Origin of the sequence: Methylopila capsulata, from assembly GCF_016907975.1 — a bacterium.
Classification (GTDB): Bacteria; Pseudomonadota; Alphaproteobacteria; order Rhizobiales; family Methylopilaceae; genus Methylopila; species Methylopila capsulata.
The window spans coordinates 52,385-167,263 of sequence record NZ_JAFBCY010000004.1 but is presented as its reverse complement, the minus strand read 5'-3'; the positions used below and the strand labels follow the sequence as shown (position 1 = coordinate 167,263).

Genomic DNA, 114,879 nt, shown 5'->3' with positions numbered 1-114,879 from the left:
CATGATCGTCGCGATGGCCGTCGCGCCGGCGTAGTCGAAGCTCTCGAGCTTGGTGATGATCAGCAGCGGCGCGATCTCCGAGACGTTCGGGATGTTGCCGGCGATGAAGATGATAGAGCCGTACTCGCCGACCGCGCGGGCGAAGGCGAGCGCGAAGCCCGTGAGCAGCGCGGGCACGAGCGTCGGAAACACCACCCGGAACACTGTGGTGAGGCGCCCCGCGCCGAGGGTGGCGGACGCCTCTTCCAGCTCGCGGTCGACGTCGGCCAGCACCGGTTGAACGGTGCGCACCACGAAGGGTAGGCCGATGAAGGTCATCGCCACGAAGATGCCGAGCGGGGTGTAGGCGACCTTGAACGGCAGCAGCGACCCGACCCAGCCGTTCGGCGCGTAGATCGCGGCGAGCGCGATGCCGGCGACCGCGGTCGGCAGCGCGAACGGCAGGTCCACCGCGGCGTCCACCAGCCGTCGGCCGGGAAAATCGTAGCGGGTCAGCACCCAGGCGAGCAGCAGGCCGAACACGGCGTTCGTCGCCGCCGCGGCGAGCGAGATCCCGAAGCTGATCTTCAGAGCGTTCAGCGTCTGCGTCTGCGTCAGGATCGCCAGCAGCCTGGTCGGGCCGAGCGAGGCCGCCCAGGCCACCACAGCGCCGAGCGGGATCAGCACCAGCAGCGACATGTAGAGGACGGTGAAACCGAGCGCGAGCCCGAAGCCCGGCACGGCGCTTGGCGTCCTGAAAGGCGTGGCGCTCATGCGGACTTTCAGTCGAGAGGGCGGAGCGCCGGGCGCGGCCGGCGCCACATAGGTCGCGTCGAGGCTGGAGGTCACTCTAAGGCTCGATCGTCATTGAGGGAACGGCGGACAAGCCTGCGGCCGGACGTCGACGTCCGGCCGCAGATCGAAAGGATCATGAGAGGATGCGAGGGCCGGGTCAGTTCGGCTTGTAGATCTGGTCGAAGGTGCCGCCGTCGCCGAAGTGCTCGGACTGCGCCTTGCCCCAGCCGCCGAAGTCGCCGTCGATCGTGACGAGCTTCAGCTTCTGGAAGCGGTCGACGTCCGCCTTGTCGGCGAGGTCGGGCGACACCGGGCGATAGAAGTTCTTCGCCGCGATGGTCTGGCCCTCCTTCGCGTACAGCAGCTTGAGGTAGGCCTCCGCCGCCTTGCGCGTGCCGTTCTTGTCGACGTTGCCGTCCACGATCGCGACCGGCGGCTCGGCCAGGATCGAGATCGAGGGGAACACGATGTCGAACTTGTCCTCGCCGAACTCCTTCAGCGAGAGATAGGCCTCGTTCTCCCAGGCGAGCAGCACGTCGCCGAGGCCGCGCTGGGCGAAGGTGGTGGTGGAGCCGCGGGCGCCCGTGTCGAGCACAGGGACGCGCTTGAAGAGCTCCGCCACGAAAGCCTTCGCCTTGGCCTCGTCGCCGCCGTTCGCCTCGCGCCCGTAGGCCCAGGCGGCGAGATAATTCCAGCGCGCGCCGCCGGAGGTCTTGGGGTTCGGCGTGATGACCTGGACGTCCGGCTTCACCAGATCGTTCCAGTCCTTGACGCCCTTCGGATTGCCCTTGCGGACCAGGAAGACGATGGTCGAGGTGTAGGGCGAGGAGTTGTGTGGCAGGCGCTTCTGCCAATCGGCCGGCAGCTTGCCCGTGGCCTTCGCGATGGCGTCGATGTCGGCGGCGAGCGCGAGGGTCACCACGTCGGCGTTCAGTCCGTCGATCACCGAGCGCGCCTGCTTGCCGGAGCCGCCATGGCTGACTTGAACGCGGATGTCCTCGCCCGTCTCGGCCTTCCAGCTCTTTGCGAAGGCCGCGTTGAACTCCTTGTAGAGCTCCCGCGTCGGATCATACGAGACATTGGTGAGGGTCGTCTGGGCGAAGGCGCCCGGCGCGGTGGCGGCCAACGGGACGGCCAGAACAAGGGCGGTCAGCGCGCGGGTGAAGGTGCGGCGATGCATCAGCGTCAGGCCTCCGGAAGCGATCCGCTCATTCGACTTTCCCCACCGGAAATGTCAATACATAAAATCACTAGCTTTGTAGAATTAAAGGTCGACGCCGGCGCGAGGGGCGCGCCGGGCGACGGCCCGCCGCACAGGAGACAGCCTGCAGATGAGCGCCGCTGACGACATCGCGAGCGACGCCGACGCGCTGTTCTCCGTCACCTGCGCCCGCCCCTGGTTGGCGGCGCGCTTTGTCCGGCCGCAGCGCATGCTGAGCTGGGCGCTGGCGCGGCCGGGCTTCCAGACCGCGCACGAGGTCGCCTGGCTCGAGGTCGAGGACGTCGACCTTCCCGTGACCGTCGACCCGGTCGCGCTGCTTGCGGCGCGCATGCGGTCGGCGGAGTTCGGCGACGCCGTCGGGATGATGACCTCCCGCGACGTGCGTCGGCATCGCGTGGCGGGGGCGGCGTCCGGCGGAACGACTGCGCGCTGTCTCGCGACCGTCGGCCTCGGCAACGCCGCGCGGGTCGGCGCGCCCTCCCCGCCTCCTCACGAGGCCTGGGGCACGGTCAACCTGCTGGTCGCGTGCTCCGTTACGCTGACCGACGCCGCGTTGGTGGAGGCGCTGTCGATCGCCGTCGAGGCGCGTACGGCGGCGATCATGGCGAGCGGCCGCACCGTCGACGGCGGAGCGGCCACGGGCACCGGCACGGATTGCGTCGTCGTCGCGACGCCGCTCGACGGGCCGGCCGCCAGCTTCGCGGGCCTGCACACAGACGTGGGCGTCGCGATCGGGACCGCCGTCTACGAATCCGTGAAGAGCGGCGCCTGCGACTGGATGGCCCACACGAGAGCACACAAGAGCGCAGGTGAAGAACGCCTATGAGGCGCGACCCTTCGTAAGAATTATTATATGAGGCTTATTATAATGTTGTTTTCCAACATCAGGTCTTCGAATAGTTCCCGATTCTAACCCGCTGCACTTGTCCTACCCCGAATCTCCGGCCTTAAAATGCCGCAGTTTGGCCATGTTCGGCCACAGACGCTGGGGACGGGACACCTCCATGAAATTCACAATAAGAAGAACGGCGCTGGTGGGCGCCTCGCTTGCGGCCTTGACCGCAGCCTGCGCGCCGGCGTCGGCGCAGGACGCGATCGCGCTGCCCGAGATCGACGTGATCGGCACGACCCCACTCGGCGGCGACGGCCTCGACCGCGACAAGGTGCCGGCGAATATCATCAGCGTGACCGGCGATCAGCTCCGGACGTCGGGCTCGGCCACCGTGCAGGAAGGGCTTTTTCAGAACGCTCCGAGCGTCAACATTTCGGACGTCACGGGCAACCCGTACAATAAGGAAATCTTCTTCCGCGGCTTCCAGTCCTCGCAACAGAACGGCGCGCCGCAGGGCCTCGCGGTCTACCAGAACGGCGTCCGCGTCAATGAAGCCTTCGGCGACACGGTGAACTACGAGTTCATCCCGACCGTCGCGATCGATCGCCTCGACGTGTGGACCAACAATCCCGTGTTCGGCCTCAACGCGCTCGGCGGCGCGCTGAGCTTCCAGACCAAGAGCGGCTTCACCTTCCAGGGCGTCGAACTCGAGGCTCAGATCGGCTCGTTCGGCCGCCGCGAGGGGTCCGCCCAGTGGGGCACGCAGATCGGCAACTGGGCGGGCTACTTGGCGATCGAAGGCGCGCGCGACGACGGCTGGCGCGACTTCTCGGCTTCCAATGTGAAGCGCGTGTTCGGCGACGTCGGCTACAAGACCGACACCTCGGAGATCCACTTCAACTTCACCTACGCGGATTCGAAGCTCGGCGTGGTCGGCCCGACGCCGTTCGAGCTTCTCGAGCAGCGTCGTCGCAACGTCTACACCGGCGACCAGATCAACGAGAACGAGATGGGCATGCTGAACTTGCAGGGCAAGTTCCAGGTGACCGACGCGTGGTCGCTGCAGGCCAACGCCTACTACCGCCGCTACCGCTCCGATCGCGTCGACGGCAACGACACCGACGTGCGCCCATGCCCGGAAGACGGCCCCTATGCCGGCAAGCTCTGCCTTGAAGGCGATGATTTCGGCATCGACGATGACGACGTGAACCTTCCGCAGAACGCTGACCGCCTGGTCATACGTGATCCTGTGACCAATCGGCCGATCGACAACATCTACGGGGACGAGGACGACTTCGGACCCGGCAACACGCCCGGCTCGATCGAGCGCTCCCACATTCGCACCACTTCGGCCGGCGGCACGCTGCAAGCGGCCAATGAGGGCGAACTGTTCGGCCGCAAGAACCATTTCGTCATCGGCGCGGCCTATGACTTCGGCAAGACAGACTTCCGCGGCGACAGCGAACTCTGCATCATCCCCGAAAATCTGCAGTGCATCGAGACTGGCAAGAAGTATTACTCTCTGATCCCCGGCGGCATTATCCCTGTCGATCTCGAGACCAAGAATCATTATCTTGGGCTCTATGCGACCAACACGCTCGACGTGACCGACAAGCTGTCGGCGACGATTGGCGCGCGTTGGAATTACGCTCGACTGATTCTGAACGACAAGGGCACGATCGTGCCGCTGAACGAGGACGGCCTGCCCGCCGGTCCGAACCTCGACGGAAAGCACAGCTTCGACCGATTCAACCCCATGGCCGGCCTGACCTACAAGATCATGCCGAACATGACCGGCTTCGTGTCCTACTCCGAGTCGAACCGCGCTCCGACGGCGCTGGAACTCGGCTGCTCGAACCCCGACATCCCCTGCCCGCTCGAGTCCACGCTGGTCTCGGATCCTCCGCTCAAGCAGGTCGTGACGCGCACTGGGGAACTGGGCTTCCGCGGCAGCTTCGACAGCTTCCTCGGCGGCGCGCTCAACTGGAGCGCGAGCGTTTACCGCGCGAACAACAACAATGACATTCTGAACGTGCCGAGCGCGATCACGGGCCGCGGCTACTTCGTGAACGCCGGCAAGACGCAGCGCCAGGGTCTCGAACTCTCCGCCCAGTACATGGCCGAGAAGTGGGCAGTCTACGCCAACTACTCGTACATCGACGCCACGTTCCGCAAATCGCTCCGTCTCGCTTCGCCGAACAATCCGGCGTCCGAAGGCTACGGCGAGGATGACGACGACGACGATATCGCCGCGGCGGCCGATGCCGACGACAACGCCGGGACGATCCACGTCCGCAAGGGCGATCGCCTCACCGGCATCCCGGATCACCAGTTCAAGTTCGGCGCCGCCTACCGCGTCACGCCGGCCTGGACGGTGGGCGGCGACGCCCAAGTCATGAGCGGTCAGTACTATCTCGGCGACGAATCCAACCAGAACAAGAAGCTGCCGGGTTACGCGATCTTCAACGTCAACACCTCCTATCAGGTGACTGAACAACTCAAGCTTTTTGGTGGCGTGAAGAACCTCTTTAACAAGAAGTACTCGAACAACGCGACCTTCTTCGAAACCGACGACATCGGCTTCCTCGGCCTCGAGGATCCGCGCTCGATCACCCCGGCGCGTCCGCTGCAGCTCTACGTCGGCCTGAACATGAAGTTCGGCGCCAAGGCTGACCCGGTGCTCGTCACCAAGTACTGAGCCCGCCTCCGGCTTTCCGCCGGGAAGCGACATGACGAAAAGGCCCGTGACGGCAACGCCACGGGCCTTTTCTATTCCGTCCGCCAGCGCGGGCAAGTTAGTCCAGAGGATAAAGCCGACCGCTCAGGTTTCCGGCAGAGCCCCGCCCGCCGCCGGCGCCAGCGCGTCGACGTCGTCCTTAAGCTTCACGCCGGTGAGCTTGAGCCGGGTCGCCTCGCGGATCAGCCACACGAGCTTGTCGGCTGCGAGCGCGTAGGACAGGCCGCCCTTGCCATGGATGTTCGAGATGCAGTTGCGCTCGCTGTCGCGGCGACCGCGGCGGGGCTCGTAGGTGAGGTAGACGCCGAGGCTCTCAGCCACTGACAGGCCCGGCCGCTCGCCGATCAGGACCGCCACAAGCGTCGCGCCGACGCGCTCGCCGACATCGTCGCCGAGCGCCACGCGCGCCTGGCTCGCCAGCACCACCGGCGCGATCTTGAAGCCCTTGAGCCGCTCGACGCAGGCATGCACCAAGGGGGCCGCGTGCATCTGTACGGCCGTGGCCGAAAGCCCGTCCGCGACGACGAACACGACGTCCGCGCCTTTATCCGCGGCGTCGAGGTCGGGGCCCGGCTCGTCTCCAAGCCGGCGGCCAAGGTCGGGCCGGCGAAGGTAGGTCGGTCGGTCCGGCGCGGAACTCTTCACCCGCAGCGTCGAGAGCGGCTGGAGCGCGGCCTCGACCGCGTCGAGGTCGAGGGGCGTGTGGACCGCGTCCCGCGCCGTGGCGTGCGCCGCCTGAAACTCCAGCACCGCCTTGAGCGGCATGGCGTCGCCGCTCCGCCCGAGGCCGATGCGGGCGTTGGTCGAGGCGCGGAGCGCGCTCCAGGGGTCGGTGGGGCGAGCGACGTCGTCCATGGGCGGGTTCTCCTTCGGACCTTCGGTCACGCGACGAGCGAGGCTTGCGCGAGCATGTGCGAAATCCGCGGATCCTTGAGTTCGAGCTCCCGGATGCGGCCGTCGGGCGCGACCATGCCCATGCGGTCGAGCCAGGCCTCGAACTCGGGCGCGGCCTTCACGCCGAGCGTCGAGCGGAGATAGAGCACGTCGTGGAACGACAGGCTCTGATAGTTCAGCATGACGTCGTCGGCGCCGGGCACGCAGATGAGGAAGGTGCAGCCCGCCGTCGTCAGGAGCGTCATCAGGCCGTCCATGTCGTCCTGGTCGGCCTCGGCGTGGTTGGTGTAGCAGACGTCGCAGCCCATCGGCAGGCCGAGCAGCTTGCCGCAGAAGTGGTCCTCGAGGCCGGCGCGGATGATCTGCTTGCCGTCGTAGAGGTACTCCGGCCCGATGAAGCCGACGACGGTGTTCACGATCATCGGCTGATAAGCGCGGGCGACGGCGTAGGCGCGTGTCTCCATGGTCTGCTGGTCGACGCCGTGGTGGGCGTCGGCCGAGAGCGCCGCGCCCTGCCCCGTCTCGAAATACATGACGTTCTGCCCGACCGTGCCGCGCTTCAACGCGAGAGCGGCCTCATGCGCCTCAGTCAGCACGGCGAGATCGACGCCGAAGCCGCGGTTCGCGGCCTCCGAGCCCGCGACGGACTGGAACACGAGGTCCACCGGCGCCCGCCGGTTCATGATCTCGATCGCGTTGGTGACGTGGGTGAGCACGCAGGTCTGCGCGGGGATGTCGTACTGCTGGCGGAGCCCGTCGAGCATCTCCATCAGCGCGATCGCGTTCGGCACGTTGTCGGTCGCCGGGTTGATGCCGATCACGGCGTCGCCGACGCCGTAGAGCAGGCCGTCGAGCACGGAGACCGCAACGCCGCGGAGGTCGTCGGTGGGGTGGTTCGGCTGCAGCCGCGTGCCCAGCCGCCCGGGAAGCCCGAGCGTGGTGCGGAAGGCGGTGATCACCTTGCACTTCCGCGCGACCGAGATGAGATCCTGGTTGCGCATGAGCTTTGAGACGGCCGCGACCATCTCGGGCGTCAGGCCGGGCGCGAGCTTCGACAGCGCGTCCGAGTCCGCCTCGTGGGACAGAAGCCAGTCACGGAACCCGCCGACCGTGAGATGGGACACGGCCGCAAAGGCTTCGGAGTCGTGGCCGTCGACGATCAGGCGCGTCACCTCGTCGTCCTCGTAGGGCACCAGCGCTTCGCCGAGAAAAGTGTCCAGAGGCAGGTCGGCGAGAACGATCCGCGCCGCGACGCGCTCGGCGTCGGTGGCCGCCGCCAGCCCCGCGAGTTCGTCGCCGGACCGCCGCGGCGAGGCCGCCGCCATCAGCCGCTTCAGATCGGAGAACACATAGCGTTGTCCGCCCAGATCGCACCGCAGGATCATCCCGCTCTCCTTCCCACATCGCGCCGATCGCGCTGCGGCGATCCCTCCGCAAGCGAGAAACGGACCATCTGTTCTACTCCGTCACGACCGCAGCGAAATGACGGCGTCGGCGGCCTGGGTCGTTTCGAGGCATGACGCTTTCCGCGGCACAGGGCGAGCGCGAATATTGCATCACCCAGAAAATTCCGCTCCGCGGCGACGTCCGTCGCGCCCCCGCGCGGATCCTGCGGGGAAGCGGGTCTCATCTTGGGGCCGTGCGGCGAGGTGACGCCGGTTTGCATGGCCCGTTTCGCGAGCGCCGTATCGCTACCGATTGCCGTGTCCGACCCTTCGTGCTCCATTGCGCCGCATCATGGCTGGAGCGGCTCCGTTTGGAGCGGTTTTGCCAATCACGGAGATCTTCGCGCGCATGTTCCCGACGCCCAAGCCTTTCCTCAAGCCCAACACATATGAGTTTGAATCGTCGCCGATGGTGAAGGCGACCGGCTTCCGGGAATACGACGCGCGCTGGCTGTTTCCCGACGAGATCAACCTCATGGGCGTGCAGGCGCTGGGGATGGGGCTCGGCACTCTGATCCACGAACTCGGCATCCGGCCGGAGATCGTCGTCGGCCACGACTTCCGCAGCTACTCCGCCTCGATCAAGATCGCGCTCGCAAACGGGCTCATGGCGGCCGGAATCAAGGTCCGCGACATCGGGCTCGCGCTCTCGCCGATGGCCTATTTTGCGCAGTTCGAGCTGGACTGCCCCTGCGTGGCGATGGTCACCGCGTCGCATAACGACAACGGCTGGACCGGGGTGAAGATGGGCGTGCAGCGCCCGATGACCTTCGGCCCCGAAGAGATGACGCGGCTCAAGGAGATCGTGCTCGCGGCGGCGTTCAAGCTGCCCGGCGGCGGCGCCTACTCCTTCGAGGAGAACTTCCCCGAGCGCTACCTCGCCAAGCTGCTGGATCGCCCGAAGATCACCCGCAAGCTGAAGGTCGTCGCGGCCTGCGGCAACGGCACCGCCGGCGCCTTCGCGCCCGAAGCGCTGGAGCGGCTCGGCTGCGAGGTGATCCCGCTCGACGCCGAGCTCGACCACACCTTCCCGAAGTACAACCCGAACCCCGAAGACATGCAGATGCTGCATGCGATCCGCGACGCGGTGCTGGAGCACGGCGCGGACGTGGGCCTCGGCTTCGACGGCGACGGCGACCGCTGCGGCGTCGTGGACAACGAGGGCGACGAGATCTTTGCGGACAAGGTCGGCGTCATGCTCGCGCGCGACCTCTCGGCCATCCACCCCAACGCCCAGTTCGTGGTGGACGTGAAGTCGACCGGCCTGTTCATGACCGACCCGGTCCTGATCGCCCAGGGCGCCAAGACCGACTACTGGAAGACCGGCCACTCCTACATCAAGCGCCGGGTGAACGAGCTCAACGCGCTCGTCGGCTTCGAGAAATCCGGCCACTACTTCTTCAACAAGCCGATCGGCTACGGCTACGACGACGGGCTGATCTCCGCGCTCGCGATCTGCGACATGCTCGATCGCAACCCCGACAAGTCGATGGCGGACCTGAAGCGCGCGCTGCCCAAGACCTGGGGCTCGCCGACCATGTCGCCGCACTGCGCGGACGACGTGAAATACGACGTCGTGGCCGAAACGACGGCGACCTTCGAACGCATGCACGCCGAGGGCGAGCCGGTGGCCGGCCAAAAAATCGTCGACATCGTCACCGTCAACGGCGTCCGCGTCACCTGCGAGGACGGCACCTGGGGCCTCGTGCGCGCCTCGTCGAACAAGCCCGAACTGGTCGTCGTGATCGAAAGCCCGGTGTCCGAAGCGCGGCTTCACGAGATGTTCAAAGCGGTCGACGGCATTCTCCGGCGGCGCTCGGAGGTCGGCGCATACAACCAGACAATCTGACGGAAGGCCCTCAGTTCCCCGCCGGCGATCCCTCGCGCCGGCGGGTTTCCAAGCAACGCCAGGTTGCGATCTGAAACTGCGCGATTGACAAAGTCGCCTCAGATCGCGCTATTTTGCGCCTGCAAAGTCAATTTGTTGCAGCGCACATATTTGGCCGCCGGGCCGACGTTTGATGGCCGACGGGTCTGCCGGCTTCAGATTTAGCGGGGGAGTCCAAGACGATGAGTGGCGACGTGAGACGTACGACAGGGCCGTCTAAGGTCACGCCGGTGATCCTGTCGGGCGGCACGGGCACGAGGCTGTGGCCGCTGTCGCGCGAAGCCTATCCGAAGCAGCTTCTCGCTCTCGCCGGCGATCGCACGATGCTCCAGGACACTGCGAGCCGCGTCGGCGACCCCAAGCTTTTCACAAAGCCTATGGTTGTAGCGAACCATGAGCATCGCTTCATCATCGCCGAACAGATGCGGGCTCTGGGCCTCGACGACACCACGATCGTCCTCGAGCCGTTCGGACGCAACACGGCGCCGGCGGCCGCGGTCGCCGCGCTGGTCGCTGTCGCGACAGATCCCAACGCCATCCTTCTGCTGATGCCCGCCGACCATGTGGTGCGCGACCCCGCCGCCTTCCGGGCCGCGGTCGAGCGCGGGCTCGTCGCGGCGCACGAAGGACGGCTGGTGCTGTTCGGCCTCAAGCCGACCGAACCTGCGACGGGCTTCGGCTACATCGAGCAGGGCGACGCCCACGCCACCGCCCCCGGCAGCTACTCCGTCAAGCGCTTCGTCGAGAAGCCCGACCGGGCGACGGCGGAGGGCTATCTCGCCGACGGCGCCTATCTGTGGAACAGCGGCATCTTCCTGCTGCCCGCGCAGGCGCTCATCGACGAGTTCCAGAAGCTGGATCCCAGCGTGCTTGCGGCGGCGAGACGCGCGCTCGACAGCGCCGGGCGCGACCTCGACTTCGTGCGGCTGGGCGAGGACGCCTTCCGCGACGCCCCGTCGATCTCGATCGACTACGCCGTCATGGAGAAGACCGACCGCGCCGTCGTGGTGCCCGCCGACTTCGCCTGGACCGACGCCGGCAGCTGGTCGTCGCTGTGGGACATCGGCGCCAAGGATCGCAGCGGCAACGTGGTCGCGGGCGAAACCGTCATCGAGGACGCCAAGGGCTGCTACATCCGCGGCGAGGGCCAGCTGGTGGCGGCGCTCGGCGTGGAGAACCTCGTGATCGTGGCGACGCCCGACGTCGTGATGGTCACGACCAAGGACCGCGACCAGGACGTCAAGACGCTGGTCAACCAGGTGCGCGCCGCGGGCCATGCCTCCGCCACCGAGACCCTGCGGAACCATCGTCCGTGGGGCTTCTTCCAGTCGATCCACACCGGCGACCGCTTCCAAGTGAAGCGCATCACCGTGAAGCCCGGCGCGAAGCTCTCGTTGCAGAAGCACTTCCACCGCGCCGAGCACTGGGTCGTGGTGAACGGCACCGCTCTGGTGACCCGCGACGGCGAACAGGTGCTGCTGCGCGAGAACGAGTCCGTCTTCCTGCCGCTCGGCTGCGTCCACCGGCTCGAAAATCCCGGCAAAGTGCCACTGAACCTGATCGAGGTTCAGTCCGGCTCCTATCTCGGCGAGGACGACATCGTCCGCTACGAGGACATGTATGCGCGGGTGAAGGACGAGGCCGACACGCCGCTCTGAACCCGTGGCGGGCTGTCCCGACCCGGAGCGCCAAGGGTCGACTCCGAAGGTTGCCGGCCGCCCGCAGCGGGCGTCCGGGCTTGACGGAACATATGTTCCGCGCCAAGTATCGACGAGCTTTGCCATGCGTGCGGCGGTCGTTTAGGCCGACGCGTCATTCCCCCAATTTCAATCGCTGATTGACGACCTTTTTAAATACATCGCTGTCTGTGTAATAACGGGTTGAAGCTTGAACATCATCTTCGATATCACGCGGCTTTTGCGGCGATCGTCGGCGTTTACGCCGACCGGGATCGACCGCGTCGAGTTGGCCTATGCCCGGCACTTGCGCGAACACTACCCTGAAGAGGCGCACTTCATCGGCCGTCTGCGCTCGCGGCCCTGGCGGCTCAACCCGGACGCCTGCCACAGCTTCATCGAGACGCTGACGACCCGTTGGGAGATGAGCAACGAACTGGCCTCGCGCAGCGAGATCAGCCGGCTGGAGAACTTCCTCGAGATCCAGCCGAACGCCCTCGCGGCCGGCATGGAGGAGCCCATCCGCCGCAGCTCTATCCCCGCGCTCGCGCCGTCGCTGCCGGTGCTGCTGTCCCCTCTCAGCCTATGGCCCGATCGCGCCTGCCGCCGTTTCAACAAGGGCGCGGTCTATCTCAACGTGTCGCACGAGGGCCTGATCGCCCGGCGCGACGTGAGCCGGCTGGTCGAGGTCCGCAACCTGCTGCCGATCTATCTGGTCCACGACCTCATTCCGATCTCGCATCCGGAATACGCCCGGCCCGGCGACCGCGAGAAGCACGAGGCGCGCATGCGCACGGTGCTGAACTCGGCCGTCGCGACGCTGACGAATTCGGAGCACACCAGCCAGATGCTGTCCGAGTTCGCGACCCTGCACGGGCTCAATCTCGCGCCGACCGTGGTCAGCCCGCTCGGCGTCGAGCAGAAGTTCCACGACCCGGTGGACCTCCCGCCGATCGACACGCCGTACTTCGTGATGATCGGCACGATCGAGCCGCGCAAGAATCACCTGACCATCCTGCATCTCTGGCGCCATCTCGCGGAAACGTCTCCGGTCGTGCCGAAGCTGATCGTGATCGGCCGGCGCGGATGGGAGAACGAGAACGTCATCGACATCATGGAGCGCTGCGACGCGCTCTCGCCGCATGTGATCGAGTGCAACCGGCTGCCCGACCAGCTGTTGCGCCATCTCATGGCGAACGCGCGGGCGGTGCTCATGCCGTCCTTCGCTGAGGGCTACGGTCTGCCTCTCGCCGAAGCGCTGACTATGGGCGCGCCGGCGATCTGCTCCGACCTATCGGTGTTTCGCGAGATTGCGCACGACGCGCCGGACTACATCAGCCCGATCGACGGGGCCGAGTGGATGCGGTCGATCGTCGATTACGCCAAGCCGGACTCGGAGCGCCGGGCGGCGCAGATCGAGCGGCTGGCGCATTTCAAGCCGCCGACCTGGGAGAAGCACTTCGCGGCGCTCGATCATCTGATCGAGCTCGTGCACAGCACCTCCCAGCGCTCCGCCACCGCGATCCGCCCGGGCAAGTACCGGACGCCGTCGCCGGTGCCCGGCAGCGCCGTCGCCGCGCGCATGCGCAAGAACATCGCGGAACTGATCGCGAGCGAAGACGCCGCCTGAGGCGTCGGAACAAGCGCCCGGTCGCGCCGCCGCTTGTCGGGCGGAGACGGACCGGGCGGCGCGTCGGCTTAGGTGGCGTCCGCGCGGATCAAGCCGGCGCGCCCGCCACCTTGTCGTACATCCCCTTGATGGCGCTGCGGTAGCGCTCGCGCGAGTACAGCGCGGCCTGCGCCCTGCCCTTCGCCGAAAGCTCCGCCCGCAGCTCGCCGTTCGTGCTGACCGTCCGGATCGCCTCGGCGATCGCGCGGGTGTCGTAGGGGTCGACCAGCAGCGCCGCATCGCCCGCGATTTCGGGGATGGACGACTGATCGGAGCTGATGACCGGGGTGCCGCACAGCATGCTCTCCAGCACCGGCAGCCCGAAACCCTCATAGAGCGACGGGAAGACGACGGCCTTCGCGCCGCGGATCAGGCTGACCAGGAGCGGGAACGGGGCGTAGTCGAACCGGCGCACGCGGTCGCGCTGGAAGGTGAAGTTCTCGATCTGCTCGAGGTAGCGGTTGGTGGACTCCGACAGGAAGCGGAGCTCCTCCTCCGACTTCCAGGCGGGCTTGCCCAGAACCACCAGCGGCTCCTTCACGTCGCTCGCGAGATAGGACTCGATCAGGCGCCCGATGTTCTTCTTCGGCTCGACCGCCCCGAAGTAGAGGAAATACCCCTTGTACTCCAAGCCGAACGCGCCCTCGACCTCGCGCTTCACCACGTCCTCGGGCTTGTCGAGGTACTTCTTCGGAATGTCGACCGACTGGTAGGTGTTGGTGATCTTGTCTTCAGGATAGTCGAAGAGCTCGATGATGTCCCGCTTCGAGCATTCCGAAACGGTGACGATATGATCGGCGTTCTTCAGAACGCGCCTGATCATCCGCATGTAGAATTTCTTGTTGTCGAGCGTGGTGTAGGGCAGCTTGAGCGGCACCAGATCGTGCAGCGTATAAATGTTCTTCACCCCCGGGATCCGGATCGGAAGCGGATAGGTCCAGTGCATGATGTCCGGCTTCGTGATCGAGCTGACGCGAAGCATGGTCTTGTAGGTGCGGAAGTTGCGGTAGGACTTGTGGAACAGGTCCGGGACGTTCCAGATCTGGTCGAAATAGGGCATGCGCGATTCAAAGCTGCGCGTGACGACCTTGCCGGTGATCGGGACCTTGTGCGCCTGCAGCCCGAGCGGCGCGACCGCCGACTCCCGCAACCATCGGACGGCCTGCAGCACGGGGTGCGGCTTGCCGGCGTGAGGATCGAAGAACGCGATCTCCCGCATGAGCTTGTCCGCGCTCGGGGACGCGCGGGAGCCGTAGAGGATTTCCGTATTGTAGCCGAGCTCCTTGCATTCGAAGCTCAGGTTTCGGGCGTAGGTCGCCACTCCGGTCCCCTTCTCGAGGGCCAGATTGTAGCCGTCGAGCATGATCGATCGGCGGTTCGCCATACGAGAACACCTCTTCTCCGCACACCCAAAGTCCGCGACGGAGGCGACGCCTTGCGACCCGCCGACGAACGCGCACGATCTGAACCACGCGCCGCGACGTAGGCAAGCGAAAGCGTGTCACGGGGGCGAAAAGGCGCTACCGCCTTGGTTGCACTTTCCAGCGCGGGTCGGGCGCCATAGGTTCGCGGCTTGCTTTGATCGATTCAATCCTCTGATCACCTGTTGGGCCGCCTAAAGGCCCTCCTCATTCCCCCCAAGGCTCCATGCTTCCCGAGACCGTCAGTTCGCCGCCTCCTGAGCCGTCCCTGCAGGAGCGGCCGCAATCCTCGTCAGCTTCCGCGGCCACTCTGGTGCGCATGAACCTCGGCGTCCTCTCGGTGCCCCTCTCATGGGTCGCGACGACGCGGGAGCATCCTCACGCGAACGTGGGCGACGCCTTGAGCGCCTTCGTGGTCGCGGTCATGGCCGGGCTGCCGGTTCGGCGGGCCGGCTTCGACCAGACGGCGGAGCGGATGGTGGCGGTCGGGACCATCGGCCACAACCAGCGCAACGGCGTCCTTCATTTCTGGGGGACCGGCGTCGACGCCGAGCGCAATCCGGTCGACCCGGCGCATCGCGGCTACATCCGCCCCCCGGACACCGAATTCAACGTCTATGCGCTGCGCGGTCCCCGGAGCGCCGCGACGTTTCGCAGCCAGGGGATCTCCGTTCCCGACGTCTACGGCGACCCGGTGTGGGTTCTCCCGCGTATCTGGCCGATGACGGAGGTGGAGAAGACGCACGATCTCGGCGTCATCCTGCACATCTCCGAACTCGAAAGCGCCGATCCGGACGCGACCGCCAAGGCGATCCTCAAGCGCTACTACATCCCGCCGCATCTCCAGGATCGCATCCGCCTGATCAACACCTATTGCCCGGCCACTCCCGAGGCGATGCGCGCGAAGATCGCCGAGATCGTGTCGTGCCGACGCGTCGTCTCCACCAGCCTGCATGGCCTGGTGATCTCCGAGACCTATGGCATTCCCTGCTCCTGGTTCGGAACCTATGGCGACAGCTACGGCGCGATGCTGGATCTGAACGACCCCGGCGCGCATATCGACCACCGCATGCGCGACTTCTACACCGGCGCCGGCCGCGACCGCCTGTCGGCCTTCTGTCTCGACCGCGCACGCATGACGGATTGGGACGCGGTCATGCGCTGGGTCGATGAAAGCTGGCGGCCGCTGGCGTACGACGACCGGCCGCTGATCGACGCGTTCCCGCTGCCGCTCGCGGTGTCGTCGGCGTCGAAGGTGTGGAACGCGCCGGCGGCGATGATCGCCAAGATTCCGTTCTGATCCGGCAAGCCGCGTCGCCGCGCCGAAAGGTCTTGCTGCACCGCAACGTGTGACCATAAAATGGTCACTTAAAATGTTGATGCTTCGTCAGCGACGCCGCAATCCGGGCGCGCTGCGGGCGTCCCGCCGAGCGGCGCGTTCGCTCGGACGGGCGGCCGGGGGACAGCAGGAGACGTCATGCGGGGAAGCCTGGCCGACTACGCGCGAAGCAATGGCGTCGTCCCTCTGGGGTGGGCCGGCTCGACCATGCAGATGGACTATCTGAATTTCGGCGACGCCCTCAGCCCGGTGATGGTCGCCCTCGGATGCGGACTGCCCGTTCGACGCGTGCCCTTCAAGTCCGCGACGCTTCGCATGGCGGCGGTCGGAACCATCGGCCATGGATTTTCCGGCGGCGAGACATGGTTCTGGGGAACCGGCAGCTCGAACTGGGCCAATCCCTCGGCCCCGGCCGCGGAGCATCTGCCGTTCGTCCCCTCCGCCGATTCCGTCTTCAAGGTTTCGGCGACCCGTGGGCCTGTCTCGGAGCGCCTGCTCAACGGCGGCGGTCAAGGCTCCGGGATCTATGGCGACCCGGTCTGGCTGCTTCCGCGGTTTTACGCGCCGAAGGTCGAGAAGAAGTGGAAGATCGGGGTCATCCTCCATCTGTCCGAACTCGCCGACAGGACCTATGAAGCCCACCCCCGAGACCACATCGTGCGGTGCGTGGTCGAGCCGGAGTATGCGGACGACGTCCGGCTGATCACCACCGTGACGCCGATCTCGATCAGGTCGATTCAGGAGAAGATCGACGAAATCCTCGCGTGCGAGCGGATCGTGTCGACCAGCCTGCACGGCATGGTGGTCGCCGAAAGCTACGGCATTCCCTGCCTGTACTTCTCGCCCAACGGCGCCGGGCCGCTCGACCTCGATCTCGATCCCGACGGCGGCACGGACCGGCGGATCGTCGACCTCTACACGGGCCTTGGCCTCAAGACGCGCCGCGCCTACGGACAGAGCCGGGCCGCGCGAACGGACTGGGACGCGCTCATGCGCGCGGTCGACGCCAACTGGACGCCGGTCGATCTTCTCGACGGCGACGCGCTGCTCGAGGCCCTGCCGGTCGACGTGGCGCCGATCGCGGCGCGCCCGGGCGAGACCATCTGGGAACACCCCGTGCTGACCGGGTTGACGCTGCAGCACGACGTCACCGAACTGCGCCGCGCAGACAAGGCGGCGTCCAAGGCGGCGGCCTTGAAGGCGCCCGCCTCGCCTGCGCCAGCGACCATCGGGGCAGCGAAATGACGATATGGGCGAACGAACGCCATGAAGGCTGGTTCGTCGCCGCTGCGCGGAACCAGATCCGAACGGTGATCGCGTTGGTCGGCACCGAGGCGTCCGCCCGTTTCGCGCGCAAGACCTTCGGCGTGATCGAGGAAATCGGCGGCCTCGCGATCATGGTCGCGGGCCTCGCCGCCCTGCGCTACTTCACCGGGTCGAGGACGCATCACGGCATGCCGATGGTGCCGTTCCTGACATGCGGCGTGTTCATCTTCTGGACGTTCAAGACGACGCTGTCCCAGGCCTCGAGCTTCGCCTCGGCCAAGTCGCGCTATGAGTTCATGCCGCGCGTGACGCAGCTCGACGTGCTGATCGCGCGTTCGGTCGTGAACACGCTGTTCTACCTCTGCCTCGCGATGGGCGCCTTCACCGCGTTTTTCTTCATCGGCATTTCCGACTGGATCGAGCAGCCGTTCGTGGTCATCGCCGTGCTGGTGGTCGCTTCGGTGTTCGGGTTCGGCGTCGGCATGGTTTTTGGCGCGATCAACACTTTCGCGCCATTCTTCCGCACCGTGCAGCATGTCTTGATGCGCGTCCTCATGTTCACCAGCGGCGTGCACTTCATCTGGCCGGAAGTGCCGTACATGTTTCGATGGATCGTCATCGAAAACCCGTTGTTCCACCTGTGCGAATTCATTCGAAGCGGCTATTTCGTGGCCTATGAGTCGCCTGTGGCGAGCAGCCTCTATGTCGGGGTCTGGGTCGTCTCGACCCTCGCCATCGGCCTGATGTGCGAGCGGCTTTGCCGACCCTTCTACGAGCGTGACCGCCGCCGCGCCACGGAGAGCGAAGATCCCTTCGCGCTGGACGGCCTATGATCGCGCGCTTGCTGAGAGGCGGCGGCGCCTTCGCGGCGCTGCGGGACGACCCGGCCGGTTTCACCGAGATCGGCGGGGGGCACAAGGATACGATCCGCCTGCGCGGCGTGACGAAGGTCCTCGGCGCTGGGCGGAAGCAAACGCTGGTGTTCGACCGTGCGGACGCTGAGTTCCGCCGCGGCGTGTCGATCGGCGTTCTCGGCGGGGCGAGCTCCGGAAAGACGACGCTGGTCAACCTGCTGAACGGCAACCAGTCGCCGACCGAAGGGCGGGTCGACTGCGGCATGACGGTGTCGTGGCCGCTGGCGTCGCGCACGATTTTCAGCAAACGCTTCAGCATCCGTCAGAACGTTCGGTTCGTATCGGCGATCTACAACGCCTGGCCGCCCGATATGCTTGACGCGGTGACTGATCTTGGTAAGATCAAGAGGCAGGATCTTGACGTCGAGCTCGACCAGTTACCGGACGAGCTGAACACGCGGGCGACGATCAGTCTGTGCTTGGCGCTTTCTTTCGATTGTTATGTTGTTGATGAGCGGGTTGCGTTGGGCAACAAACCGTTTCGCGATCTGGTGCAAGAAAAGCTGCTTGAGATGAAGGGCGACCGCAGCCTCATTGTGGTCACCCGGACGGCTCAGACCATTCGCGAAATGTGCGATGAGTGCTATGTGATCATCAATCGTAAGCTGCAGAAATTCGACAGCAAGGGGGAAGCGATCTTGGCGTTCCGTGGGGCGACCGACGGGCAAGATCTCTCCGACCCGCTCACCGAGTGATGGCGGAGGTCCAATGAAGATCGCGAACATGAACCCGATCGGCGCGCGGCGCCGGGCCCCTCGCGCTGGCGCAAGCGCCGACGCGCTCGCGCTGCGGACCGCCACAGCTGCAGCCGCGGCGCCGTCGACCGCGGTGGCCACGCCCGCCGAGGATTTCGTCGACACCCGACGTCCCTCGCCCCCGCCTCTGCGGCGCGGTCGCATCGACGACGTCGAGAGCTTCGAACGCCCCTCCTCGCGCGACGCCTGGCGTAAGAAGATGCGCCTGTTCAACGCGCTCTTCCTCTCGGTGCCGCTCGTCGTCGCCTGCATCTATTTGTTCGGGATCGCCTCCAACCGTTACGTCGCGGAAAGCGTCATCGCCATCCGAAACCCAGCCAGCGGCGTTTCGGGCGTGCCCGGATCGATGGTCGGCCAGGTCGGGCAGCCGGTGCCGAGCCAGGCCGAGCGCGCGATCGACGAGTCCTACGCGGTCGTCAACTACATCAAATCGCGCGAAGCCTTCGACGAGCTCAACAAGCGGATCAACCTGACGCCGCGGATGCAGGAGACCTCGATCGACTGGTTCGGGCGGCTCTCGCCCGAGGCGCGCCACGAGCGGCAGTACCAGCACTATCTCTCCCAGATTGAAGTCTCCTACGACGATCTGCAGGGCCAGATCAGCCTGACGACCTACGGCTACGACGCCGATACGGCCTTCAAGATCGGCGCCGAGCTGTCGCGGATGAGCGAGCAGCTGGTCAACCAGTTCAACGAGCGCGCCCGCGCGGACATGATCAAGCTGGCGCAGGAGCAGGTCTCCGAGGCGGCCAACGAGATGCGCCGGACCAACCAGGCGATCACGGACTTCCAGCTCGCCAACGGCATGATCGACCCGACGATGGAGACCACGTCGTACGGCACGATCATCCAGACCCTGCGCGACCAGATCGCGAGCAAGCGCGCCGAGATGACGGCGCTGTCGAAGACCTCGACGCCCACCTCGCCTCGGACGTCGGAAATCCGTAACATGCTCGACGCGCTGGAGGTGCAGTTGACCGCAGAGCAGCAGCGCCTGACCGGCAAGACCGACGCGCTCGCGCCCCTGATCGGCTCGTACAAGATGCTCAGCGTGGATCAGGGCCTCGCCCAGCAGAAGTACTCCTCGGCGGTCGCGATGCTGCAGAGTTCGCTCGTCCAAGCGGAGATGAAGAAGCTCTACATCGTCAACATCGTGTCGCCCCGCGTTCCCGTCGATCCGATCCTGCCGAACAAGTCGAAGAGCCTGATGTGGGTCATCGCCGGCACGATCATCGCCTGGATCATCGCGCGGCTGACGCTCGCCTCGATCCGCGACCACCGGGTGTGAGAGCGGCCGGAAGGCGGCGAATTCGGCCTCGGACGCGGCAAGGCGTGCGCCCCCTGGCGCCCGCCTTCGAAAAGTCGACCCGCGCTCCGGCGATCCGCAGTCTCGCCGCCGCCCGGGACCGGAAGCTTCAGTTTCTGATATCCAAGTGACGAGCCCTAAAGCGTGGTCAGTGCTTTGCGGGAGAAACGAGCAGCAGCGTCATGATCCTCCGAACCTCGTTCAACAAGATTTTCGCCCCGTCAGCCGCACCCGTGGCGGCGGCGCGGCTGACGCCGGGCACATTTCTTCAAGACTACAAATCGACAGTCGCGCTGCATTCGAAGCGAAACCCGCTGAACGACGAACTCGGGAAGCTCTTCGCGGACGGAATGGCGCTCCAGAGCGCCGCGGAAGCGCGCGGCAAGTCGCTCCTCGGCAAACTTCTCGAACCACTCGCCGCTTTGGCTCACAAGCTCGAAAAGCACGAGAGCTTCGTCGAGCTGTTCGAGAAAGCGCTTGCGGAAGGCGTCACGCTGCGGACCTCGCACGCCAGTCTTCTGATCCAGATGTGCGAAGCGTCGGCGAAGATCCGCGACCGCGCATTGCGCGCCCGACTGGACGCGGTCCGAGCCGGAGCGATCGTCGCCGCAAAAAACCTGTCGCCTGCCGCCCGATCCAAGCTTTCGATGGCCGGCAAGTCGCGCTCGGCGGCGATCGCCGAACTTACGGCCGCGACAAGCGCTGACGGCGCGCCCCGCGAAGCGAGCCTCCTCGCCGGCCTGCTGATCGACCAATGCGAAAAGGACGACCGGCCCGGGAAGTTCGCCGCCGCGATCGCCTACATCGACGATCAGTTCGACGGTCTGGCGCGTGAGGGCGAAGCCGCGCGGCTTGTCACGTGGCTATCCGTAGTGGTCGCCGGTAAATCGGCCTACCTCAGAGCGAAAGGCCGGCCTACGGCGGAGATCGACGACGCTCTCGGCAAGTCCCGGCAGCTAGGCGATGGCCTTCTGGATCCCCTCGGCCTCGTCTCGAGAACGCTCGACGACACCAAAGCGACGGGCAAGAGCGCTCACGACCGGTACGTCTGGGCGCTCGCCAACCTCGACGCGGTCTGGAAATACGACTTCGTCGGCGGAGCGGCGCTCCGCGCGCTTATTTTCGAGAGCCTTTTCGCCATGGTCGAGGCTGGCCGTTTCGGCATCCTCGGACCGGCGAGCAAGACCATGGGCATGCTGCGGCTACTGCGCCGCATGGGGCAGACCGAGGCCTTCTGGCACGACGACGCCTATCGAACGAAGACGCTGCGCCGGTATCTCGCCGAGACTCCGAACGTCGCCGAGCCCCGGCGCGCGTTCATCCGCGGGATCTGCCATCTCGGACTCAACGAACAAGGCGTCGCGGCCGAGCTTTTCGCGACCTGTCGCAAGCCGGAGTACACCAGCATCTTCAATGGCGCCGGCCATGTGACGTTCCTGTCGAACGACCAGGCGGCGGCATGCCTCGACGGAGACGCCGGCGACCCGCGATTTTCAGCAGAAGCCTGCGGCTTTAGGTACCTCAAGTCCCCGTCGAGCCAAGCCGCCGAAATCACAACGGTTGCCTGCGCGGACCCCAAATACCTCGCGACCTATTACGACAAGTACACGAAGTCGTTGTTCAAACTGGACGGGAACGCGCGCGCGCACTTCCACCTGATGGGAGACCCCGCCGACGTGCCCGCGGCCGTCATGGCGGCGATCGACAGCGAGCCGAGGGTGTCCTTGTCGTGCGAGACGCCGCCGTTGAAAATGCCGTTCTACTACGCCACCGCCCGCTTCCTCCGCGCGCCTTTGTTTCTGCAGGAGCTGAAGGGCGATATCGTCTTGACCGATATCGACATCCAATACGCGTCGTCGCCGGCCCACCTCGCACCGATCTGGCGCTCCCAGGGCGACGTGGGGATGCGCCTCTACGATCAAGTCAGGAGCTTCGGCTTCAGGCAGGGCTTCATCGCGATCAAGACGCCGAAGATCGAGACATGGGCGACCCTGAACGCCTCGTGTCTGTTCCTCAAAGCCAGCGGGAACGCCCGGCGGCTCGCCGATGATCTGGCTCGCGTCTCACATTTCTCGTTGTCGACGTTCCAGGACAGCGGGAACTCGAATTGGTGGATCGACCAGAACATCATCTTCGCCTGGCTGAAACCGGCGCTCGACCGGACGCCGGAGGCGAAGATCTTCAATCTCCTCGAGGCCGGCATCCCGTTCGGGATGTTCGAGATCGACGAAGCCGTAGCGACGCCCCCTCGCGGCCGCCACCCCGCGATGCCGGTTCTGTGAAGACCGGCTGGCGTCTGCGACCATAATTTATCCATCCCCGGAGCGAAGGGTGCGGTGCAGCACGCCGTAGAAGGTGTGTTGACGCCGCCCCCGCGGTCTTTTCAGGATGGAGGGTTCATGGAACCGACGCATCCGTCGCTCCTTGCCGTCGGACGCTTTGGCCTCGGCGCCTCGAAAGACGGGCCGCCGTCCGATCCGCGCGCCTATGTCGATCGGCAGCTCGACGTCTCCCTTCCGTCGTATCAGGGCGAGCTCCGCGACACCCCCGGCCAGCTCCGCACCATGGTCGAGCGCCGGCAGTACCAGCGCGAGAAGATCAACGAAAAGGTCGCAGCGAACCGCGAGGCCAAACGCAAAGGCGAGGCGTCGGCTGGCGGCGGCGACATGGCCGACGGCGAGATGGCCGCGGCGGCGAACGAGATGGCGCCGGGCGGCGGCATGGCCGGCGACGACGACATGGCCATGGACGACGGCATGGCCCGCCGCAAGAAGCGGGACAAGCGCCGGGGCGAGTTCGACATCGACATGACCGGCGTCGCGAAGGCGAACAACCGCGCCGAGGACTTCCACGCCTGGCTCGAGTCGGTGCGCGACAGCCCCTGCCCGTACCAGGAGCGGCTGGCTCTTTACTGGGGCAACCATTTCACGGTGGCGGCGGTGAAGGGCAAGGTGGCGATCACCGTCGGCCCGTTCCAGCGCGAGGTCGTGCGGCCGAACGTCGTCGGCTCGTTCCACGACATGCTGGTCGCCTCGACCACGCACCCCTCGATGATCTTCTACCTCGACAACGAGCGCTCGATCGGCCCGAAGTCCAAGGTCGGCCAGCGCGGTAAGCGCGGCATCAACGAAAACCTCGCCCGCGAGGTGCTCGAACTGCACACGCTCGGCGCCGACGGCGGCTACACCCAGGCCGACGTCACCTCGTTCGCCAACGTTCTGAGCGGCTGGACGGTCGATCTCAACCCGGAGAGCGACGCCTGCGGCACGACCGTGTTCAAGGAGGCCTGGCATGAACCCGGCGCGAAGACGGTTCTGGGCAAGCGCTACGCCGACGACGGCGAGGGCCAGCTCCGCGCCATCTTGAAGGATCTGGCGGAGCATCCATCGACCGCGCGACATGTGTCGCGCCGCTTCGCCCGCGCCTTCGTCGCCGACGAGGCTTCGCCTGCCCTACTTGCGGCGCTCGAGCGCAGCTTCGAGGACACGGGCGGAGACCTGAAGGCGCTCGCTCGCACGCTGGCGCGCCATGACGAGGCCTGGACGGCGCAGCCGGCCAAGCTGCGGCCTCCGATCGAGTTCGTCGCCAGCGTCGCCCGCCTTCTCGGCGCGACGCCGCGACCGCCTGTTCCCTATGTCGCGCTCGTCGCCATGGGGCAGCCCTACCTGACGGCGCCCTCCCCCAAGGGCTGGTCGGACGACGACGACGCCTGGGCGACCTCGGACGGCATCAAGACCCGGCTGGACTGGGCGCAGGATCTGTCGGCGCGCCACGCCGATCGCCTGAACATGAAGCAGCTGGTCGACACGCAGCTCGCCGGCCTGCTCTCCGACGAAACCCGCACCGCCGTGCTGCGCGGCGAAAGCCAGGAACAGGCGCTCACGCTTCTGCTGCTGAGCCCCGACTTCCAGAGGAGATAGGCGATGACCGGCACCACCCGCCGCCACTTCCTGGCGGCCACCAGCGCGGCCCTGTTCGCTTCGCCCTTCGTCCCCAAGGCCTGGGCCGCGGGGAGCCGCGATCCACGGCTGCTCGTCGTCATCCTGCGGGGCGGCCTGGACGGTCTCGGCGCCGTGATGCCGGTCGGCGATCCCGACTTCGCGGCGCTGCGCGCCGATTTCCAAAGCCAGAAGCTGGGCGAGGCGCACAGGCTCGACTCCATGTTCGCGCTCAACCCGCGCATGCCGGCGCTCGCGAGCCTCTACGATCGCAAGGAAGCCCTGATCTTCCATGCGATCGCCACGCCCTACCGCGCGCGCTCCCATTTCGACGGCCAGGAGGTTTTGGAGAACGGGATGCCCAAGTCGGGCACCGGCGAGGACAGCGGTTGGCTCAACCGCGCGCTCGCCGCCATGCAGCCCGAGAAAGGCGTCCGGCTCGCCCCGAAACGCGGCCTCGCCGTCGCGGCGACGACGCCGCTCATTCTCCGCGGCGCGGCGCCGGTCGAAAGCTGGCAGCCGCAGGCGATGAACTACGCCCGCGCCGACACGCTCCAGCGCCTGGAAGCGCTCTACGACGCGCGCGACCTCAAGCTCGCCGCCGCGCTGCGCGAAGGCGCCCGGGTCGACCTGTTCCTGGGCGACGAACCGTCGATGAAGCGGCTGCAGCAAGAGGCGCCCGCCTCCTCGAAAGGCTTCGCGCTCGCCGCCAACGCCGCGGCGCGGCTGATGGCGGCGCCGGACGGCCCCAGGATTGCGGTGATGAACTTCGACGGGTGGGACACCCACACGGCCGAAGGCCCCTACGACGGCCGGCTGGCGAAGAACCTCGTCGCGCTGGACGAAGGCGTGACGGCGCTTCGCACCGGCATGGGACCGGTCTGGGCTGACACCAGCGTCCTGATCGTCACGGAGTTCGGCCGGACAGCCAGGGTGAATGGCACGAAGGGAACCGACCACGGCAACGGCGGCGTCGCCTTCCTGGTCGGCGGTCGGGTGAACGGCGGTCGCGTGATCGCGGATTGGCCGGGGCTCAGCGAGAAGGCCTTGTTCGAGGACCGCGATCTGGCGCCGACCACCGACATGCGGGCGGTGCTCAAGGGGCTCCTGGCCGACCAGCTCGACATCGACGAAAAGACGCTCGGCAGCACGATCTTCCCCGGCAGCGAGCAGGTTCGCCCCATGCAGGGGCTGATCCGCGCCTGACAGGCCCCGCGCGGGCAGCGCAGCTGACGGCGTGATCGATCCGAGCGGATCGGGCTCGACAAAAAAAGGGGCGCCACGGAGCGCCCCTTTTTCCTGCGTGGGATCCCGACAGAGCCCTTACTGGCCGAGGCCCTGCCCGGTCTTGGCGATCGTTGCGCCCGTCAGCACCGGGCTCACGGTCATCCGGAACAGGTCGAGCATCTTCGACAGCTCCACGGAGCCGGCGTTCGAGAGATAGACGATGTCCTTCTGGCGCAGGTTGAAGCGGTCGGTCAGGAAGAAGCCGCCCGCCGTGCCCATGTCGAACTGGTAGACGACCGGTACGAAGGCGCCGCCGCCAGGACCACCCGGCGCGAGTTGGTCCGCGATCGCCCGCGGCTCGTAGCGCAGCACGAAGATGCCCTTCGCGTCGGCGCGCGTGTCGTTGAGGCCGCCCGCGCGACCCAGCGCGCCGGCGAGGCTCAGGGGTTCCGCCGGCAGGGGGAACTCCGCCGAGGTGCCGGAGGCGCCGAGCATCAGATAGGTGCGCGCCACGGTCGAGACGTTGATGAAGTCGCCCTTCTGGACGCGGATGTCCGAGCTCGGGCTCTGCAGCAGCGCGTGGAGACGCACGGAACGCGTGGTCGACCCGCGGGTCAGCGACACCACCGTGTCGCTCGGGCGGGCGGCCGGGCCGCCGGCGCGCGTCACGAGCTGAAGCAACGTCTCGCCCGCCGGCGTGATGTCGAACTCGCCTGGCGCCTTCACGTCGCCGCCCACGACGACCCGATTCGCGAGGTTCGCGGAGAGCCGCACGAGGACCTGCGGCTGAACCGCGTTCTCCTTGAGCTTCGATTCGATCTCGAGGCCGAGCTGGGTCGGCGTCTTGCCCGCCGCCTTCACGCGTCCGACGAAGGGAAAGACGATCATCCCGCTGCCGTCGATTTGGATGTCGGGCAGGGTGACGATCTTGGAGCCTTCGCCGCCGGCGCTGGCGCTGCTGATGCCGGTGAAGAGGCCGCCCGAGGTCGGTTCGATCACCGTGACGGAGATGGCGTCGCCTGCGCCAAGCGCGCCGCCGCCGCCGCCACCGCGGAAGAACCCGTCGGTCGACATCCCCACTTCGCCGTAGGCCGACAGGATGCTGCTGGCCTGGGCGGAGTACTTCACAAGGCGAAAGGGAAGCGTTTTCGGGGACTTGGCTTCGCTCTCGACCGCGCTTGCCTGCGGCCCGCTGGATGGCAGCGACGTGCAGCCGGCGAGGGGAGTCGTCGCGAGAGCGACGCTGAGGCAGGCGACCGACGCCTGCAGAGAACTCGGACGCCAGTAAGCACGACGCTTGAACGCATACATTCAGTTCGCCTTCTCAGTTTCGCGCGCGCTCACATTGCTCATCCGCGCGCCCGCGGCAAGAGCCACGAACGCAGGCGGTCGGCGAAACGCAACGGAAGATCGCGAGCCCATCCCGAACGCCCCGACGAGGGATCGACGTCCGACCGCTCGCGCCAAAAACGACGCGCGCCGGTCAAAGGCCGGTCCGCCGGAGAGCCATCGATACGCCAAGCTCGCAAGCTCCCCTGCCAATCATTGCCCCGATAACGGTCTTGAACCCTTTAATTGAGCGTAAATGAGGCCTTACGAACTGCGCCAGAAAGCCTCCGCTCGTCCACAAGTCTTTGTCGTCGGGTGTTGAGCGGCAGCAACAGTTGTCGGAATCAGGCGACTTTGTGGCTGAACACACCATCCGCCGTCGTGTTTCACGGCTGCGATCTATTGCTGCGCGGCATCAAAGTGTTGAGCCTCGGCGCGAATTGCGCCATGCAGGGCGAACGTCGGTTGCGGTCGGGGCGAACGACGCCCCATGCGCCCGGCGGGCGCCCCTGGCGAGACGAGGAGTTCCTTTTTGCATTCGACTGAGATCGCCGAAGTCGCGGCGTCCATCGGCGCTGCGCCTGTGAGTTGGGTGGCGGCGGGGCGGGACCAGACCTACCTCAACCTCGGCGACGCCCTGAGTCCCTTCATGGTCGCGATGCTGTCGGGCCTCCCGATCATACACGAGGCCCACCGCTCCGACCTGCCGCGCCTCGCGGCCGTCGGGACCATCGCCCACAGCTTCGAGAACGGCTCGGTGTCGGTGTGGGGAACGGGGACCTCCGCGAACCGGAATCCGCTGCACCACGGCGATAAGATCCCCTTCGTTCCCAATTCGGACACCGCCTACAAGGTCTACGCCACCCGCGGCCCGGTGACCCGGGCGATCCTCAAGGAGGAGAACGCGGTCGGACCGGCGGCGTTCGGCGACCCGGTGTGGGCGCTCCCGCGCTTCTACGCTCCCCAGATCGAGAAGAAGTACGATCTGGGCGTGATCGTCCACCTGGCCGACCTCGTGGACCGCAGCCTCACCACGCAGCCTAAGCCCGAGATGCTGCGCTACGACGTGCCGGACGAGTTCAAGGGTCGGGTCAAGATCATCAACACCGTGACGGGCGTCTCCGTCGCGGCGATGAAAGACCGGCTCGACGAGATCCTGTCCTGTCGGCGCCTGGTGTCGACCAGCCTGCACGGCCTGGTCTTCGCCGAGAGCTACGGCATTCCCTGTCTCTATTTCGCGCCGCGCGGCGCCGAGGGGAAGGGGCTCCAGACGCGTCCGATGGATCCGAACGACGGCTACGATCTGCGGATCACCGACCTCTACCTCGGCGTCGGGCGGAAGAGCATTCCGATCTACCACCAGCCCCGCCGCCAGAACACCGACTGGGCGAAGCTGATGGCCGCCATCGACAAGGCCTGGGAGCCGATCGACTTCGACCTCGATCCGCTGCTCGAAGCCTTCCCCCTGCCCTACGCTCCGATCGCGGCGCAGCCGGGCGAGACCATCTTCGACCATCCCGCCATCAAGGCCGTGCCGCTGCGTCATGGCTCCAAGAGCCCCGCGCTCGACGCTTTGCGGGCTCTCTGGCGTCCGAAGTCTAAGGCGCCGGCGCGCTAAGTCGCCGGCGCGGCGGGCTTCTACGTCCGATCTCGAACGAAGAAGGGCGCGGCCAAGGCCGCGCCCTTCTTCGTAATCAGGACAGCGCCTTCTGCAGAACGCGCGCCAGCCGCGCCGAGAAGCCCGCGGCGTCGTCCGGCCGCTCTCCGTCGAGGATCCGGGCTTCGTCGAACAGCAGGCCGACGGCGTCCTCCTTGAACGCCGCGTCGACGTCCGCGCGCGCCGCGAGAGCCGCGACGAGCGCGTGCGACGGGTTGATCTCGAGCACGGGCTTGGCGGCGGAGCCGGCCCGCCCCGAGCCCGCCAAGATCTTCTCGAGCTGGCGATCGGGGCCATGGTCGGGCGCGACCAGACAGACGGGGCTCTCGGTCAGCCGATCCGAGGCGCGGACGTCCGACACCTTCTCGCCGAGCGTCGCCTTCGCAAAGTCGATGAAGGCGGTCACCGCGGGCGTGGCCTCGGCGGCGGAGGCGTCTTCGGCGGCCTCGGGCTTCGCGATCAGCGACAGGTCGGCCGCGCCCTGCGTCACCGACTTGAAGGGCTTGCCCTCGAAGCCCTGGACGGAGGAGGTCCAGAAGCTGTCGATGGCGTCCGACAACAGCAGCACCTCGACGCCTCTCGCGCGGAAGCCTTCGAGATGCGGCGACGCCTTCAGGCGCTCGGGCTCGGCGCCGGCGAGGTAATAGATCGCGGTCTGGTTGTCCTTGAGGTCGGCGAGATATTGCTTCAGCGTCCGGAAGCCCTCGCCCGAGGCCGTGGTGCGGAACCGGGCGAGCCCCAGCAGCTGGTCGCGCCGCTCGAAATCCTCGTAGATCCCTTCCTTCACGACCGCGCCGAAGGCCTCCCAGACCTTCGCGAAGCTCTCGGCGTCGTTGTCCGCCAGCTTCTCCAGATCGCCGAGCACACGGTTGGTCACGCCCTTGCGGATCGCGGCGAGGACCGGGCTTTCCTGGATCATCTCGCGCGAGACGTTCAGCGGCAGGTCGGAGGAATCGACGAGGCCGCGCACGAAGCGCAGGTAGCGGGGCAGCAGCTCGGCGTCGTCGGTGATGAAGACGCGCTTGACGTAGAGCTTCATCCGGCCCGAGCGCTCGGTGTCGAACAGGTCGTAGGGCGCGGCCGAGGGAGTGAAGGCGAGCGCGACGTATTCGTGCCGCCCCTCGGCGCGGAAATGGGTGGTCACGGCCGGCTCGTCGAAGGCTCCAAGACCGCGGTAGAACTCGGCGTAATCCTCCTTCGAGATGTCGGCTTTGGGCTTCAGCCAGAGCGCCGCGCCGTCGGAGAGCGCGCGGGGCTCGACCCCGGGGGCTTCGACCAGATAGACGGGCGCCGGCACGTGGCCGGACTGCGCCTTCACCGCGCGCTCCAGCGTCCAGGCCTCGGCGTAGGAGGCCGCGTCCTCCAGCAGGTGGAGCGTCACGCGCGTCCCGCGCGCCGGCGCGTCCGCGGGATCGGCGGTCGCGACCGTGAACGTCCCCTGCCCGTCCGACGACCAGATCGACGGCTCGTCCGCGCCGGCCCGGCGCGAGACGACTTCGACCCGCTCCGCGACCATGAAGGCCGAATAGAACCCGACGCCGAACTGCCCGATGAGGTGGGCGCCCTCCTTGCCCTGGGCCGCCTCCACCCGCTCGATGAAGGCCTTCGTCCCGGAGCGGGCGATGGTGCCGAGCGCCTCGACCATCTCCTCGCCGCTCATGCCGACGCCGTTGTCCTCGATCGACAGCCGGCGATTGGCGGCGTCCGCCGTCAGGGTGATCCGCGGTTTCGGATCGTCGGCGAGCAGTTCGGGCCGGGAGATCGCCTCGAAGCGGAGCTTCTCGCAGGCGTCGGCGGCGTTCGAGACCAGCTCGCGGAGGAAGACGTCCTTGTCGGAGTAGACCGAGTGCACCATCAGGTGGAGCAGCTTGGCGACGTCCGCCTCGAACGGGCGGCTCTCGGGGCTCGTCGCCTGCGGGGCGGGGGCGTCGACGGTCATGGGCGGTCTCCGGTTCGTCCAGCGCGTTTCGGCGCGTGAGATGGCTGGCGTCCCGGCGAAGATCAAGAGCCTCGGCGCAAGGCGCTTGGCGGGTTCAGGCGAAGCTGCGCTTCAGCACCGCGACGACCCGCGCGAAGCCGGCGTCGTCCAGCATGTCGCTGTTCGTCACCGTCAGCGCGCGCGCGGCCAGCGCCTGCGCATTGGGCGCGTTCGCCGGCGGCGCGATCGTCTTGAGGTAGTCGTAGTCCGACAGCGCGGAGCGATAGAGCCGGCTGACCCCGAACCCGCTCGGCCACAGACGGGCGAGCGCCGTCTCGCAGGCTGCGGCGTGAGGCGCGAGCACCAGGAAGAACGGCCAGACGCCGGCCTCCTGCGGGCGGTCGTAGAACACCGTCGCGCCGGGGATGGCGGCCAGCGCGCTGAGGCGAACCCGCGCGCGCTCGGCCGCGTCCGCCTGGAACTTCGCCAACCGCGAGATCGCGCGCGCGCCGACGCCGCTCCGCCAGCGTCCGACGCGGTGCATGGGGGTGCGAAGGGGAAACACGTCGCCGACCGCGGAGGCGACGTCGCCTGCCGCAAGCGCGCGGCGCCGGGGAGACCCGTAGACGAGCCCGAGCCCGCGCGGGTTGTAGAGCGCCCAGTAACACAGCAGCTGCAGCGCGGCCCGCCGTTCGGCCTCGGCGTCCGGCGGGATGGTCTGGGCCGAGGTCAGCGCCAGCTCCTTGCGGAGGGCGTCGTCGTGCGCCCAGAGCAGTCCGCCCTCGAAGATCGACAGTCCGTCGCCGACCCCGAGGCTGAAGAAGCCGAGATCCCCGATCGCGCCCACCGCGCCGGCGGCGGACACCGCGCCGAAGGCGTGCGAGGCGTCCTCGATCACGAAGGCGCCCACGGAACGGGCCACCGCGATCGTCGGCGCGACCGCGGTGACGCGGCCGGCGAGATGCGTCGGCACCACCGCGAGGGTGTCGGAATCGCACAGGCTCGCAAGCTGCGTGAGATCGAGGTCGAGGCTGTCGGGCGCCAGATCGCAGATGCGCAGCTCGAGCCCGCACTGGGCGACGGCGATCGCGATCTGCGGCGAGGTGTAGGCCGGCACGACGACGGCCCGGCGGCCGCTCAACCGATGCAGGGTCTTCAGCGCGACGATGAACGCCGCGGCGGCCGAACTCTCCAGCTGCAGGCGCTGGACGCCGATGTGGCGCGCCGCCGCCGCCGCCAGATCGCCGAAACCGAACAGGTCGCTTGCGACGAGAGGCAGGCCGGCGCTCGGCGCCGCTTCCTTCCGGAATGTCGGAAAAAGGGACATTCAGGCGCGCGCCGACGCGCCGACGCCTGACCGCCGCGTGGCGTCGGCGAAGGCCGCGAAACGGGAGCGCCGCGGGGACGGGGGAGCGAACATCAGGACCTCGGGCATCAGCGCGCGGAACCTACGTAGTCCACCGGACCGACGCAAGCGACCGGCGCCCGCGTCACCACCCCTCCACCCGAAGAGCCACGGGCAGGCGACGCTCCTCCGTATCGCGGCCGCCGCCCGCCTCCCACATCCACATCGCGAACAAGGCGTCGGCGCCGAACGCCGCCATCGGCATGTGCCAGACGCCGGACGCGTAGTGCACGCCGACGTCCGGCGGCGCTGCGAACGCTTCGGCGCGGTCCACCGCCGGCTCGCCGTCGGACCCCGACGGCGCCACGACGACGAGGTAGGGCTCGGCGACGCGCATGGGCACGAAGATCTGCGACGCCAGCGGGTGGCGCTCGAGCAGGTCGATCGCAAACGGCTTGAGCGACGCCGACACCGCGTAGAGCGCGAAGACGGGTTCGACGGCGCGGACGTCGTGCGCCAGTCGCGCCACGCCGTCGTGGCGCATCGCGCGGCCGTCGTTGACCCGCCGGCTCTGATCTCCCGGGATGATTGCGTCCCCGAACGCGGCGAAGGCCTCGCGCGTCAACGGGCGAGCCTCAAGCATGCCTCTTGGAGCGGCATTCGCCCATTTATTAGACATTCGCTATCTCCTTCGACTTTCGTCGCACAACTGGGGTCCGCGCGAAACCTTGGGTCGCCTGGATGGCACGGCGCTTGCTGCACCGCATTCAACGGCGTGACGGCGCCGGACCGCGGGGAGAGCATGATGTTTCGAACGACCCTGACGCGCGCAGCTCTTGCGGCGTCCCTGATCGTCGGCGCGCACGGCGTAGCCTTGGCGCAAGGCACGCTCCGGATCGGCATGACCGCCTCCGACATCCCGCTGACGACCGGCCAGACGGACAACGGCGGCGAAGGCATGCGCTTCATGGGCTACACGGTCTATGACGCGCTCATCAACTGGGACCTGACGAGCGCGGACAAGCCCTCCGTCGTCATTCCAGGCCTTGCGACCGAGTGGGGCATCGCGCCCGGCGACGAGACCAACACGAAGTGGCTGTTCAAGATCCGGCCGGGCGTGAAGTTCCACGACGGGTCTGACTTCACGGCGGAGTCGGTGGTGTGGAACCTCGACAAGCTGATGAAGACCGACGCGCCGCAGTACGACCAGCGCCAGTCCGCGCAGGGCAAGTCGCGGATCCCGGCCGTCGCCTCCTACCGCGTCGTCGACCCGATGACGCTGGAGATCGTTACCAAGGCGCCCGACGCCACCCTGCCCTACCAGCTCGCCTGGATCATGATGTCCTCCCCCGCCCAGTGGGAGAAGCTCGGCCGGAGCTGGGAGGCCTTCGCCAAGACGCCCTCCGGCACCGGCCCTTGGAAGCTCACCGCCTTCGCCCCGCGCGAGCGCGCCGAGATGACGCCGAACAAGGAGTATTGGGACAAGACCCGCGTGCCCAAACTCGACAAGCTCGTGCTGATGCCGCTGCCTGAGCCCAACGCCCGCGTGGCTGCGCTCCGCGCGGGCCAGGTCGACTGGATCGAGGCGCCGGCGCCCGACGCGGTCGAGTCGCTCAAGGGCGCGGGCTTCCAGATCGTCACCAACGCCTATCCCCACAACTGGACCTGGCACCTCTCCCGCATCGAAGGCTCGCCGTGGAACGACATCCGCGTGCGCAAGGCCGCGAACCTCGCGATCGACCGCGAGGGCATGAAGGAGCTGCTGTCGGGCATGATGATCCCGGCGCAGGGCTGGCTTCCGCCCGGGCATCAGTGGTTCGGCCAGCCGACCTTCAAGGTGACCTACGACCCTGAGGCCGCGAAGAAGCTGCTCGCCGAGGCCGGCTATGGGCCGGACAAGCCGATCAAGACCCGGATCCTGATCTCGCCCTCGGGCTCGGGCCAGATGCTGCCGCTGCCGATGAACGAGTTCATCCAGCAGAGCCTCGCCGAGGTCGGCATCCAGGTCGACTACGAGGTCGTCGAGTGGAACCAGATGATCAACATCTGGCGCGCCGGCGCGAAGGATCCGTCCGCCCGCGGCGCGACGGCGATCAACTACTCCTACTTCATCCAGGACCCGTTCAGCGGCTTCATCCGCCAGACCCAGTGCAACCTGTCGGCCCCGTCCGGCGTGAACTGGGGCTATTACTGCGATCCGGAGATGGACAAGCTGTTCGACCAGGTGCGCACCACCTTCGACCCGGTCGCTCAGACCGAGATCCTGAAGAAGGTGCACGAGAAGTTCGTGGACGACGCTCTGTTCCTGTTCGTCACCCACGACGTCGCCCCCCGCGCCATGAGCTCCAAGGTGAAGGGCTTCGTGCAGGCGCAGAACTGGTTCCAGGACTTCGGCACGATCACGATGGAGCCTTGATCGGTTCCCCCTTGGAGCCCCGGCCGCGCGCCGGGGCTCATAGACGCGACGCCGCCGTTTTGAGCGCATCGAAGGCCGGCGGGTCTGGGTTCCGGCTTGAGGCCGGGACCCGAGGCCCAAGCTCGTCGACCCGACCAGAGGACAGCGCCTCATGCTTCTCTACATCCTGAAGCGGATTCTCTACGTCGCGCCGGTCGCGCTCGGCGTCAGCGTGGTCTGCTTCATGCTGGTGCATCTCGCGCCCGGCGATCCGCTCACCGCCATCATGCCGGTGGACGCGACCGCCGAGCAGCAGGCCGAGATGCGCATCGTCTACGGCTTCGACAAGCCGCTGCCGGTGCAGTTCGGGCTCTGGATCGGCAAGGTCGTGACCGGCGATCTCGGCAAGTCGATCGCGACCGGCCGCCCCGTGCTGGACGAGGTGGCGCGGGCGGTGAAGAACTCGCTGATCCTCGCCTGCGCCGCCACGCTGATCGGCTTCGCGCTCGGCTCGTTCTTCGGCTTCGTGGCCGGCTACTTCCGCAACAGCCCGCTCGACAGGCTCGCCTCCGCAATCTCGGTGCTGGGCGTCTCCGTGCCGCACTACTGGCTCGGGATGGTGATGGTCATCATCTTCTCCGCCCAGCTCAACTGGCTGCCGCCGACCGGCGCCGGGCCCGGCGGCTCCGCCGATTGGCGGCCGGACCTCGAGCACCTGCGCTACATCATCCTGCCCGCCATCACGATGTCGGTGATCCCCATGGGCATCATCGCGCGCACCGTGCGGGCGCTCGTCGCCGACATCCTGTCCCAAGAGTTCGTGCAGGCGCTGCGCGCCAAGGGCCTCGGCGAATGGGGCGTGTTCAAGCACGTCGTCACCAACGCCGCCCCCACCGCGCTCGCGGTCATGGGCCTGCAGCTCGGCTACCTGCTCGGCGGCTCGATCCTGATCGAGACCGTGTTCGCCTGGCCCGGCGCCGGCTTCCTGCTCAACGCCGCGATCTTCCAGCGCGACCTGCCGCTGCTGCAGGGCACGATCCTCGTGCTGGCGATGTTCTTCGTGAGCCTCAACCTGATCGTGGACGTCGCCCAGACGGCGCTCGATCCGCGCATCCAGAGGGCCTGACGCCATGGACGCCATCGCCGACAGCGTCGTCCTCGAACCCGCCCCCACGAAACCCAGCCGCGGCTACTGGGGGAGCGTGCTCCAGCGCCTGCGGCGCGACCCCGTGGCGATGGTCGCGCTCGGCGTCATCCTGCTGATCGTGCTCGCCGCCGTGTTCGCGCCCTGGATCGCGCCGGCAGACCCGATCAAGGGCTCCATGATCCGCCGCCTGAAGCCGGTCGGCTTCCCCGGCTACCCGCTCGGCTCCGACGAGCTCGGCCGCGACATGCTGAGCCGCCTGCTCTGGGGCGGCCGGCTGTCACTGTTCCTCGGCATCACGCCCGTCATCCTCGCCTTCGGCATCGGCTCCGCGATCGGCATCGTCGCCGGCTACCTCGGCGGCTGGATCAACACCGTGACGATGCGGACCATCGACGTGTTCTTCGCCTTCCCCTCCGTGCTGCTGGCGATCGCGCTGTCGGGCGCGCTGGGCGCCGGCATTCTGAACTCGATCGTCTCGCTCACCGTCGTGTTCGTGCCGCAGATCGCCCGCGTGGCGGAGAGCGTGACGACGCAGATCCGCACCCGCGACTATGTGGAGGCTGCGCGCATCTCCGGCGCGAGCGGCTTCACGATCGTCCGGGTGCATGTGCTCGGCAACGTGCTGGGGCCGATCTTCGTCTATGCGACGAGCCTGATCAGCGTGTCGATGATCCTCGCCTCCGGCCTCTCGTTCCTTGGCCTCGGCGTGCGCCCGCCGGAGCCGGAATGGGGCCTGATGCTGAACACGCTCCGGACCGCGATCTACAACCAGCCGCTGGTCGCCGCGCTCCCCGGGGCGATGATCTTCCTGACCTCGATCTCGTTCAATCTGTTCTCGGACGGCCTGCGCTCGGCCATGGAGGTCCGCCAGTGATCATCGGCGAACCCGCCCCGCCCCCCGGCGGTCCCACCCGCGACCGCGGAGGTCCCGCCCAGCCGCTGCTGTCGGTCAAAGGCCTCATCAAGCACTTCGGCCAGAAGAAGGGCTTCCTCACCAAGGCCGGCCCCGTGGTGCGCGCCGTGGACGGCGTGGACTTCGACGTCGCCAAGGGCGAGACGCTCGGCATCGTCGGCGAGAGCGGCTGCGGCAAGTCCACCACCGCGCGCCTCGTCATGCAGATCATCAACCCGGACGCCGGCGAGATCCTGTTCGACGGCGAGGCGGTGGGCTCGCAGGCGCTTGGGCTGAACGCCTTCCGCCGGCAGGTGCAGATGGTGTTCCAGGACAGCTACGCCTCGCTCAACCCGCGGCTGACGGTCGAGGACACCATCGCCTTCGGACCGCGCGTGCACGGCGCGACGCGGCGCGCGGCGGCGACCCGGGCCCACGATCTGCTTCACCGCGTCGGCCTCGAGCCCGCCCGCTTCGCCGGGCGCTACCCGCACGAGCTCTCCGGCGGCCAGCGTCAGCGCGTGAACATCGCCCGCGCGCTCGCGCTCGATCCGCGCCTGCTGATCCTCGACGAGGCGGTCTCGGCGCTCGACAAGTCGGTGGAGGCGCAGGTGCTGAACCTGCTGCTCGACCTCAAGGACGAGTTCGGCCTGACCTACATGTTCATCAGCCACGACCTCAACGTCGTGCGCTTCATGTCGAACCGCGTGATGGTGATGTATCTCGGAAAGGTCGCCGAGTTCGGGCCCTCCGAGGCGCTGTTCGAGACCCCGCGCCACCCCTACACCGGCGCGCTGCTCGCCTCGATGCCGTCGATGGACCCGGACGCGCGCACCGAGGTGGCGCCCCTGGCGGGCGACCCGCCGAACCCCATCAACCCGCCGCCCGGCTGCCGCTTCAATCCCCGCTGCGCCAAGAGCGCGGCGCTCTGCGCGCACCAGGAGCCGACCCTGCTTGCGGCCGGCGAGGGCGATCATCGCGCGGCGTGCTGGCTCGTCGACCCCTCCTCCGGCCACCCGAGGCTTGCGGCATGAGCGACGCCCTGATGGTTGACGTCGCCGGGCTGACCGTCGACTTCAAAGGCCCGAAAGGCCCGATCCGCGCGGTCGACGGCGTAAACCTGCACCTTAAGCGCGGCGAGACCGTCGCGCTGCTGGGGGAGTCCGGCTCGGGCAAGAGCGTGACGCTGCGCTCGCTGATGCGGCTCCACCCCTCCTCCGCCAGGATCGGCGGCAAGGTGGAGGTGGACGGCCGCGACGTGCTCAAGCTGTCGTCGCGTGAGCTCGCAGCCTTACGCGGCCCCATCGTCTCCATGATCTTCCAGGATCCGGGTCTCGCCTTCGATCCGGTCTACCGCATCGGCGACCAGATCATGGAAGCGGTCCGCCGCCACGAGAAGCTCTCGAAGGCGGAGGCGCGGGCGCGGGCGCTCGCGCTGTTCGAGCGGGTGCGCATCCCCTCACCCGACAAGCGCCTCGACAACTACCCGCACGAGATGTCCGGCGGCATGCGGCAGCGCGCGATGATCGCGCTCGCCCTTGCCTGCCGTCCCAAGGTGCTGCTGGCCGACGAGCCGACGACCGCGCTCGACGCCACCGTGCAGATCCAGGTTCTGCTGCTCCTGCGCGAGCTGCAGCGGGAGCTTGGCCTCGCGGTGGTGTTCGTGACCCACGACATCGGCGTCGCGGTCGAGGTCGCGGACCGGATCGCGGTGATGTACGCCGGCCGCATCGTCGAGATGGGTCCCGCGCGCGACGTCATCCGCGAGCCGCGCCACCCCTATACGCAAGGGCTCCTGCTCTCGCGCGCGAGCCATGCGCCGACCCCCGGCGCCCGGCTGGCCGCGATTCCCGGCGCGCCGCCGGACCTCGCCGACCTGCCGCCGGGCTGTTCCTTCCGCCCGCGCTGCGGGCACGCCATCGACGATTGCGCGGAGGTCCAGCCCGAAGCGGTCTCGGTCGGCGCCGCCCACTTCGCGCGCTGCATCCGCACCCGGACGACCGCCGAGGCTTACGAAGCCGTGGTCGCATGAGCCGGGCGGCGCGGCGTTCAGCTCCCGCGCCGCGCCTCCAGGGCCGCCTCGACCGCAGCCGCCACGCCGTCAAGCACCGGCGCGCCGGCCTCCGCCGCGATCTCTTCCGCGAAGCCCGCGAATGGCGCGCCGCCCAGCAGAACCGCCTCGGCGCCGTCCAGCTCCACGCAGGCGCGCACGGCCGCCAGAACCTCAGCGCGATGGCCCGCGCGGTCGGCGATCAGATCCCGCACCCCGGCGCGAACGAGACGGAGGCCCGCGAGCTGCGGCGCAAGGCCGAGCTCGTCGATGCGCGCGCGCACCGCGTCCTCCATCGCCGCGCCGGCGGTGACCAGCGCGAAGCGCCGCCCGCCGGCGCCTGCGGCGCGCAGGCCGGCGCGGCCGAAGCCGACCACCGGCATGATCCCGAGCGCCGTCGCCTCTTCAAACCCTGGATCGAGGAACGCGGCCGTGATAGCCGCGTCGCATCCGGCGTTCGCGCGCAGGGCCTCGACGACGGCGCGGACGGCGGTCTTCGCCTCCTCCACCGTCTGGATGCCCGGCGCGCCGAAGGCCGCCGTCACGGCCACAATCTCCGCCCGGGACCCCGCTGCGCGGCGCGCTTCGGCCGCAAGCAAGGCCGTTACGGATTCTGCAGTGTTGGGATTGATCAGTAAGATGCGCGTTTCGCCCGCCACGACGTCTGCCTTCGATCCTGAGATGCTCACGCCTCCTAGCACGACTTCGACCTCCCCTGACGCCTTGGCCTCCATGGGCGCCCGCATCTGCGAGCGGGTGGACGCCCTAGCCGCGATTTCCGCCGAGAAGGGCGCGATCACGCGCGTCTTCATGAGCCCCGAGCAGAAGCGCGCCAGCGAGCTGGTTCTCGGCTGGATGACGGAGGCGGGCATGGACGCCCGCGTCGACGCGATCGGCAACGTCGTCGGCCGCTACGAAGGCGCGGCGCCCGGGGCCCCGGCGATCCTCGTGGCCTCGCACCTCGACACGGTGCGCAACGCCGGACGCTGGGACGGCATCCTCGGCGTGGTGACAGGCATCGAGTGCGTCGCCGCGCTCGCGCGCGACGGCGTGCGCCTGCCCCATGCGATCGAGGTCGTCGGCTTCTCCGACGAAGAAGGCGCGCGGTTCGGCGCCACCATGCTCGGCAGCAAGGCGCTCGCGGGCGCCTTCGATCCGGCCCTGCTGAAGCTGCGCGACGGGAACGGCGTCACCATGGCCGACGCCATCCGGGCCTACGGGCTCGACCCGGAGCGGATCGGCGAGGCCCGGCGGGAGCCGGCGGAGATCGCGGCCTATCTCGAGCTCCACATCGAGCAGGGCCCGGTGCTGGAGACCTGCAAGCTGCCGATCGGCTGCGTCAGCGCCATCTGCGGCGCGACGCGGCTTGCGGTGACGCTGACCGGCGCCGCCGGCCACGCCGGCACCGTGCCCATGAACCAGCGCGCCGACGCGCTCGTCGGCGCCGCGGCGGCGGTTCTCGCCGTCGAGCAGGCCGCGACCGCAACCCGCGGGCTTGTCGCCACCGTCGGCCGGCTGATGGTCGAACCCGGCGGCGCGAACGTCATCCCCGGCCACGTCGCCTTCACGGTCGACGTCCGCGCGCCGCAGGACAACCAGCGGTTCTCGACGCTGAAGCGCATCGAGGAGTCGATCGTCGCGATCGCCTCGACGCGCGGCCTCGGCGTGTCGATCGAACGCATCCACGACGAACCGGCGGCGCTCTGCGATCGCGCGCTGCAGGATCGCATCGACGCCGCGATCGAGGCCCAGCGCTACGAGCCGCTGCGGCTCGCGAGCGGCGCCGGCCACGACGCCATGGTGATGAGCCGGATCGCGCCGATCGGCATGATCTTCGTCCGCTGCCGCGCTGGGCTCAGCCACCACCCGGACGAGCACGCCGAGCCGCGCGACGTGGACGCGGGCGCCCGCGCGCTGCTGCACGTGCTCAAGAGCTTCGAGGCGTCGCCCCTCTGACGACCGAGCTCTCGGCGGCGTGACCTCGAACTGCTCAACAATGCGTCGGATTGCCCAAAAGTCGTAGGCACTTCGCCAGTCCAGCGGCCTCTACCGCCTCCTTTCCGGGCGTCTGGTGTTTGGCATACCGCTTGCTCCCCTGATCCTGAAAGCGGGGCTTACCCCGCATTTTCAGCGCCCGCCCCAAGGCCGCGCAGGACAGCGGAGACGTTTCTCTCATGACGGACCACAAGGCGATCCTGGCCGAGCGCTACCTCGGAGGCCTCAACCGCCGCGATCTCATGAAAGGCCTTGCGGCCGGCGGCGTGGTGCTGGCGGCCGGCGGCCTCAGCCGGCCCGCCCAGGCGGCGGGCAACGAGATCAAGCTGGCCTGGGTCGATCATATCGACACGCTGGACCCGCATTTCACCGGCTTCTTAGGCGCGGTGAAGGTGCACAACAACATCTACAACGGCCTGCTCAAGGTCACCTACGACGGCCAGAAGGTCGCCTTCGTCCCCGACCTCGCCGAGACGTGGGACATCACGGACGGCGTGATCCACACCTTCAAGCTGCGCCCGAACGTCAAGTTCCACGACGGCACGCCCTGCGACGCCGAAGCGGTGAAGTGGAACGTCGAGCGGGTCTGGAAGGGCGAGCCGAAGTCGCCGCACGCCTGGAAGTTCAAGTCGCTGGAGAAGGTCGAGGTCGTCGATCCGCTCACCGTCAAGCTGACCTTCAAGCAGCCCTACGCCTTCCTGCCCGTGGCGCTGACCGGCTCGACGGGTCGCGCGGGCACGATCGTCTCCCCGGCCGCGGTGCAGAAGTTCGGCGCGAGCTTCGGCCGCAACCCGGTCGGCACCGGGCCGTTCAAGTTCGTCTCGTGGAAGGAGAACGACTCGATCGTCCTCGAGAAGAACCCCGACTACTTCGAGGCCGGCCTGCCCAAGCTCGACAAGGTCACCATCCTGATCATGAAGGAGGCCTCCTCCGCGATCGCCGCCGTCATGTCCGGCCAGGTCGACGGCATGAGCGACAGCCCGGTTCAGTTCATCCCGCAGCTCAAGGCCAACCCGAACCTGCAGGTCTTCGGCGAGATCGAGGGCAACTACGTCTACATCGCCATGAACTGCCGCAAGGCGCCGTTCGACGACATCAACCTCCGCCGCGCCGTCGCCTTCGCGCTCAACCGCGAGCAGATCATCAAGCAGGCGTTCTTCGGCCAGGGCATCCCGGCCTACACGCCGATCTCGCCCCCGATGACCGACTTCTACGACCCCAACGTCGCGAAGACCGGCCGAGGCCAGCGCTTCGACCTCGCGAAGGCCAAAGAGTTCCGCGCCAAGGCCAAGGTGCAGGACGTGATCGAGCCGAAGTTCATGGTGACCGAGGAAGGCACCTACGGCTCGCGCCTCGCGCAGACCGTTCTGCCGATGCTGGCCGAGATCGGGATCAAGCCGAAGCTGGAGCTCGTCGAGCGCGCCGCCTGGGTCAGCCGCCGTAACGCCGGCGACTTCGAGATGCTGGACTTCAACTGGTGGGCCGACCTCGATCCGGACGAGACGCTGTTCCCGGAGTTCCACACCGGCGCCGCCTGGAACTATCCCGGCTGGTCGAACAAGCGCTTCGACGAGTGCGTGGAGCAGGCGCAGGTGAGCCTCGACGTGCCCACCCGCAAGGCGCTCTACACCGAGGCCAGCGACATCATCATGGACGAGGCGCCGATCGCCATCACCTCGCACATGCCGGTGTTCAAGATCTTCGCCAAGAAGGTCCAGGGCTTCAAGTACATCCCGGTCGACAGCCTGAACCTGCACACCGTCACGGTGTCGTAACCGGCGCCCGTCTCGCGACAGGCGCCTCGACGCGCCCGGACCCAAGGGTCCGGGCGTTCACAGATTCACCGACGCCGCCCGCCACGTCCGGCCCCGCCGGACAGGCGTAGGTCGCGTCGCCGCACGAGGGCCGCTTCGCCTGATGGCCTGGTTCGTCTCCAAGAAAATCCTGCAGACCCTTCTGGTGCTGCTCATCGTCTCGATTGCGAGCTTCAGCCTGCTGAAGTTCGCGCCGGGCGATCCGGTGCAGCTGATGCTGGGCTCGGAGTATTCGGCCGAGGCCCACGCCTCGCTGGTGAAGCAGCTCGGCCTCGACCGGCCGATCGCGGAGCAGTACGTGCGCTGGCTCGCGGGCTTCCTCAGCGGCGACTGGGGAACCTCCTTCGTCAGCAAGGCGCCGATCTTCCGCTACGCCTTCCTCGAGGCGCTGCCGGTGACGCTGACGCTCGCCGCCTCGGCGCTCGGCCTCGCCATCGTCATCGGCGTGCCGCTCGGCGTGCTGTCCGCCACCCGCAAGGACACCGGCTGGGACGCGGCGGTCGCGACCCTGACGCTGACCGGCACCTCGTTTCCGAGCTTCTACCTCGGCATCCTGCTGATCTGGCTGTTCGGCGTGCAGCTCGGCTGGTTTCCGACGCTCGGCTTCGTCGCACCTTGGGACGACCTGTGGGGCGGGATCGTGCACATGACGCTGCCTGCGATCACGCTCTCCACCTACTTCCTCGCCATGATCGTGCGGCTGACCCGCGCGAACCTGATCGAGCAGCTCGAACAGCCCTACGTCGCCGCCGCCCGCGCCCGCGGCGAGCCGCGCTGGCGCGTCGTGTGGGTGCATGGCCTGCGCAACGTCATGCTGCCGCTCGTCACCATCCTCGGCCTGCAGCTCGGCGCGCTGCTGCAGGGCGCGGTGCTGACCGAAACGGTGTTCTCGCTGCCCGGCGTCGGCCAGATGATGACCAGCGCGGTGCTCAACCGCGAGTACGGCGTGGTGCAAGCCGGCGTGATGATGACCGCCTGCCTGTTCGTGCTGACCAACCTGCTGGTCGACCTCGCCTATCCCTTCCTCGATCCGCGCTTGAGGCCACGCTGATGGCGGACGTCGCTCTCTCGTCGCCGCCCCGCGCGGCGCACTCTCGCGGCGCCATGGCTTGGGCCTACGTCCGCGGCCACGTCTGGTTCGTGATCGCGGCCGTCGTCGTCGGGGCCTACGTCTTCGCCGCCGCCTTCGCGCCGTTCGTCGCGCCCTTCGCCCCGACCGAGCAGGACATGATGAGCTTCATGGCCCCGCCGGCCTGGGGCGCGCACCTGCTCGGCACCGACAGCTTCGGGCAGGACCTCTTGTCCCGCACCATCTATGGCGCGCGCTACGCGCTGCTGATCGGCCTCGGCGCGGTCGCGATCGGCGCCGGCGGCGGGCTCGTGATCGGCCTCGCCGCCGGCCTGATCGGCGGCCGCGTGGAATGGGCGCTGATGCGCCTTGTGGATTCGCTGCTGGCGTTGCCGTCGCTCATCATGGCGATCGCCTTCATCTCGATCCTCGGCCAGGGCGTCGACAAGGTGGTGCTCGCGGTCGGCGTGGCGCTGATCGGGCCGTTCTCGCGCACCGTGCGCGGCGACGTGCTGCAGGTGAAGGCGCAGCCTTTCGTGGAGGCCGCGCGCCTGATGGGCGTCGGCACGCTCGCCATCGTCTGGCGGCACATCATCCCCAACGTGATCTTCCCGCTCGCGGTGCAGGCGACGATCCGCGTGAGCTACGCGATCCTCGTATCCTCCGGCCTTTCCTTCATCGGCATCGGCGTGACCCCGCCGACGCCGGACTGGGGCCTGATGATCGCCGAAGGCCGCAGCTTCGTGAGCTTCGCGCCGTGGATCGCCGGGGTGCCGGGCGCCGCGCTCGCGGTGCTGCTGATCGCGCTCAGCGTCGTCGGCGACGGCGTGCGCGAGCAGTTCGACCCCAAGCTTCGCAAGGAGGGCTGACCATGGCGCTCGCCCTCGCCCGCCCCGCCTCCGCCCAGCCGGAAACGCCGTCAGCCGCGCCGGCGCCCGCTCCGCTTCTGACCGTCGCGCGGCTCTCGCTCAGCCGCGGCGAGAAGCTGATCCTCGACGAGGTGTCGTTCACGTTGAAGCGCGGTGCCACGCTTGGCCTCGTCGGCGAGTCCGGCGCAGGAAAATCCACGATCGCCTTGGCCCTCATAGGCTTGCTGCAGAAACCTCAGGTCGGGCTTGAGGGGAGCATGGCGCTCGACGGCTCCGCCAATCTGGTCGACGCGACCGAGAAGGACTGGCTGAAGCTGCGGGGCCGCCGCGTCTCGATGATCTTCCAGGACGCCTCCTCGGCGCTCAACCCCTGCTTCACGGTCGGCAGCCAGCTGATGTCGCCGCTGCGCCGGCTGCTCGGCATGGGACCCAAGGACGCGCGCTCCCGGGCGATCGAGCTTCTGGAAAGCGTCGGCCTCAACGACGCTTCCTCGCGCCTCGACGCCTACCCGCACCAGCTTTCCGGCGGCATGCAGCAACGCGTGATGATCGCCATCGCGCTCGCGACCAACCCGGAGCTGCTGCTCGCCGACGAGCCCACCAGCGCGCTCGACGTCACCATCCAGGCGCAGATCGTCCGCCTCATCCTCGACGAGACCCAGAAGCGCGGCGCAAGCTGCATCTTCGTGCTGCACGACCTGGCGCTCGCAAGCCAGGCCTGCGACGAGATCGTGGTGCTCTATGGCGGCCAGGTGATGGAGGCGGGCCCGAGCGACGTGCTGCTGGCCGAGCCGCTCCACCCCTACACGCTCGGCCTCAAAGCCTGCGTGCTGGAGCTCGACACCGAGGAGCTGACGCCGCTCCCGAGCGGGGCGCCGTCGTTCGCCTCGAGGACGCCCGGCTGCCGCTTCGCGCCCCGTTGCGGCAACGCCTTGCCGAAATGCGTCGACGAGAAGCCGCCGCTCGAAACCGTGCGCGGCCGCAAGCTCGCCTGCTGGAACCCCGCCGCATGAGCACGCCACCCGAACTGTTTCGCCTGCTCGACGTCGAGAAGGCCTACGACGTCGGCCGCAAGGGCGGCCTGTTCGCCTCCGGCCCGCGGCGGCGGCTGGCCGCGCTCGACGGCGTGCGGCTGTCGCTGAAGGCTGGCGAAAGCGTCGCGATCGTCGGCGAAAGCGGTTCGGGCAAGACCACGCTGCTGCGGGTGCTGCTTGGCCTCACCTCGCCCACGGACGGGCGCGCGCTGTACCGGGAGAAGGACATCACCCTGCTCCAGGGCGACGACCGCGACCGCTTCTGCCGCGAAGTCGCGATGATCTACCAGGACGCCCGCGGCTCGCTGAACCCGCGGATGAGCATCCTCGACCTCGTCGCCGAGCCCCTCGACCACCACGGCCTCTGCAAACCCTCGGAGCGGCGGGACCGGGTGGCGGCGCTGCTGTCGCGCGTGGGCCTGCCGCCCGAGATGATGGAGCGCTACACCTCCGCCCTGTCCGGCGGGCAGGTGCGCCGCGTCGCGATCGCCCGCGCGCTCGCCTCCGCGCCTGCCGTGCTGGTCGCCGACGAGGCGGTGTCCGGCCTCGACGTCTCGACCCAGGCGCAGCTGCTCAAGCTGCTGCGCGACCTGCAGCGCGAGATGGGCGTGAGCATGCTGTTCATCACCCACGACCTCGGCGTGGCGGCCTACCTCTGCGAGCGGATCGCGGTGATGTACCTCGGCCGCATCGTCGAGACCGGGCTGACGAAGGACGTGCTGTCGGCCCCGGCGCACCCCTACACCCGCGCCCTGCTCAACGCTGCGCCGAAGTTCTTCGAGCCGATCGCGGAACCGCTCGGCGGCGAGATCCCGAGCCCGATCGACCTGCCGCCCGGCTGCCGCTTCGCCGGCCGCTGCCCGGAGGCGCGCGACGATTGCCGCGCCCGCGATCCGGAGCTCGTCGCCGGCGCGCCGAACCGCGCGTTCGCCTGCCTTCACCCGCTGATCGGCGAACCCGCCTTCGCCTGATAGACAGGGCGGCCGTGTGCGTGCTTCGAGACGCCTGCCTGTGGCAGGCTCCTCAGCATGAGGAGCTCTTAGCTTGCTCCGCGTCCTCATGCTGAGCAGCGACCTGTAAGGTCGCGTCTCGAAGCACGCACCGCGCCGCCGCCACACTGACCGACGCTCAAGGACTTCGAAATGAGAGACCTGTTCCGCCCCGGCCGCAGCACGCTGCTCGCCCCGAACGCCGCGATCGCGACGTCCCACCCTCTGTCGACCGCGGCCGGCCTCGCCGTGCTGCGCGAGGGCGGCAACGCCGTGGACGCGGCGCTCGCGGCCGTCTCGGTCCAGTGCGTGGTCGAGCCGCACATGACGGGCATCGCGGGCGACTGCTTCGTGCTCTACGCGCCGGCCGGCGGCGAGGTGATCGCCCTCAATGGCAGCGGCCGCGCGCCGGCGGCCGCCACCGTAGAGGCGCTGAAGGCGCTCGGGCTCTCCGAGATCCCGCCGACGAGCGCCCACGCCGTCACGGTTCCCGGCGCGATCTCGGCCTGGATGAAGCTGCACGGCGACCACGGTTCGCTGCCGCTGGAGCGCCTGTTCCGCGACGCGATCGCCTACGCCGAGAACGGCTATCCCGTGACGCAGCGCGTGGCGTTCGACTGGGCCCGCGCGGTTCCGCTGCTCGCGCTCGACGAAGGCGCGGCCGAGGTGATGCTGGTGGACGGCGGCCGCGCGCCCCGCGCCGGCGAGCGCCACGCGCAGCCGAAGATCGGCGCGCGCCTGCGCGAGATCGCCAAGGACGGCGCCGCGGCGTTCTATGCCGGCGCGGTGGCCGAGAGCCTGGTGAAGCGGCTCAACGCCCTCGGCGGCCTGCACACGATGGACGATTTCGCGGCCGGCTTGGACGGCGCGGACTACGTCACGCCGATCCATTCCAACTACCGCGGCTACGACGTCTACGAGTGCCCACCGAACGGCCAGGGCGTGGCCGCGCTGATGATCCTGAACGTTCTCGGCGGCTTCGATCTCGGCCCGGACGTGCAGATGGCGGAGCGCATCCACCTGCACGCGGAGGCGACCAAGCTCGCCTACCACCACCGCGACCACCTGATCGCGGACCACGACCACCTGCCCCACCCGACCGAGACGCTGCTCTCGGCCGAGACCACCGCGGCGCTGCGCCAGCGCGTTTCGCGCGAGACGGCACGCCCGGCGACGCTCTGGACCGAGCCGGAGCACAAGGACACCGTCTACCTTTCGGTGGTCGACCGCGACGGCAACGCGATCTCCTTCATCAACTCGATCTTCAACTCGTTCGGCTCCACGCGCCTCGACCCCGAGACCGGCATCCTGCTGCACAATCGCGGCGCGTCGTTCCGCCTGATCGAGGGGCACCCCAACGCCATCGGCCCGCGCAAACGCCCGATGCACACGATCATCCCAGGCATGCTGCGCAAGGACGGCCAGACCGTCGCGCCCTTCGGCGTCATGGGCGGGCACTACCAGGCGGCGGGTCACGCCGCGTTTCTGTCGGGAGTGCTCGACCGCGGCCTCGGGATCCAGGAAGCGATCGACGCGCCGCGCTCCTTCGCCTTCGACGGCGTATTGGAGGTGGAGCCCACGATCGACCCGCTCGTGCTCGAGCGTCTCGGCGCTCTCGGCCATCGCATCAAGGTGGCGGATTCGCCGATCGGCGGCGCCCAGGCGATCTGGATCGACCGCGCCAACGGCCTGCTGCTGGCGGGCTCCGACCCCCGCAAGGATGGCTGCGCGCTCGGGTTTTAAAGGGGATCATGATCTTCGACGTTACGCCGGCGGAGCCCGGCGTAACGTCGTGAGCCCGTTCAGGACGACGCCAGGAGTGCGTCGACCTTCTCGGCGGCGGCCAGGACGACGCGGTTGCGCCCCGCCCTCTTCGCCTCGTAGAGCCGCGCGTCGGCGGAGGTGTAGGCGGCGCGGACCGGCAGCGCCGGATCGATCGCCGACCCGCCGACGCTGATCGTCACGCTCAATGCGACGCCGCCCTCGACCAGGATCGGCGTCTGAGCGACCGCCGCGCGCAGACGTTCGGCCGCAGCCGCCGCATGGCCATCATCTGCGGCCGCCAGAACCACCGCAAACTCTTCGCCGCCGAGCCGCCCGACCGCGTCGCCCTCGCCAAGCCCGGACGAAAGCCGAGAGGCCACCTGCGTCAGCACGTCGTCGCCGACCGCATGGCCGTGGCGGTCGTTGATCGTCTTGAAGTGGTCGAGGTCGGCGACGAGCAGCCACGCGACGTCCGACGACGAGCGCGCCTGCTCCACGACCGCCAGCAGGCTCTCGCGGTTGAGCAGCCCCGTCAGGCCGTCCCGGCGCGCGGTCTCCGCCAGGGCGTCATGCGCCCGCTGAAGCTCCTCGTGGGCCAGCACGAGCGCGGCGCGGGCGGCGCGCAACTGCTCGTGCTGCCAGAGTTGCCACGCGCTCGCCGGCCAGGCGATGAGGAGCGGGCAGAGGACGCACATCAACCAGGCGTTGCCGTCGACGACGCCGCCGAGGGCGGGAACGATGGTGACCGCAAGGCCGAGCGAAAGCGCGACCGACAGGGCGGCGGCGCCGGTCGACCGCAACAACACCCGCCGTATCGCGGCCATGGCTCCCCCCGCCCATCCCGACGACGCGCCGACGGTCAGCGATCCATTAGCGCGTCATGTCGCGGTTGTGGAGCGGCGAACGCCGGCGACGCCGCGACATGAGGCCCGGAGCGGCGCCGCTTAGCCGTATCTCAATACCTCTTGTAGCTCAGGAACTTGCCGGACATCCCGAGCTTGACGCGGTCGCCCTTCTGGTCGGGCTGGCGCTCCAGCGTCATGTCGAAGTCGATCGCCGACATGATGCCGTCGCCGAACTCCTCGTGGATCAGTTCTTTCCACGTCGTGCCGTAGACCTGGATGAGCTCGTAGAACCGGTAGATCACCGGGTCCGTCGGCGGCACTTCGGGCAGCGATCCGCGATACGGGATTTCCGTCAGCAGGATCTCGGCCTCCTTCGGCAGGTCGAGCAGTTCGGCGGCCTTGGCGGCCTCGTTCGGCTCCAGCCGCATCTGCCCCAGCATCGCGGCGGTGATGACGATCTGCGAGGTCGAGATCGACACCTTCTCGTGGATCTGCTTCCAGGTCAGGCCCTTCATCCGCTTGGCGGACAGCACAAGTTCGGTCACTTCGGCGCGGGTCATGGCGCTTCCTCCTTCAGGGATGGGCGTTGGGTCGAGCGCTGCGGCCTCAGACGGAGGCCGCAGCCGGCACCTTGTCCTCGGCTACGGCGCACGGACGCACCACAGCCGGCTTGCGAGGGTCGTAGGGTCGGCCCTCGATCTCGCTCGCGAAGCTCTTCGAGCGGGTCACCAGAAACTCCAGCAGGTGGTTCCGCAGCGGATAGTAGTCGGCGTGCCGGTGCATCGAGGCCGCAAGCCGGTCGCGCGGCAGCGGATTCTCGACGATCTCCGCCTGCGGCCCGTTGGTCATGAGCACGATCCGGTCGGCGAGCAGCATGGCCTCGTCGATGTCGTGGGTGATCATGAACACGGTCTGCCCGGTCTCCCGGCAGATGCGCCGCGCTTCCTCCTGGAGCGAGCCGCGGGTCAGCGCGTCGAGCGCCGAGAACGGCTCGTCCATCAGCAGCATCTTGGGCTCGATCGCGAGCGCGCGGGCGATGCCGACGCGCTGCTTCATGCCGCCGGAGAGCTCCGACGGCTTCTTGTGCTCCGAGCCTGAGAGATGGACGAGGTCGACGTAACGCTGGCAATGCGCCCGGACCGTCTCCCGCGACCACTCCGGACGTCGGGACGACACCGCGAAGGCGATGTTGCCGAGCACGGTCATCCAGGGCAGCAGCGAATGACCCTGGAAGATCACCGCGCGATCGAGGCTGGGGCCGGAAATCTCGCGTCCGTCGACGATGACGGAGCCCGAGGAGGGCTGGTCGAGACCCGCGAGCACGTTGAGGATCGTGGTCTTGCCGCAGCCGGAGTGGCCGATCAGGCAGACGAACTCGCCTTTCTGGATCGGCAGCCACAGGTCTTCGAACACCGTGGTTTCGCCGCCGCCGCGCTTGGGGTAGCGCCGCGCCAGCGCCTCGATGGAGATGAGGGGCTTTTCGGTCATCCCGCTCACTCCCGGTAGGCCACGAGGCGGGCGGCGCGTGCGAGCGCGAGGTCGAGCGCCATGCCGACGAGGCCGATCAGCAGGATCGCGGTGATGATGTTGCCGATCGAAAGGTTGTTCCACTCGTTCCAGACGAAGTAGCCGATGCCGGTGCCGCCCACGAGCATCTCCGCCGCCACGATGACGAGCCAGGCGATGCCGATCGAGATCCGCATGCCGGTCATGATGGTGGGGGCCGCGGCCGGCAGGATCACGAGAAACGCCTTGCGGAAGGCGCCGACCTCGAGCGTGGCGGCGACGTTCAGCCACTCCTTGCGGACGCTCGCGACGCCGAAGGCGGTGTTGATCAGCATCGGCCAGAGCGAGCAGATGAAGATCACGAAGATCGCCGAGATCCCGCTGTCCTTGATCGTGTAGAGCGCGAGCGGCATCCAAGCCAAAGGCGAGATCGGCTTGAGGATCTGGATGAACGGGTCGAGCGCGCGGTAGGTCAGCGGCGACATGCCGATCAGGAAGCCGAGCGGGATCGCGACGGCGGCCGCCAGCAGGTAGCCGACGATCACGCGGCCGAGCGAATAGGCGAGCTGGATCCCGACGCCCTGGTCGTTGGCGCCGCGGACATAGAACGGGTCCTTCAGGTGCCCCCAAAGCGTCGCGGCGACGTCCGCGGGCGTCGGGAACGCGCTTTTCGCCCCCTGCGCCGCGGCGCCCGAGACGAGCGCGGCGTATTCCGGGTCGACGTTCCCGGCGACGCCCGCGGTCGGCAGCGTCGCCCACTGCCAGGCCCCGATGAACGCCGCGAAGATCAGCAGCGACAGCAGCCCCGCGCGCAGGGTGAGAGACGACGCCACCCCCTCAGCCCCGCTTGATCGCGAAGGACGCGACGTACTCGTCCGGCTTCGTCGGATCGAACGGCTTGCCCATGACGGAGAAGGTCTTGGTGGTCGTCTCGGGCGGGGTCAGGCCGGCTTCCGCCATCAACCTCTTGGCGTCGGTCGCGAGGAACACGTCGTTCGCGACCTTGGCGTAGTCGACGTCGCCCTTGATCTGGCCCCAGCGCTTCATCTGGGTGAGGATCCAGACCGCGAAGCTCTCCCACGGGAACGGATCGAAGGCGATGCGGTTCGGGTCCTTCTTCACGCCGCCGAGGCCGTCGGCGTAGGTGCCTGTCAGCACCTGCTCCACCACCGTCACCGGCTGGTTGAGGTAGTTGGTCGGGGCGATCGCGGCCGCGATCTCCTTGCGGTTCTCGGCCTTCTGCGCGAAGGCCGTCGCCTCGATGATCGCCTTCAGCAGCGCCTGGTAGGTCCCCGGCATCTCGGTCACGAACTGCTTCGAGGCCGAGAAGGCGCAGCAGGGGTGGCCGTCCCACATCTCCTTCGACAGCATGTGGATGAAGCCGACGCCGTCGTAGACCGCGCGCTGGTTGACCGGGTCCGGCGCCAGGAAGCCGTCGATGTTGTCGGCCCGCAGGTTCGCGACCATCTCGGGCGGCGGCACGGCGCGGATCTGCACGTCGCGGTCGGGGTCGATCCCGGCTTCGGCGAGATAGTAGCGCAGCAGGTAGTTGTGCATGGAGTAGTCAAAGGGCACCGCGAACTTCATGCCCTTCCAGTCCTTGGGGTCGCGCTTGTCCTTGTGCTTGACCGCGAGCGTGATCGCCTGGCCGTTGACGTTCTCGACCGCCGGCATGGTCCACGGGATCGGGTTCGAGCCGACGCCCATGGAGATCGCGAGCGGCATGGGCGAGAGCATGTGCGCGGCGTCGTATTCCTTGTTGATCGCCTTGTCTCGGATCACGGCCCAGCCGGCGGTCTTCACCACCTCGACGTTCAAGCCCTGCTTCTCATAGAAGCCCATGGGCTTCGCCATGATGATCGGCGTCGCGCAGGTGATCGGGATGAAGCCGACCTTGAGGTCGGTCTTCTCGGGCTTCGCTCCTTGCGCGAAGACCTCGGTGGCGGAGGCCAGCGGGAACAGCGCGTTCACGGCGGCGAAGGCCGTTCCGGCGCCGACCGCGCTCAGGAAGGCGCGCCGGGTGGCGTCGTGCGGGAACAGCGCGCGCATCACCGCGCCCTCGACGACGCGGGTCGCGCGCGCGTCTTCGGACGCCTGCGCCGCGGCGTGCTCGGCCTCGCTGCCGTGCTGGCCGCAGGAACAACCGCGGCTACGCAGGCGATAACGGGCGTCGAATGGATCATCGAATGTGGTCATCGGCGCGGGCTCCGGGTGAACGATCGTGCCGAACTCCTTGCAGGCGACGTGCCAAGCGCCGCGCGACGCGCAAAGACGTGAGAGTCCAACGGACTTGCACTGACTTCGGATTCACGAAATATCGTTAGTCACGATTATTCGTAAGTGAGAGACGAGATCTCGTGACCTCGCCCGCGGCGCTCGCCTTCGAGACGACCCCCGACGCCGCGTTGATCGTGGACCCGCACCGGGACGCGATCATCGCCGCGAACGCCGTCGCGCGGCGGCTGTTCGCCGGCGATGGCGGATCTCTGGAAGGCGTGTCCTTCGCCGAACTGCATCCGGGTCAACGGCCAGCCCTCGTCGTCTTCACCGAGGCCGTGCTCACGCTCGGCCGGCACTGGACGCGTTCGCTCAAGCCGCGGCTCGCATCCGACGGCCCGCGCGACGTCGAATACGTCGGCGTCCGGCTTCCCGAGGGCGACCGGATCCTCGTCACCCTCTCTGATCTCGACGAACGCCGCCGCCGCGACGCGAACGCCGAGGCCGACCGCTACATTCGCGACGGCATCGCCGAATGGCGCCGCGTCGAGCGTTTCTTCCAGGACGTTGAGCGTGAGAACCAGCTGATCCTCCGCGCGGCGGGCGAAGGCGTGTACGGCGTCAACGCCGACGGGATCACGACCTTCCTCAACCCTGCGGCCGAACGGATGCTGGGCTGGACCGCGGAGGAGCTGGTCGGCCGCAACATGCACGCCACCGTCCATCACAAGCACCCCGACGGCGCGCATTACCCGCATCACGACTGCCCGATCTACGCCGCCTTCCGCGACGGCGCGGTGCACCAGGTCGCGGACGAAGTGTTCTGGCGGAAGGACGGCGCGCCGCTCTGGGTGGAATACACATCGACGCCGATCCGCGACCGGGGCGCGGTGGTGGGCGCGGTCGTGGTGTTCCGCGACATCGGCCAGCGCCGCGAGGCCGAGGCCAAGCTCAAGGCGGCCCTCGCCGAAGTCGAGAACTTGCGCGAGCGGCTGGAGCTGGAGAACGCTTACCTGCAGGAGGAAATCCGTCTGGAAGGCCGCCACCACGGCATCATCGGCACCAGCGCCGCGATCGAGACCGTGCTGCGGCAGGTCGAGCTCGTGGCGCCGACCGACGCCTCGGTGCTCGTCACCGGCGAGAGCGGCACCGGCAAGGAGCTGATCGCCCGCGCGATCCATGAAGCCAGCCGGCGGCGGGAGCGGCCGCTGATCCGCGTGAACTGCGCGGCGATCCCGCGCGAGCTGTTCGAGAGCGAGTTCTTCGGCCATGTGAAGGGCGCCTTCACCGGCGCCTTCCGCGACCGCGTCGGCCGCTTCGAACTGGCGAACGGCGGGACCCTGTTTCTGGACGAGGTGGGCGAGATTCCGCTCGAGCTCCAGAGCAAGCTGCTGCGGGTGCTGCAGGAAGGCCAGATCGAGCGCGTGGGCGAGGAGCGGACGCGAAAGGTCGACGTCCGGGTCATCGCCGCCACCAACCGCGACCTCGACGCCGAGGTGCGGAAGGGAACGTTCCGCCGCGACCTCTACTTCCGCCTGAACGTCTTCCCCCTGCACTCCGCGCCCTTGCGCGAACGGCCGGAGGACATCCCGCCGCTGGCGCTGAACATCCTGCGGCGGCCGGGGCGCGCGCCGGCGGGACGGCCGCTGGCGTTGACCGAAGGCGACGTGCGCCGCCTCACCGCCTACGACTGGCCCGGCAACGTGCGCGAACTCGAGAACGTCATGGAGCGGGCGATCATCCTCGCGCGTGACGGCAAGCTCCGGATCGACCTGCCGGCCGCGCCCGCCTCGCGGGCGACGGCTCCGGCGCCGTCGAAGGCGACAGGCCACGAGATCCTCACCGCGGAAGACCTCCGCGCCCGCGACGCCGCCAACATCCGCGCGGCGCTCGTCGCCGCAGGCGGCAAGGTCTCGGGCCCCGGCGGAGCCGCGGAGCGGCTCGGCCTGAAACCCACCACCCTCGCCTCCCGCATGAAGGCCCTGGGGGTGGAGCGGGGCTGAAAGCTCGGCTGGCGGTTCAGAAACGCCCGCGGTGGTTGCCGTCCGTCCTTTGTCTGAACGCCGTCACGCCGACGCAAGGCAAAGCATACCGGCGCTCCGATAGGCTCGCGTGTTTCAGGTGAGGTGGACGTGCGCCTGGCAAGCTCGACGTCGCCCCGGCCGGAGCGCCGGGGCCCATAGCCCCGCCGTTCGAGATGATCCTGAACCGGCGAGGTTATGGATTCCGGCGCTTCGGCCGGAATGACGGCGGGATTCAGTGCGTCGACGACGACCGAAAGCGCTTCAAGCTCAGCTCTTCGGCCACCAGGCGATGTCGGTGACGTCCTTGCCGCCCTCGATGTCGCCGGCCTTGGTGGTCTTGCCGGTGGCGAGGTCGATCGAATAGAGCGCGCCGCCCGCCATCAGCCAGCCGGCGTTCTTGCCGTCGGCCATCGCGGCGATCTCGAAGCCGACCGGACCCGAGAGCTTCACGTCGATCTTGCCGATGGCGGACAGGACGCCGTCGTTCGGCGGGGCCTGCTTCACAAGCGCCGGGATGGTGGCGTCGATGTCGTAGAGCTCGGTCTTCTCGGCCTTCTTGCCGTTGACCGAGTTGGTGTAGGCGCCCGCCACGATGTTGGGCTTTTCGCCCTTGTGCATGTCGGTCTCGGCGTACTTCAGCGACCCGTCGACCGTCGCCTTGCCGTCGTCGACGTTGACGCGGAGGCTCATGCCGCCGTCGGTCAGGATGCGGAGGCGGTCCGCCATCGGGTTGAAGTCCACGGTCACCTTGGCGCCTGCAGGGATCTTCTCGCTCAGCGTGCTCTTCTTCGTCGCCGCGCCGGACTTCGGATCGATCGTGACGATGTCGCCGGCGGCGGTGACGCCGTACAGCATGCCGTCGGCCGGGCGGACGTCGATGCCGACGAGGTCGCTCGCGCCGGTCAGCTCGACCGCGCCGGAGACCTTGAGGGTCGAGGCGTCGACCAGCGCCAGCGCCTTGCCGCCGACCAGCGCGATCACGGTGTCGGCGGACGCGGGCGCTGCAGCCGCGAGGCTAAGGGCGCCGACGGCGGCGGCGAGGCGGAGCTTGGACGAAAGGGCGAAGGACATCGGGTGCGTCTCCTGTCGTGTCGTGGCGCGCCGCCGAACGCGACCCGCACTGACCCTACCCGCGGGACGCCGGCGGCGGATGCAGCGGATGCGATGTCTTTTTCGTGAGCGGAGATTTTTGGCCGTCCCTGCATCCCCGGAGCGGTCGCTCGGGTATGACTCGGGACCCGCCCGCCGACCGCGGCTCCGGAGATCGAACGAGCATGACCGCCGACGCCGTCGCCACCGACCGGACCGACCTCTGCGCCGCCGACCTCGCCGCCTGCGCGCGCGGCGACCGGGCGGCGTTGCGCGCGATCTACGAGCGCGAGGCCGCGACGCTGATCGCGGTCGCGGCGCGCATCGTGCGCCGGCGCGAGGTCGCCGAGGAGGTCGTGCAGGAGGCCTTCGTCCAGATCTGGCGGCGCGCGGGAAGCTTCGATCCCGCCCTCGGCTCCGGCCGCGGCTGGGTCTTCGCCATCGTCCGCAACCGGGCGCTGAACGCGGTCCGCGACGAGCGCCACGTGCCCGTGGAGGACGAGGCGCTGGCGGCCTATGCGGAGGCCGCGACCGACGTGGACGACGCCTTCGGCCGGCTGGCCGCCTCGAGCGCGCTTCGCCGCTGCCTCGGCGGCCTGGAGCCCCGGCGCCGAGCGAGCCTGCTGCTCGCGTATGTCGCGGGCCTCAGCCATGGCGAGATCGCCGAGCGCCTCAACGTGCCGCTTGGCACCGCCAAGGCCTGGGTGCGGCGCTCGCTGCTTGCGCTGAAGGAGTGCATGGCGTGAGCCCGCGGGAGACCGACCTCGCCCTCGCCGGCGAATACGCGCTCGGCCTGCTGCCGCCCGCCGAGCATGAGGCGTTCGAGCTCCGGCTCGCGACCGACCGGACCCTGGCGCTCGCCGTCGCCGCGTGGCGCGACCGCCTCCACGAGCTTGACGCAGCGGCGCCGCCGATCGCGCCCTCTCCCGACCTCTGGGCGAAGATCGAAGGCGCGGTCGAAGCCCCGCCCCGGGTCGCTGCGGCCTCCCCTCCCCGGTCCGTCCGCCCGCAGGTCGAAGGCCGACCGTCGGTCTTCGCCGGCCTCTGGGAAAACCTGACGCTCTGGCGCGGCGTAGGTTTCGCCGGCGCGGCGGCGAGCATCGCGCTGGGCCTCGTCCTGGTCGCGACCCCGAAGCCCCGCGCGCCGATCGCGATCGCCGTCTTGCTGACATCAGACGGCGTTCCCGGCGCGATCGTCGACATCTACGCCGACGGCGAAGCGCTGGTCGCGCCGCTGCAGGACGTCTCCGTGCCGGACGGGAGGACGCTGCAGGTGTGGACGCTGCCGGACGTCCAGCGTGGCCCGGTCTCCATCGGCCTGATGCCGCGGGCCGCTCGAACGCGGCTCGCGTCCATGGAGCTGCCGGCCCCGAAACCGCGCCAGCTTTACGAGATCACCCTCGAGCCCGCCGGCGGATCGCCGACCGCGCGGCCGACCGGCCCGATTCTTTACAAGGGCTACGCCGAACCCCCGCGTTGACGCGCCCTTCCGGGTGTCGGAGGTTCCGCGCCCCGACTGTTGAAGGAGACACGCCATGCGCACCGCGCCGTTCGGCCCCACCGGCCGCCAGGTCTCCGCCATCGGCCAGGGCACGTGGCTGATCGATGAGGACGACCGTCTCGGCCCCGTGGAGGCGCTTCGGGCCGGCCTCGACGTCGGGATGACGCATGTCGACACCGCCGAGATGTACGGCGACGCCGAGGTGATGGTGGCCGAGGCCATCGCCGACCGCCGCGACGAGGTGTTCCTGGTCTCGAAGGTGCTCCCCGAGAACGCCTCCGCGCGCGGGACGATTGCGGCCTGCGAGCGCTCGCTGAAGCGGCTGAAGACCGAGCGGCTCGACTGCTACCTGCTGCACTGGCGCGGGTCCTACCCGCTGGCCGAGACGGTTGGAGCCTTCGAGCGTCTGGTCGAGGCCGGCAAGATCGCCTCCTGGGGCGTCAGCAACTTCGACGCCAAGGACCTCGACGAACTCCTCGCCGTCACCGAGCCCGGCCGCATCGCCTGCAACCAGGTGCTCTACCATCTCGGCGAACGCGCCATCGAGCACCGCGTCCTGCCGTGGTGCGAGGCGAACGGCGTCGCGCTCGTCGCCTACAGCCCGTTCGGCCACGACGATTTTCCGCCCCCGAACTCACCCGGCGGGCGGGCGCTTGCGGAAATCGGCGCGACGCACGGCGCGACGGCCCGGCAGGCAGCGCTGGCCGCCCTCTCCCGGCGGCCGTCGGTGTTCGTCATCCCGAAGGCGTCCAGCGTCGCCCACGCCCGTGACAACGCCGCCGCCGCCGACATCGAGCTGACCCCGGCGCAGCTCACGCGGATCGACGCGGTGTTTCCGCGCGGCCGGGAGCCGCGACGCCTCCCGATGATCTGACGTCGCGGGAGCCATGCGCGGCCGCAAGGTCGCGCCCGCGGCGCGCCCGCTTGCCGCAGCCGTCGCGCCGGCTAGCTTTGGACGCACGATCAGGCCCGCGCCGCCCGCGGGCAGTTCTCATCCAAGGAGGCCGCGATGGCCGAAGTGACGACGCCGCCGATCGACCTGTTCTACTGGCCCACGCCGAACGGCTGGAAGATCACCATCATGCTCGAGGAGTGCGGCCTGCCCTACGCCGTCCGCCCCGTGAACATCGGCAAGGGCGACCAGTTCAAGCCCGAGTTCCTGAGCATCTCGCCCAACAACAAGATGCCGGCGATCGTCGACCCCGACGGGCCCGGCGGGCAGCCGATCTCGGTCTTCGAATCGGGCGCGATCCTGCAGTATCTCGGCCGCAAGACCTGCAGGTTCTATCCGTCCGACGAGCGCCGCCGGGTGGAGGTCGACGAGTGGCTGTTCTGGCAGATGGGCGGCTTCGGCCCGATGCTCGGCCAGACGCATCACTTCCGCCAGTACGCGCCGGAGAAGGTGCCCTACGCGATCGAGCGCTACACCAACGAGACCCACCGGCTCTACGGCGTGCTGAACGAACGCCTGAAGGACCGCGAGTTCATCTGCGGCGACTATTCGATCGCCGACATGGCGGTCATCGGATGGGCGAAGCTCTGGGAGCGTCAGGGCCAGGACATCGCCGAGTTCCCGCACGTGAAGCGCTGGCTCGACGTCATGCTCGCCCGGCCCGCGGTCGCGCGCGGCCTGGAGGTCAAGGTCGACCAGCCGCCGATGGACCTCGCGACCGACAAGGACGCGCAGAAGATGCTGTTCGGCCAGCGCGCTCGCGCGGGCTGACGCCGTTGCGGCGCCGTTTCGGCGCGATCCGGGCCCGCAGGGCGTTTTTCCGGCCGCCCACCGCTCGACGGGACGAGCACGCGATCCAGTTATGCGCTCGGGCGCTCAGGCGCGAACCGCTTCACACTCTCCAGGAGTAAACCTCATGTCCGAATCCACCGGAACCGGCGCCGACGCTCTCGAGAACGATCTGGCGACCCTTCGCGAAGACGTCTCCCGCCTCGCCGACACCATCTCGACCCTCGTCGCCGACGGCGCGGCGACCGCCAAGGTGGCCGCCGCCGACGCCGCCAACACCGCGCGCGACAAGGCGGTCTCCGCCGTCGACGACGTCAGCGCCTCGATCGAGCAGAACCCGCTGACCGCGGTGCTGATCGCGCTTGGAGTGGGCTACGTGGTCGGCGCGCTCGGGCGTCGCCGCTGATGTGGCGTTTCCTGCTTCAGGCCGGCATGGGGGCCGCGACGTTGAACGTCGCCGGCCGGATCGCGCGGCTGAAGCGCATGGCGGTCTGCTTCGCGATCGCGGGGGTGCTGGGGCTCCTTGCCCTCGGCGCGCTGCTGTTCGCGCTGGGCGCCCTACTTGAGCCCCGCTTCGGCGCCGCGGGCGCCGCGGGCATCGTCGGCGGCGTGACGCTCGTCGTCGCGGCGTTCGTCGGCTGGGCGGCGACTTGGACTCCGAAGCGGACGGCGCGACCGACCGCGGCGCCGATCGCCGACCGCGTAAGGTCGGAACTGAGCGCTGTCGGATCGGCGTTCTCCGGTTCGGACCGACCGCGCCTGCCGGGCGAACGGCGCTCCCGCGGGGTCAACATGATCCTGATCGCCGCGCTCGCCGGGATCGTGCTCGGTCGCCGGCTGTGATCGCGGGTCCGTCCGCGCCTTGTTGGGCGCGGACGGAACCTTCCGCTCGTCGGACCGTTCCGTCGCTATGAAAAACCCTTGGATGAGTCTCTGGCTGAGCGCGGCGAACGCGCAGGCCTCCTCCGCGCGCGGACTGTTCGCGGCCAACCTCGCGCGCGCCCAGAAGACGGCGATCGAGGACATGACGCGCCAGACTCTGGCGTTCTGGACGACCGGCGCGGCGCCCGCGGCGGCGAAGAGCGCGCCGAAGAAGCGCCGGCGCGCTCGCGCCTGACGTTCAGTTCGCAGGCGTCCAAACCTGCGTCTTGCAGACCAGACCGGCCAGCGCGCACCCCTCGATCTTGAGCGCGCCGTCGCTTTGCGGCGTCATGTAGGCCTTGTAGGTCTTGCCGTCTCCCGGGTTGTAGATCTGGCCCGTCCAGCGCGCGCCGTCGGGCTTCATGCCGCTGAGCAGCGACAGGCCCACGATCGGGCGCCCCTGCTTCGCCTTGTCGACGTTGTTGATGTCGAGCTTGGCTTTGCCGGTCTCGTCCGTCGGCTCGCGCAACGAGACGATCGCGCCGCAGAGCGCGGCTCCGCACGCGCTGATTTTGACCTTGGCTTTCCCTCCGGGCGTGCTCCAGAGGCCGAGCGGGTCCGAGCGCGCAGGCGCGGACCCGAGCGCCGCGAGGATGACGGCTGCTGCCGCGAAGCGGCGGAACGTGGCGGACATCGAGAATCTCCCGGAAGCCAGACCCGTCGGACGCCGCCCGTGCGGCAATGCCGGCGCGCGACGCCCTCAGGCGACGCCCAATCGCGCGCCGCGCCAACCCGACCTTATGCTGAGATCCGGCCGGCGACGTCTTCGTCCGTCGTGGTTCACGATCCCTGAAGACGTCGACCTGCACCCTGCGCGTCGGAGGTCAGGATTTGTTCGGCCTTGAGCGCAACTTTCGGTAAACGGCGCTCTAATTTAACGTCCGGTTTTCACTTCATTGAGTTTTGATTTACGTCGACTTTTAATCGCATTGTAGAATTCTGCTGCGACCCTTCGATCAAGCCGGACGCTGCAAAGCAAACCGGAGATCAACGCCAGAGGCGACGGCTCAAAGCTTGGCGCCCGACGACAGGACGAAGGTTCGCAGAGATGGCCCGTTACGAAATCTCCTCGGTGGACTGCGGCGCGCTCGGCGCCGTCGCGACCGGCACGGTGCTCTTCCAGCTTGGTCTGATGTACGCGGTCGGCCGTTCGGTGCCGACCGACCGGGTGGCCGCGCACAAATGGTTCAACCTCGCGGCCCGCGAGGGCGTCGCCGAGGCCGCCCGGCTTCGCAAGGAGCTGGCGCTCGAGATGACCTCCGACGAGGTCGCCGAAGCCCAGCGCGCCGCCCGCGCGTGGCTCGCGCAGGGCTGAGCCGGACCGCCGCCCGCCCCCGCCGGCGGCGCGCCCGGCGACAGGCCCACGCCCGTCTCCGCCCATCCGGCGGCGCAGGCCCGTTGACCCGCCCATCCGACGCGTGTACCCCTCCCTGCGCCGGAGACGTGGCCGAGAGGCTGAAGGCACTCGTTTGCTAAATGAGCAGACCTGGAAACGGGTCTCGAGGGTTCGAATCCCTCCGTCTCCGCCACTTCAGTCCCTGAGTGGGCACTGAGTTTACGCCACTGCCCGCCACCAACGTCTGAAGCAGCCGGGACTTCGATCCCACGATCCGAACCTCGCCTTCTGCGACCTCGACGCGCTGTGCAAGTGCGCGCAGGTGGTCACGGCGATAGCCGCCGCCGTCGAGCCGGATACGCTGACGCGCTGTCGTAGCGAATTTTCGTAACATCTGCGGCGTCACCGCCTTTTGCCCTGAGTTCTGGAGCATGGCCTGCGCCCGGTCAGCATCGGCCTTGGCCTGATCCCGGATCGCCTTGAGGCCGTCGATCCGGTCTTTCAGCGCCGGGTCGTCTAGATCGGCGACACCTGCCTCGATAGCGTCATAGAGGCGCTTGAGGCGCAATTCCGATTCGGTGGAGCGTTTGTTCAATTCGGCGATATGCTCGCGACGGCGCTCGGCATGTTCTTCCCTACGGTCGAGCGCGGCGGCAAGGACGGTTTCCAGCCGCTCGGACCGGAGAAGCTGGTTCTCAAGATGGCTGGCGACCAGATCGTCCAATTTGTCCATCGGCACCGCCATCCCTTCGCAGGCGGTCGGCCCCTGCCGTGCTTTCATGGAGCAGGCGTAATAGCGATAGCGCCCGCCCTTGCCGGTTCGGATGGTCATGGCTCCGCCGCACTTGGCGCAATGGATCAGGCCGGTTAGCATGGTCGGGCCGCTGATGACGCGGGAGGGCATGACCTTGGGATTGCGCGCCTTGAGCAGCTTCTGAACCGAGTCAAAGGTCTCGGGGTCGATGATCGGTGGCACGGGAACGGTGACGATCTCGCTGACCGGCTTCAATTCCTTGGTCTTGGTGCGCTTGTTGAACTCGTGCTCGCCCATGTAGGTGCGGCGGGTGAGGATTCGGTGAACCTGACCGATGCCCCAGCGTCCGCCGTCACGGGTGAAGATGCGGCGGCTGTTGAGGTAAGAGACGATCTTCTTGACGCCCATCTGGCCGGTGGTGCCGTCGCCTTCCAACGCGAGACGATAGATCAGGCGTACCGTGTCGGCGTGGAGCGGATCAATTTCCAGTTTTTTCTTGGTCTTGGCTCCCCGCTGCTCGGCGGCGACGGTGCGATAGCCGATAGGAGGAAGCGAGCCGTTCCAGAAGCCTTGCCTGGCATTCTCTTTCAAGGCCCGGATGACGTGCTTGGCGTTTTCCTTGGACTGGTATTCGTCAAACAGCGCCATGATCTGCCGCATCATGACGTGCATGGGGTCATCCCCCATTTCCTGCGTGATCGAAATCAGCTTCACGCCGTTCTTCGCCAGCTTGCGGACATAGAACTCAAGCTCAAAGTGGTCGCGGAAGAAGCGGCTGAACGAATGGACCACGACGACATCGAAGGGCGCGGGCTTGGACGTTCCGGCCTCGATCATGCGCTGGAACTCGGGGCGGCGATCATTGGTCGCTGATGCGCCGGGTTCGATGAAGGTCTCGGCCAGTTGCAGGCCGCGCGCCTCGCAATAGGCTTCGCCCTGCCGCTTCTGGTCGGGAATCGAGACATCATGCTCGGCCTGCCGCGCCGTCGAGACGCGAAGGTAAAGGGCGGCGCGCTGCGCTACATAAGGCAGAGGCTTGCCCTCGCTCGGAGAGGTCATGGCGTTTCTCCCGACAAAAGGCGCTGCGCCGTCGCAACAGGCAGATACAGCGTATTGGGTCGATCAATGAGCGCCGTGAACCCGAAAGCGGCGTAGAAAGCCGCCGCCTTCTCATCGATGGCGTCGGCGAATATGGCATGAGCGCCTATCGGCGCTTCGGCGATTGTCCTGATGGCATCGAACAATAGCGCCTCCCCGAGTCCAAACCCGGCATAGGAGTTATCGCGCCCGAGCCATCCGATCAGCACCGCCGGGACTGTCGGATAGCGCGGCAACCGGCTCGCCAACGGTTCCGGCACGGCCATGAGCGGCACGTTGCTCGATGAGAGCGTGTAGAAGCCCGCAACCCGGTCGGTCTCAAGGTCGCGGGCGACAAAGCAGGTCGCATATCGGCGCTTGATGTCCTGTGTGACTGCCTCGCGGAAATAGCGGTCTATCCGGTCATTGCCACATGAGAACGTCTTGCGCTGGTGAGCTTTGGCAAGCGGCTCAATCGCAAACCTTGCACTCACCGGGGCGCAATCAGATCAGCATGACGCTTTGCGGCGCGGGCCAAACGGGCGTTGGGCGCGGGCGGATCGATCAGGGCCTTGGCAAAGCGCACCTGATCCTCGGCAGCCAGACGCAGCACGTCGGCTTCCTCGACCGTGCGGCGGGCATCCTCGCCTGCCGTCGCGATAAGATAGCCGGTCAGCGTCATACCGCGCAGCCGTGCGGCGCGCTGCATCTGTTCATAGACATTGACTGGCACTCGCGCTTCGAGGCGGGCCGTTTCGACTTCACTTGCGGGTCTGGACATGGCTGATCTCCTTGTCTTGATTATATACGGCATATTGCCGGATTTATCAAGGATCGGATGAGCCGAACAATTCATCGAACAGGTCGCCGAACCATCGCTCGAACACCTCGATCTCGGCTTCCGTAACCGGAACGGGATCGGGCCAGTCGTCGGTGACGCTCCATGTGCTGAGGTCGTGCTTGGGCGGTCTGCCGGGGAACGGCCACGAATAACCCAAAAGTTCCTCAAGCTGCTCTGACGCCGTGGGTGGCCTGACACGCGGGGAACGGTCTGTGCTGCCTGCGGTGTCATCATCGGCGCGATCAGATGATGTCATCGAAATCGAACTCGCTGCGTTTCCTCCACCCGGCGGGATTGGCGATCCAGCGGTTGATCTCGGATTCATGCCATCCTGCGCCGTTGGCGCTGATCTTGAGTCGCGGCGGGAACGTGCCTTCGGCGATCTTGCGGTAGATAGTTGACTGCGAAAGCCCGGTGCGGGTGAGAACGGTCTTCATGCGGATAATACGGTCTGGTTGACGCATGGCGATACTGCCTCCTGCTGGCTGTTTCTGATTGCTGTTGAGCCAGACAGAAGAAGGAATTGCCTTTGCGCAATAGAGTTTTAGATGTCGTCGTGCTACGGCGAAGAAACGGCGGTAAATAGGACGGACATGAAATCCTGGACCTTACAGGCAAGCACGAAGGATGCGCGGAATTGGGGGAAATCGATTGGGCAGACCGTGCCTTCTATGACGACGGGGAATGGGTGACATGGTCCGAAATCGATGAGCAGTTGCGCTACAAAGAGTGGGGCGCGAAGTATCCGAACGCAAATAGATCGATCATTCCCTATTTTGAAGATTTGATTTCCTTAGCCGAGAGCTTTCATCTCGAAACCGGGCTTCACCTTTCTGTCTATGGCGACATCGGCGAGCTTTTTGGCGCAATCACTTACGGTATCGAACTGAACAAGACCTATGCGCAGGGTTCTGACGGCAGGCTCGGGAACGATCACGTCGAGATCAAGACCATAACCCCGTTCAAGTCAAAAGACGTTGTTGTCGTGGATACAACGCGGCATTTCAGCAAACTGCTCGTGGTCAAGATCAACGAGGAGTTTCAGGTTGCCGGGCGAATGATCGACCGCAAGCTTTTGCCAAAGCGAACTGGCCGGTTCCTGCGCATCCGTTGGGACAATCTGCCGTCCGCGCCAAGATGATAAAAGGCTCAAGGTTATAACCATGCGCGCGGCACCAAGCCCGTCGCTGCCCTTGTCTACAGCCCGATACCTCGGCCTCTGCCGAGGTCGAGACCGTGGGTGAAGGCCAACGCCCGGCTGAGACTGCGGCCTCCCTCGAAATCTCCGCCGATGCCGAGTTGCTGCTTGCGGTTGGCGAGCAGAGATTCAAGCTGCGGATCGCGTTCAAGGCTTTTCGCCATATTGCCCATTTCCGTCCGTGTGGATTTGTATCCGGTCATGTCGCCTGCCTGATATTGCCGCTGGCTGGCCTGATCGAGCTTCTGCCAGCGTTCCACGAAACGGTCGGCGCGAGCGCTGGAAGTGAGCCCCATGTCGGGGCCTCGTCCGGTTCGGATTTCGGCTTCGAGCTGAAGCGCGCGGATTGCGCGGGCGGGACTGCCGGAGCCCGCTTCACGAGCGAGGCTGTTGTCCTTGCTATAGGCGGCTTCCGCATCCTGCCAGCCGTGGGGTCGAACCTCATCAAAGCCGCGCCTTGCCTCGCCAAGCTCGCGCCGCTGTTCGGCGGAAGGCGCAAGACCCTGATGTTTGGCTTCAATGATGGCTTCGGACGCGCGGGCGTGGCGCACAAGCGCGTCCGTGCGGGCCTTGCGCAAAGCCGCCTCCGGGTCTTTCGCCACCGTCCTTTCCATCGCATCCGCTTCGCGCCGGACGAACACGCCGGGGCCTGCCTGTTCGCTTCCCCTTTCCGGCTTCGGCACGACATCTGAGCCAGGTGCGGCCTCTGCGGGCGGGCGCAGACCGTCGAACAGGGCGCCGATCCGGTCGCGCACCTTTTCCGGTACAACCTTGCGCACGATCTCGGCGACACGCTCGCGGAAACTGATGCCGCGCCGTTCGGCATATCTCTGCGCCGGATCGATCCGCTCGTAATCCGACGCCATGTCCTTCGACAGATCCCGCGACAGGGTGCGGGCAAGCCGGTTCTGATCGGCGAAGTCGTCACGGCCATAATGCAGGTCCGTGCCGTCGCGATGCCGCGATAGCGCAACATAGCTGCCGTGAGCATCCATGCCCGGCGTCGCCAGAACATGGGTGCGGTCCACCGTCATGCCCTGCGCCTTGTGGATCGTCGCCGCATAGCCGTGGTCGATGCGGTCGTAGTCCTTCACGTTGAAGGCAACTCTGCGCCCGTCGTCGGTGCGCACGGTCATGCTCTGCGCGCTGACGTGTTCGATGGTGCCGAGCGTGCCGTTCTTCACGCTCAATCCGCGCTCGTTTTGCAGGAACATGACGCGATCTCCGGCGGCGAAGTCGCGCGCGCCGCGCTCGACGGTGACGCACACCTCGTCGCCAAGGTTTCCGGCTTCGCGCATCCGCTCCCGCGCCGCGTCGTTGAGCGCCAGCACCTCGTCCTTGGTGTGGGTGAGGATGATACGGCTGCGATCCGGGGACGCCTGCCGCTCGCGGTCCCAACGCTCGATCAAATCGCCGCGCGCCTGTTCGCGGGATTCGGCGACATGCACCATGCCATGCCTCTCGTAGGCATGGATCGCATGGCCGGTTCTGCCGGTGGCGAGGTGGCGGGTGGCGTCGCGCTGCCAGTCCTCGCGCTGGCGGCGCACCTCGCTGATTTCCACGCCGCCATGACGATCATGGATCGAACGAAACGCCGCGCCCGCTTCGATGGATTGCAACTGCTGCGGATCGCCGGCCAGCACGACCTTCGCGCCGGCCTCGGCCGCATGGGACAACACGCGCTCCAACTGCCGTGTGCCGACCATGCCGGCCTCGTCGATGACCAGCACATCGCGGGAAGTCAGCGTATCGCGGCCGTTCTTCCAGCCATGCTCCATGCTGGCGATGGTGCGCGACGAAATCCCTGATCCACTTTCGAGATTTTCCGCCGCGATGCCGGACAAGGCAGCGCCCCGAACCTCATAGCCTGCCGCCTCCCACGCCTCGCGTGCGACGCCGAGCATGGCGCTCTTTCCCGTTCCGGCATAGCCGACGACCATGCCAAGATCGCGCCCGTCCGTGACATGCGTCAGCGCGTCGGCCTGCTCACCGGACAGGACAAGGCCGCGCTGTTCGGCACGGGCAAGAGCGGCGTCACGATCTGCATCACCAACGGCATGATGTTCGCGCTCGGCCATCAGATCGGCGGCACGATGCAGGCGCTGTTCGGCCTCGATCATGTCGCGGGTGGTGAAGCGGTCCTCGCCGCGTCCGTCCTTGCCGAGTTCGACCAGATCGGGCGCATTCCGCATCGCGCTCGTGACCGCGTTGAACTGATCGATGCCGTCGCTATGCCGATGCGCGAACTTCGCCATGTCGCGGCTGGTGAAGGTCGATTGCTGCTGCGTGATCGCGTCCAGCGCAATGCCCGGATCGGCAATGATCCTGTCGCCGTTGTTGCGCGCGATCTCGCGGTGCATCTCCGCGCGGTCGGCCGCATCGAACCCTTCGCCCTCGATCCGATGAGCGGGCGCGCCGATCTGGCTTTGCGGTTCGAGCGCGATGCCCTGCGCCTCAAGGCTGCGATGATCGATGCGGGCATCTATGTCGAGTTCGGCCAGCCGCTCGTTGACATGCTCGGCCCAGCGTTCGCGCCAGCGCTCGACCATTTCCGTGCGGTTCCAGTCCCGCACCTTCTGCCCGAAACCGTTCTCGTCCACCGAGCGCATGGTGAGCATGACATGCGCATGGGGCTTCGGCATGCCGTCCTCGCCGATATCCCAATGCACGTTCACATCGGCGATCATGCCCTGATCGACAAACTCGGCCTGCGCGAAGTCGCGGGCGAGCGCGATGCCTTGCGTGCGGGTCATCTCGCGCGGAATGGCGAATTCCACCTCGCGGGCAAGCTGCGCGTCCTTGCGGACCTCGCAGGCTTCGACCTCGTTCCAGAGCCGTTCGCGGTCGCCAAGATGCTCCGGCGCGCCCTCAGGCAGCATGACTTCGGAATGGACGACGCCGCGCTTGTGGGAAAAGTCCTGCACACGGTCAATGCGCTCGTCACGCATCCGCGAAGCCGAGCGGTAGGCGGCGGACACCACCGCGCTTGAGCCAGCCTTGCGGCCAATGACCTTGACGTGAAGATGATAGATCGCCATCGCGATCAAGAATTGGCACGGTCAAGCGCACGTCGGAACGACGTATAAGCGCGCCCTCGAAATGAATTTCTCGGGACCACCCGCGCCGCGTCAGGCAGTCCCGGCAACATTACAGCATTCCGCGCCGCGCTCAATTATCTTCATTGCATCGGCAGCAGACGAAGACGATGGAGACGATACATGCGAAAACCACGCGACTACGATTCCGAACTGAAAGCGCTGGAGGACAAGGCGCGGGAACTGAAAGCGCGCAAGGTGCAGCAGCTTGGCGAACTGGTGATCGCCACCGGGGCCGACGCGCTCAGCACCGACGAACTGGCGGGCGCGTTGATCGTGCTGGCGGAAACCACCGAAGCCGGAAGGAAGGAGGCATGGGCCAAGCGCGGCGCGGCGTTCTTTCACGGACGGGCGCGGCGATCTGCACCAGCGCCTGACCGCAACGCTGGCGGGGCTCCGACGCAACCGGGCGGCGCGCAACCGGCATCAGGCGGCGCGGGCGCGGTATGACATGCGCACATGGCAGGTTGAGCGCCGCAAGCGCACAAAACACCTGATCGAACTCGGCGGTCTCGTTGTTAAATCCGGCGTCGTGGACCTAACCGGCGACGACCGCGCCACCATCCTCGGCGCACTGATCTGGATCGCCGACAAACTCAAGAGCGACGACGCTGAACGCGCGCGGGTACTCTGGGCCGGAAAAGGAAAAGAGGCGTTCGAGGTGGAACATTCAGCAGGCGCGCACAACAGACCGCAGTCACGGCAGGATGGGGCGTGACCGATGGCGGGCGGCGCGGAGACCCTACATATCGCAGCGCAGCCTGCCATCGCGCGGCATCGCCGCGCCAATGCGGCATGTGCTCGTCCTGTTTCTCGACGTTGACACGGGCGAAATCACTTCATCGGTCGCCACAACAATGGCATTGCGAGCACGCATGAAATAGCTAAAATGGCTTATCCGCTGTGGGGCTGATCACATGAAAACCATGTCTGCCAAAGATGCCAAAAACAGCTTCGGCCTGTTGTTGGATCAAGCCAGAGCAGAGCCAGTTCAGGTGGAGAAGCATGGTCGGCCAGTTGTGGTCGTCATGAGCGTTGAGGCGTTCGAGAAGCTTTCCAGCGCCCGCGCAAAAGGGAGGCAGGTTTCCGAACGGCAAAGGCCGGAAGAAGGCTGAAGTCAATATGTATGCCGGGGGGCGAACGAGAGCAGAAATGTTGGTACGTGGGCGTGAGCACAGGGGGCAGGCCCAACAGCGGTTTCCGGCTTACAAAGTAGTCGATCTGTTTGCGGGGCCTGGGGGGCTAGGGGAAGGCTTCGCTTCAAGCGTTGACGAGAAAGGGTGTTCTCGTTTCACCAGCGTCGTATCGATTGAGCGGGACGAGTTTTCACATCAGACCCTTCTCCTGCGGCACTTCATCAGGCAGTTCCCGGAAGGCGAAGTGCCTGACGACTATTATGCGTTTCTCGCCGGAGAAATTTTACGCGACCAACTTTACCAGCGCTATCCTGCCGCGCATCGTCATGCGGCATCGTCCGCTCTTCAGATTTCGCTCGGCTCAGAGTCTCATGGGCAGGTGCAGGAGATCATTCGGGGGCGGATCGGTGGAAGCCGTCGATGGGCGCTTGTCGGAGGTCCTCCCTGTCAAGCTTATTCGCTTGTCGGGCGCTCAAGGATGATGGGCCGATCTGATTTTGAGAAGGACGAACGCCACACGCTCTATCTCGAATATCTCAGGATCATTGCCGACCACCGCCCGCCCGTGTTCGTGATGGAGAACGTGAAGGGTCTGCTTTCCGCTACTATCGAAGGCAAATCGGCAATCGCGCGGATTGTACGTGATCTTTCCCGTCCGAATACCGCTATTCCTGACGCTCCGAGCGATCTGACATACAGGCTGTACTCACTGGCCGAAGAGGATATGGCGGACGAGGAAGTGGACCCTCGCCTGTTTGTCGTGCGCGCCGAAGAACACGGCATCCCTCAGGCTCGGCACCGCATGTTCATTGTCGGCATCCGTAGCGACCTGAATGTTCGCCCCGGAGTGCTGAAAAAGATGGCGGCTCCGTCCGTACAGGAGACGATAGGATCGCTTCCATCCATACGTAGCGGTCTATCCAAGGAGAAGGACAGTGCGACGGCCTGGCTGAGTGAACTACGGGCCATATCGAGCATGAATGTTCGCCGTCAGTTGAACGGCGCGACCTACGCAGGCGAGGTCGCCCGGGCTCTCGATTTCCATAATCTGATCGAGGTGAAATCGCCCCGCGCAGTCTCGTCCACGCGATATCCTATGCGCAGGCCCGCGCATGATGTGTTGCGCAGCCTCTACGACGAGCGGCTTTCGGTGCTGACCGCGCACGAAGCGCGCAGTCATATGGCCTCTGATCTCAGGCGATATCTCTACGCCGCGACCTTTGCGCAGAAGACAGGACGTAGCCCCAAGTTGGCGGATTTTCCCGAGGGGCTGCTGCCGGAGCACAGGAATGTCGAGCTTGGCCGCACTGGCAAGATGTTTTCGGATCGCTTCCGGGTGCAACTGTCGGATCACGTCTCCAGCACCATCACGTCCCATATCTCAAAGGATGGACACTATTTCATCCATTACGATCCCGCGCAGTGCCGCAGCCTCACCGTGCGGGAGGCGGCACGTCTTCAGACATTCCCCGACAATTACTTTTTCGCCGGGCCACGCACAGCCCAGTACCATCAGGTCGGAAATGCCGTTCCGCCGCAGCTTGCAAAACAGATTGCGGAAATCGTGGCGCAGGTGCTCGATTCCATCCGAGATGACCGTTGATGGGAGATACGATCACGCGCGAACGGCGAAGCTGGAATATGTCCCGGATAAAGGGGCGAGATACCGGCCCGGAATTGCGGCTGCGTTCGCTGCTGCATCGTGCGGGCTTCAGGTTCAGGCTTCACGCCAAGGAGCTTTCAGGCAAACCTGATATCATCCTACCGAAATACCGTGCGGCGATATTCGTCCACGGATGCTTCTGGCATCGCCATGAAGGGTGTCGTAATGCCACAATGCCTTCGACCAGAACGGAATTCTGGAAGTCCAAATTCGATTCCAATGTAGATAGGGACGAGCGCAACCGGGCCGCCCTCAAGGCGGCGGGATGGACTGTCTTCACGGTATGGGAATGTGAGCTGAAAAGCGATGCGCCCGGCGTGGTGGAAAAACTTTCCTGCGATATCCGTGAGGCGGGCTGATGGCACGAAATATCCCGCTTCCGCCAAGTGCGGCCTGCCTCTCTGCCTCAATGCGCGATCTGGGCTATTCGCTTGAAGCTGCGGTTGCAGACCTTATCGACAACAGCATCTCCGCCGATGCGTCGAAGATCGATATCTTCTGTGAACCGTCAGTTCCGCAGCCCGTCCTCGTCATCCTTGATAACGGGCGTGGCATGGACGCAGCCGAGCTTCTGGTGGCCATGCGGCATGGGGCCGCAAATCCGCGCATGGAGCGATCCCCCAAAGACTTGGGTCGGTTCGGGCTCGGTCTCAAAACCGCCTCTTTCTCTCAATGCCGCTCCCTCACCGTCGTGAGCGCAAAGGATGGCAGCCTGTCAGGGGCTGAATGGAACCTTGACGTTATCGACCAGGCAGATGACTGGATTCTCAGCATTCTCGACGAAGAGGATATCGCGGCTCTACCATACGTGGACCACCTTGGTGTACACGGCACCGCCATCATCTGGCGGGAAATGGATCGCCTGCTGGAGGATGAAACCGGCAACCGCCGGGATGAGATCGTAAATGAGAAGCTGGATGTTCTGGAGAAGCATCTAGCGCTCGTCTTCCACCGTTTTCTGGTCGGTGAAATCCGAGGCCGGGGCCGCATCGCGATCACGGTGAACGGACATCCGGTCGAAGCCTTTGACCCATTCTGCCGCAAAAACACTCATACCAGGCATCTGCCGGAAGAGATTGTGCGGATCGGATCGGCAGCGGTGCATCTGCAACCGTACATCCTTCCACACCATTCGAACCTGACGGCGCGCGAATACGATTTCTATCAGAACCGCAGCGATTTCATCTCCAATCAGGGAGCCTACATCTACCGCAACGGCAGGCTGATGGCGTGGGGTGACTGGTTCCGGCTGATACCGAAGGGGGAAGCGACCAAGCTGGCCCGCGTTCAGATCGACTTTCCGAACAGCCTCGATGAGGCGTGGACCATCGATATCAAGAAGTCGCGATCCCGTCCGCCGCTGCCAGTAAGGGAACGGCTCCGGCAGATTATCGCGCAGGTCTCAGGTGCAAGCACGACCGTTCACCGGGCGCGCGGCCAGAAGCTCTTCCATGAAATTACCGCGCCGCTGTGGGAGCGATATGCCGACAAGACTGGCATCCGGTATGCCCTGAACAGGACGCATCCGCTGGCACAGCGCCTGCACGAGAAACTGGACAGCGAAGGCGTGCGTCACCTCGACCTTCTGCTGGAAGCAGTTTCAGCATCACTGCCCGTTGAGATGATCTACTCGGATTATTCGACGCACCCCCGCGACGTGAGCCAGATGCCGCAGGTCGATGACGTGAAGGATCGCCTTGACGACCTCAGACGCGCTCTGTGGGGTGACAGGCCGGGGAATGCGGATGCATTCAGGGATATTGTCAGATCGACACGACTCTTTGACGATCACGGGGAGATCGTTGAGAATTACATTCAGGGAGGATTCGCTTGAGTACGCAGGGCGATAAGGAGAAGATTGTTCTTGCTGCACTGATCGGCGCATTCGACGATCAGAACGGTCTGCCATCACGCGACGAGATCACGGCCAAGGCTGCCCTCCTCGCGCCGCTGCTCGGTTACTCCGGCGATCTTCAGAACATCATCACTGAAGCCGAGACGGCAATCCCGTCGCGCATGAACGCGGGCGTCTCACTAATCGATGTCGATGCCGCGCACGACGAAGACTGGATTCACAAGCGCGAAATCGACACGACCTATGCAGATGCTTATGGTGGCTATCTGCGCAGCCAGGGCTGGAAGCCCACCGTTGTGAACACCCTCCTCAACGCTGACGGTTCAAAAATTCTCGGCCTGCTCCAGGACCCGACCAGCGAAGGCGAATGGAAGCGCCGTGGCCTCGTCATCGGTCATGTCCAGTCTGGCAAGACTGCCAACTACATGGGCGTGATCGCGAAGGCTGCCGATGCCGGATACAAGTTCATCATCGTCATCGCGGGCATCCACAATAATCTGCGCAAGCAGACCCAGCAGCGCGTCGACGAGGGATTTGTCGGACGCTCCAGCGACCCGGAAAATCGCGTGAACATCGGTGTAGGGCTGGACAGGAGTTACCCGAACCCTGTCACGCTCACGAACATAAACTCCGATTTCAACAAGCAGACCGCGAATGTCAGCGGCGCGCAACTGAACGATTTCAAAAATCCTGTCATCCTTGTCATCAAAAAGAATGTGAAGACGCTCGAAGCTCTGCACATCTGGTTGCGGGAGCTGAACGCGAAAGGACGCGACCGCATTGCCGATGTCCCTATGCTGGTCATTGACGACGAGGCTGACAACGCATCGATCAACACCAACAAGCCGGATATCAATCCGACCGCCACCAATGCGTGGATAAGGAAGATTCTGCGGTTGTTCACCAAGAACTGCTACGTCGGATATACGGCCACGCCGTTCGCCAACATATTCATCGACCCCGACGCTTTCGACAAGGATGCCTACGAAGAGCTGTTCCCGAGCGATTTCATTCACTCGCTGGACGCGCCGACCACATATTTCGGGCCGGACAAGGTTTTCCTGAACGACGAGAGCAGCAGTGCGGTCCTGCGGCAGGTCGAGGACTGCGAGGAATACCTGCCGTTCATTCATAAGAACGGTTTTCCGGTCGCGGAACTCCCACCCAGTCTCTATCGTGCGCTGGATCAGTTCATTGTCGCGCGAGCCATCCGCAACCTCAGAGGTCAGGAGCGGAAACACTGCTCCATGCTGATCAACGTGTCCCGCTTCGTATCCGTTCAGAAGGAAGTGCGGAGCTTCATCGGACTGCGCCTCGACCGGATGCGGGAAGCCGTGAAAGCCAATTACATGATGCCGGAAGCCGCATCATCGAAAAACGAACACATGGCACGCCTGCGCGCCGCGTATGATGCCGAGTTCGCCGCCAACGAATTTGGCGGGAGAAATTACTCTTGGGATGAAGTGAAAACGGCTCTCTGGGGCGTCTTCGAAAGCCTGCGCACCTATGTGGTCAACAGCAAGAGCGACGAGGTTCTCGATTTCGCGAAGTACGAGAAGGATAACATCGGCCTGACCGCCATCGCAATCGGCGGCCTCAGCCTGTCACGTGGCCTGACGATTGAAGGGCTGACAATCAGCTACATGTACCGCAACACGAAGATGTACGACACGCTGATGCAGATGGGACGCTGGTTCGGTTATCGACCGGGCTATGAGGATGTCTGCCGGGTCTGGCTGCCAAACGACTCGATCAACTGGTATAGGCACATTGCACTGGCATCCGAGGAACTGCGTCAGCAGATCACGCGGATGCGTCAGGCCGACATGAGTCCACGGGATTTCGGCCTCTACGTGAAGTCCCACCCCGACAGCCTGATGGTGACTGCCGCCAACAAGATGCGCAGCGGCGAGAAGGTCATTCTGAACCAGAATCTGACTGGCACACTTCAGGAAAGCTGGTTGCTTCCTCTCGATCCTAAGACCAATCAGGACAACGAGGAGATGATCGCGGAATACTGGCGCGACGGTTTTGGCGGCACAGTGGAGCCGACCGAAAAGGGATGGTTTATTCCTGACGTTGATGTCGGGAAAGTCGATGAATTCCTGTTGCGGTTCAAAGCGCATAAATCCGCGAGAAAGCGGAAAGCCGACGCGGTTGAGTACCTGCTCAAGATTGCGCCGAAATTCTCCAAAGCTGATGTTCTGCTTATCTCGAAAGGGCTTGGCGACCCGGCAGCATATCGGCTTGGCGCACAGGACCGGACTGCTGAAAAGGATGCCACGCCTGATAAATGGCAGGTTTCAGGATACCGCGTCGCCAGTCGCGGCGACGAGAAGCTTGGCCTGACAGACGATCAGATTTCCGCCGCGGAGAAGCTGGCGTCTGAGGACACCAAGTCCAAAAAGAAAAAGCCTTCTGACGTTCATTATCGCATGGTCCGTAAAAAGCCGCTGTTGATGATCCATGTTCTGGAGCCGACCGAAAATCCTGCATTCGCAGGTTACAGGGTTCCCGCATGGGGGCTGAGCTTCCCTGACGGCCTATACGGTGCCGACTTCGAGATCGAGGTGATCGCCAACAAGGTCTGGATGGAGGAGATGTACGGCTCGATGGACGACGATCCGGACGCCGACGAGGACTATGACGATGAGTAGGTCCGCGCCGTGGGACGCTATTCCGACACCGGCGGCTGATCTCAATGTTCTCCGCGTCGCGGGAACGACGGGTGTTGCCATCTTCTGGGGCCGCGATGCCGGAGCGCAGTGCCTGCTGATTATAGAGCTGGACGGCGATCACACCGTGCAGTTCCGCCGTGACATGGTCTCCCTGCACGGTATCAGCGTCGATCTCCGAAACGGCGATGGTGTCGGACAGCAGCGGTTTGTTCTCACCCTTGCTCGACATATCGACAGCGATCTGTTCCTTGGCCTTTGTGAAACGCTTATCGGCAACCTTAGAGATGTTGCTGATCCGGCGACGGCACTGGCCGTCGCACTTGCCCATCTGCGGCGCTGGAAAGCGTTTCTGGCCGGGCGCAATGCTCGCCTTCTCTCACCTGGAGAGGTGCGCGGTCTGTTCGGCGAGCTGCACGTTCTGCGGCTTCTCTATCAGGATACTCTGCCTCAGGCCGCTGCGGTCGATGCTTGGTGTGGACCGGACGATTCCCATCAGGACTTCATTTTCGGCAACCGGGCCATCGAGGTGAAATCGCTTTCCGGTCGGGAGCGCAGCACCGTCCGCATTTCGTCCGAGGATCAGTTGGAATCGCTCGCTGATGAGCTGTTTCTCCTGACCCAGCGCCTGAGCAGTCAGCCTGATGCTGGACAGGCATTGTCACTGAACGGCATTGTCGGGCTAATCGACAGCGAGCTGGGGGATGCCGATGCCATAGAGCAGTTCGCCGACAAACTCGCAGGCATGAGCTACGTGCCGCTCGCGGAATACGATGCTCCGCGCTTCATTGTCGGCGGCCTTCAGGGATACCGCGTGACCGATGGGTTTCCCCGCCTGATCCGCTCGGAACTGCCACCCGGCATCACCAAGGTTTCCTACGATATCATGCTGGAGGCGATAACGCCGTTCTCCTGCGATGAAGCCGATATGTTCCGGAGGCCCTGATTGGAAACGACCGCCGAAGAGTTCTTCCATGATTTCCGTCAGGATTTGCTGGCCGGGGCCGAGGCGAACGGCAGCTTCCTGCTGGCCGAGTTCATGGATGTCGTGTCCCGCGAGCTGACAGAGACGGGGTTCACGGAGGGCTTTGAGTTCGCGCACTATCGAGCGCAGCGCGGTATGCGTGTGGACGGATACTGGTTCAACGACGAAGGCGGTCTGAACCTTTTCGTCGCGGATTTCGACAGCCGCACCGAGCTGGCATCACTTACCCGCACCGATGTTGATGCCGCGTTCAAGCGTGCGGTCAATTTCTTCGACGCCAGTCTGCGGAAGAATCTGGCGGCTGATCTGGAAATCACGTCGCCGGAATATGGCCTCGCAAGGCAGATCGCGGACAGGAAATCACTGATCCGGCATCTCAATCTTATTCTCGTTTCCGAGCGTATATTGAGCGACCGGATTCAGGCGCTACCGGATGCCGAGACAGCCGGTATCGCAACGAGCTTTCACATCTGGGATATCTCCCGCCTTCACCGCCAGCGCAGTTCCCGCAGCCACAAAGAGGCGCTGGACCTCGACTTCGAGGCGATGTTCGGAACCGGCATATCCTGCCTTCCCGCCCATCTGGGGACAGATGCCTATCAGTCCTATCTCGTCGTCATGCCGGGACCGATCCTTTCGACAATATACGAGAAGTTCGGCGCGAGGCTGCTGGAGCAGAACGTCCGCACGTTTCTTCAGGCCAGAGCGAAGGTCAACCAAGGTATCCGCACAACCATCATGACTGAGCCGGGTATGTTCTTCGCCTACAACAACGGCATCACGGCCACGGCCCAGGGGGTCGAAACGAAGCGGACCGGCGACGGCCTCCAGATCACTAGGATAACCGACCTTCAGATTGTGAATGGCGGTCAGACCACCGCATCGCTGTTCCACACCCGCAGGAAGGACAAAGCCGACCTCACGCAGATATTCGTGCAGATGAAGCTGTCCGTGATTGACAACGAGGAGAGCGAGAAGGTCGTTCCGCGTATTTCCGAGTACGCCAATACCCAGAACCGGGTTCAGGCTGCGGATTTCTTCTCAAACCATGCGTATCATATCCGTATGGAGGAGTTTTCCCGGCGCCTATGGGCGCCTGCGGGCAAAGGTGCGCAGCGGGAAACCAAGTGGTTTTATGAACGTGCCCGTGGTCAGTATGCGGATGCGCAGGCCAAACTCACCCCTGCCGAGCAGAAGCGGTTCAAGGCGGAAAATCCGAAGCCGCAGATGCTGACCAAGACGGATCTTGCGAAGTTCGAGAACGTCTGGGATGACCATCCGCGATACGTGAACCTTGGAGCCGAAAAGAACTTCGCCCGCTACGCTGCCCGAATCGGCAAGGAATGGGACAAGTCGTCGGACAGCTTCAACGAAGCGTACTTCAAACGCGCCGTTGCGCGAGGAATCATATTCCGTGCGACCGAACGGATTGTGTCAGCGCAGCCGTGGTATAACAACGGTTATCGCGCCAACATCGTCGCCTATACGCTGGCCGTTCTCAGCGAACTGACAAGGCGGCAGGAAAAAAGTCTCGATTTTCAGCGGGTCTGGAATGCGCAGGCGATAAGTCCTGTCCTTGAAAGCACCATCGCGGTTGTGGCTTCCCGCGTGAACGATGACCTCCTGCGCCCGATGCAGGGTATTTCGAACATTTCGGAATGGGCCAAGCGTGAGGCCTGCTGGACGCGGATGCTGGAAAATATGGACGAATTTGCCGACCTTCTGCCGGATGAGTTCGACTGCGAATGTCTGTCCCGCGACGATCATCTGTCTGAAAAGCGGGCTGCCCGGAATACCCAGAAGGTGGATAACGGCATTGAGGCGCAGACGAAGGTCTTCGCGATCCCGGCGGCCAGATGGATCGCTGTGCATGAAACGCTTGCTGCCAAGCGTCTACTGACGCCGAAGGAGATCGGCATATTGAACGTCGCCATGCAGATGCCGATGAAAATTCCAACAGAAAAACAATGCGTCGTCCTGTTGGACACCATCGAGAAAGCGCGTGCAGAAGGTATCAATATCGACTGATGGCTTTGGGCTGTATGGTCTCGATTGCTCAAGGCGGAGGGGCATGGAGGGCTATGGCGAAAACGTAGTGCTCATCACTATCGGTCGCGGCCCGCCACCTTGCCTTTCCTCGTCTTAATCCCCCGTCTTGGGCGCCATAGCGGCGTTGACCAGTTCGATCGCGCGGAGACGCGCGGCGTCGATCCGCTCCTCCTGCTCGCGGGCCTCCTCTTCGGACAGGTCGTCGACGAGATGCGCGCGCCAGTCCTCGGAGAGCGCCGCGGCCGCGACCGCCTTCGCCCTTGCGACCCTATTCTGGCTCATCGCCGCGCTGGAGATCGTCGACGCCGCGTCGCCGTAGCGCTCCGCCAGATCCGCCTCCTTTTTCGCGATCTTGTCGCGCCTCTGCTGCGCGCGGCGTTCGAGCACGCGATCGATCTCGGCCTCGGCGCTCCGCATGGGCCTGCCGGTCTTCGCGGCAGACGCGGCGAGCCGATCCCGCATCTTCTCGACCAGCGTCTCACGATAGGCGGCGGCGCGGTCCGCCGGCGAGCCGACGCGGTCCTCATTCCGGTCCGAGTCGTCGACGTCGACATCGGCACCGGGATAAAACCGCTCGTAGAATTCGGGGAAACGGTCCAGCACGAGCCGTTGATCCTCAGGGGCCATCTCGCGCCTGTGGCGACGCGGCGCGGCGACGTTCTTCTTGCCCCTCGGATCGGTCGCCGCCTGCGCGAACACGGCGTCAAACTGCTCTTCGGGAACAGCGATCCCGAGCTGGCGACAGATCGAGGCGATCGAAAGCCTCGGATCGAAAGCCGTCTGTTCGTAATCGAGGACCAGCGCCCCGGGCATGTCGGCCCAGGCCGACATCATGCCGACGTTGACGGAGAGCCTCTCCAGGGTCGCCGAGACCGCGCCGCGCTGCGCGATCAGATCGTCGCGCCGGCTGAGGCCGAGGGCGTTCTGCTTCTCGGCCACGTCGAGCAGCGAGAGCGCGAGGTCTCTCGGGTCCCGGATCGTGACCTGCGCCTGAGCTCGCCCCTCCATCAGCAGCGGGAGGAGGTAGCGCGTCGGCGAAGCGTGGGTGCGCAGCGCGACGATTCTGTCCCGGGGCACGAAGATCTCGGCGGCGACCAGGATCTCCGGCCTCAAGGCGCCGACGACGTTCAAGCCCCCGATGCGCTGCCTCTCGCCTCTCAGCTCCGCCGGGATCAAGATCTGCGGCTCTCCCGCCGCTTCGAGAACCCCTCTCGTCAAATTGTATGCGAGAGTGGATCCTGATTTTTTCGCTCCGTAGCAGATGTAAAGCATGGCGCACCCTTCCTTCGAACAGTCCGAACGCTAATGGTGACTGAGGCGTCTTGGCTACCCGGATCTTCAAACCCTTCCAGAAGCCACTGCGGACCATGAGTTCACCGAAGCGATCCGACAGGGAGCGTCGACGCTTTGACGCCGTGGGACCGGCGACCTAGGGTCCCGCCACTGCCGCTCCTCCGCTCGAGCGACCGTCGAAAAGGTCTTCCCCATGCCGCCCGCTCGTCCGGACTTTTCCGCGCTTCACGGGCACGGCTTCGTCAGGGTCGGCGTCGCGACGCCAGCGGTCGCGGTGGCGGACCCGGAGCGCAACGCCGCCGCGATCCTGCAGGCGATGACGCGGGCGGCGGACGACGGCGTCGATCTGCTGATCTTCCCGGAGCTCGCGCTGTCGGGCTACGCCATCGACGACCTGCTGCTGCAGGACGCCCTCCTCGTCGGCGTCGAGCGCGCGCTGGAGGATCTCGCGGCGCGGACGCAGGCGCTCGCCACCGTGGCGCTGATCGGCGCGCCGCTCCGGCGCAACGGGCGCGTCTACAACTGCGCGGTGGCGCTCGCGCGCGGCAAGATCCTGGGCGTCGTGCCGAAGACCTTCCTGCCGAACTATCGCGAGTATTACGAGAAGCGCTGGTTCGCGTCCGGCGCCGGGCTCGCCAGCCTGGAGATTGACGTCGCCGGGCAGACCGCGCCGTTCGGGACGGACCTGATCTTCGCGGCGGACGACCTCGCCGACTTCACCTTCCACGTCGAGATCTGCGAGGATTATTGGGCGCCGACGCCGCCGTCGACGCAAGGGGCGCTCGCCGGGGCGCTGATCCTGTGCAACCTCTCGGCCTCCAACATCGTGATCGGCAAGGCGGAGGACCGGTCGCTGCTGTCCGCCTCGCAGTCCATGCGCTGCGTCGCGGCCTACGCCTATTCGGCGGCGGGAGCCGGCGAGAGCACGACCGACCTCGCCTGGGACGGTCAGGGCTCGATCCACGAGCTCGGCGAGCTGCTCGCCCAGTCCGAGCGCTTCGCGCGCGAGCCGCAGCTGATCGTGGCCGACGTGGACGTGCAGCGGCTGCGGCTCGAGCGGGCGCGGTTCGGCACGTTCAACGACGCCGCCGCGCTCGCCGGCCATCCGGAGACCGGGTTCCGCGCCGTGGGGTTTCGCCACCAGCCGAGCTACGCCGACCTGGGGCTGAAGCGCCCGCTACGGCGGTTCCCCTATGTGCCGGACGTCCCCGCCCGGCTCGACCAGGACTGCTACGAGGCCTTCAACATCCAGGTCCACGGCCTCGTCCGCCGGTTCGAGGCGACGCGCGCGCGGACGATGGTGATCGGCGTCTCCGGCGGCCTCGACTCCACGCAGGCGCTGATCGTGGCGGCCAAGGCCTGCGATCTGATGGGCCTGCCCCGGACGGCGATCCTGGGCTTCACCATGCCGGGCTTCGCCACCGGCGAGGAGACCCGCGCCAACGCCTGGAGCCTGATGCGCGCGCTCGGCGTCGCCGCGGAAGAGATCGACATCCGCCCGGCCGCGAGGCAGATGCTGGCCGACATGGACCATCCCTTCGCCCGCGGCGAGCCGGTCTACGACATCGCGTTCGAGAACGTGCAGGCGGGCCTGCGGACCGATTACCTGTTCCGGCTCGCAAACCAGCGCAACGGCTTCGTGGTGGGCACCGGCGACCTGTCGGAGCTCGCGCTGGGGTGGTGCACCTACGGCGTCGGCGACCACATGAGCCACTACGCGGTCAACGCCGGGCTGCCGAAGACGCTGATCCAGCACCTGATCCGCTGGACGGTGCGCACCGGCGAGTTCCGCGGCGCCGCGGCCGAGGTGCTCGAGGCGATCCTCGGCACCGAGATTTCGCCGGAGCTGGTGCCGGCGGACGCCTCGGGCGCGATCCAGAGCACGCAGTCCAAGATCGGCCCCTACGAGCTGCACGACTTCTTCCTGTTTCACATCCTGCGCTACGGACTGCCGCCGTCGAAGGTGGCGTTCCTCGCCTGGCGCGCCTGGGCCGAGCGCGAAGCCGGCGCCTGGCCGGCGGGCTTTCCGGAAGAGGAGCGGCGCGCCTACGACCTGCCGACGATCGTCCGGTGGCTGGAGGCCTTCATCACGCGCTTCTTCGCGACCAGCCAGTTCAAGCGCAGCGCGATGCCGAACGGCCCCAAGATCTCGCCCGGCGGGGCGCTCTCGCCGCGCGGCGACTGGCGCGCGCCCTCCGACGGGCTCCCGGACGCCTGGCTGAAGGAGCTGCGCGACGCATTGCCCCCGCGGTGACGCGCAGCCCGTGACTTTCGGGCGTGTCCCCCTAGTTTGCGATCGCCGCCTCCTCTGCGTTGAAGACCGCGTTTCCCGATGACTGATGGCTCCTTCGCTTCCGATCCTCTCCGCGGCTTCTCCGGCGAGGTCGCGACCCTGCTCACGGGCATGGATCTCGCGGGGACGCCGCTCGGCGATCCTCAGGCATGGCCGCAGAGCCTTCGGACCACGGTGGGCCTCATGCTCGCGGCGCGCGCGCAGATCGTGCTGTTCTGGGGTCCCGACCATCTCGCGCTGTACAACGACGCCTACGCCCCGACGATCGGCGACAAGCACCCGCGGGCCCTCTGCCGCCCCGCGCGCGAAAACTGGAGCGAGCTCTGGGACGACCTCGAGCCCCTGTTGCGCGGCGTGTGGGAAACCGGCGAGACCTGTTACGCCAAGGATCGCCCGTTCTACATCGAGCGCGGCGAGCGCCCTGAGACCGTCTGGTTCGACATCTCCTACCAGGCCGTGCGCGACGAGGCGGGCGCCGTCGCGGGCATCCTCTGCATCGTCAGCGAGCAGACCAAGCGCGTGCTCACCGAGATGCGCCTCAACTTCATGGTCGAGCTGTCGGATCGCCTGCGCGCCCACTCCGACCCGGTCAGCGTCAAGCGGTCCGCGGCCGAGCTGGTCGGCCGCAAGCTGGGCGGCGGCCGGGCGGGCTACGCCGAGATCGTCGACGAGGCGCGGGCCTTCGTCATCGACGAGGACTGGACGGACGGCGTCATGGCGAGCCTCGCGGGCCGCCACGACCTGTCGGCCTTCGGCGGGCCGCTGCTCGACCGGCTGCGGTCAGGCGCCGTCATCCGCATCGACGACGTCGCCGCGGACACGGTCGCGCAGGGCGCCCAGGAGGCCTTCGCCCGCCTGGGCGCTCCAGGGATGATCGCCGTTCCGCTGGTCAAGGACGGCGCCCCCCGCGCCGTGTTCTATCTCCACGCTGCGGCGCCGCGGCTCTGGACCGACCACGAGGTCGAGATCGTCGCAGGCGCGGCGGAGCGCACCTGGGCGGCGGTCGAGCAGGCGCGCGCCGAACAGCTCGTCGTCGCGAGCGAGGCGCGCTTCCAGGCCATCGCCAACTCGATCGACCAGATGATCTGGTCGACCCAGGCCGACGGCTATCACGACTACTTCAACGACCGCTGGTACGAATTCACCGGCGTGCCCTACGGCTCCACCGACGGCGCGGCGTGGAACGGCATGTTCCATCCCGAGGATCAGGAGCGCGCCTGGTCCACCTGGCGGCGCTCGCTCGAGACGGGCGCGCCCTACCACATCGAGTATCGGCTGCGGCATCGGTCCGGCCAGTACCGCTGGGTCATCGGCCGCGCGCAGTGCGTGCGCGACGCGGCCGGCGCGATCGTCCGCTGGTACGGCACCTGCACCGACATCCATGATCTGAAGACCGCCGAGGCGGCTCTGCGCGAATTGAACGAGACGCTCGAGGCGCGCGTCGCCTCCGCGATCGCCGAACGCCGGACCGCGGAGGACGCGCTGCGGCAGGCGCAGAAGATGGAGTCGCTCGGCCAGCTCACGGGCGGCGTCGCCCACGACTTCAACAATCTGCTGCAGGTCGTCGTGGGCAATCTCGAGATCCTGCGGCGCAATCTGCCGGAGGAGTCCGGGCGGCTGCGCCGCGCGGCGGAGAACGCCACCACCGGCGCGAACCGCGCGGCGACGCTGACGCAGCGGCTCCTCGCCTTTTCACGCCGGCAGCCGCTCGCGCCCCAGCCCATCGACGCCAATCGGCTGGTCACCGGCATGGCCGAGCTGCTCGCCCGAACGCTCGGCGAGACCATCCATCTCGAGACCGTCCAGGGCGCCGGCGTGTGGCGCGTCGAGGCCGACCCCAACCAGCTCGAAGCGGCGATTCTCAACCTCGCGGTCAACGCCCGCGACGCGATGCCAAGCGGGGGCAAGCTCACGATCGAGACCTCGAACACCCACCTGGACAAGAGCTATGCGGCGGAACACGCCGAAGTGCCCGTGGGCCAGTACGTCGTCGTGAGCGTGTCCGACAACGGGTCGGGCATGACGAAGGAGACCCTCGCCAAAGCCTTCGAGCCGTTCTTCACCACCAAGGAGGTGGGCAAAGGCACCGGGCTCGGGCTTTCGATGGTCTACGGCTTCGTGAAGCAGTCCGGCGGGCATGTGAAGATCTATTCGGAGATCGACGAAGGCACGACCGTGAAGATCTACCTCCCGCGCCTGATGGGCGAGACTCCGGAGGAGACCGCCGCGGCCGAAGCCATCGTGCCCGAGGGCTCGCGCGCGGAGACGGTGCTCGTGGTCGAGGACGACGACGACGTGCGCATGTACTCGGTCGAAGTGCTGCGCGAACTCGGCTACCGCGTGCTCGAAGCCTACGACGGCGCGTCGGCGCTGCGACTGCTGGAGCGCCCGGAGAGCCGCGTGGACCTTCTGTTCACCGACGTCGTGCTCCCGGGCGGCATGAACGGCGAGCAGATCGCGAAGCGCGCCCGCGTTCTCCGGCCGGACCTGAAAGTGCTGTTCACCACCGGCTACGCCCGCAACGCGATCGTGCACCACGGGCGGCTGGACGTCGGCGTGGAGCTGATCACCAAGCCGTTCACCTACGCCGATCTGGCCGCCCGGATCCGCGACGTCCTGGACGCGCCGCCGAAGCCGCCGCGCGGCTGAGATCTCAGCGCGGCTCGTAGTAGTTCGGCTCCGCCGCATAGGACCGGTCGGCGGCGTAAGACCGGTCGGTGGCGAGGCTCGCCTGGGCCTCGCAGGCGTAGGGGTCGAGGGCGCGGCCGGCGGGCGCGAACACGTAGCGGCCGGGACAGGCGCCGACGCGCGGCGGACGGCCGGTCGCCGCGAACATGTCGTGGCCCTGCTTCAGCATGACCCAGAACGGCATGTTCGGGTTGTCCGCGTGCCGGATCATGTTGCTCTCGGTCATGCGGAACGGAAACGCCTGGATCGGCACGCTGGTCTGGCCGCTCAGCAGCGCCTCGCGGACGAGCCCGTAGATCTCTTCCATGTTTTTGTGGGTCATGGCGTAGCAGCCGACCGACTTGCAGCCGCCGTGGACCATCAGATGGCTGCCGGTGCGGCCGAGCGAGCGATCGAAGGCGTTGGGAAAGCCGACGTCGAAGGCGAGATGGTTGCGGGAGAACGGATTCAGGCTCTTCGCCGAGATCTCGTAGAAGCCCTCGGGCGCCTGGCGGTCGCCTTCGCGGATCTTCGGGCCCAGCTGCCCCGAGAATTTGCAGATCTCGTAAGACCGTAGAAGGCCGTAGTGGCCCGCCCTCTCCTGCTTCCAGACCTCGAGGACGCCCTCCTCCTTGAACACCCGGATCAGGATCGGCGCCTGCCGCGGCATGTCGCGGTCCTTCATCAGGCTGACCGTGGCGTAGGAGACCGAGCCGGTCTTCACGCGGCGCGCGCGATCGGAGGAGCAGCCGGCGATCGCGAGGGCGAGCCCCGCGAGCATCAGGAGGACGAGCGGATTGCGGCGCGACGAGGCGGCCATGACAAGCTCCGTGCTACGCGGCCGCACAGTGCGGCCAACGGAGAGACGCGCCGCGGACACTACACGCCAACGGCATTTTCCGACCTGAACGCAGGCCGAAAACCAAGCCTGAAGCTTTCCTACAAACTTTAACGAACCGTGAAACGTGCCGCCACGGGGGGCGGCGCGGCGCTTCCGCTTCTCATCTGTGCGCTAAAGATGGCAATCTATAGGCGAGAAAGCTCCGCCGCGCGTCTTCACCGACAGGCTACGAAAGGCTTCTCAGTGCGATTGCGATCCGTGCTCTCCGTCTTCGGTATTCGCTCGCGGCTGGTCGTCCTGGTCATCGGCGCCGTGCTGCCGCTGCTCGCCCTGCTCGTTATCGGAGCGATCGACGACCGCCGGATCGCCATCGAGCGCGCGACCGACGACGTTCGGGCCGAAGCCCGCATCGTCGCGGAGCGTCAGTCCCACATCTTCGATGACGCGGTCGTTCTGCTGTCGACGCTGTCGAGCCTGGCGGAGATCGACGCCTCGGGCTCCGCAGGGTGCAGGAGGCTGGTCGCCCGCGTGGCGGACCGCAACCGGCAGTTCATGACCATCGGAGTGGTCGACCAGGCCGGCGACGTCGTCTGCCACAGCCGTCTCGACGCCCGCGTCCGCTTCACCGATCTCGACCTGCTCCGCCATGTGCTCGCGGCGCGTCCCGGCGACAGGATGATTGGACGGCTTGTGCTCGGCAAGGTGACCGGGCGTCCCACCATCGCGGTGGCCACGCCGACCACAACGGACGGCGCGACTGTGGACGGCATGCTGTTCGCCTCGATCAACCTGAGCGCCATGAGCGATCTCGCGGACGCGGCGGACCGGGACGGCGAGCGCAGCGTGGCCGTCGTCGACGCGCGGGACGGCAAGGTCGTCGCCGGGTCCGGAACGCTTCGGCAACTGGTCAACACCTCGATCGAAGGGCATCCGCTGCTGATGGCCCTCGTCGAGGCCCGCTACGAGGGCTCGGCGGAGGTCCGGGGGCTCAACGGCGCCGACGAGATCGTCGGCTTCGCTCCCGTGCGGATCGGCGGACTGTCCCGCCTGGTGATCGTCATCGGCGAGCCTCGCGACGCGATGCTGAAAGACGCCGCCGCCATCGCCGCAAGCCGTCTCGTCATCGCGATCTTCGTCGCCGCGGCCGCGCTGCTCGCGGCCTGGCTCCTCGGCTATTGGGCGCTCGCGCGCCCCATCCGGCTGCTGACCAGCACCGCCGAGCAGATCGGCGCCGGCGACCTCACGGCCCGGACCGAGATCGGCATGATGCAGCCGGCCGAAATCCGCGTGCTGGGCGCGACGCTCAACACGACCGCCGAGCGGCTCTCGGCCGCGAAGCTGCGCCTCCAGTCGCTCGCCGACGAGGACGGGCTGACAGGGCTCGCCAACCGCCGCCGGTTCGACGCCGAGATGAAGGCAGCCTGCGCCCAGGCGGAACGGGACGGCGCCGCGCTGTCGATCCTGCTGATCGACGTCGATCATTTCAAAGCGTTCAACGACAACTTCGGCCATCTCGCGGGCGACGACGCGCTCCGGCGGATCGGAGCTGCAATCCGCGCCTGCGCCAATCGACCCGGCGACGTCGCCGCGCGCTATGGCGGGGAGGAGTTCGCGGTGATCCTGCCGAACACCGGCGAAGATGGCGCGGCGTCGGTCGCCGCCCGCATCCTCTCGAGCGTACGGGACCTCAGGATCGCCCACGGCGGGACGCCCGGCGGGGCGGCGACGGTCAGCGTCGGCAGCGTCTCGTCCTCGCCGAAGAGGCGGGGCGCGCTGACGCCCGAGATGTTCGTGCGCACCGCGGACCAGGCGCTCTACGCCGCCAAGAGCGCAGGCCGGAACCAGCACGCCGTCGGTCAGGGGCCCGGCCTCGCCATGGCGCCACGCGCCTGAAGACGCCTACCTGACGTCCGGAGTCTCGCCAATCCGGGCCGCGGCGGTCTGGGTGCTCAACGCCGCAATCAGCGCCTCCATGAACGGCCTCGGCTTCAGATCGAGGTCGAGCACGCCGGAGGGGTTGTGCAGCGTGCCGTCCTTCGGACGGGACAGCGCCGTCTCCCAGCCCCAGGTGTCCAACAGGGGATAGAGCGTGTAGCCGAGCATCGGCACGCCCTGCTCCATCGCCGTCGCGCATTCGAGCAGCATCTGCTGGTGCCAGCGCGCGCCGAAGCTGTAGTAGGGCGTGCCGGTCTCGCCGATCATCATCGGCAGCCGGTAGCGGTCGTAATAGGCCATGATCAGGGGATAGAGGCCGACCCGCTCGCCGGCGTCGACCTGCGCGGCGTAGAACTGCGGCTCTGGCGGCAGCCACTCCCCGCTCGCGGCGCCGTAGGCCTCGTTGTGCGCGTAGTAATCCGCTGCGAACACCGTCTCCGACATCATCGTCTTGCCGAACGCCCGCCGAAGGTCCGCGTGGAGGCCGCGCAGAACGCGCAGGCGCTCGACGAGCCGATCGCGCGCCGCGGCCTGCGCGACGGAGCCCCGCGCCGCCCCGACGTAGTGAAGCGCGAGCCAATCCAGCGGGGTGTGCGACGTCTCGGGCTTGAGGCGCGCGACCGCCACGAGCCTCGACGGCGCCGCCGCCGCGAAGCGGTCGAGGTCGGCGTCCATCAGCCAGCGGTGACCTAAGATGAGATCGCTCGGGAAGAAGCGGACGACGCGGTCGAACGCGACCCGGCCGGGCTTCGTGACCACGGCCTCGGTGTGCATGAACACCACGTCCTGGGGCCGGCGGCGGCGCTCGGTCTCGATGGCGATCCGCGCCTTCACCGCGCCGAGCGCCACCTGCAGAGCCCGCTCGACATAGATGACGTCATGCTCGGCCGATCCCCAGCCGGGAAAGCCGCCGTGCCACATCTCGCTGTTGAAGCCGATCGTGGTCTCGGGTTCGTTCACCAGCGTCACCGCCTTGATCGCCCCGCCGTAGCGCGCAAAGGCCGCGCCCGCGAAGCGGGCGAAATAGTCCGGCCAGGCCGGATGCAGGTAGTAGCTCGCGCGCGGATCGGTGCGGCCGTCCGGGCCGATCGTCCGGAAGCGGTCTTCGACCCCGAAGTGATGCATGTCCAGGCTGACGTTGATCCCGGCGCCGGCGAAGTCGCCGATCAGAGCGTCATGCTCAGCCCAGCTTTCCGGCTCGTCGAGGTCAATCTCGTGGTTGGCGAGCCCGAGGCGCACGTTCCCCAATCCGAGCGCCTGCAGCTCGGTCGTCACGGCGCGGCGGACCTCGGCGTCGAACAGCTTCTGGTCCCGCAGCGCGTTCCAGCGGTAGTCCTCCGCCTTCGTCAGCGGGTTCGCCGTCTCGACCCCCGTCCAGAGCAGACTGCGCGAGGTGTTCTCGCCGATCAGCCGCTCGTAGGCCCCGATCGTCGCCTCCTGGCGCGCGCGCTCCGGTGTGGTGGAGGGGCGAAGCCCGATCTTTGGAAAGAGCAGCGACGTCGGGTCGACGAACGGATTCGCCTCATTCGACGCCGCGATTGCGGCCTGTTTCTGCGAGGCCCAATCGGCGAGCCAGGCGTGTTGGGCCGCGGCGGGCGAAGTCGCGGCCACGGCGCACGCAAGCGCGACCGCCGCCGGAAGAGTGAACCGTCCGGACGCCACTATGCCTCTCTCGGATTCGAATCGTTATCGGACGATCAAACTGTCAGTCCGCAGACCCCGACGAAACCCGAGGAGCGGCCGTCTCACGGCATTGCGAAGGAATCCGGTTGCGACGCAGCGTCGCGAAACGAACCTCGTTGCCGGACGTTGTCCAATCGTGACGAAATGGAGGCGACATGGCGAAGCGCGGGGGACGCGGCGGAAGCGCCGACATGGTGGCGGCGGGAGCCGCGCTGGTGGCGATCGGGACCGTGGCGCGCGCCGCCATGGCGCAATGGCCGCAACTTGCGCCGCCGTTTGCGCGCCGCGGGGCGGTCGCGGGCGATCGCGTCGGCCCGCCAAGTCCGCAGGGGCGAGAGCCGTTGTCCGCGCGCGCGACGCCGTCGCCCGTCGATCCGCGGGGGAAGACCGCGGACGCCCCGATCCGCATACCGCCACGGGGCTGGAAGGAAATCGGCCTCCGCATGTTCCAGCAGATGACCGAGGATCGCCTGCTCGCAGTCGCCGCGGGCGTGACGTTCTACGCCCTGCTCGCCCTGTTCCCGGCGATCGTCGCACTGGTGTCGCTTTACGGCCTGACCGCCGATCTCACGACGCTGGACGGCCATCTCGACGCCTTCGCCGGCGTGGTGCCGGCCTCGTCGCTCGGCTTCGTGCGTGAACAGGTGGCGCGGATCGTGACCAAGAGCGACGGCGCGCTGGGCTTCGCCTTCGCGTTCGGTCTCGGCGTGGCGCTCTGGAGCGCGAACGCCGGCATGAAGGCCATGTTTGACGCCCTGAACGTGGTCTACGGCGAGCGCGAGAAGCGCTCCTTCGTGACGCTCAACCTGCTGTCGCTGCTGTTCACCGCCGGCGCGCTGGCGTTCGTCCTGCTCGCCTTCAACGCCGTCGTGGTGCTGCCGATCGTGCTGTCCTACGTCGGCCTCGGCGGCGCGGAGCCGCTGCTCTCGCTCGGCCGCTGGCCGGCTCTCCTGCTGGTGGTGATCCTCGGCCTGTCGGTGCTCTACCGCTTCGGGCCGAGCCGCAGCCCGGCAAAATGGCGCTGGATCACGCCCGGGTCTTTGCTCGCGTCGGCACTCTGGATCGCCGGTTCGCTCGCCTTCTCCTGGTATGCGGAGAACATCGCGACCTACAACGAGACCTACGGCTCGCTCGGCGCGGCGATCGGCTTCATGACCTGGATCTGGATGTCGGGGATCGTGGTGCTGGTCGGCGGAGAACTCAACGCCGAGATCGAGCACCAGACCGAGGTGGACAGCACGACGGGGCGCCCGCGGCCCCTCGGCGCGCGCGGCGCCCAGATGGCGGACACCGTCGCCCCCTGAGCGAAAGCGGAACGGAAGGCCGAAGGCGCGGGTTCTTCAAGGGAGGGCGCGAAAGACGCCCCCTTTGAACCCGGGAGACCCACATGCGCACGAGCGCCCTTCTCGCCGCGGCCCTGCTCGCAAGCTCGACCGCGGTCGCGACCGCCGCCCCGCCGAAGGTGGCGGCCTTCGACTTCGAACTCTACGACACCAGCACCGAGGGCGACCTCAACGGCCCGCGCGCCGACGAGGCCCAGCGCATCGCCGAGGTGACCGAACAGATCCGCGCCTTCCTGAAGGCCCAGAAGCTCGACGTGGTGGACACCGCGCCGGCCAAGGCCCAGGTCGACGCGCAGGTGTTGCGCACCTGCGGCGACTGCCCGGCGGAGATCGCGAAGTCGCTGGGCGCCGACTACTCCCTGATGGGCTATGTCCAGAAGGTCTCGAACCTCATCCTGAACATCAACGTCGAGATCCGCGACGTGAAGACCGGCGAGGTCGTGCGCAAGGGCAGCGTCGACATCCGCGGCAACAACCACGAGTCGTGGCGCCACGGCGCGAGCTACCTCATGCGCAACCAGATCTTCAAGACGCCGCTGGCGCCGGCGGCGGGTTAGCCGCCGGCCGCTCCGTCGCCCCTCACTTCATCGTCGGGATCGAGAACTCCGCGCCGGTCTTGATGCCGCTCGGCCAGCGCGAGGTGACGGTCTTGGTCTTGGTGTAGAACCGGAACGCGTCCGGGCCGTGCTGGTTCAGGTCGCCCATTCCCGAGCGCTTCCAGCCGCCGAAGGTGTGGTAGGCGATCGGCACCGGGATCGGCACGTTGACGCCGACCATGCCGACCTCGACCCGCGCCGCGAAGTCGCGGGCGGCGTCGCCGTCGCGGGTGAAGATCGCGACGCCGTTGCCGTAGGAGTGCGTGGTCGGCAGCGCCAGCGCCTGCTCGTAGTCCTTGGCGCGGACCACCGAGAGCACCGGCCCGAAGATCTCCTCCCTGTAGATCGTCATCTCGGGCGTCACGCGGTCGAACAGGCAGCCGCCGAGATAGAACCCGTTCTCGTAGCCCTGCAGCTTGAAGCCGCGGCCGTCGACGGCCAGTTCCGCGCCCTCCGACACGCCGGTCTCCACGTAGCGCGTGACGCGCTCCACCGCCTCGCGGGTGACCAGCGGGCCGTAGTCCGCGGACCCGTCGGTGGAAGGCCCGATCTTGAGCGACTCCACCCGCGGGACCAGCCGCTCCATCAGCGCGTCGGCCGTCTTCTCGCCTACGGGCACCGCGACCGAGATCGCCATGCAGCGCTCGCCCGCAGAGCCGTAGCCGGCACCGATCAGCGCGTCGACCGCCTGGTCGAGGTCGGCGTCCGGCATGACGATCATGTGGTTCTTGGCGCCGCCGAAGCACTGCGCGCGCTTTCCCGTCTGCGCCGCGCGGACATAGATGTACTCCGCGATCGCCGACGAGCCGACGAAGCCGACCGCCTTGATGTCCTGGTCGTCGAGGATGGCGTCGACCGCCTCCTTGTCGCCGTTGACGACGTTCAGCACGCCGGCCGGCAGCCCCGCCTCGAGGAACAGCTCCGCGATCCGCATCGGCACGGAAGGGTCGCGCTCGGAGGGCTTCAGGATGAAGGCGTTGCCGCAGGCGAGCGCAGGGGCGCATTTCCACAGCGGGATCATCGCGGGGAAGTTGAACGGCGTGATTCCGGCGACGACACCGAGCGGCTGGCGCATGGAGTAGACGTCGATGCCCGTGCCGGCGCTGTCGGTGTACTCGCCCTTCAGCAGGTGCGGCGCGCCGATCGCGAACTCAACCACCTCCAGCCCGCGCTGGATGTCGCCCTTGGCGTCCGGCACCGTCTTGCCGTGCTCGCTCGCGAGCAGCTCGGCCAGCGCGTCGTACTCGTCGCGCACCAGCTCCAGGAACCGCATCATCACCCGCGCGCGCTTCTGCGGGTTCTGGGCCGCCCAGGCGCGCTGGGCCTCCTTGGCGTTCTCGACCGCGGCGCGCATCTCGGCGGCGCTCGCCAGCGCCACCTGGGCCTGCACGTCGCCGGTGCTGGGGTGGAAGACGTCGGCAAAGCGCCCGCTCGTCCCCTCGACGCGACGGCCCCCGATGAAATGACCGATCTGACGCATGCCGCTCTCCCTTGGCGCTTCTTGACGCGTTGGGACGGACCTTAGCCCGGCCTGCGCGCGGGCTGAACAGCCGTTCTCGGCGGATCTGCCCACCCTGCCCCGGATGCCCTGCGGGCTTCACGCGCTCGCCGTCGAAGGCGCGCCCCGGCCAAACGAGCCGATGCGGCAACTAATTGCTGTCGCGCGATCACCCCCTCCTGTCTCCTGACCTCAAGGACATCGCGTTCAGGAGCGAACCCTCATGGATCACGGCCTCGCCGCGCTGGTCGCGCCGCCGCCCTTCGACCCGGCCGACGCGCCGGAGGCCGTGACCGTCGCGCGCGGCGGGCTCGATCTCAGGCTGACGTTCATCGACGGCGCGGAGGCCACGGTCGCCGCCGAGACGCTCCGCCTGAACTGCCGCTGCGCCTGGTGCACCCGCGCCCGGATCGAGGATCGCTTCCCCGCACGCTTCGAGGCCGTCGCCGCGACCGACGTGAAGCTGATCGGCGGCTACGCCGCGCACCTCAGCTTCTCCGATGGGCACGACCGCGGGATCTACCCCTGGACCTACATCCGTCAGCTGGCCGAAGGCTGCGCCGCGGCGCCTGCGCCCGCCCGCGCCGCCTGAGACCGCCACGATCTCCCCAGACAGACGAGACGCCCCATGACCGACACCAAGACCGAGATCATCGAGGCCGACATCCTGGTCATCGGCGGCGGCACCGGCGGGCCCATGGCCGCCATCAAGGCTAAGGAGGCGAACCCCGGCCTCAAGGTCGTGCTGATGGAGAAGGCCAACGTCAAGCGCTCCGGCGCGATCTCCATGGGCATGGACGGGCTGAACAACGCCGTGGTGCCGGGCTACGCCACGCCCGAGCAGTATGTGAAGGAGATCACGGTCGCGAACGACGGCATCGTCAACCAGAAGGCGGTGATGGCCTACGCCACCGGCTCCTTCCCGATGATCCAGTATCTCGACAAGCTCGGCGTGAAGTTCGAGAAGGACGGTTCCGGCGAATACAACATGCGCAAGGTCCACCACATGGGGACCTACGTGCTGCCGATGCCGGACGGCCACAACGTCAAGAAGGTGCTGTACCGCCAGCTCCGCCGCCTGCAGGTGGCGGTGACCAACCGCTACATGGCGACCCGGCTCCTCAAGGCGCCGGACGGCCGCATCGCCGGCGCGGTTGGCGTCAACACCCGCACCTCCGACTTCCTGGTGGTGAAGGCCAAGGCCGTGGTGCTCGCCTGCGGCGCCGCCGGCCGGCTCGGCCTGCCGGCCTCCGGTTACATGTTCGGCACCTACGAGAACGCCGCGAACTGCGGCGACGGCTACGCCATGGCGTACCATGCCGGCGCCCAGCTCGCGAACCTCGAGTGCTACCAGATCAACCCGCTGATCAAGGACTACAACGGCCCGTCCTGCGCCTACGTCACGGGTCCCTTCGGCGGCTACACCGCCAACAACAAGGGCGACCGCTTCATCGAGTGCGACTACTGGTCGGGCCAGATGATGCTGGAGTTCTGGCGCGAGCTGCAGAGCGGCAACGGCCCGGTCTACCTCAAGATGGACCACCTCGCCGAGGAGACCATCTCCGAGATCGAGACCATCCTGCACACCAACGAGCGGCCCTCGCGCGGCCGCTTCCATGAGCGCCGCGGCAACGACTACCGCAAGCGGCCTGTGGAGATGCACATCTCCGAGATCGGCTTCTGCTCGGGCCACTCCGCCTCGGGCGTCTGGGTCGACGAGAACGCCCGCACCACCATCCCCGGCCTCTATGCGGTCGGCGACATGGCGAGCGTGCCGCACAACTACATGCTGGGCGCCTTCGTGAACGGCGGCATCGCCGGCCGTGACGCCGCCGAATACTGCGCCAACGTCGAACTGACCGACTACGACGAGGGTTATCTCGCCGCCGAACAAGAGCGCGTGCTGGCGCCGACACGCCGCGAGGACGGCCTGACGCCGAACGAGATGGAGTTCAAGACCCGCCGGCTGGTGAACGACTACCTCGAGCCGCCGAAGGTCACCGCGAAGATGGAGATCGCGCAGCGCCGCTTCGCGGAGATCCGCGACGACCTGTCCGAGCTCTGCGTCCGCGATCCGCACGAGCTGCTGCGCGCGCTCGAGATGCAGACCATCCTCGACTGCGCCGACATGGCCGCCGCCGCCTCGCTCTACCGCACCGAGAGCCGCTGGGGCTTCTACCACCTGCGCGTCGACCATCCCGAGACCAACGACGACGAGTGGTTCTGCCACACCGTTCTCTACAAGGACGAGCAGGGCCGGATGGCCCACGCCAAACGCGAGGTCGACCCCTACGTCGTCGCCGTCGAGGCCGACGAGATGGCCGCCTACCACCAGCTCCGCGTGAAGACGCCGGCCGCGGCCGAGTAAGGACGAGACCATGCCGATCATCACCCAGGCCAAGAGCGCGGCGGTCGTCATCGACGACGCGAAGTGCATCGCGGAAAAAGGCTGCACCGTCTGCGTGGACGTGTGCCCGCTCGACATCCTCGCAATCGACGAGGGGCGGAAGAAGGCGTTCATGAAGTACGACGAGTGCTGGTACTGCATGCCCTGCGAGGCCGACTGCCCGACCGGCGCGGTCAAGGTCAACATCCCCTACCTGCTGCGCTGAGGGACCAGACCCATGCCCGTGTTCGACGCCTTCGACGACGATCTCGACGACCTCCGGGAGCGCTGCTCCGACCCCGACGCCGGCGTCCGCCGCGTCGCCATGATGGAGCTCGCCGAGCAGGTGGGCCCTGAGGCGACCGTGCTGCTCCTGAAGGGCCTCGGCGATCCCGACGCGCAGGTGCGCGCCGCCGCGGCCAAGGCGCTGGACGAACACGACGGCCCCGAGGTCGTCGAGGGACTCGTCGGCTCGCTGGAGGACCCGGACGACGCGGTGCGCCATGCGGCCGCCGAGACGCTCGCCGACAAGAAGGAGCCCGCCTGCGGCCCGCTGCTGATCGAGCGGGCGGAGCACTCCGATCCGTTCGTGCAGGCCGCGGCGCTGAGAGCGCTGCGCGAGCTGACGCTGCCGGACGCGCTCGCCGCGGCGCTGAAGGCGCTGCGCAACCCCTCCCCCGACGTGCGCCGCGAGGGCCTCGGCGTCATTGGCTGGCTGAAGGCCGAGGAGGCGATGCCGGCGCTGATCGCGACCGCCTCCGACGCGGACCCCTCGGTCCGCCGCGCCACCATGTCGGCCCTGGTGTTCGTGCGCCCCGGCGGTCCCGGCGCGACGACGCTGGTGGCTGGGCTTTCGGATCCCTATTGGCAGGTGCGCGAGGAGGCTGCGATCGTCTCGGCCAAGATCCGGTTGCCGGAAGCGACCACGGCGCTGATCGCCGCGCTGGGCGACGAGGTCTGGCAGGTGCGGGTGAAGGCGGCGAACGCCCTCGGGCGGCTCCGCGCGGAGAGCGCGGTCGAGGGGCTCGGCAAGGCGCTCGACAGCGAGATCCCGAACCTGCGCAAGGAATCCGCTGCGGCGCTCGGCGAGATCGCGGCCCCCGCGGCGCTGCCCTGGCTGGAGCGGGCGATGGACGATCCCGACCCGGACGTCCGCAAGCTCATCCGCTGGGCGATCGGCCGCTGCCAGGGGGCCTGACCCCGCACGCATCGACCTTCGAAATCAAAGCCGTCGGAGCCCCCTCCGGCGGCTTTTTTCGCGTCGGCGCGGTCACGAAGCCGCGCAGCGCCCAGCCGCTGATTGGAATCAAAACAATCCTATGCTCTGCTGCAGCGCACCACGTGCGATGTCGGGAGATCCGCGATGCAGCAGACCGTCCCTCTGGCCTGGCCGCCCCAGCTCCGCCCGCAGGCCGCCGCGGAGCCCGCGCGCGCCTCCGCGCTTCTGCTCGCCGACGGCGAGGCCCCGGAGCGCGGCCCCAAGCCGATGCTCCAGGGGCTGACGGAGCGCGAAACCGCGCTGGTGATGGAGCGCGCCCGTCGCCGGGTGCTCTACCGCGGCGCCACGCTGTTCAGCCAGGAAACCCCGCACGACGGCATCTGGCTGATAGAGACCGGCCGCATCCGCGTGTTCTACGCCGCCCCCACGGGGCGCGAGATCACCCTCGCCTACTGGTATCCGGGCAATTTCGTCGGCGGGCCCGAGGTGTTCGGCACCGGCCAGCATTGCTGGTCGGGCATGGCCGCCAGCAACAGCTCGGTGCTGCACCTTCCGGGCCGCACGCTGAAGGACCTCGTCACCCAGATCCCGACGCTCGCCGTCAACGTGATCGAGGGCGTGGCATTCAAGGGCAAGTGCTACTCGGCGCTGGCGCAGATGCTCGGCACCCGCTCGATCACCGAGCGGCTGGCGCACCTCCTGCTCCACCTCGCCGACCTCTACGGCGTCGAGGAGGAGGACGGCGGGGTCGCGATCGCGGCCGCCTTCACCCATGCCGACCTCGCCCACATGGTGGGCGCGACGCGGCAGTGGATCACCATCAGCCTGAAGCGCATGAGCGCTCAAGGCGTGCTGGAGGTCCGCCGCTCGCAGATCGTGCTGCGCAAACCCGACGTGCTGGCGCAGATGAAGAGCGGCGGCGACGCCTGACCTGAGCGGGATTTGGGGCGACAGGGCGCTGGCGAGGCCGCGCTCGCATCCCGGTTTAGGCCGGAGCGAACACCCCCACAGCTGCGATCGAAGAACGCGCCTCGACGGGTGCGCCCGTCGCGTCGCTCGGCCCGTGGTGTCCCGGCGCGGAGCGACGACACGCGCAGAGCGGGCGTCCTTCTCCCTCCAAAACCCTGCCCCAACCACGCGCGTCGCTCCGGCAGGACGGCGTGTTTTTAGGCGAGCCCGCTTTCTTGGCAACTAATCAACCGCGATCGGCCATCTCCGTTTGATCCTCGGCGGGGTCGGGCCGGATCATCCCTGTGTCGGGATGCCCCGGCGGATGACCCCAGCTTCCAACGAGGTGAGCCATGGCCTTCCCGACCTTCTCCCGCACGGCGGCCTCGCTCGCCGCGCTGATCGCCGCGGGCGTCAGTCTCGCCGCGCCCGCCTCCGCCGAAACGCTGATCGTCGGCATCGGCACGCAGGACACGACGACCAACACCGTCACCACCGGAGTCGTGCTCCGCCAGCTCAAGCTGATCGAGAAGCACCTGCCGAAGGACGGCAAATACGCCGGCCTCGACATCAAGCTCGACTGGCAGAACTTCACCTCCGGGCCGCCCGTCACCAACGGCATGATGGCCGGCAAGCTGCAGTTCGGCGGCATGGGCGACTACCCGCTCGTCGTGAACGGCTACACCTTCCAGTCGAACCCCGAGAGCAAGACGCAGCTGATCTCGGTGGCGGCCTATAACCTCGACGGCTCCGGCAACGGCGTCGTGGTGCACAAGGACTCGCCCTACTTCGCGCTGGAGGACCTCAAGGGGAAGGTCGTCAGCGTCCCCTTCGGCTCCGCCGCCCACGGCATGCTGCTGAAGGCGATGCAGGACGCCAAGATGCCGAAGGACTTCTTCACGCTTGTGAGCCAGAGCCCGGAGGTCGGCTCCACCAATCTGAAGGAGCAGAAGATCGACGCCCACGCCGACTTCGTGCCCTTCGCCGAGCTGCTGCCGTTCCGCGGCTTCGCCCGCAAGGTGTTCGACGGCGTGCAGACCAACCTCCCCACCTGGCACGGAGTGGTGGTGCGCACCGACTTTGCGGAGAGGTATCCGGAGATCGTGGACGCCTACCTGCAGGCGGTGCTCGACGCCAACGAATGGGTGAAGAGCGACCCGAAGCGAGCCGCCGAGAAGATCTCGGAATGGACCGGGACCGACAAGGAGGTCGTCTACATCTTCCTTGGGCCCGGCGGCATCATGACCATGGACCCGACCCTCAAGGCGCCGCTGATCGCGGCCGCCAAGGAGGACGTGAAGGTCCTGCAGAGCCTCGACCGCATCAAGACGCCGTTCGACGTCGATCCCTGGGTCAACGACGGCTACCTGCGGGCGGCCTTCAAGGCGCGCGGCCTCGACTACGACGCCGCCGTGAAGAGCACCGCGAACTACGAGGTGAGCGGCGAGGACGCCTTCTGCAAGAAGCCGATCACCGAGCCGCGGAAGGCCGGCGAGATCTGGGTGAAGGACGGCGACATCCTGGCCTTCTCCAGCGCCTCTTGCACGCTCGCGGCCTACCGCGACATGCAGACCAAGGGCACGGCGATGAACGTCGCCTACGTGTTCGACGCCGCCCGCGGCATCAAGCTGTTCGCCGACAAGGCGTTCTACGTGATCGACCCGAAGGCGGGCGTGACCCCCTTCATGCTGAAGCAGGACGCCGAAGCCTTCGCGACGAAAGCCGGCGGCAAGGTCGCGCCGTTCGAAGACGCGCTGACCGCCGCGACGGCGGGCTGAGGCGCATGCAGACCGCCGCCATCTCATCGTCCCGCGAGACGCCTCCCCCGGCGGCCCGCGAGACGACCGCTCCGGCCGCGGCGCCCTCGCCGCCGCGGCCGGCCCCCCTCCTCCGCATGGCGCGCCGCCACCGCGGCGAGATCCGCGCCGTGCTCGTCGGCGCGCTCTCAGTCGCGGCCTTCGTGCTGGCCTGGCACCTGCTCACGACCTACCGGGTGAACATCTACGTCCGCTTCATGAACGTGCCGTCGCCCGCCGACGTGCTCGAGAGCGCGCGGACCGCCTTCGCGACGGCGACGTTTTTCCAGCACGTCGCGATCAGTTGCCGCCGCATTCTCTATGGCTTCCTGCTGGCCGCGGCGCTCGCGGTGCCGCTCGGCCTGCTGATGGGGCGCTTCAAGCTGCTCAGCGAGATCGTCTTCCCCGTCTCCGAGGTGCTGCGGCCGATCCCCGCCATCGCCTGGGTGCCGATGGCGATCATGCTGTGGCCCACCAACGAGCAGTCGATCGTGTTCATCACCTTCCTTGGCTCGTTCTTCCCCATCCTGCTCAACACGCTGCACGGCATGGCGACCGTCGATCCCGTGCTGGTGCGCGCCGCCCGCTGCCTCGGCGCGACCGAGACCGCGACCTTCCGCGAGGTCTACCTGCCGGCGACGCTGCCGCAGATCTTCACCGGGCTCACGGTCGGCATGGGCGTCGCCTGGGTGTCGCTGATCGCGGCGGAGATGATCTCCGGCCAGTTCGGCATCGGCTACTTCACCTGGGAGGCCTACAGCCTGGTCCAGTACTCCGACATCGCGCTCGGCATGCTTGCGATCGGCGTGCTCGGCCTCGCCTCGAGCTGGGCGATCCGGCTGGTCGGCCGCCTCCTGATGCCATGGAGCGCACGATGACCGCCCCCGCCTTCCTGCAGAGCGCGGACGCCGACACGTCCTACGCGCCGCCGAAGACCACCAAGGGACGGGTGGAGGTTCGCGGCTTCGGCCTGACCTACGACACCGCCGACGGCGCGACCGACGCGGTCTCCAGCGTCGACCTGACGGTCGAGCCCGGCGAGTTCGTCTCGATCATCGGCCCCTCCGGCTGCGGCAAGTCCACGCTGCTGAACGCGCTCGCCGGCTTCCTGAAGCCCACGCGCGGCGTCGTCACGGTCGACGGCGAGCCCATCACGGGGCCGAGCGCCGACCGCGGCATGATCTTCCAGCAGTACTCGCTGTTCCCGTGGAAGACCGTGCGGGAGAATGTCGAGTTCGGGCTGAAGATGAAGGGCATGGGCCGTTCGGAACGCTCGCGGGCGGCGCGCACGCTGCTGGGGCTCGCCGGGCTCACCCCGTTCGAGAACCACTATCCGGACCGGCTGTCCGGCGGCATGAAGCAGCGCGTCGGCATCGTCCGCGCGCTCGCCACCGGCCCGCGCATCCTGCTGCTCGACGAGCCCTTCGGGGCGCTCGACGCCCAGACGCGCCTGATCATGCAGCAGATCCTCACCAACATGTGGCAGCGGCTGAAGATCTCGGTGCTGTTCGTGACCCACGATCTCGACGAGGCGATCTTCCTGTCGGACCGCATCTACGTGATGACGGCGCGGCCGGGCGAGATCAAAGCCGAGATCGCGGTGCCGCTGCCCCGCCCGCGCCTTCCTGCCATGACCATGTCGTCGGAGTTTCTGGCGCTACGCCGCGGCCTGATGTCGCTCATCCGCGAGGAGAGCCTCAAGGCCATGGGCGGCGAACTCACGGCCGACGGCCTGCAGGGCCTCGCGATCAACCTCGAAGGCCAGGACGTGTTCCGCGCGCTGTGAGCGGAACCGATCTGCGTTCTTCCCCATTGGAAAGCGACGCGCGATGACGTATGTCGTCACCGAAAATTGCATTCGGTGTAAGTATATGGATTGTGTGGAAGTGTGTCCGGTGGACTGCTTCTACATGGGCGAGACGATGCTGGTCATCGCCCCGGACGAGTGTATCGACTGCGGCGTGTGCGAGCCCGAATGCCCGGCGGAGGCCATCAAGGCCGACACCGAGCCGAACCTGCAGGGCTGGATCGCGCTCAACGCGAAATACGCGGCCGTCTGGCCGAACGTGACCGAGAAAGGCGAGCCGCCCGCGGACGCCGCCGTCTGGGACGGGGCGTCGGGCAAGCTCGAAGCCGTGTTCGGGGCGTCCGATCCGGCGGCGGCGTGACGACGCGAGCTGAGAGACCGAGAGACGATGAGCAAGTATCTTGAAGAGCGCGTGACCCACGTGAAGCACTGGACGGACACCCTGTTCAGCTTCCGCACCACGCGCGATCCGTCGTTCCGCTTCCGCAACGGCGAGTTCACGATGATCGGCATCGAGGTCGAGGGCCGCCCGCTGGTGCGCGCTTATTCGGTGGTCTCGGCGAACTACGACGAGGAGCTCGAGTTCTTCTCGATCAAGGTTCAGAACGGGCCGCTCACCTCGCGGCTCCAGCATCTCAAGGTCGGCGACCCGATCCTCGTCGGCAAGAAGCCGACCGGCACGCTGGTGCTCGACAACCTGCTGCCAGGCAAGAACCTCTACCTGCTCGGCACCGGCACCGGCCTCGCGCCGTTCCTGTCGATCATCAAGGACCCCGAGACCTACGAGCGCTTCGAGAAGGTCGTGCTGGTCCACGGCTGCCGCCAGGTGAGCGAACTCGCCTATGGCGAGCTGATCACCGAAGGCCTGCCGAAGGACGAGCTGATCGGCGAGCTCGTGAGCGAGGGCCTGATCTACTACCCGACCGTCACGCGCGAGCCCTTCCGCAACCGCGGCCGCATCACCGACCTGATGGCCTCCGGCAAGCTGTTCGAGGACATCGGCCTGCCGATGATGTCGAAAGAGAACGACCGCTTCATGCTGTGCGGAAGCCCGGACATGATCCGCGACACCCGCCAGCTGCTGGTCGACGGCGGCTACGAAGAGGGCAACCACGGCGAGGCTGGGCACTTCGTGATCGAGAAGGCCTTCGTCGAGAAGTGAGCCTCGGGACGAAACGCGAAAGGGCCGCGCGAGCGATCGCGCGGCCCTTTTTGTTTGGACGGCGCGGCTTTCGTCTCCGCGAATGAACCCCGCCGTCATTCCGGGCGAAGTCCCGCAATCCATCATCCCGCCGGTGGTGACCGCTCTCGAACGGCGGGATGATGGGCCCCGGCACGTCGGCCGGGGCGACGTCGAACGTGGACTGACCGTCGCGCTTCTACGAGCCGCCCGGCCCCGATTTCGGGGTCACGCGATCGAGCGCGACGCCGCCCGCACCTGCTGCGTCGCGGCGTCGATGTCGGAGGCCGAGCGCGCGATCGAGTTGAGGCTCTCCGTCACCGTCTCAACCGCCCGCGCCGCCTCGTGCATGTTCGCCGACATGTCCTGCGTCACCGCGGACTGCTCCTCCACCGCCGAAGCGATGCTGGCGGAGGCGCTGTGGATCTGCTGGATGGTCGCGACCACCGCGCGAATGGCGTCGACGACGCCGGAGGTCGAACTCTGGACCGTCGCCACGTTGCGGGAGATCTCGTCGGTGGCCTGGGAGGTCTGCGCCGCGAGGTTCTTCACCTCGGCGGCCACCACCGCGAAGCCGCGGCCGGCCTCGCCGGCGCGCGCCGCCTCGATGGTGGCGTTGAGCGCGAGCAGGTTGGTCTGGGCGGCGATGTCGCGGATGAGTTCGGTGACCGACCCGATCTCGGTCGCGGAGCTGGCGAGGCCGCCGGCCGTGTCCGACGCGCGGTTCGCGGCGTCCACCGCCTCTATGGTGGTCTTCAGGGCGAAATCCAGCTGGCGGCTGATTTCCGACACCGAGGCCGCAAGCTCCTCGGCGCCGGCCGCGACGCTCTGCACGTTGGCCGTCGACTGCACCGCAGCGCTGGCCGCGCTGGCGGCCTCGCCGTTCGTGATCGCGATGCGCTCCCCGATCTGGTTAAGATCGCCGTCGATCGCGACCTGCACCGAGGCGCGCCGCGCCCGCTCCGCGACCTCGCTGGTGATGTCCGCGGCGAACTTCACCACGCTGATCGGCCGACCGTCCGGGTCCAGGACCGGATTGTAGGTCGCCTGGAGCCAGACCTCGCGGCCGCCCTTTGCGACACGCATGAACTCGCCCGCCTGGTACTCGCCGCGCCGGAGCGCCTCCCAGAACTGCGTGTAGCTCGGACTGGATCTGGCCGCCGGGCTCATGAACATGCTGTGATGGCGCCCCACCACCTCGTCGGACCGGTATCCGGTCGCCGCGAGGAAGTTGTCGTTCGCGTCGATGATGGTCCCGTCGAGATCGAAGCGGATGACCGCCTGGCAGCGCCGAACCGCCGCGATCTGGCCGGCGTGCTCGATGGCCTTGGTCTTCTCGTCCGTCACATTGGAGGCGCACCCGACCACGCCGAGCGGCTTGCCGTCCCGCCCAAGCAGGGGGGCGTAGCAGCCGTGCATCCAGACGTCGGCGCCCCCCTTGGCGATCCGGCGAAAGTCGCCGGTCTGAACCTCGCCGTTGCGCAGGCCGCTCCAGAAGAGCGCGTAATCGGGCTTTGCGGCCTCCGCCGGCTCGACGATCAGCCTGTGGTGCTTGCCCCGAACCTCGTCGAGCGTGTACCCGAAGATCGCGAGAAAGTTTGCGTTTGCGGTCTGGATCACGCCGTCCAGTCCGAGCTCGACGATCGCATGCGACCGGTCGAACGCCTTCAGTCTCTCCGACGCTAATCGCCCGACCAACAGTGAAAATAACGCCATCGACATGCCCCCCGGCATCGTTCCCAAAAATCGGATTGCATCGCAAGAAACATGATAGCCGGCTCATGAACTGGGAGGAGCCGCATCTGGAACTGCGCCAGATCGTGTGCGGATGCGGCACGTTCTGACGATCCAAACCTTGCCGCTACGCCTTGTTCGGCGGTCAATAATCCCGTCGACCGCCTTAGTTCAAAAGCTAATACTCGAATTATTAAGCATCCATTGATGCCGAACGACCACGTCGTGATCTGCATTTCTTCGTAGCCATTGACGCGACGTCTGTCCGTCGAGCGAAAGTCGACTTCGATGTCCCCGCCGTCCCCCACGCCCGCCGTGATGCTGCAGGGCACCGGCTCGAACGTCGGCAAGTCGCTGATCGTGGCCGGGCTCTGCCGCCTGTTCGCGCGGCGGGGCCTCAGGGTCGCGCCGTTCAAGCCGCAGAACATGTCGAACAACGCCGCCGTGACCGCCGACGGCGGCGAAATCGGCCGCGCCCAGGCGCTGCAGGCGCGCGCTGCGGGGCTGCAGCCGCTGACCGACATGAACCCCGTGCTGCTGAAGCCCGAGAGCGAGACCGGCAGCCAGGTGGTGGTGCAGGGCCGCCGGCTCGGAAGCTACCGCGGCAAGGCCTACGGCGCGCTGAAACCGAGCCTGATGCCGGCCGTGCTGGAGAGCTACCACCGGCTCGCGGCCGGCGTGGATCTCATGGTGATCGAGGGCGCCGGCAGCGCGGCGGAGGTGAACCTCCGCGCCGGCGACATCGCCAACATGGGCTTCGCCGAGGCCGCCGACGTGCCGGTCGTGCTGGTGGGCGACATCGACCGCGGCGGCGTGATCGCGACGCTGGTGGGCACGCACGCGCTGTTGCCGCCCAGCGACCTCGCACGCGTAAAAGGCTTCCTCATCAACCGCTTCCGCGGTGACGTCACCATGTTCGATGAAGGCTTGCGGGTGATCGCAAGCCGTACGGGATGGGCGTCTCTAGGGATCGCGCCCTGGTTCGCCGACGCCGTGAAGCTGCCGGCGGAGGACTCCGTCGACCTCGCCTCCCGCGCCGGGCGGCCTGAGGGGCCGATCCGCATCGTCGCGCTCGCTCTGCCGCGGATCGCGAACTTCGACGATCTCGATCCTCTGCGGCTCGACCCGTCCGTCTCGCTCACCCTGCTCAGCGACGGCGCCCCGCTGCCGCCCGAAACCGACCTCGTTCTTCTCCCCGGATCGAAGGCGACCATCGCCGACCTCGCGACGCTCAGGGCCTGGGGTTGGGACGCGGACATCCGCGCCCATGTGCGCCGCGGCGGACGCGTGCTCGGCCTCTGCGGCGGCTACCAGATGCTGGGACGGACCATCGCCGATCCCGACGGCGTCGAGGGCGCGCCCGGAACCGTCGAGGGCCTCGGCCTGCTTGCGGTCGACACCGTGCTGGGGGCGGAGAAGCGGCTCGCGCTGGTCACGGGCCGTCACGTCGCGAGCGGCGAGGAGGTCGAGGCCTACGAGATTCACATGGGCCGCACCGAGGGGCCGGACGCGGCCCGCGCTCCGTTCGAGGTGGCGGGCCGCCCCGAGGGCGCGGTCTCGCCCGACGGCCGCGTGGCGGGAGCCTATCTCCACGGCGTCTTCGCCCGCGACGGTTTCCGTCGCGCCTACCTCGAAGCGCTCGGCGGGACCGGCGAGGCCTACGGCTACGACGCGACGGTGGACGCCACGCTCGACGCGCTCGCCGACCATCTGGAGGCGCACCTCGACGTCGAGGCGCTGCTCGCGATCGCCCGGCGCGAGAGCCTCAGATGAAGACCGCGAGCGCGCCCGCCCAAAGCGCGGCGTGGACCGCGCAGGCCGTCAGGAAAAGCCGCAGGGCGCGGCTGATGTCCTGCGGGGTCGCCTGCGGATCGCCGTCGCGGTTCATGTAGGGATCGTCGACCAGACGGCCACCGTAGCTGCGCGGCCCGCCGAGCGCGAGCCCGAGCGCCCCGCCGGTCGCGGCCTCCGGCCAGCCGGCGTTCGGCGAGGCGTGCAGCGGCGCGTCCCGCCGCATCGCGGCCCAGGCCTTTCGCCAGGGCCGGCGCGTCAGCAGCGCCGCCACGACCACGATCGCGCCCGACAGCCGGGCCGGCGCGAGGTTGACGTAATCGTCGAGCCGCGCGGCCGCGCGGCCGAAGGCGAGGTGCCGCTCGGTCTTGTGGCCGATCATGCTGTCGGCGGTGTTGATCGCCTTGTAGGCGATGATACCCGGCAGCCCGAGCACCACGCCCCACAGCGCCGGCGCCACCACGCCGTCCGCGAAGTTCTCGGCGAGCGATTCGATCGCGGCCCGCGACACGCCGGCCTCGTCCAGCCGCTTCGGATCGCGGCCGACGATCATCGAAACGGCCTGACGCGCGGCGCCGAGCCCGCCCGCGGCGAAGGCGGTCCGGACCGCGGCGACGTGGAGGTAGAGGCTCTTCTGCGCCAGGAACACGCTCGCCACGGCGCCCTCGGCGACGACGCCGAAGGGAATGTCGGCGAGTGTCCAGGCGATCACGGCGCCCGTCGCCAGCGCGGCCAGCGCGACGATCGTTATGGCGACGACGCCCCGCCTGCGACGCTCGCTCTCGTCGAGGTCCAGCCGGTTGAGCCTGCGGTCGAGCGCCTCGATGCCGCGGCCGATCAGCACGACGGGGTGGGCGACCCGCCGCCACACCCTGTCGGGGTCTCCGACCAGCGCGTCGATCGCCAGCGCGATCAACACCATCAGCGCGTTGTGCGCGAGATCCATTCGCTAAGCGTCCCCCGTCCCGCCGACGATGGCGGCAAACGGCACGGCCCGCGCCGCTTGGTCAAGTGGTCGGACGGCTAGGTTTGATGCTAGGAGCGGACCATGAGCGCGCCCGTGACCCTTACGATCTGCCGCACCTGCCGCCCCGAAGGCGCGCCCGAGGACGCCGAACGCCCCGGCGCCGCCCTGCTCCGCGAGGTCGTCGCCGCGGTCGCCCTGCGGGACGCCGGCGCGACGGTGGAGGTGAAGGCGATCGCCTGTCTCTCCGCCTGCTCGCGCGCCTGTTCGGCCACGGTCTCGGGCGAGGCCAAGTTCGGCTATGTCGTGGGCAACCTGTCGCCGCTCGACGCCGCCGACCTCGTCGGCTTCGCGCTCGCCCACGCCGAGAGCGCGGACGGAATCCCGCCGTGGCGCGCGCGCCCCCAGGTGGTGCGCAAGAACACCATCGCCCGCCTGCCGCCGCATGGCGTCGCCCACGCGTTGGTGGAGGAGCCGGCGTCAGCCGCCGTCGATGAGGTGCAAGAAGGAGCCTGACACCGGGCCGGCCGCAAGGCCGCAACGGGTCCCGTCGGGAAGCTCGAACAGCGGGTCGCCCGTCTCGGCCAGCACCGAGGCGTAGTGGAACTCGTGCGCCCGGTAGGTCGCGCCGTGAGCGCCGAGCGCGCTGTCCGCGACGAGCGTCGCGTGCCGGTAGCCCAGATGCAGCCTTCGCGTCGCGAACGAGGTCTCGAGCCGGAGCAGGCCGAGCATGGCGTGGCGGACGCCGTCCGCGTCCACGAGGCCGTCGCCCAGGGCCATGTAGCCCCCGCACTCGCCGAACACCGACGCCCCGCGATCGACCGCGTCGCGCATCCCGGTCCGGAAACGCCCGGCCGCCGCCAGCCGGCCGGCGTGGAGTTCGGGGTAGCCGCCGGGCAGGTAGACCGCGTCGGCGTCCGCGTCCGGCGCTTCGTCGGCGAGGGGCGAGAACGGCATGAGCTCGGCTCCGCTCTCCCGCCAGGTTTCCAGCAGGTGAGGATAGGCGAAGCGGAACGCGACGTCGGAGGCGACCGCGATGCGCGAGCCCAGCGGCGGAACCGCCGGGCGGCCGACGTGGGAGACGGCGCGCGGCAGCGGCCGGGCCAGCGCCCGGAGCGCGCCGAGGTCCACATGGGCTGCGACGAGGGCCGCGGCGCGGTCGAGGAAGCCTTCGAGGTCCGACATCTCCTCGGCCTGGACGAGGCCCAGATGCCGCGACGGCGTCTTGAGCTCCGCACGACGCGGCAGCGCGCCGAAGACCGCGATCCCCGCCTCCGCGCAGCCCTCGCGCAGCAGCGCCTCGTGGCGGGGGCTCGCGACGCGGTTCAGCACCACGCCCGCAACGTCGGGCCCGCCGGCGCGGCGGCGGAACCCGTCGACCACCGCGCCGACCGATTGCGCCATGCCGCCCGTGTCGACCACCATCACGACCGGCGCCTCCAGCATGCCGGCGACCTCCGCCGTGCCGCCCCGCCCCTCCACGCCGGTCTCGGCCGCGCGGTCGAACAGACCCATGACGCCTTCGACGACGAGCAGGTCCGCCCCCTCGCCCGCCGCGGTCGCGAGCGTCAGCACCCGGTCGCGCCGCATCGCCCAGCCGTCGAGGTTGAGGCAGGGGCGGCCTGTAGCGGCCGCATGGAACCGGGGATCGATGTAATCCGGCCCGATCTTCGCGGAGCCCACCGCGACGCCCGCCGAGCGGAACGCCCGCAGCAGGCCGAGCGTCAGCGTGGTCTTGCCGGAGCCGCTGGCCGGCGCGGCGACGACCAGCGCGGGCGTCATCAGCCCACGTCGTCCACGGGCGCGGCGTAGCCGCCGACGCCGAGCACGGGCGCCAGCGCCACGACCCCGCCGACCACGACCAGCACCGGCGGCTCCAGGCCGCCCGCGTCCTCGCCCGCGGCGAGCCGCCCGAGCGTGGTGCGCACCACCTTCTGCCGCGGGGTGGTCGCCTGCGCCACGATCGCCGCGGGCTCGGAGTCCGGACGCCCCGCCTCCATCAGCTTCTGGGCGATCACCTGCATGAGGCGAAACCCCATGTAGACCACCAGCACGGGCGAGCCCGCGGACAAGGCCGCCCAGTCGAGCCGCGCGGACAGGCCGCCGGAGGCGTCGTGCGCCGTGAGGAAGGTGACGGACTGGTTGACGTCGCGGTGGGTCACGGGGATGCCGGCCGCAGCCAGCCCGCCGACGCCGGCGGTCACCCCCGGCGCGACCCGGAACGGCACGCCCGCCGCGACGAGCCCCTGGGCCTCCTCGGCCCCGCGGCCGAAGACGTAGGGGTCGCCGCCCTTCAGCCGCAGCACGCGCTTGCCGGCGCGGGCGGCGTCGATCAGCCGGGCGTTGATCTCGGACTGCTTCGGCGACGGGCACCCCGCCCGCTTGCCCACGAAGGCGAGTTCGGCGCCGGGGGCCGCGAAGTTCAGCACGGCGTCGTTGACGAGCGCGTCGAAGAAGACGACATCGGCCTGCGACAGCCCCCACGCGGCCTGCAGAGTGAGAAGTCCGGGATCGCCCGGCCCGGCGCCGACCAGCCAGACCGAGCCGGCGGCGAACACGGGCAGCGCGCGCGCAAAGGCGGGATCGAAGGCGACGGGGGCGGAATGAACGCGCGCGGGATCAGAGGCAGTCGACATGCGCGGGACCATGGCGGTTCGGACGGCGCCGCACAATCCCGCGCCGTCATGTCGTTTCGGATAAAGGCGGCGTTGTGATGGCGGCCGGCCCGCACGTTCTGGTGCTCGGCGGCTCGTCCGAGGGCTTCGCCGCGGCGGAGCGCTTTTCGACGCTCGGCTGCGACGTCACCACCTCCTTCGCCGGCCGCACCGGCGCGCGGCGCCAGCCGGTGGGACACGCGCGCGTCGGCGGATTCGGCGGCGCGGAGGGGCTTTCGGAGTACCTCAAGACTGAGCGTGTGGCGCTGGTGGTCGACGCCACGCACCCCTTCGCCGCCCGCATGAAGGCCAACGCCGCGGCGGCCTGCGCAGCGACGCGGACGCCGCTGATCCATGTGGAGCGGCCGGCGTGGCGGCCTCAGCCCGGCGACGACTGGCGGATGGCGCCCGACGTGACGGCCGCCGCCGCGCTCGCGCCTGTGACGGACGGGCCCTGCTTCGTGACCGTCGGTCGCCAGGAGATCGCGCCCTTCGCCGCCCGCCGCGACCTGACGTTGCTGCTCCGCGTGATCGACCCGCCGGACGCGCCGTTCGACCATCCGGCGGCGACCTTCCTCTGCGACCGCGGCCCGTTCGCGCTGGAGGCGGAGCGTCGCCTATTTGCGGACCGCGGGATCGGCTCCGTCGTCTCGAAGAACAGCGGCGGCGCGGCGGCGGAAGCCAAGCTCGTCGTGGCGCGGGAACTCGGACTACCGGTCGTCATGGTGGAGCGCCCGCCTCGCCCTGAAGGACTGACCGCAGGAAGCGTCGACGAAGCTGCCCGGCTGGCGGCGGAAATGCTGGGTTTGCCGACGTCTTGAGCCATCTGGGTCGCCCTCGCCGTCGTCCTCCGGCTCGACCGGAGGACCCATCTGCGGCGTAGAGATCGACGTCGGAGGTGGATGGTCCGGTCAAGCCGGACCATGACGGCGAGGGTGACATGACGGTTGCGAGCGGCGACGACAGTCCGCGCGCCTCCTAAACCTATCTCTCACCTCCTCATGCCGAGGAGCATGCCGTAAGGCATGCGTCTCGAAGCACGCACTCCTCTCAGAGCCGGCGCCCGGATCCCATGACCCGCTCCCCTGATCACCCCCGCTGGCTCACCGTGGTCGGCGTCAATGAGGACGGCCTCGACGGTCTCGGCCTCGCGGCCCGCGCGGCGCTCGCGACTGCGGAGAAGGTCGTCGGCGGCGCGCGGCACCTCGAACTGATCCCGGCCTCGGCGTCTCCGAAGGCCGAACGCCACGCCTGGCCCTCGCCCATGCTGCCGTTCCTCGACGTGCTCGTCTCCTGGCGCGGGCGGACGACCGTCGTGCTGGCGAGCGGCGACCCGTTGCTCCACGGCGTCGCCGCCACGCTGCTCGGGCGGGTGGGGCCTGAGGAGATGACCGTGCTGCCGGCGCCTTCCGCCTTCCAGCTCGCCTGCGCGGCGATGCTGTGGCCGGTCGCCTCCACCGCCCTCGTCACCGCCTGCGGCCGGCCGGTGGAAAGCCTCGCCGCCGAGCTTCACGACGGCGCCCGCATCGTGCTGTTCTCCGCCGGCGGCGCGACGCCCGCCGCGGCCGCCGCGCTGCTGGTCGCCCACGGCTACGGCGACAGCGCGGTCACAGTGCTCGAGCGGCTCGGCGGGCCTCAGGCCGCGGCGACTTCGCTCCCCGCCCATGCGGTCGGCGACCGCGTCTTCGACCAGCTCAACACGGTGGCGATCGCCTGCGTCGCGGGGCCGGACGCGCGGCTGCTGCCGCGCGTGCCGGGCCTGCCCGACGACGCCTTCGCCAACGACGGCCAGATCACCCGGCGCGAGGTGCGCGCGCTGACGCTGGCGAGGCTCGCCCCCCTCCCCGGGGCGCTGCTGTGGGACGTCGGCGCAGGCTCCGGCTCGATCGGCGTCGAATGGATGCGCGCCGCCCGCGGGGCGCGCGCCATCGCGCTGGAGCCGCGGGCGGACCGCGCCGCCCGCGCCCGCGCCAACGCCGCCCGTCTGGGGGTTCCCGGCCTCGACGTGCGCGAGGCCGCGGCGCCGGAGGGTCTCGCCGGGCTGCCCCGGCCCGACGCGGTGTTCCTCGGCGGCGGCGCAACCGCGCCCGGCGCGCTGGAGATCTGCTGGGCCGCGCTGAAGCCCGGCGGGCGGCTCGTAGCCAACGCCGTGACGCTGGAAACCGAGACGAAGCTGCTCGCGGCGCGCGGGACGCTGGGCGGCGACCTCGTGCGCCTGCAGATCGCGAACGCCGAACCCGTGGGCCGCATGACGGGGTGGCGGCCGGCGATGCCGATCACCCAGTTCGTCGCCACGAAGCCGCGGACCTGAGGAGGCGGATGTGACCGTCCATTTCATCGGCGCAGGCCCCGGGGACCCGGACCTCATCACGGTGCGCGGCCGCGACCTGATCGCGCGCTGTCCGGTCTGCCTCTACGCCGGTTCGCTGGTGCCCAAGGCCGTGGTGGCCTATGCGCCAGAGGGCGCGCGCGTGCGGGACACCGCCGGCATGGCGCTGGAGGAGATCGTCGCAGAAGTCGAGGCGGCGCATGCGGCCGGCCTCGACGTCGCGCGCGTGCACTCCGGCGACCCTTCGCTCTACGGCGCGACAGCCGAGCAGTTTGCAGCGCTCGCCGCCCGCGGCATCCCCTACGAGATCACCCCCGGCGTGCCCGCCTTCGCCGCTGCCGCCGCGCGGCTGGGCGTGGAACTCACCGTGCCGGAAGTGGCGCAGACCGTCGTCCTCTCCCGGCTTTCGGGCAGAGCTTCGCCGATGCCGCCGGCCGAGACGCTCGCGAACGTCGCGGCCTCCCGCGGCACGCTGGCACTTCACCTCGCCGCGAAGCAGCTTCCCCGCATCGCAGCCGAGTTGACCCCGCTCTACGGGGCGGACTGCCCCGTCGCGCTGGTCGCCCGCGCGACCTGGCCGGACGAGGTCATCGTGCGGGGGACGCTGGCCGACATCGTCGAGAAGGCCGCGCCTTATGGCGTGGAGCGCACGGCGCTGGTGCTGGTGGGCTGGGCGCTCGGCGGCGCAGGCGACGCGACGAGCGCGCTCTACGACGCCGCGCACGACCGGCATCTGAAACCGGCGACGGAGTGAAGCGTCTCGAAGCACGCACCCGCCCAGAAACGCGCTGCTTAAAGAGGCCTTATCCGCCCGCCTCGTCATCCAGATAACTGCGGGGCGTGTAGAGCCACGTCTTGCCGTCGGCGCGGGCGAAGGCGCGGGTCCTGGACGATCCGATCAGCACCAGCGTGCGCATGTCGACAAGCTCGGGGTCGAGCTCGCCAAGCGTCGTGAGGGTGAAGCCCTCGCCCCTCCGCCCGACGCTGCGCGCCAGCGCCACCAGCGTCTCCGGCGCGCGCCGGGCGCGGAGGATGTCGAGCGCGCGAACGAGCTGCTCGCGGCGGGTCTTGGAGGCGGGGTTGTAGAGCGCGATGACGAAGTCGCCCTCGGCCGCGGTGGCGAGCCGCTGCGCGATGATCTCCCAGGGCTTCAGGTAGTCCGACAGCGAGATGGTCGCGAAATCGTGGCCGAGCGGCGCGCCGAGGCGGGCGGCGGCGGCCTGCATGGCGGAGACGCCGGGCGTGACCTCGACCGCGACCGAGGGCCAGCCCGCGGGCGCAGCCTCCAGCGCTTCCATCACCGCCGCCGCCATGCCGAACACGCCGGCGTCGCCGGAGGAGACGACCGCCACCTCGCGCCCTTGGGCTGCGAGCGTCAGTGCCGCCTGCGCGCGCTCGACCTCGACGCGGTTGTCGGATCCGTGGCGGCGCTGGCCGGCGCGCTCCGGCGCCATGGCGAGATAGGGCTCGTAGCCCACGAGATCGGACGCGCGGTCGAGCGCGGCGGCCGCGTCCGGCGTCAGCCAGCCGCGCGGGCCGGGGCCGAGGCCGACCACGGTCACGCGGCCCGGCGCGCGGCCGAAATCCTCGGGCGCGACGGGCGCCGAAAAGTGATGGATGCGCAGGCCGGGCTCGGCGTGGATCGTCTCGCCGTCCTCCAGCCGCTGCTCGACGATCCTGAGCGGGACGCCCCGCGCGATGAGCGCCTCGACAAACAGGTGGTGCAGCGGCGCGCCTTCAGGGGCCAGCGCCACGCCGAGGGCGGCCGGCGCGAGGGCGAGCCGCGCCAGCGCGGCGTCGAAGGCCTCGAGCGTCGCCATGTCGGGCCGGTCGAAGGCCGCGACCAGCACCTGCGGGTGGAACAGCAGGCCGTCGGCCGGCGCGGGAACCTCCTCCGCCGTCACCCGCAGCAGCACGGCGCCGTCGCCGTCCTGCGGCAGGTCGGACGCGCGGAGCCAGGGCGCCTCGCCCTCGATCCGGGCGCGGGCGCCGGCCAGCAGGTCGGAGGTGACGCGCTTGGCGTCCTGCGGGTTCGCCAGCACATAGCCCGCGGGCGGGGTTTCAAGCACCAGCCCGAAGCGGCGCGCGCCGGCGCCCGTGATGGCCGCCGCGCCGCCCAGCGCCGCCGCGACCGTCCGCGCCAGCACGTCCGCGCCGGCGAGGCCGCCGAGCAGCGGCACGACAGACGATCCGTCGTCGGAGACCGCCAGCACCGGCGGCTCGGCCTGCTTGTCGCGCAGCAGCGGCGCGATCAGGCGGATGAGGATGCCCGCGGCGCAGACGCCGAAGATCGGCCGGCCGGCGCGAAACGCCTCCGCCACCGCGCCGGCGGCGTCCTCGAAGACGCCGTCGAGGTCGGCGACGCGGCCCGCAAGCCCCGCCGTCTCCCCGCCCACGGCCGCCGCCGTCCGCCGCGCGGTCTCGGCGCCGGAGGCGTTGAAGGCGAAGACGATCGGCCGAGGCGCGGCGTCGCGCGTCACGGCGTCTCGAGACCGGGCAGCACGATGATGGAGAAGTAGGGCACCGAGGCCGGGTCGACCTCCGCCGCGGGCAGCACGCGCTCGCGCTCCTGACTGGCGCGTTCCACGTAGAACGCCCGCTCAAGCACGCCGGCGGCGTCGAGCGCCGCGCGCACCTTGGCGAAGGTGCGGCCAAGCTTCATGACGACGGCGGCGTCGGCGGCGGCGAGGCGCCGCGTCAGCTCCTCGGCCGGAAGCGTGCCGGGGATGACGGTGACGGTGTCGCGCCGGAGCACCAGCGGGCGGCCGAGCGCGACCGGGGCCGCCATCACCGAGGAGACGCCGGGCGTCACCGTGGTCTCGTAGCGGTCCTTCAGCCGGTGGTGCCAGTAGATGAAGGAGCCGTAGAAGAACGGGTCGCCCTCGCACAGCACGCAGACGTCGAGACCCCGGTCGAGGCGGGACGCGATGTCCTCGGCGCTCGAATCGTAGAAGTCGCGCATCACCTGCGGGTAGGACGGCAGGTCCGCCTCGGGGCTCGCCGTTACGGGGTAGACCAGCGGCAGCAGCTCCTGGTCGGGGCGGAGATGCGGCCGCGCGGCCGCGAGCGCCACGCCGTTGCCGGCCTTGGCCGCGGGATAGGCGATGACCTGCGCCTGCTGGATCAGGCGGAGCGCCTTCAGCGTCAGAAGCTCCGGATCGCCGGGGCCGACGCCGACGCCGGAAAGTCGTCCGGGGGCGGTCATTCCTTGGGGTCCGCGACGGCGTTGATCGCGGCGACCGTCATCGCGCTGCCGCCGCGCCGGCCAAGCAGCGTGAGGAACGGCACGCCGCGGGGATTCGCCGCCAGCTCGTCCTTCGACTCCGCTGCGCCGATGAAGCCGACCGGCAGGCCGAGGATCGCCGCGGGTCTCGGCCAGCCGGCGTCGAGCCGCTCCAGCAGGTGAAACAGCGTCGTCGGCGCGTTGCCGATCGCGACCACCGCCCCTTCCAGCCGGTCGCGCCACAGCTCGACGGCGGCGGCGGAGCGCGTGGTGCCAAGCTCGGCCGCGAGCCCCGGGGTGCGCGGGTCGTCGAGGAAGCACAGCACCTCGTTGTCGGCGGGCAGGCGCGATCGTGTGACGCCGGAGGCGACCATCTTGGCGTCCGTGATGATGGGCGCGCCATTGCGCAGCGTCGCGCGGCCGGCCGCGACCACGGCGGGATCGAACCGGACGTCGGCGGGAAGGTCTGTCATGCCGCAGGCGTGGATCATCCGCACCACGGCTCCGGCCACGTCGTCGGGCAGTCCCCCAAGATCGGCCTCCGCCCTGATCGTCGCGAACGAGCGGCGATAAATCTCCGCCCCGTCCTTCACATAGTCCATCACGCCCGCCCTGAAGCCT

The 114,879-nt window shown here is 67.8% G+C and carries 98 protein-coding genes, 1 tRNA gene and 1 pseudogene (1 of these 100 running past the window's edge); 66 read left to right on the top strand and 34 right to left on the bottom strand.

Going from position 1 to position 114,879, the window contains the following annotated elements; translation table 11 throughout:
• On the bottom strand, nt 1-753 hold the 5' portion of the coding sequence (cysT, locus tag JOD31_RS16700) for a sulfate ABC transporter permease subunit CysT (RefSeq protein WP_204951567.1). 81 nt of this gene lie to the left of the window's left edge; the window shows 753 of its 834 coding nt (coding positions 1-753); the start codon lies at nt 751-753; the stop codon falls past the left edge of the window.
• A gap of 178 nt (nt 754-931) precedes the next feature.
• Nucleotides 932-1,954, bottom strand: coding sequence for a sulfate ABC transporter substrate-binding protein (locus tag JOD31_RS16695; RefSeq protein ID WP_204951566.1), 1,023 nt, complete (start codon nt 1,952-1,954; stop codon nt 932-934).
• Between the two features lie 151 nt (nt 1,955-2,105).
• On the opposite strand from JOD31_RS16695, the gene JOD31_RS16690 reads away from it, so the two are divergent.
• Nucleotides 2,106-2,822 (top strand): adenosylcobinamide amidohydrolase, encoded by a 717-nt coding sequence (locus JOD31_RS16690; RefSeq protein WP_204951565.1) that lies wholly within the window; start codon nt 2,106-2,108, stop codon nt 2,820-2,822.
• A 178-nt stretch (nt 2,823-3,000) separates the two neighbouring features.
• Nucleotides 3,001-5,526, top strand: a complete 2,526-nt coding sequence (locus tag JOD31_RS16685) for a TonB-dependent receptor (protein ID WP_210341565.1) — start codon at nt 3,001-3,003, stop codon at nt 5,524-5,526.
• 123 nt (nt 5,527-5,649) lie between these two features.
• Here JOD31_RS16685 and eutC read toward each other — a convergent pair whose 3' ends face one another.
• Together eutC and JOD31_RS16675 are read right to left on the bottom strand one after the other, a co-directional pair.
• Nucleotides 5,650-6,420 carry an ethanolamine ammonia-lyase subunit EutC gene (gene eutC / locus JOD31_RS16680; RefSeq protein WP_204951564.1) on the bottom strand — a complete coding sequence of 257 codons (771 nt, stop codon included), beginning with the start codon at nt 6,418-6,420 and terminating at the stop codon, nt 5,650-5,652.
• 26 nt (nt 6,421-6,446) lie between these two features.
• Nucleotides 6,447-7,844, bottom strand: coding sequence for an ethanolamine ammonia-lyase subunit EutB (locus tag JOD31_RS16675; RefSeq protein ID WP_204951563.1), 1,398 nt, complete (start codon nt 7,842-7,844; stop codon nt 6,447-6,449).
• 409 nt (nt 7,845-8,253) lie between these two features.
• Here JOD31_RS16675 and JOD31_RS16670 point away from each other — a divergent pair, with 409 nt between their 5' ends.
• The 3 genes from JOD31_RS16670 (at nt 8,254) to JOD31_RS16660 (ending at nt 13,098) form a co-directional block, all read left to right on the top strand.
• Nucleotides 8,254-9,753, top strand: coding sequence for a phosphomannomutase/phosphoglucomutase (locus tag JOD31_RS16670; RefSeq protein ID WP_204951562.1), 1,500 nt, complete (start codon nt 8,254-8,256; stop codon nt 9,751-9,753).
• A 233-nt stretch (nt 9,754-9,986) separates the two neighbouring features.
• Nucleotides 9,987-11,450: a mannose-1-phosphate guanylyltransferase/mannose-6-phosphate isomerase gene (locus JOD31_RS16665; protein ID WP_271206221.1), complete on the top strand. Its 1,464-nt coding sequence runs from the start codon at nt 9,987-9,989 to the stop codon at nt 11,448-11,450.
• Between the two features lie 325 nt (nt 11,451-11,775).
• On the top strand, nt 11,776-13,098 hold the full coding sequence (locus tag JOD31_RS16660) for a glycosyltransferase family 4 protein (protein ID WP_246482560.1): 1,323 nt from the start codon (nt 11,776-11,778) through the stop codon (nt 13,096-13,098).
• A gap of 88 nt (nt 13,099-13,186) precedes the next feature.
• On the opposite strand, the gene JOD31_RS16655 is transcribed toward JOD31_RS16660, so the two are convergent.
• Complete coding sequence (locus JOD31_RS16655) at nt 13,187-14,521, bottom strand: glycosyltransferase family 4 protein (protein ID WP_246482559.1); 1,335 nt, start codon at nt 14,519-14,521, stop codon at nt 13,187-13,189.
• Nucleotides 14,522-14,877: 356 nt separating this feature from the next.
• Between JOD31_RS16655 and JOD31_RS16650 the strand changes: the two genes are divergently transcribed.
• The 8 genes from JOD31_RS16650 to JOD31_RS16615 all read left to right on the top strand — a co-directional run bounded on the left by JOD31_RS16650 (nt 14,878) and on the right by JOD31_RS16615 (nt 25,282).
• Nucleotides 14,878-15,858: a polysaccharide pyruvyl transferase family protein gene (locus JOD31_RS16650; RefSeq protein ID WP_204951559.1), complete on the top strand. Its 981-nt coding sequence runs from the start codon at nt 14,878-14,880 to the stop codon at nt 15,856-15,858.
• A 177-nt stretch (nt 15,859-16,035) separates the two neighbouring features.
• A complete protein-coding gene (locus tag JOD31_RS16645; protein ID WP_204951558.1) occupies nt 16,036-17,142 on the top strand; it encodes a polysaccharide pyruvyl transferase family protein in 1,107 nt (368 codons plus the stop codon).
• Nucleotides 17,139-17,996: an ABC transporter permease gene (locus JOD31_RS16640; protein WP_204951557.1), complete on the top strand. Its 858-nt coding sequence runs from the start codon at nt 17,139-17,141 to the stop codon at nt 17,994-17,996. Before JOD31_RS16645 ends, JOD31_RS16640 begins: the two co-directional genes overlap by 4 nt.
• Nucleotides 17,993-18,772 carry an ATP-binding cassette domain-containing protein gene (locus tag JOD31_RS16635; RefSeq protein ID WP_204951556.1) on the top strand — a complete coding sequence of 260 codons (780 nt, stop codon included), beginning with the start codon at nt 17,993-17,995 and terminating at the stop codon, nt 18,770-18,772. The genes JOD31_RS16640 and JOD31_RS16635 overlap by 4 nt, the downstream gene beginning before the upstream one ends.
• A 13-nt stretch (nt 18,773-18,785) precedes the next feature.
• On the top strand, nt 18,786-20,120 hold the full coding sequence (locus JOD31_RS16630) for a KpsE/RkpR family capsule polysaccharide export protein (protein WP_204951555.1): 1,335 nt from the start codon (nt 18,786-18,788) through the stop codon (nt 20,118-20,120).
• A gap of 251 nt (nt 20,121-20,371) precedes the next feature.
• Nucleotides 20,372-22,420: a hypothetical protein gene (locus tag JOD31_RS16625; protein WP_204951554.1), complete on the top strand. Its 2,049-nt coding sequence runs from the start codon at nt 20,372-20,374 to the stop codon at nt 22,418-22,420.
• A gap of 117 nt (nt 22,421-22,537) precedes the next feature.
• Complete coding sequence (locus tag JOD31_RS16620) at nt 22,538-24,058, top strand: DUF1800 domain-containing protein (protein WP_204951553.1); 1,521 nt, start codon at nt 22,538-22,540, stop codon at nt 24,056-24,058.
• Nucleotides 24,059-24,061: 3 nt separating this feature from the next.
• On the top strand, nt 24,062-25,282 hold the full coding sequence (locus JOD31_RS16615; protein ID WP_204951552.1) for a DUF1501 domain-containing protein: 1,221 nt from the start codon (nt 24,062-24,064) through the stop codon (nt 25,280-25,282).
• 117 nt (nt 25,283-25,399) lie between these two features.
• On the opposite strand, the gene JOD31_RS16610 is transcribed toward JOD31_RS16615, so the two are convergent.
• Nucleotides 25,400-26,614 (bottom strand): polysaccharide biosynthesis/export family protein, encoded by a 1,215-nt coding sequence (locus JOD31_RS16610; RefSeq protein WP_204951551.1) that lies wholly within the window; start codon nt 26,612-26,614, stop codon nt 25,400-25,402.
• Between the two features lie 550 nt (nt 26,615-27,164).
• Between JOD31_RS16610 and JOD31_RS16605 the strand changes: the two genes are divergently transcribed.
• Nucleotides 27,165-28,250, top strand: a complete 1,086-nt coding sequence (locus tag JOD31_RS16605; protein ID WP_204951550.1) for a polysaccharide pyruvyl transferase family protein — start codon at nt 27,165-27,167, stop codon at nt 28,248-28,250.
• Between the two features lie 76 nt (nt 28,251-28,326).
• On the opposite strand, the gene htpG is transcribed toward JOD31_RS16605, so the two are convergent.
• The 3 genes from htpG to JOD31_RS16590 all read right to left on the bottom strand — a co-directional run bounded on the left by htpG (nt 28,327) and on the right by JOD31_RS16590 (nt 32,195).
• The gene (gene htpG, locus JOD31_RS16600) at nt 28,327-30,228 is read right to left on the bottom strand and encodes a molecular chaperone HtpG (protein WP_204951549.1); all 1,902 of its coding nucleotides are present in this window, start codon (nt 30,226-30,228) and stop codon (nt 28,327-28,329) included.
• A 94-nt stretch (nt 30,229-30,322) separates the two neighbouring features.
• Complete coding sequence (locus JOD31_RS16595) at nt 30,323-31,534, bottom strand: DegT/DnrJ/EryC1/StrS family aminotransferase (RefSeq protein WP_204951548.1); 1,212 nt, start codon at nt 31,532-31,534, stop codon at nt 30,323-30,325.
• A gap of 163 nt (nt 31,535-31,697) precedes the next feature.
• The gene (locus JOD31_RS16590) at nt 31,698-32,195 is read right to left on the bottom strand and encodes an ureidoglycolate lyase (protein WP_204951547.1); all 498 of its coding nucleotides are present in this window, start codon (nt 32,193-32,195) and stop codon (nt 31,698-31,700) included.
• A 162-nt stretch (nt 32,196-32,357) separates the two neighbouring features.
• Here JOD31_RS16590 and JOD31_RS16585 point away from each other — a divergent pair, with 162 nt between their 5' ends.
• The 5 genes from JOD31_RS16585 (at nt 32,358) to JOD31_RS16565 (ending at nt 38,018) form a co-directional block, all read left to right on the top strand.
• Entirely contained in the window at nt 32,358-33,968 is a 1,611-nt protein-coding gene (locus tag JOD31_RS16585; RefSeq protein ID WP_246482558.1) for an ABC transporter substrate-binding protein, read from the top strand.
• Nucleotides 33,969-34,119: 151 nt separating this feature from the next.
• Nucleotides 34,120-35,073: an ABC transporter permease gene (locus JOD31_RS16580; RefSeq protein ID WP_204951545.1), complete on the top strand. Its 954-nt coding sequence runs from the start codon at nt 34,120-34,122 to the stop codon at nt 35,071-35,073.
• A gap of 4 nt (nt 35,074-35,077) precedes the next feature.
• Nucleotides 35,078-35,968, top strand: coding sequence for an ABC transporter permease (locus JOD31_RS16575; protein ID WP_204951544.1), 891 nt, complete (start codon nt 35,078-35,080; stop codon nt 35,966-35,968).
• A complete protein-coding gene (locus JOD31_RS16570) occupies nt 35,965-37,020 on the top strand; it encodes an ABC transporter ATP-binding protein (protein WP_204951543.1) in 1,056 nt (351 codons plus the stop codon). The genes JOD31_RS16575 and JOD31_RS16570 overlap by 4 nt, the downstream gene beginning before the upstream one ends.
• Entirely contained in the window at nt 37,017-38,018 is a 1,002-nt protein-coding gene (locus tag JOD31_RS16565) for an ABC transporter ATP-binding protein (RefSeq protein ID WP_204951542.1), read from the top strand. Before JOD31_RS16570 ends, JOD31_RS16565 begins: the two co-directional genes overlap by 4 nt.
• 17 nt (nt 38,019-38,035) lie before the next feature.
• Here the strand turns inward: JOD31_RS16565 and JOD31_RS16560 are convergent, their stop codons facing one another.
• Complete coding sequence (locus JOD31_RS16560) at nt 38,036-38,770, bottom strand: aspartate/glutamate racemase family protein (protein WP_246482557.1); 735 nt, start codon at nt 38,768-38,770, stop codon at nt 38,036-38,038.
• Between JOD31_RS16560 and JOD31_RS16555 the strand changes: the two genes are divergently transcribed.
• The 7 genes from JOD31_RS16555 (at nt 38,769) to JOD31_RS16525 (ending at nt 47,549) form a co-directional block, all read left to right on the top strand.
• Complete coding sequence (locus tag JOD31_RS16555) at nt 38,769-39,992, top strand: allantoate amidohydrolase (protein ID WP_204951540.1); 1,224 nt, start codon at nt 38,769-38,771, stop codon at nt 39,990-39,992. The two genes, JOD31_RS16560 and JOD31_RS16555, sit on opposite strands and share 2 nt — an antisense overlap.
• Nucleotides 39,993-40,210: 218 nt before the next feature.
• Nucleotides 40,211-41,806 (top strand): ABC transporter substrate-binding protein, encoded by a 1,596-nt coding sequence (locus tag JOD31_RS16550; protein ID WP_204951539.1) that lies wholly within the window; start codon nt 40,211-40,213, stop codon nt 41,804-41,806.
• Nucleotides 41,807-41,948: 142 nt separating this feature from the next.
• A complete protein-coding gene (locus tag JOD31_RS16545; RefSeq protein WP_204951538.1) occupies nt 41,949-42,896 on the top strand; it encodes an ABC transporter permease in 948 nt (315 codons plus the stop codon).
• Nucleotides 42,896-43,783, top strand: coding sequence for an ABC transporter permease (locus JOD31_RS16540; RefSeq protein WP_204951537.1), 888 nt, complete (start codon nt 42,896-42,898; stop codon nt 43,781-43,783). The genes JOD31_RS16545 and JOD31_RS16540 overlap by 1 nt, the downstream gene beginning before the upstream one ends.
• 2 nt (nt 43,784-43,785) lie before the next feature.
• Nucleotides 43,786-44,796 carry an ABC transporter ATP-binding protein gene (locus tag JOD31_RS16535; protein WP_204951536.1) on the top strand — a complete coding sequence of 337 codons (1,011 nt, stop codon included), beginning with the start codon at nt 43,786-43,788 and terminating at the stop codon, nt 44,794-44,796.
• Nucleotides 44,793-45,788 carry an oligopeptide/dipeptide ABC transporter ATP-binding protein gene (locus JOD31_RS16530; RefSeq protein ID WP_204951535.1) on the top strand — a complete coding sequence of 332 codons (996 nt, stop codon included), beginning with the start codon at nt 44,793-44,795 and terminating at the stop codon, nt 45,786-45,788. The genes JOD31_RS16535 and JOD31_RS16530 overlap by 4 nt, the downstream gene beginning before the upstream one ends.
• Nucleotides 45,789-45,959: 171 nt before the next feature.
• Nucleotides 45,960-47,549, top strand: coding sequence for a gamma-glutamyltransferase family protein (locus tag JOD31_RS16525; RefSeq protein ID WP_204951534.1), 1,590 nt, complete (start codon nt 45,960-45,962; stop codon nt 47,547-47,549).
• A gap of 59 nt (nt 47,550-47,608) precedes the next feature.
• Here the strand turns inward: JOD31_RS16525 and JOD31_RS16520 are convergent, their stop codons facing one another.
• From JOD31_RS16520 to JOD31_RS16500, 5 genes are all read right to left on the bottom strand, one after another.
• Complete coding sequence (locus JOD31_RS16520; protein WP_204951533.1) at nt 47,609-48,394, bottom strand: GGDEF domain-containing protein; 786 nt, start codon at nt 48,392-48,394, stop codon at nt 47,609-47,611.
• Between the two features lie 131 nt (nt 48,395-48,525).
• A complete protein-coding gene (gene cynS / locus JOD31_RS16515; protein ID WP_204951532.1) occupies nt 48,526-48,975 on the bottom strand; it encodes a cyanase in 450 nt (149 codons plus the stop codon).
• A gap of 46 nt (nt 48,976-49,021) precedes the next feature.
• Nucleotides 49,022-49,903, bottom strand: a complete 882-nt coding sequence (locus JOD31_RS16510; protein ID WP_204951531.1) for an ABC transporter ATP-binding protein — start codon at nt 49,901-49,903, stop codon at nt 49,022-49,024.
• Between the two features lie 5 nt (nt 49,904-49,908).
• On the bottom strand, nt 49,909-50,754 hold the full coding sequence (gene ntrB, locus JOD31_RS16505; RefSeq protein ID WP_204951530.1) for a nitrate ABC transporter permease: 846 nt from the start codon (nt 50,752-50,754) through the stop codon (nt 49,909-49,911).
• A gap of 4 nt (nt 50,755-50,758) precedes the next feature.
• Nucleotides 50,759-52,117: a CmpA/NrtA family ABC transporter substrate-binding protein gene (locus JOD31_RS16500; protein ID WP_204951529.1), complete on the bottom strand. Its 1,359-nt coding sequence runs from the start codon at nt 52,115-52,117 to the stop codon at nt 50,759-50,761.
• Nucleotides 52,118-52,278: 161 nt separating this feature from the next.
• Here JOD31_RS16500 and JOD31_RS16495 point away from each other — a divergent pair, with 161 nt between their 5' ends.
• Entirely contained in the window at nt 52,279-54,141 is a 1,863-nt protein-coding gene (locus JOD31_RS16495) for a sigma 54-interacting transcriptional regulator (protein WP_204951528.1), read from the top strand.
• 288 nt (nt 54,142-54,429) lie between these two features.
• On the opposite strand, the gene JOD31_RS16490 is transcribed toward JOD31_RS16495, so the two are convergent.
• Complete coding sequence (locus JOD31_RS16490) at nt 54,430-55,233, bottom strand: DUF4394 domain-containing protein (RefSeq protein ID WP_204951527.1); 804 nt, start codon at nt 55,231-55,233, stop codon at nt 54,430-54,432.
• 203 nt (nt 55,234-55,436) lie between these two features.
• Between JOD31_RS16490 and JOD31_RS16485 the strand changes: the two genes are divergently transcribed.
• The 7 genes from JOD31_RS16485 (at nt 55,437) to JOD31_RS16455 (ending at nt 59,610) form a co-directional block, all read left to right on the top strand.
• Complete coding sequence (locus JOD31_RS16485; RefSeq protein ID WP_204951526.1) at nt 55,437-55,997, top strand: sigma-70 family RNA polymerase sigma factor; 561 nt, start codon at nt 55,437-55,439, stop codon at nt 55,995-55,997.
• A complete protein-coding gene (locus JOD31_RS16480) occupies nt 55,994-56,731 on the top strand; it encodes an anti-sigma factor (protein ID WP_204951525.1) in 738 nt (245 codons plus the stop codon). Before JOD31_RS16485 ends, JOD31_RS16480 begins: the two co-directional genes overlap by 4 nt.
• Nucleotides 56,732-56,786: 55 nt before the next feature.
• On the top strand, nt 56,787-57,626 hold the full coding sequence (locus tag JOD31_RS16475; RefSeq protein WP_204951524.1) for an aldo/keto reductase: 840 nt from the start codon (nt 56,787-56,789) through the stop codon (nt 57,624-57,626).
• Nucleotides 57,627-57,761: 135 nt separating this feature from the next.
• Entirely contained in the window at nt 57,762-58,475 is a 714-nt protein-coding gene (locus JOD31_RS16470) for a glutathione S-transferase N-terminal domain-containing protein (protein WP_204951523.1), read from the top strand.
• A gap of 145 nt (nt 58,476-58,620) precedes the next feature.
• Nucleotides 58,621-58,899, top strand: coding sequence for a hypothetical protein (locus JOD31_RS16465; RefSeq protein WP_204951522.1), 279 nt, complete (start codon nt 58,621-58,623; stop codon nt 58,897-58,899).
• Nucleotides 58,899-59,336, top strand: coding sequence for a phage holin family protein (locus JOD31_RS16460; RefSeq protein ID WP_204951521.1), 438 nt, complete (start codon nt 58,899-58,901; stop codon nt 59,334-59,336). Before JOD31_RS16465 ends, JOD31_RS16460 begins: the two co-directional genes overlap by 1 nt.
• Nucleotides 59,337-59,418: 82 nt before the next feature.
• Nucleotides 59,419-59,610: a hypothetical protein gene (locus JOD31_RS16455; RefSeq protein WP_204951520.1), complete on the top strand. Its 192-nt coding sequence runs from the start codon at nt 59,419-59,421 to the stop codon at nt 59,608-59,610.
• Nucleotides 59,611-59,613: 3 nt separating this feature from the next.
• Here JOD31_RS16455 and JOD31_RS16450 read toward each other — a convergent pair whose 3' ends face one another.
• The gene (locus tag JOD31_RS16450) at nt 59,614-60,048 is read right to left on the bottom strand and encodes a DUF2147 domain-containing protein (protein WP_204951519.1); all 435 of its coding nucleotides are present in this window, start codon (nt 60,046-60,048) and stop codon (nt 59,614-59,616) included.
• Between the two features lie 414 nt (nt 60,049-60,462).
• Between JOD31_RS16450 and JOD31_RS16445 the strand changes: the two genes are divergently transcribed.
• Together JOD31_RS16445 and JOD31_RS16440 are read left to right on the top strand one after the other, a co-directional pair.
• Nucleotides 60,463-60,729 (top strand): SEL1-like repeat protein, encoded by a 267-nt coding sequence (locus tag JOD31_RS16445; protein WP_103119954.1) that lies wholly within the window; start codon nt 60,463-60,465, stop codon nt 60,727-60,729.
• Nucleotides 60,730-60,851: 122 nt separating this feature from the next.
• Nucleotides 60,852-60,943: transfer RNA gene (locus tag JOD31_RS16440), tRNA-Ser, on the top strand.
• Here the strand turns inward: JOD31_RS16440 and JOD31_RS16435 are convergent.
• The 5 genes and pseudogenes from JOD31_RS16435 to JOD31_RS16415 all read right to left on the bottom strand — a co-directional run.
• A pseudogene (locus tag JOD31_RS16435) lies at nt 60,914-62,563 on the bottom strand (recombinase family protein); the annotation flags it as partial. The gene JOD31_RS16440 and the pseudogene JOD31_RS16435 overlap by 30 nt on opposite strands.
• Nucleotides 62,560-63,075, bottom strand: coding sequence for a GNAT family N-acetyltransferase (locus JOD31_RS16430; RefSeq protein WP_204951518.1), 516 nt, complete (start codon nt 63,073-63,075; stop codon nt 62,560-62,562). The pseudogene JOD31_RS16435 and the gene JOD31_RS16430, both read right to left, overlap by 4 nt.
• Complete coding sequence (locus JOD31_RS16425; protein ID WP_246482556.1) at nt 63,072-63,362, bottom strand: type II toxin-antitoxin system TacA family antitoxin; 291 nt, start codon at nt 63,360-63,362, stop codon at nt 63,072-63,074. Before JOD31_RS16425 ends, JOD31_RS16430 begins: the two co-directional genes overlap by 4 nt.
• 46 nt (nt 63,363-63,408) lie before the next feature.
• Nucleotides 63,409-63,678 (bottom strand): hypothetical protein, encoded by a 270-nt coding sequence (locus JOD31_RS16420; protein ID WP_204951825.1) that lies wholly within the window; start codon nt 63,676-63,678, stop codon nt 63,409-63,411.
• Nucleotides 63,665-63,886, bottom strand: coding sequence for a helix-turn-helix transcriptional regulator (locus JOD31_RS16415; RefSeq protein WP_204951516.1), 222 nt, complete (start codon nt 63,884-63,886; stop codon nt 63,665-63,667). Before JOD31_RS16415 ends, JOD31_RS16420 begins: the two co-directional genes overlap by 14 nt.
• A gap of 173 nt (nt 63,887-64,059) precedes the next feature.
• Between JOD31_RS16415 and JOD31_RS16410 the strand changes: the two genes are divergently transcribed.
• The gene (locus tag JOD31_RS16410) at nt 64,060-64,563 is read left to right on the top strand and encodes a hypothetical protein (protein ID WP_204951515.1); all 504 of its coding nucleotides are present in this window, start codon (nt 64,060-64,062) and stop codon (nt 64,561-64,563) included.
• Between the two features lie 56 nt (nt 64,564-64,619).
• On the opposite strand, the gene traA is transcribed toward JOD31_RS16410, so the two are convergent.
• Nucleotides 64,620-67,658: a Ti-type conjugative transfer relaxase TraA gene (traA, locus tag JOD31_RS16405; protein WP_204951514.1), complete on the bottom strand. Its 3,039-nt coding sequence runs from the start codon at nt 67,656-67,658 to the stop codon at nt 64,620-64,622.
• Between the two features lie 180 nt (nt 67,659-67,838).
• Between traA and JOD31_RS16400 the strand changes: the two genes are divergently transcribed.
• The 9 genes from JOD31_RS16400 to JOD31_RS16360 all read left to right on the top strand — a co-directional run bounded on the left by JOD31_RS16400 (nt 67,839) and on the right by JOD31_RS16360 (nt 78,057).
• Nucleotides 67,839-68,165, top strand: coding sequence for a conjugal transfer protein TraD (locus JOD31_RS16400; RefSeq protein WP_204951513.1), 327 nt, complete (start codon nt 67,839-67,841; stop codon nt 68,163-68,165).
• A gap of 1 nt (nt 68,166) precedes the next feature.
• Nucleotides 68,167-68,433: a conjugal transfer protein TraD gene (locus JOD31_RS16395; protein WP_204951512.1), complete on the top strand. Its 267-nt coding sequence runs from the start codon at nt 68,167-68,169 to the stop codon at nt 68,431-68,433.
• A 199-nt stretch (nt 68,434-68,632) separates the two neighbouring features.
• The gene (locus JOD31_RS16390) at nt 68,633-68,830 is read left to right on the top strand and encodes a type II toxin-antitoxin system Phd/YefM family antitoxin (RefSeq protein ID WP_204951511.1); all 198 of its coding nucleotides are present in this window, start codon (nt 68,633-68,635) and stop codon (nt 68,828-68,830) included.
• 37 nt (nt 68,831-68,867) lie between these two features.
• Nucleotides 68,868-70,454 (top strand): DNA cytosine methyltransferase, encoded by a 1,587-nt coding sequence (locus JOD31_RS16385; protein WP_204951510.1) that lies wholly within the window; start codon nt 68,868-68,870, stop codon nt 70,452-70,454.
• Nucleotides 70,454-70,873, top strand: a complete 420-nt coding sequence (locus JOD31_RS16380; RefSeq protein ID WP_204951509.1) for a very short patch repair endonuclease — start codon at nt 70,454-70,456, stop codon at nt 70,871-70,873. Before JOD31_RS16385 ends, JOD31_RS16380 begins: the two co-directional genes overlap by 1 nt.
• On the top strand, nt 70,873-72,348 hold the full coding sequence (locus JOD31_RS16375) for an ATP-binding protein (RefSeq protein WP_204951508.1): 1,476 nt from the start codon (nt 70,873-70,875) through the stop codon (nt 72,346-72,348). The genes JOD31_RS16380 and JOD31_RS16375 overlap by 1 nt, the downstream gene beginning before the upstream one ends.
• On the top strand, nt 72,345-75,026 hold the full coding sequence (locus JOD31_RS16370; RefSeq protein ID WP_204951507.1) for a Z1 domain-containing protein: 2,682 nt from the start codon (nt 72,345-72,347) through the stop codon (nt 75,024-75,026). Before JOD31_RS16375 ends, JOD31_RS16370 begins: the two co-directional genes overlap by 4 nt.
• The gene (locus JOD31_RS16365; protein WP_204951506.1) at nt 75,019-75,990 is read left to right on the top strand and encodes a PD-(D/E)XK motif protein; all 972 of its coding nucleotides are present in this window, start codon (nt 75,019-75,021) and stop codon (nt 75,988-75,990) included. Before JOD31_RS16370 ends, JOD31_RS16365 begins: the two co-directional genes overlap by 8 nt.
• Nucleotides 75,991-78,057: an AIPR family protein gene (locus JOD31_RS16360; protein WP_204951505.1), complete on the top strand. Its 2,067-nt coding sequence runs from the start codon at nt 75,991-75,993 to the stop codon at nt 78,055-78,057.
• A 114-nt stretch (nt 78,058-78,171) separates the two neighbouring features.
• Here the strand turns inward: JOD31_RS16360 and JOD31_RS16355 are convergent, their stop codons facing one another.
• Nucleotides 78,172-79,209: a hypothetical protein gene (locus tag JOD31_RS16355; protein WP_204951504.1), complete on the bottom strand. Its 1,038-nt coding sequence runs from the start codon at nt 79,207-79,209 to the stop codon at nt 78,172-78,174.
• A gap of 355 nt (nt 79,210-79,564) precedes the next feature.
• On the opposite strand from JOD31_RS16355, the gene JOD31_RS16350 reads away from it, so the two are divergent.
• Nucleotides 79,565-81,625: an NAD(+) synthase gene (locus JOD31_RS16350; RefSeq protein WP_204951503.1), complete on the top strand. Its 2,061-nt coding sequence runs from the start codon at nt 79,565-79,567 to the stop codon at nt 81,623-81,625.
• A 78-nt stretch (nt 81,626-81,703) separates the two neighbouring features.
• On the top strand, nt 81,704-84,313 hold the full coding sequence (locus JOD31_RS16345; protein WP_204951502.1) for a PAS domain-containing protein: 2,610 nt from the start codon (nt 81,704-81,706) through the stop codon (nt 84,311-84,313).
• A gap of 4 nt (nt 84,314-84,317) precedes the next feature.
• Here the strand turns inward: JOD31_RS16345 and JOD31_RS16340 are convergent, their stop codons facing one another.
• Entirely contained in the window at nt 84,318-85,151 is an 834-nt protein-coding gene (locus JOD31_RS16340; protein ID WP_204951501.1) for a L,D-transpeptidase family protein, read from the bottom strand.
• A gap of 279 nt (nt 85,152-85,430) precedes the next feature.
• On the opposite strand from JOD31_RS16340, the gene JOD31_RS19785 reads away from it, so the two are divergent.
• Nucleotides 85,431-87,065 (top strand): sensor domain-containing diguanylate cyclase, encoded by a 1,635-nt coding sequence (locus JOD31_RS19785; RefSeq protein WP_204951500.1) that lies wholly within the window; start codon nt 85,431-85,433, stop codon nt 87,063-87,065.
• Between the two features lie 6 nt (nt 87,066-87,071).
• Here the strand turns inward: JOD31_RS19785 and JOD31_RS16330 are convergent, their stop codons facing one another.
• On the bottom strand, nt 87,072-88,718 hold the full coding sequence (locus tag JOD31_RS16330) for a hypothetical protein (protein ID WP_204951499.1): 1,647 nt from the start codon (nt 88,716-88,718) through the stop codon (nt 87,072-87,074).
• 227 nt (nt 88,719-88,945) lie between these two features.
• On the opposite strand from JOD31_RS16330, the gene JOD31_RS16325 reads away from it, so the two are divergent.
• Both JOD31_RS16325 and JOD31_RS16320 read left to right on the top strand, forming a co-directional pair.
• Entirely contained in the window at nt 88,946-90,094 is a 1,149-nt protein-coding gene (locus JOD31_RS16325; protein WP_204951498.1) for a YihY/virulence factor BrkB family protein, read from the top strand.
• 83 nt (nt 90,095-90,177) lie between these two features.
• Complete coding sequence (locus JOD31_RS16320; RefSeq protein ID WP_204951497.1) at nt 90,178-90,690, top strand: DUF3280 domain-containing protein; 513 nt, start codon at nt 90,178-90,180, stop codon at nt 90,688-90,690.
• Nucleotides 90,691-90,712: 22 nt separating this feature from the next.
• On the opposite strand, the gene JOD31_RS16315 is transcribed toward JOD31_RS16320, so the two are convergent.
• A complete protein-coding gene (locus JOD31_RS16315; protein WP_204951496.1) occupies nt 90,713-92,209 on the bottom strand; it encodes a CoA-acylating methylmalonate-semialdehyde dehydrogenase in 1,497 nt (498 codons plus the stop codon).
• A 241-nt stretch (nt 92,210-92,450) separates the two neighbouring features.
• Between JOD31_RS16315 and JOD31_RS16310 the strand changes: the two genes are divergently transcribed.
• The 10 genes from JOD31_RS16310 (at nt 92,451) to JOD31_RS16265 (ending at nt 101,545) form a co-directional block, all read left to right on the top strand.
• Complete coding sequence (locus JOD31_RS16310; RefSeq protein WP_204951495.1) at nt 92,451-92,819, top strand: DUF971 domain-containing protein; 369 nt, start codon at nt 92,451-92,453, stop codon at nt 92,817-92,819.
• A 36-nt stretch (nt 92,820-92,855) separates the two neighbouring features.
• Nucleotides 92,856-94,595, top strand: coding sequence for a fumarate reductase/succinate dehydrogenase flavoprotein subunit (locus tag JOD31_RS16305; RefSeq protein WP_204951494.1), 1,740 nt, complete (start codon nt 92,856-92,858; stop codon nt 94,593-94,595).
• 10 nt (nt 94,596-94,605) lie between these two features.
• Nucleotides 94,606-94,839, top strand: coding sequence for a 4Fe-4S dicluster domain-containing protein (locus JOD31_RS16300; RefSeq protein WP_020185704.1), 234 nt, complete (start codon nt 94,606-94,608; stop codon nt 94,837-94,839).
• A 12-nt stretch (nt 94,840-94,851) separates the two neighbouring features.
• Nucleotides 94,852-95,811 carry a HEAT repeat domain-containing protein gene (locus JOD31_RS16295; RefSeq protein ID WP_204951493.1) on the top strand — a complete coding sequence of 320 codons (960 nt, stop codon included), beginning with the start codon at nt 94,852-94,854 and terminating at the stop codon, nt 95,809-95,811.
• 165 nt (nt 95,812-95,976) lie between these two features.
• A complete protein-coding gene (locus JOD31_RS16290) occupies nt 95,977-96,762 on the top strand; it encodes a Crp/Fnr family transcriptional regulator (RefSeq protein WP_204951492.1) in 786 nt (261 codons plus the stop codon).
• A gap of 371 nt (nt 96,763-97,133) precedes the next feature.
• Nucleotides 97,134-98,558: an ABC transporter substrate-binding protein gene (locus tag JOD31_RS16285; RefSeq protein WP_204951491.1), complete on the top strand. Its 1,425-nt coding sequence runs from the start codon at nt 97,134-97,136 to the stop codon at nt 98,556-98,558.
• Between the two features lie 5 nt (nt 98,559-98,563).
• On the top strand, nt 98,564-99,454 hold the full coding sequence (locus JOD31_RS16280; RefSeq protein WP_204951490.1) for an ABC transporter permease: 891 nt from the start codon (nt 98,564-98,566) through the stop codon (nt 99,452-99,454).
• On the top strand, nt 99,451-100,362 hold the full coding sequence (locus JOD31_RS16275) for an ABC transporter ATP-binding protein (RefSeq protein ID WP_204951489.1): 912 nt from the start codon (nt 99,451-99,453) through the stop codon (nt 100,360-100,362). The genes JOD31_RS16280 and JOD31_RS16275 overlap by 4 nt, the downstream gene beginning before the upstream one ends.
• Nucleotides 100,363-100,405: 43 nt before the next feature.
• On the top strand, nt 100,406-100,744 hold the full coding sequence (gene fdxA, locus JOD31_RS16270) for a ferredoxin FdxA (RefSeq protein WP_024816382.1): 339 nt from the start codon (nt 100,406-100,408) through the stop codon (nt 100,742-100,744).
• Nucleotides 100,745-100,771: 27 nt separating this feature from the next.
• Nucleotides 100,772-101,545 carry a ferredoxin--NADP reductase gene (locus JOD31_RS16265; RefSeq protein WP_020185711.1) on the top strand — a complete coding sequence of 258 codons (774 nt, stop codon included), beginning with the start codon at nt 100,772-100,774 and terminating at the stop codon, nt 101,543-101,545.
• Nucleotides 101,546-101,791: 246 nt separating this feature from the next.
• On the opposite strand, the gene JOD31_RS16260 is transcribed toward JOD31_RS16265, so the two are convergent.
• Entirely contained in the window at nt 101,792-103,279 is a 1,488-nt protein-coding gene (locus tag JOD31_RS16260; protein ID WP_204951807.1) for a methyl-accepting chemotaxis protein, read from the bottom strand.
• Between the two features lie 336 nt (nt 103,280-103,615).
• On the opposite strand from JOD31_RS16260, the gene JOD31_RS16255 reads away from it, so the two are divergent.
• Complete coding sequence (locus JOD31_RS16255; protein WP_204951806.1) at nt 103,616-105,070, top strand: cobyric acid synthase; 1,455 nt, start codon at nt 103,616-103,618, stop codon at nt 105,068-105,070.
• On the opposite strand, the gene cbiB is transcribed toward JOD31_RS16255, so the two are convergent.
• Complete coding sequence (gene cbiB / locus JOD31_RS16250) at nt 105,063-106,034, bottom strand: adenosylcobinamide-phosphate synthase CbiB (protein ID WP_204951488.1); 972 nt, start codon at nt 106,032-106,034, stop codon at nt 105,063-105,065. The genes JOD31_RS16255 and cbiB overlap by 8 nt on opposite strands.
• Before the next feature lie 102 nt (nt 106,035-106,136).
• On the opposite strand from cbiB, the gene JOD31_RS16245 reads away from it, so the two are divergent.
• The gene (locus JOD31_RS16245) at nt 106,137-106,568 is read left to right on the top strand and encodes a DUF1636 family protein (RefSeq protein WP_204951487.1); all 432 of its coding nucleotides are present in this window, start codon (nt 106,137-106,139) and stop codon (nt 106,566-106,568) included.
• Here JOD31_RS16245 and JOD31_RS16240 read toward each other — a convergent pair.
• Together JOD31_RS16240 and cobA are read right to left on the bottom strand one after the other, a co-directional pair.
• A complete protein-coding gene (locus JOD31_RS16240) occupies nt 106,533-107,834 on the bottom strand; it encodes a cobyrinic acid a,c-diamide synthase CobB (RefSeq protein WP_204951486.1) in 1,302 nt (433 codons plus the stop codon). The genes JOD31_RS16245 and JOD31_RS16240 overlap by 36 nt on opposite strands.
• Nucleotides 107,834-108,688, bottom strand: coding sequence for a uroporphyrinogen-III C-methyltransferase (gene cobA / locus JOD31_RS16235; protein WP_246482555.1), 855 nt, complete (start codon nt 108,686-108,688; stop codon nt 107,834-107,836). Before cobA ends, JOD31_RS16240 begins: the two co-directional genes overlap by 1 nt.
• A 77-nt stretch (nt 108,689-108,765) precedes the next feature.
• Here cobA and JOD31_RS16230 point away from each other — a divergent pair, with 77 nt between their 5' ends.
• The 3 genes from JOD31_RS16230 to cobM all read left to right on the top strand — a co-directional run bounded on the left by JOD31_RS16230 (nt 108,766) and on the right by cobM (nt 111,789).
• On the top strand, nt 108,766-109,527 hold the full coding sequence (locus JOD31_RS16230) for a cobalt-precorrin-6A reductase (protein WP_204951484.1): 762 nt from the start codon (nt 108,766-108,768) through the stop codon (nt 109,525-109,527).
• A gap of 251 nt (nt 109,528-109,778) precedes the next feature.
• Nucleotides 109,779-111,017 (top strand): precorrin-6y C5,15-methyltransferase (decarboxylating) subunit CbiE, encoded by a 1,239-nt coding sequence (cbiE, locus tag JOD31_RS16225; RefSeq protein WP_204951483.1) that lies wholly within the window; start codon nt 109,779-109,781, stop codon nt 111,015-111,017.
• A 10-nt stretch (nt 111,018-111,027) separates the two neighbouring features.
• Complete coding sequence (gene cobM, locus JOD31_RS16220; protein ID WP_204951482.1) at nt 111,028-111,789, top strand: precorrin-4 C(11)-methyltransferase; 762 nt, start codon at nt 111,028-111,030, stop codon at nt 111,787-111,789.
• Nucleotides 111,790-111,838: 49 nt separating this feature from the next.
• On the opposite strand, the gene cobJ is transcribed toward cobM, so the two are convergent.
• From cobJ to JOD31_RS16205, 3 genes are read right to left on the bottom strand one after another with little or no spacing between them, the layout of a single operon-like run.
• Entirely contained in the window at nt 111,839-113,515 is a 1,677-nt protein-coding gene (gene cobJ / locus JOD31_RS19780; protein ID WP_204951481.1) for a precorrin-3B C(17)-methyltransferase, read from the bottom strand.
• Nucleotides 113,512-114,240, bottom strand: coding sequence for a precorrin-2 C(20)-methyltransferase (locus JOD31_RS16210; protein ID WP_204951480.1), 729 nt, complete (start codon nt 114,238-114,240; stop codon nt 113,512-113,514). The genes cobJ and JOD31_RS16210 overlap by 4 nt, the downstream gene beginning before the upstream one ends.
• Nucleotides 114,237-114,863, bottom strand: coding sequence for a precorrin-8X methylmutase (locus JOD31_RS16205; RefSeq protein WP_204951805.1), 627 nt, complete (start codon nt 114,861-114,863; stop codon nt 114,237-114,239). Before JOD31_RS16205 ends, JOD31_RS16210 begins: the two co-directional genes overlap by 4 nt.
• Nucleotides 114,864-114,879: the final 16 nt, after the last annotated feature.

Excerpts from the sequence above, each read along its gene's own strand:
- JOD31_RS16695 (WP_204951566.1), bottom strand. The coding sequence starts at position 1,954 with ATGCATCGCCGCACCTTCACCCGCGCGCTGACCGCCCTTGTTCTGGCC.
- JOD31_RS16690 (WP_204951565.1), top strand. The coding sequence starts at position 2,106 with ATGAGCGCCGCTGACGACATCGCGAGCGACGCCGACGCGCTGTTCTCC.
- JOD31_RS16685 (WP_210341565.1), top strand. The coding sequence starts at position 3,001 with ATGAAATTCACAATAAGAAGAACGGCGCTGGTGGGCGCCTCGCTTGCG.
- eutC (WP_204951564.1), bottom strand. The coding sequence starts at position 6,420 with ATGGACGACGTCGCTCGCCCCACCGACCCCTGGAGCGCGCTCCGCGCC.
- JOD31_RS16675 (WP_204951563.1), bottom strand. The coding sequence starts at position 7,844 with ATGATCCTGCGGTGCGATCTGGGCGGACAACGCTATGTGTTCTCCGAT.
- JOD31_RS16670 (WP_204951562.1), top strand. The coding sequence starts at position 8,254 with ATGTTCCCGACGCCCAAGCCTTTCCTCAAGCCCAACACATATGAGTTT.
- JOD31_RS16655 (WP_246482559.1), bottom strand. The coding sequence starts at position 14,521 with ATGGCGAACCGCCGATCGATCATGCTCGACGGCTACAATCTGGCCCTC.
- JOD31_RS16650 (WP_204951559.1), top strand. The coding sequence starts at position 14,878 with ATGAACCTCGGCGTCCTCTCGGTGCCCCTCTCATGGGTCGCGACGACG.
- JOD31_RS16645 (WP_204951558.1), top strand. The coding sequence starts at position 16,036 with ATGCGGGGAAGCCTGGCCGACTACGCGCGAAGCAATGGCGTCGTCCCT.
- JOD31_RS16640 (WP_204951557.1), top strand. The coding sequence starts at position 17,139 with ATGACGATATGGGCGAACGAACGCCATGAAGGCTGGTTCGTCGCCGCT.
- JOD31_RS16635 (WP_204951556.1), top strand. The coding sequence starts at position 17,993 with ATGATCGCGCGCTTGCTGAGAGGCGGCGGCGCCTTCGCGGCGCTGCGG.
- JOD31_RS16630 (WP_204951555.1), top strand. The coding sequence starts at position 18,786 with ATGAAGATCGCGAACATGAACCCGATCGGCGCGCGGCGCCGGGCCCCT.
- JOD31_RS16620 (WP_204951553.1), top strand. The coding sequence starts at position 22,538 with ATGGAACCGACGCATCCGTCGCTCCTTGCCGTCGGACGCTTTGGCCTC.
- JOD31_RS16615 (WP_204951552.1), top strand. The coding sequence starts at position 24,062 with ATGACCGGCACCACCCGCCGCCACTTCCTGGCGGCCACCAGCGCGGCC.
- JOD31_RS16610 (WP_204951551.1), bottom strand. The coding sequence starts at position 26,614 with ATGTATGCGTTCAAGCGTCGTGCTTACTGGCGTCCGAGTTCTCTGCAG.
- htpG (WP_204951549.1), bottom strand. The coding sequence starts at position 30,228 with ATGACCGTCGACGCCCCCGCCCCGCAGGCGACGAGCCCCGAGAGCCGC.
- JOD31_RS16595 (WP_204951548.1), bottom strand. The coding sequence starts at position 31,534 with ATGTCCCTTTTTCCGACATTCCGGAAGGAAGCGGCGCCGAGCGCCGGC.
- JOD31_RS16590 (WP_204951547.1), bottom strand. The coding sequence starts at position 32,195 with ATGCTTGAGGCTCGCCCGTTGACGCGCGAGGCCTTCGCCGCGTTCGGG.
- JOD31_RS16585 (WP_246482558.1), top strand. The coding sequence starts at position 32,358 with ATGTTTCGAACGACCCTGACGCGCGCAGCTCTTGCGGCGTCCCTGATC.
- JOD31_RS16580 (WP_204951545.1), top strand. The coding sequence starts at position 34,120 with ATGCTTCTCTACATCCTGAAGCGGATTCTCTACGTCGCGCCGGTCGCG.
- JOD31_RS16575 (WP_204951544.1), top strand. The coding sequence starts at position 35,078 with ATGGACGCCATCGCCGACAGCGTCGTCCTCGAACCCGCCCCCACGAAA.
- JOD31_RS16565 (WP_204951542.1), top strand. The coding sequence starts at position 37,017 with ATGAGCGACGCCCTGATGGTTGACGTCGCCGGGCTGACCGTCGACTTC.
- JOD31_RS16555 (WP_204951540.1), top strand. The coding sequence starts at position 38,769 with ATGGGCGCCCGCATCTGCGAGCGGGTGGACGCCCTAGCCGCGATTTCC.
- JOD31_RS16560 (WP_246482557.1), bottom strand. The coding sequence starts at position 38,770 with ATGGAGGCCAAGGCGTCAGGGGAGGTCGAAGTCGTGCTAGGAGGCGTG.
- JOD31_RS16550 (WP_204951539.1), top strand. The coding sequence starts at position 40,211 with ATGACGGACCACAAGGCGATCCTGGCCGAGCGCTACCTCGGAGGCCTC.
- JOD31_RS16545 (WP_204951538.1), top strand. The coding sequence starts at position 41,949 with ATGGCCTGGTTCGTCTCCAAGAAAATCCTGCAGACCCTTCTGGTGCTG.
- JOD31_RS16540 (WP_204951537.1), top strand. The coding sequence starts at position 42,896 with ATGGCGGACGTCGCTCTCTCGTCGCCGCCCCGCGCGGCGCACTCTCGC.
- JOD31_RS16535 (WP_204951536.1), top strand. The coding sequence starts at position 43,786 with ATGGCGCTCGCCCTCGCCCGCCCCGCCTCCGCCCAGCCGGAAACGCCG.
- JOD31_RS16530 (WP_204951535.1), top strand. The coding sequence starts at position 44,793 with ATGAGCACGCCACCCGAACTGTTTCGCCTGCTCGACGTCGAGAAGGCC.
- JOD31_RS16525 (WP_204951534.1), top strand. The coding sequence starts at position 45,960 with ATGAGAGACCTGTTCCGCCCCGGCCGCAGCACGCTGCTCGCCCCGAAC.
- JOD31_RS16520 (WP_204951533.1), bottom strand. The coding sequence starts at position 48,394 with ATGGCCGCGATACGGCGGGTGTTGTTGCGGTCGACCGGCGCCGCCGCC.
- cynS (WP_204951532.1), bottom strand. The coding sequence starts at position 48,975 with ATGACCCGCGCCGAAGTGACCGAACTTGTGCTGTCCGCCAAGCGGATG.
- JOD31_RS16510 (WP_204951531.1), bottom strand. The coding sequence starts at position 49,903 with ATGACCGAAAAGCCCCTCATCTCCATCGAGGCGCTGGCGCGGCGCTAC.
- JOD31_RS16500 (WP_204951529.1), bottom strand. The coding sequence starts at position 52,117 with ATGACCACATTCGATGATCCATTCGACGCCCGTTATCGCCTGCGTAGC.
- JOD31_RS16490 (WP_204951527.1), bottom strand. The coding sequence starts at position 55,233 with ATGTCCTTCGCCCTTTCGTCCAAGCTCCGCCTCGCCGCCGCCGTCGGC.
- JOD31_RS16485 (WP_204951526.1), top strand. The coding sequence starts at position 55,437 with ATGACCGCCGACGCCGTCGCCACCGACCGGACCGACCTCTGCGCCGCC.
- JOD31_RS16475 (WP_204951524.1), top strand. The coding sequence starts at position 56,787 with ATGCGCACCGCGCCGTTCGGCCCCACCGGCCGCCAGGTCTCCGCCATC.
- JOD31_RS16470 (WP_204951523.1), top strand. The coding sequence starts at position 57,762 with ATGGCCGAAGTGACGACGCCGCCGATCGACCTGTTCTACTGGCCCACG.
- JOD31_RS16465 (WP_204951522.1), top strand. The coding sequence starts at position 58,621 with ATGTCCGAATCCACCGGAACCGGCGCCGACGCTCTCGAGAACGATCTG.
- JOD31_RS16460 (WP_204951521.1), top strand. The coding sequence starts at position 58,899 with ATGTGGCGTTTCCTGCTTCAGGCCGGCATGGGGGCCGCGACGTTGAAC.
- JOD31_RS16455 (WP_204951520.1), top strand. The coding sequence starts at position 59,419 with ATGAGTCTCTGGCTGAGCGCGGCGAACGCGCAGGCCTCCTCCGCGCGC.
- JOD31_RS16450 (WP_204951519.1), bottom strand. The coding sequence starts at position 60,048 with ATGTCCGCCACGTTCCGCCGCTTCGCGGCAGCAGCCGTCATCCTCGCG.
- JOD31_RS16445 (WP_103119954.1), top strand. The coding sequence starts at position 60,463 with ATGGCCCGTTACGAAATCTCCTCGGTGGACTGCGGCGCGCTCGGCGCC.
- JOD31_RS16425 (WP_246482556.1), bottom strand. The coding sequence starts at position 63,362 with ATGTCCAGACCCGCAAGTGAAGTCGAAACGGCCCGCCTCGAAGCGCGA.
- JOD31_RS16420 (WP_204951825.1), bottom strand. The coding sequence starts at position 63,678 with ATGACATCATCTGATCGCGCCGATGATGACACCGCAGGCAGCACAGAC.
- JOD31_RS16415 (WP_204951516.1), bottom strand. The coding sequence starts at position 63,886 with ATGCGTCAACCAGACCGTATTATCCGCATGAAGACCGTTCTCACCCGC.
- traA (WP_204951514.1), bottom strand. The coding sequence starts at position 67,658 with ATGGCGATCTATCATCTTCACGTCAAGGTCATTGGCCGCAAGGCTGGC.
- JOD31_RS16400 (WP_204951513.1), top strand. The coding sequence starts at position 67,839 with ATGCGAAAACCACGCGACTACGATTCCGAACTGAAAGCGCTGGAGGAC.
- JOD31_RS16395 (WP_204951512.1), top strand. The coding sequence starts at position 68,167 with ATGCGCACATGGCAGGTTGAGCGCCGCAAGCGCACAAAACACCTGATC.
- JOD31_RS16390 (WP_204951511.1), top strand. The coding sequence starts at position 68,633 with ATGAAAACCATGTCTGCCAAAGATGCCAAAAACAGCTTCGGCCTGTTG.
- JOD31_RS16385 (WP_204951510.1), top strand. The coding sequence starts at position 68,868 with ATGTTGGTACGTGGGCGTGAGCACAGGGGGCAGGCCCAACAGCGGTTT.
- JOD31_RS16380 (WP_204951509.1), top strand. The coding sequence starts at position 70,454 with ATGGGAGATACGATCACGCGCGAACGGCGAAGCTGGAATATGTCCCGG.
- JOD31_RS16375 (WP_204951508.1), top strand. The coding sequence starts at position 70,873 with ATGGCACGAAATATCCCGCTTCCGCCAAGTGCGGCCTGCCTCTCTGCC.
- JOD31_RS16365 (WP_204951506.1), top strand. The coding sequence starts at position 75,019 with ATGAGTAGGTCCGCGCCGTGGGACGCTATTCCGACACCGGCGGCTGAT.
- JOD31_RS16350 (WP_204951503.1), top strand. The coding sequence starts at position 79,565 with ATGCCGCCCGCTCGTCCGGACTTTTCCGCGCTTCACGGGCACGGCTTC.
- JOD31_RS16345 (WP_204951502.1), top strand. The coding sequence starts at position 81,704 with ATGACTGATGGCTCCTTCGCTTCCGATCCTCTCCGCGGCTTCTCCGGC.
- JOD31_RS16340 (WP_204951501.1), bottom strand. The coding sequence starts at position 85,151 with ATGGCCGCCTCGTCGCGCCGCAATCCGCTCGTCCTCCTGATGCTCGCG.
- JOD31_RS16325 (WP_204951498.1), top strand. The coding sequence starts at position 88,946 with ATGGCGAAGCGCGGGGGACGCGGCGGAAGCGCCGACATGGTGGCGGCG.
- JOD31_RS16320 (WP_204951497.1), top strand. The coding sequence starts at position 90,178 with ATGCGCACGAGCGCCCTTCTCGCCGCGGCCCTGCTCGCAAGCTCGACC.
- JOD31_RS16315 (WP_204951496.1), bottom strand. The coding sequence starts at position 92,209 with ATGCGTCAGATCGGTCATTTCATCGGGGGCCGTCGCGTCGAGGGGACG.
- JOD31_RS16310 (WP_204951495.1), top strand. The coding sequence starts at position 92,451 with ATGGATCACGGCCTCGCCGCGCTGGTCGCGCCGCCGCCCTTCGACCCG.
- JOD31_RS16305 (WP_204951494.1), top strand. The coding sequence starts at position 92,856 with ATGACCGACACCAAGACCGAGATCATCGAGGCCGACATCCTGGTCATC.
- JOD31_RS16300 (WP_020185704.1), top strand. The coding sequence starts at position 94,606 with ATGCCGATCATCACCCAGGCCAAGAGCGCGGCGGTCGTCATCGACGAC.
- JOD31_RS16295 (WP_204951493.1), top strand. The coding sequence starts at position 94,852 with ATGCCCGTGTTCGACGCCTTCGACGACGATCTCGACGACCTCCGGGAG.
- JOD31_RS16290 (WP_204951492.1), top strand. The coding sequence starts at position 95,977 with ATGCAGCAGACCGTCCCTCTGGCCTGGCCGCCCCAGCTCCGCCCGCAG.
- JOD31_RS16285 (WP_204951491.1), top strand. The coding sequence starts at position 97,134 with ATGGCCTTCCCGACCTTCTCCCGCACGGCGGCCTCGCTCGCCGCGCTG.
- JOD31_RS16280 (WP_204951490.1), top strand. The coding sequence starts at position 98,564 with ATGCAGACCGCCGCCATCTCATCGTCCCGCGAGACGCCTCCCCCGGCG.
- JOD31_RS16275 (WP_204951489.1), top strand. The coding sequence starts at position 99,451 with ATGACCGCCCCCGCCTTCCTGCAGAGCGCGGACGCCGACACGTCCTAC.
- fdxA (WP_024816382.1), top strand. The coding sequence starts at position 100,406 with ATGACGTATGTCGTCACCGAAAATTGCATTCGGTGTAAGTATATGGAT.
- JOD31_RS16265 (WP_020185711.1), top strand. The coding sequence starts at position 100,772 with ATGAGCAAGTATCTTGAAGAGCGCGTGACCCACGTGAAGCACTGGACG.
- JOD31_RS16260 (WP_204951807.1), bottom strand. The coding sequence starts at position 103,279 with ATGGCGTTATTTTCACTGTTGGTCGGGCGATTAGCGTCGGAGAGACTG.
- JOD31_RS16255 (WP_204951806.1), top strand. The coding sequence starts at position 103,616 with ATGCTGCAGGGCACCGGCTCGAACGTCGGCAAGTCGCTGATCGTGGCC.
- cbiB (WP_204951488.1), bottom strand. The coding sequence starts at position 106,034 with ATGGATCTCGCGCACAACGCGCTGATGGTGTTGATCGCGCTGGCGATC.
- JOD31_RS16245 (WP_204951487.1), top strand. The coding sequence starts at position 106,137 with ATGAGCGCGCCCGTGACCCTTACGATCTGCCGCACCTGCCGCCCCGAA.
- JOD31_RS16240 (WP_204951486.1), bottom strand. The coding sequence starts at position 107,834 with ATGACGCCCGCGCTGGTCGTCGCCGCGCCGGCCAGCGGCTCCGGCAAG.
- cobA (WP_246482555.1), bottom strand. The coding sequence starts at position 108,688 with ATGTCGACTGCCTCTGATCCCGCGCGCGTTCATTCCGCCCCCGTCGCC.
- JOD31_RS16230 (WP_204951484.1), top strand. The coding sequence starts at position 108,766 with ATGGCGGCCGGCCCGCACGTTCTGGTGCTCGGCGGCTCGTCCGAGGGC.
- cbiE (WP_204951483.1), top strand. The coding sequence starts at position 109,779 with ATGACCCGCTCCCCTGATCACCCCCGCTGGCTCACCGTGGTCGGCGTC.
- JOD31_RS16210 (WP_204951480.1), bottom strand. The coding sequence starts at position 114,240 with ATGACCGCCCCCGGACGACTTTCCGGCGTCGGCGTCGGCCCCGGCGAT.